Source organism: Burkholderia sp. WP42 (genome assembly GCF_000745665.1).
Lineage (GTDB): Bacteria > Pseudomonadota > Gammaproteobacteria > Burkholderiales > Burkholderiaceae > Burkholderia > Burkholderia vietnamiensis.
This window is the reverse complement of sequence record NZ_KN050723.1, coordinates 409,784-497,434: the sequence shown is the minus strand read 5'-3', so window position 1 is coordinate 497,434 and position 87,651 is coordinate 409,784. Positions and strand designations below refer to the sequence as shown.

Annotated in this window: 75 protein-coding genes and 1 tRNA gene (1 of these 76 running past the window's edge); 20 read left to right on the top strand and 56 right to left on the bottom strand. The window is 66.8% G+C overall.

From position 1 onward, the window contains the following. The 3 genes from EX20_RS24740 to EX20_RS24730 form a co-directional block, all read right to left on the bottom strand. The coding region (locus EX20_RS24740) for an electron transfer flavoprotein-ubiquinone oxidoreductase (protein ID WP_034195035.1) at positions 1-1,494 on the bottom strand (1,494 nt) is incomplete at its 3' end. Positions 1,495-1,507: 13 nt separating this feature from the next. Beyond that, positions 1,508-3,298 carry an acyl-CoA dehydrogenase gene (locus EX20_RS24735; RefSeq protein WP_011881871.1) on the bottom strand — a complete coding sequence of 597 codons (1,791 nt, stop codon included), beginning with the start codon at positions 3,296-3,298 and terminating at the stop codon, positions 1,508-1,510. Between the two features lie 124 nt (positions 3,299-3,422). After that, positions 3,423-4,667: a CaiB/BaiF CoA transferase family protein gene (locus EX20_RS24730; protein ID WP_011881870.1), complete on the bottom strand. Its 1,245-nt coding sequence runs from the start codon at positions 4,665-4,667 to the stop codon at positions 3,423-3,425. Positions 4,668-5,021: 354 nt separating this feature from the next. On the opposite strand from EX20_RS24730, the gene EX20_RS24725 reads away from it, so the two are divergent. Together EX20_RS24725 and EX20_RS24720 are read left to right on the top strand one after the other, a co-directional pair. After that, positions 5,022-6,278, top strand: a complete 1,257-nt coding sequence (locus EX20_RS24725; protein ID WP_014725167.1) for a PucR family transcriptional regulator — start codon at positions 5,022-5,024, stop codon at positions 6,276-6,278. A 377-nt stretch (positions 6,279-6,655) separates the two neighbouring features. Then, a complete protein-coding gene (locus EX20_RS24720; RefSeq protein WP_034195034.1) occupies positions 6,656-7,441 on the top strand; it encodes an enoyl-CoA hydratase-related protein in 786 nt (261 codons plus the stop codon). A gap of 196 nt (positions 7,442-7,637) precedes the next feature. Here EX20_RS24720 and EX20_RS24715 read toward each other — a convergent pair. The 7 genes from EX20_RS24715 to fdnG form a co-directional block, all read right to left on the bottom strand. Beyond that, positions 7,638-7,733 (bottom strand) — tRNA-Sec (locus EX20_RS24715). A 32-nt stretch (positions 7,734-7,765) separates the two neighbouring features. After that, complete coding sequence (gene selB / locus EX20_RS24710; RefSeq protein ID WP_034195063.1) at positions 7,766-9,694, bottom strand: selenocysteine-specific translation elongation factor; 1,929 nt, start codon at positions 9,692-9,694, stop codon at positions 7,766-7,768. After that, positions 9,691-11,130 carry an L-seryl-tRNA(Sec) selenium transferase gene (selA, locus tag EX20_RS24705; RefSeq protein ID WP_034195033.1) on the bottom strand — a complete coding sequence of 480 codons (1,440 nt, stop codon included), beginning with the start codon at positions 11,128-11,130 and terminating at the stop codon, positions 9,691-9,693. The genes selB and selA overlap by 4 nt, the downstream gene beginning before the upstream one ends. Before the next feature lie 66 nt (positions 11,131-11,196). Further along, complete coding sequence (gene fdhE / locus EX20_RS24700) at positions 11,197-12,147, bottom strand: formate dehydrogenase accessory protein FdhE (protein ID WP_014725170.1); 951 nt, start codon at positions 12,145-12,147, stop codon at positions 11,197-11,199. Between the two features lie 107 nt (positions 12,148-12,254). Continuing rightward, complete coding sequence (locus EX20_RS24695) at positions 12,255-12,881, bottom strand: formate dehydrogenase subunit gamma (protein ID WP_011881787.1); 627 nt, start codon at positions 12,879-12,881, stop codon at positions 12,255-12,257. Then, positions 12,878-13,792 (bottom strand): formate dehydrogenase subunit beta, encoded by a 915-nt coding sequence (gene fdxH, locus EX20_RS24690; RefSeq protein ID WP_011881786.1) that lies wholly within the window; start codon positions 13,790-13,792, stop codon positions 12,878-12,880. Before fdxH ends, EX20_RS24695 begins: the two co-directional genes overlap by 4 nt. 10 nt (positions 13,793-13,802) lie before the next feature. Further along, positions 13,803-16,874 (bottom strand): formate dehydrogenase-N subunit alpha, encoded by a 3,072-nt coding sequence (fdnG, locus tag EX20_RS24685; RefSeq protein ID WP_080938618.1) that lies wholly within the window; start codon positions 16,872-16,874, stop codon positions 13,803-13,805. Positions 16,875-17,026: 152 nt separating this feature from the next. Here fdnG and EX20_RS24675 point away from each other — a divergent pair, with 152 nt between their 5' ends. The 4 genes from EX20_RS24675 (at position 17,027) to EX20_RS24665 (ending at position 20,353) form a co-directional block, all read left to right on the top strand. Further along, a complete protein-coding gene (locus tag EX20_RS24675; protein WP_034195030.1) occupies positions 17,027-17,959 on the top strand; it encodes a YihY/virulence factor BrkB family protein in 933 nt (310 codons plus the stop codon). Between the two features lie 82 nt (positions 17,960-18,041). Continuing rightward, positions 18,042-18,296 carry a hypothetical protein gene (locus EX20_RS32255; RefSeq protein WP_124260004.1) on the top strand — a complete coding sequence of 85 codons (255 nt, stop codon included), beginning with the start codon at positions 18,042-18,044 and terminating at the stop codon, positions 18,294-18,296. A gap of 61 nt (positions 18,297-18,357) precedes the next feature. Next, positions 18,358-19,524, top strand: coding sequence for a porin (locus tag EX20_RS24670; RefSeq protein WP_034195029.1), 1,167 nt, complete (start codon positions 18,358-18,360; stop codon positions 19,522-19,524). A gap of 355 nt (positions 19,525-19,879) precedes the next feature. After that, positions 19,880-20,353 (top strand): VOC family protein, encoded by a 474-nt coding sequence (locus tag EX20_RS24665; protein ID WP_034195028.1) that lies wholly within the window; start codon positions 19,880-19,882, stop codon positions 20,351-20,353. A gap of 231 nt (positions 20,354-20,584) precedes the next feature. On the opposite strand, the gene EX20_RS24660 is transcribed toward EX20_RS24665, so the two are convergent. Beyond that, positions 20,585-21,034 carry an HU family DNA-binding protein gene (locus EX20_RS24660; protein WP_011881780.1) on the bottom strand — a complete coding sequence of 150 codons (450 nt, stop codon included), beginning with the start codon at positions 21,032-21,034 and terminating at the stop codon, positions 20,585-20,587. A 280-nt stretch (positions 21,035-21,314) separates the two neighbouring features. Here EX20_RS24660 and EX20_RS24655 point away from each other — a divergent pair, with 280 nt between their 5' ends. Continuing rightward, positions 21,315-22,433 (top strand): acyltransferase family protein, encoded by a 1,119-nt coding sequence (locus EX20_RS24655; protein ID WP_034195027.1) that lies wholly within the window; start codon positions 21,315-21,317, stop codon positions 22,431-22,433. 719 nt (positions 22,434-23,152) lie between these two features. Here the strand turns inward: EX20_RS24655 and galU are convergent. Continuing rightward, positions 23,153-24,040 carry a UTP--glucose-1-phosphate uridylyltransferase GalU gene (gene galU / locus EX20_RS24650; RefSeq protein ID WP_011881778.1) on the bottom strand — a complete coding sequence of 296 codons (888 nt, stop codon included), beginning with the start codon at positions 24,038-24,040 and terminating at the stop codon, positions 23,153-23,155. Between the two features lie 227 nt (positions 24,041-24,267). After that, positions 24,268-24,411, bottom strand: a complete 144-nt coding sequence (locus tag EX20_RS32630) for a hypothetical protein (RefSeq protein WP_011881777.1) — start codon at positions 24,409-24,411, stop codon at positions 24,268-24,270. A gap of 214 nt (positions 24,412-24,625) precedes the next feature. Between EX20_RS32630 and EX20_RS24645 the strand changes: the two genes are divergently transcribed. Then, on the top strand, positions 24,626-25,801 hold the full coding sequence (locus tag EX20_RS24645) for an acyltransferase family protein (protein ID WP_034195026.1): 1,176 nt from the start codon (positions 24,626-24,628) through the stop codon (positions 25,799-25,801). A gap of 716 nt (positions 25,802-26,517) precedes the next feature. On the opposite strand, the gene EX20_RS24640 is transcribed toward EX20_RS24645, so the two are convergent. The 4 genes from EX20_RS24640 to EX20_RS32250 all read right to left on the bottom strand — a co-directional run bounded on the left by EX20_RS24640 (position 26,518) and on the right by EX20_RS32250 (position 33,059). Further along, entirely contained in the window at positions 26,518-28,971 is a 2,454-nt protein-coding gene (locus EX20_RS24640) for a glycosyltransferase family 4 protein (RefSeq protein ID WP_011881775.1), read from the bottom strand. Then, on the bottom strand, positions 28,968-30,434 hold the full coding sequence (locus EX20_RS24635) for a flippase (RefSeq protein ID WP_011881774.1): 1,467 nt from the start codon (positions 30,432-30,434) through the stop codon (positions 28,968-28,970). The genes EX20_RS24640 and EX20_RS24635 overlap by 4 nt, the downstream gene beginning before the upstream one ends. Positions 30,435-30,452: 18 nt before the next feature. Next, the gene (locus EX20_RS24630; RefSeq protein WP_014725182.1) at positions 30,453-32,645 is read right to left on the bottom strand and encodes an NHL repeat-containing protein; all 2,193 of its coding nucleotides are present in this window, start codon (positions 32,643-32,645) and stop codon (positions 30,453-30,455) included. A gap of 123 nt (positions 32,646-32,768) precedes the next feature. Then, on the bottom strand, positions 32,769-33,059 hold the full coding sequence (locus EX20_RS32250; RefSeq protein WP_155626729.1) for a hypothetical protein: 291 nt from the start codon (positions 33,057-33,059) through the stop codon (positions 32,769-32,771). Positions 33,060-33,138: 79 nt separating this feature from the next. Between EX20_RS32250 and EX20_RS24625 the strand changes: the two genes are divergently transcribed. Genes EX20_RS24625 through EX20_RS24615 form a run of 3 tightly spaced genes read left to right on the top strand, consistent with a single transcriptional unit; the run spans position 33,139 to position 36,240 of the window. Then, positions 33,139-34,203, top strand: a complete 1,065-nt coding sequence (locus tag EX20_RS24625; RefSeq protein ID WP_011881772.1) for an acyltransferase family protein — start codon at positions 33,139-33,141, stop codon at positions 34,201-34,203. 35 nt (positions 34,204-34,238) lie between these two features. Further along, positions 34,239-35,285: a GDP-mannose 4,6-dehydratase gene (gene gmd, locus EX20_RS24620; RefSeq protein WP_011881771.1), complete on the top strand. Its 1,047-nt coding sequence runs from the start codon at positions 34,239-34,241 to the stop codon at positions 35,283-35,285. Further along, positions 35,272-36,240, top strand: coding sequence for an NAD-dependent epimerase/dehydratase family protein (locus EX20_RS24615; protein WP_034195025.1), 969 nt, complete (start codon positions 35,272-35,274; stop codon positions 36,238-36,240). The genes gmd and EX20_RS24615 overlap by 14 nt, the downstream gene beginning before the upstream one ends. 123 nt (positions 36,241-36,363) lie before the next feature. On the opposite strand, the gene EX20_RS24610 is transcribed toward EX20_RS24615, so the two are convergent. The 18 genes from EX20_RS24610 to leuC form a co-directional block, all read right to left on the bottom strand. Continuing rightward, complete coding sequence (locus EX20_RS24610; protein WP_011881769.1) at positions 36,364-37,554, bottom strand: O-succinylhomoserine sulfhydrylase; 1,191 nt, start codon at positions 37,552-37,554, stop codon at positions 36,364-36,366. 243 nt (positions 37,555-37,797) lie between these two features. Continuing rightward, the gene (gene purF, locus EX20_RS24605) at positions 37,798-39,330 is read right to left on the bottom strand and encodes an amidophosphoribosyltransferase (RefSeq protein ID WP_011881768.1); all 1,533 of its coding nucleotides are present in this window, start codon (positions 39,328-39,330) and stop codon (positions 37,798-37,800) included. Between the two features lie 51 nt (positions 39,331-39,381). Beyond that, positions 39,382-39,876: a CvpA family protein gene (locus EX20_RS24600; RefSeq protein WP_011881767.1), complete on the bottom strand. Its 495-nt coding sequence runs from the start codon at positions 39,874-39,876 to the stop codon at positions 39,382-39,384. A gap of 6 nt (positions 39,877-39,882) precedes the next feature. After that, complete coding sequence (locus tag EX20_RS24595; protein ID WP_034195024.1) at positions 39,883-40,740, bottom strand: SPOR domain-containing protein; 858 nt, start codon at positions 40,738-40,740, stop codon at positions 39,883-39,885. A 29-nt stretch (positions 40,741-40,769) separates the two neighbouring features. Next, positions 40,770-42,080: a bifunctional tetrahydrofolate synthase/dihydrofolate synthase gene (gene folC / locus EX20_RS24590; protein ID WP_011881765.1), complete on the bottom strand. Its 1,311-nt coding sequence runs from the start codon at positions 42,078-42,080 to the stop codon at positions 40,770-40,772. A gap of 100 nt (positions 42,081-42,180) precedes the next feature. Continuing rightward, positions 42,181-43,053 carry an acetyl-CoA carboxylase, carboxyltransferase subunit beta gene (gene accD / locus EX20_RS24585; protein WP_011881764.1) on the bottom strand — a complete coding sequence of 291 codons (873 nt, stop codon included), beginning with the start codon at positions 43,051-43,053 and terminating at the stop codon, positions 42,181-42,183. A gap of 63 nt (positions 43,054-43,116) precedes the next feature. Continuing rightward, positions 43,117-43,935 carry a tryptophan synthase subunit alpha gene (trpA, locus tag EX20_RS24580; protein WP_011881763.1) on the bottom strand — a complete coding sequence of 273 codons (819 nt, stop codon included), beginning with the start codon at positions 43,933-43,935 and terminating at the stop codon, positions 43,117-43,119. Positions 43,936-44,026: 91 nt separating this feature from the next. After that, on the bottom strand, positions 44,027-44,878 hold the full coding sequence (locus EX20_RS24575; RefSeq protein ID WP_011881762.1) for a DNA-methyltransferase: 852 nt from the start codon (positions 44,876-44,878) through the stop codon (positions 44,027-44,029). A 7-nt stretch (positions 44,879-44,885) separates the two neighbouring features. Further along, the gene (trpB, locus tag EX20_RS24570) at positions 44,886-46,079 is read right to left on the bottom strand and encodes a tryptophan synthase subunit beta (RefSeq protein ID WP_014725187.1); all 1,194 of its coding nucleotides are present in this window, start codon (positions 46,077-46,079) and stop codon (positions 44,886-44,888) included. A gap of 55 nt (positions 46,080-46,134) precedes the next feature. Continuing rightward, entirely contained in the window at positions 46,135-46,833 is a 699-nt protein-coding gene (locus tag EX20_RS24565) for a phosphoribosylanthranilate isomerase (RefSeq protein ID WP_034195023.1), read from the bottom strand. Continuing rightward, positions 46,830-47,642 carry a tRNA pseudouridine(38-40) synthase TruA gene (truA, locus tag EX20_RS24560; RefSeq protein ID WP_034195022.1) on the bottom strand — a complete coding sequence of 271 codons (813 nt, stop codon included), beginning with the start codon at positions 47,640-47,642 and terminating at the stop codon, positions 46,830-46,832. The genes EX20_RS24565 and truA overlap by 4 nt, the downstream gene beginning before the upstream one ends. Beyond that, the gene (locus tag EX20_RS24555; RefSeq protein ID WP_034195021.1) at positions 47,642-49,789 is read right to left on the bottom strand and encodes a FimV/HubP family polar landmark protein; all 2,148 of its coding nucleotides are present in this window, start codon (positions 49,787-49,789) and stop codon (positions 47,642-47,644) included. The genes truA and EX20_RS24555 overlap by 1 nt, the downstream gene beginning before the upstream one ends. A 478-nt stretch (positions 49,790-50,267) precedes the next feature. After that, positions 50,268-51,389, bottom strand: coding sequence for an aspartate-semialdehyde dehydrogenase (gene asd, locus EX20_RS24545; protein ID WP_034195019.1), 1,122 nt, complete (start codon positions 51,387-51,389; stop codon positions 50,268-50,270). An 82-nt stretch (positions 51,390-51,471) separates the two neighbouring features. Further along, positions 51,472-51,591 (bottom strand): hypothetical protein, encoded by a 120-nt coding sequence (locus EX20_RS33040; protein ID WP_014725191.1) that lies wholly within the window; start codon positions 51,589-51,591, stop codon positions 51,472-51,474. A gap of 130 nt (positions 51,592-51,721) precedes the next feature. Continuing rightward, on the bottom strand, positions 51,722-52,789 hold the full coding sequence (gene leuB / locus EX20_RS24535) for a 3-isopropylmalate dehydrogenase (protein ID WP_014725192.1): 1,068 nt from the start codon (positions 52,787-52,789) through the stop codon (positions 51,722-51,724). A 73-nt stretch (positions 52,790-52,862) separates the two neighbouring features. Continuing rightward, entirely contained in the window at positions 52,863-53,513 is a 651-nt protein-coding gene (leuD, locus tag EX20_RS24530; RefSeq protein WP_034195018.1) for a 3-isopropylmalate dehydratase small subunit, read from the bottom strand. Between the two features lie 67 nt (positions 53,514-53,580). Then, positions 53,581-53,727 carry an entericidin A/B family lipoprotein gene (locus EX20_RS24525; RefSeq protein WP_011881754.1) on the bottom strand — a complete coding sequence of 49 codons (147 nt, stop codon included), beginning with the start codon at positions 53,725-53,727 and terminating at the stop codon, positions 53,581-53,583. Between the two features lie 3 nt (positions 53,728-53,730). Continuing rightward, positions 53,731-55,140, bottom strand: coding sequence for a 3-isopropylmalate dehydratase large subunit (gene leuC / locus EX20_RS24520; protein ID WP_014725194.1), 1,410 nt, complete (start codon positions 55,138-55,140; stop codon positions 53,731-53,733). A gap of 735 nt (positions 55,141-55,875) precedes the next feature. Between leuC and EX20_RS24515 the strand changes: the two genes are divergently transcribed. Next, positions 55,876-56,601, top strand: a complete 726-nt coding sequence (locus EX20_RS24515; protein ID WP_034195017.1) for a glutathione S-transferase — start codon at positions 55,876-55,878, stop codon at positions 56,599-56,601. A 14-nt stretch (positions 56,602-56,615) separates the two neighbouring features. Here the strand turns inward: EX20_RS24515 and EX20_RS24510 are convergent, their stop codons facing one another. From EX20_RS24510 to EX20_RS24490, 5 genes are all read right to left on the bottom strand, one after another. Next, positions 56,616-58,313 (bottom strand): flavin monoamine oxidase family protein, encoded by a 1,698-nt coding sequence (locus EX20_RS24510; RefSeq protein WP_011881730.1) that lies wholly within the window; start codon positions 58,311-58,313, stop codon positions 56,616-56,618. Between the two features lie 39 nt (positions 58,314-58,352). Then, complete coding sequence (locus EX20_RS24505) at positions 58,353-58,835, bottom strand: aromatic-ring-hydroxylating dioxygenase subunit beta (protein WP_011881729.1); 483 nt, start codon at positions 58,833-58,835, stop codon at positions 58,353-58,355. Next, a complete protein-coding gene (locus EX20_RS24500; protein WP_034195062.1) occupies positions 58,819-60,159 on the bottom strand; it encodes an aromatic ring-hydroxylating dioxygenase subunit alpha in 1,341 nt (446 codons plus the stop codon). The genes EX20_RS24505 and EX20_RS24500 overlap by 17 nt, the downstream gene beginning before the upstream one ends. A 157-nt stretch (positions 60,160-60,316) precedes the next feature. Then, positions 60,317-60,715 carry a hypothetical protein gene (locus EX20_RS24495; protein WP_011881727.1) on the bottom strand — a complete coding sequence of 133 codons (399 nt, stop codon included), beginning with the start codon at positions 60,713-60,715 and terminating at the stop codon, positions 60,317-60,319. An 8-nt stretch (positions 60,716-60,723) separates the two neighbouring features. Continuing rightward, positions 60,724-62,106 carry an MFS transporter gene (locus EX20_RS24490; RefSeq protein WP_034195016.1) on the bottom strand — a complete coding sequence of 461 codons (1,383 nt, stop codon included), beginning with the start codon at positions 62,104-62,106 and terminating at the stop codon, positions 60,724-60,726. Positions 62,107-62,244: 138 nt separating this feature from the next. Here EX20_RS24490 and EX20_RS24485 point away from each other — a divergent pair, with 138 nt between their 5' ends. Further along, positions 62,245-63,150, top strand: a complete 906-nt coding sequence (locus EX20_RS24485) for a LysR family transcriptional regulator (protein WP_011881725.1) — start codon at positions 62,245-62,247, stop codon at positions 63,148-63,150. Between the two features lie 21 nt (positions 63,151-63,171). Here the strand turns inward: EX20_RS24485 and iaaH are convergent, their stop codons facing one another. The 3 genes from iaaH to EX20_RS24470 form a co-directional block, all read right to left on the bottom strand. Then, on the bottom strand, positions 63,172-64,593 hold the full coding sequence (iaaH, locus tag EX20_RS24480; protein WP_072465297.1) for an indoleacetamide hydrolase: 1,422 nt from the start codon (positions 64,591-64,593) through the stop codon (positions 63,172-63,174). Between the two features lie 287 nt (positions 64,594-64,880). Then, positions 64,881-66,131 (bottom strand): DUF1479 domain-containing protein, encoded by a 1,251-nt coding sequence (locus EX20_RS24475; protein ID WP_034195014.1) that lies wholly within the window; start codon positions 66,129-66,131, stop codon positions 64,881-64,883. Positions 66,132-66,235: 104 nt separating this feature from the next. Then, positions 66,236-66,625 (bottom strand): VOC family protein, encoded by a 390-nt coding sequence (locus EX20_RS24470; protein WP_034195013.1) that lies wholly within the window; start codon positions 66,623-66,625, stop codon positions 66,236-66,238. 71 nt (positions 66,626-66,696) lie between these two features. Between EX20_RS24470 and EX20_RS24465 the strand changes: the two genes are divergently transcribed. Continuing rightward, positions 66,697-67,698 (top strand): helix-turn-helix domain-containing protein, encoded by a 1,002-nt coding sequence (locus EX20_RS24465; RefSeq protein ID WP_034195061.1) that lies wholly within the window; start codon positions 66,697-66,699, stop codon positions 67,696-67,698. Between the two features lie 90 nt (positions 67,699-67,788). Here the strand turns inward: EX20_RS24465 and gltA are convergent, their stop codons facing one another. From gltA to EX20_RS24430, 7 genes are all read right to left on the bottom strand, one after another. After that, entirely contained in the window at positions 67,789-69,090 is a 1,302-nt protein-coding gene (gltA, locus tag EX20_RS24460) for a citrate synthase (protein ID WP_011881720.1), read from the bottom strand. A gap of 53 nt (positions 69,091-69,143) precedes the next feature. After that, on the bottom strand, positions 69,144-69,416 hold the full coding sequence (locus tag EX20_RS24455; protein WP_011881719.1) for an FAD assembly factor SdhE: 273 nt from the start codon (positions 69,414-69,416) through the stop codon (positions 69,144-69,146). A 7-nt stretch (positions 69,417-69,423) separates the two neighbouring features. Beyond that, positions 69,424-70,125, bottom strand: coding sequence for a succinate dehydrogenase iron-sulfur subunit (locus EX20_RS24450; protein WP_011881718.1), 702 nt, complete (start codon positions 70,123-70,125; stop codon positions 69,424-69,426). A 21-nt stretch (positions 70,126-70,146) separates the two neighbouring features. Then, positions 70,147-71,922 (bottom strand): succinate dehydrogenase flavoprotein subunit, encoded by a 1,776-nt coding sequence (gene sdhA, locus EX20_RS24445; protein WP_011881717.1) that lies wholly within the window; start codon positions 71,920-71,922, stop codon positions 70,147-70,149. A 3-nt stretch (positions 71,923-71,925) separates the two neighbouring features. Further along, on the bottom strand, positions 71,926-72,294 hold the full coding sequence (gene sdhD / locus EX20_RS24440; RefSeq protein ID WP_006399546.1) for a succinate dehydrogenase, hydrophobic membrane anchor protein: 369 nt from the start codon (positions 72,292-72,294) through the stop codon (positions 71,926-71,928). Positions 72,295-72,298: 4 nt separating this feature from the next. Then, a complete protein-coding gene (gene sdhC, locus EX20_RS24435; RefSeq protein WP_011881716.1) occupies positions 72,299-72,715 on the bottom strand; it encodes a succinate dehydrogenase, cytochrome b556 subunit in 417 nt (138 codons plus the stop codon). A gap of 170 nt (positions 72,716-72,885) precedes the next feature. Beyond that, positions 72,886-73,698, bottom strand: a complete 813-nt coding sequence (locus EX20_RS24430) for a GntR family transcriptional regulator (RefSeq protein WP_193043975.1) — start codon at positions 73,696-73,698, stop codon at positions 72,886-72,888. Between the two features lie 298 nt (positions 73,699-73,996). Here EX20_RS24430 and EX20_RS24425 point away from each other — a divergent pair, with 298 nt between their 5' ends. From EX20_RS24425 to acnA, 5 genes are all read left to right on the top strand, one after another. Then, positions 73,997-74,983, top strand: a complete 987-nt coding sequence (locus EX20_RS24425; protein WP_011881714.1) for a malate dehydrogenase — start codon at positions 73,997-73,999, stop codon at positions 74,981-74,983. Positions 74,984-75,166: 183 nt separating this feature from the next. Further along, positions 75,167-76,171 carry an HpcH/HpaI aldolase/citrate lyase family protein gene (locus EX20_RS24420; RefSeq protein ID WP_034195012.1) on the top strand — a complete coding sequence of 335 codons (1,005 nt, stop codon included), beginning with the start codon at positions 75,167-75,169 and terminating at the stop codon, positions 76,169-76,171. 230 nt (positions 76,172-76,401) lie between these two features. Beyond that, a complete protein-coding gene (locus EX20_RS24415; RefSeq protein ID WP_011881712.1) occupies positions 76,402-76,911 on the top strand; it encodes a hypothetical protein in 510 nt (169 codons plus the stop codon). Between the two features lie 17 nt (positions 76,912-76,928). Further along, entirely contained in the window at positions 76,929-78,380 is a 1,452-nt protein-coding gene (locus EX20_RS24410) for a bifunctional 2-methylcitrate dehydratase/aconitate hydratase (RefSeq protein WP_034195011.1), read from the top strand. 52 nt (positions 78,381-78,432) lie between these two features. Continuing rightward, the gene (gene acnA / locus EX20_RS24405) at positions 78,433-81,150 is read left to right on the top strand and encodes an aconitate hydratase AcnA (protein ID WP_011881710.1); all 2,718 of its coding nucleotides are present in this window, start codon (positions 78,433-78,435) and stop codon (positions 81,148-81,150) included. Positions 81,151-81,271: 121 nt separating this feature from the next. Here the strand turns inward: acnA and EX20_RS24400 are convergent, their stop codons facing one another. The 3 genes from EX20_RS24400 to EX20_RS24390 are packed head-to-tail and all read right to left on the bottom strand — an operon-like array spanning position 81,272 to position 82,460. After that, positions 81,272-81,712, bottom strand: a complete 441-nt coding sequence (locus tag EX20_RS24400) for a DUF1801 domain-containing protein (RefSeq protein ID WP_011881709.1) — start codon at positions 81,710-81,712, stop codon at positions 81,272-81,274. Beyond that, the gene (locus tag EX20_RS24395) at positions 81,709-82,140 is read right to left on the bottom strand and encodes an SRPBCC family protein (RefSeq protein ID WP_034195010.1); all 432 of its coding nucleotides are present in this window, start codon (positions 82,138-82,140) and stop codon (positions 81,709-81,711) included. The genes EX20_RS24400 and EX20_RS24395 overlap by 4 nt, the downstream gene beginning before the upstream one ends. Then, on the bottom strand, positions 82,137-82,460 hold the full coding sequence (locus EX20_RS24390; RefSeq protein WP_014724723.1) for an ArsR/SmtB family transcription factor: 324 nt from the start codon (positions 82,458-82,460) through the stop codon (positions 82,137-82,139). The genes EX20_RS24395 and EX20_RS24390 overlap by 4 nt, the downstream gene beginning before the upstream one ends. Positions 82,461-83,162: 702 nt before the next feature. Between EX20_RS24390 and EX20_RS24380 the strand changes: the two genes are divergently transcribed. Beyond that, entirely contained in the window at positions 83,163-84,902 is a 1,740-nt protein-coding gene (locus EX20_RS24380; RefSeq protein ID WP_034195008.1) for a S53 family peptidase, read from the top strand. A 46-nt stretch (positions 84,903-84,948) separates the two neighbouring features. Here EX20_RS24380 and EX20_RS24375 read toward each other — a convergent pair whose 3' ends face one another. The 3 genes from EX20_RS24375 to EX20_RS24365 all read right to left on the bottom strand — a co-directional run. Then, entirely contained in the window at positions 84,949-85,785 is an 837-nt protein-coding gene (locus tag EX20_RS24375; protein ID WP_011881704.1) for an ABC transporter permease, read from the bottom strand. 34 nt (positions 85,786-85,819) lie between these two features. Beyond that, on the bottom strand, positions 85,820-87,076 hold the full coding sequence (locus EX20_RS24370) for an ABC transporter permease (RefSeq protein ID WP_011881703.1): 1,257 nt from the start codon (positions 87,074-87,076) through the stop codon (positions 85,820-85,822). A 102-nt stretch (positions 87,077-87,178) separates the two neighbouring features. Further along, positions 87,179-87,651, bottom strand: the 3' portion of a protein-coding gene (locus EX20_RS24365; protein WP_011881702.1) for an ABC transporter substrate-binding protein. The gene runs 574 nt beyond the window's last position; the window shows 473 of its 1,047 coding nt (coding positions 575-1,047); its start codon lies beyond the right edge, outside the window — the gene reads right to left on this strand; it ends in the stop codon at positions 87,179-87,181.

Here is an 87,651-nt window from a genome sequence, read left to right as displayed (position 1 = left end):
GTTCACGTTCACCGGCACGCTCGCATCCTTCAGCGTCAGATGCGCCGGCTGGTTCTCCTCGTGGTTCGTGTTCGAGATGAACACCGACGACAACCGGTCGAACGTCAGCTTGCCGTCCGGCTTCGGATATTCGATCGGCGTGCATTGCGACGCGGGCTTCAGCATCTCGTGGTCCGCATGCTTGTGGTGCAGCGTCCACGGCACGTTGCCGCCCAACAGCTTTTGCTCGATGCCGACCATCAGCGTGCCGAGGTACAACCCCTTCGCCATCCACTGCTTGAAGTTGCGCGCGCGGTGCAGCTCCGCATGCAGCCAGGATCGCTTGAATGCGTTCGGATACGCGCTGAGCTCGTCGCCGCGGCGGCCCGTCTGCACTGCATGGAACGCGGCTTCCGCCGCCAGCATGCCGGTCTTGATCGCCGCGTGGCTGCCTTTGATACGCGACGCGTTCAGGAAGCCTGCGTCGTCGCCGATCAGCGCACCGCCGGGGAACACCGTCTTCGGCAACGACAGCAGCCCGCCCGCGGTGATCGCACGCGCGCCGTACGACACGCGCTTGCCGCCTTCGAGGAACGTACGGATCGACGGGTGCGTCTTGTAGCGCTGGAACTCCTCGAACGGCGACAGGTACGGGTTCGTGTAGCCGAGGCCGACCACGAAACCGACCATGACCTGGTTCTTGTCCATGTGATACAGGAACGAACCGCCGTAGGTATCCGACTTCAGCGGCCAGCCGGCCGTGTGGATCACGAGGCCCGGCTTGTGCTTGGCCGGATCGATCTCCCACAGCTCCTTGATGCCGATCCCGTACGCCTGCGGATCCGCGTTCGCGTCGAGCTTGAACTTCGAGATCAGCTGGCGGCCGAGATGGCCGCGACAACCCTCGGCGAACAGCGTGTACTTCGCGTGCAGTTCCATGCCGAGCTGGAAGTTCTCGGTCGGCTCGCCGTCCTTGCCCACGCCCATGTTGCCGGTGGCGACGCCCTTCACCGAGCCGTCGTCGTTGTAGAGGATCTCCGCGGCCGGAAAGCCGGGGAAGATCTCGACGCCGAGCCCTTCGGCCTGCGTGCCGAGCCAGCGCGTGACGTTGCCCAGCGAAATCACGTAGTTGCCGTGATTCCTGAAGTTGCTCGGCAGTGCCCAGCTCGGCACGGCCTTGGCGTCCGTCTCGCTCAGGAACAGGAAGCGATCTTCCGTGACCTCGACGTCGAGCGGCGCACCCAGCGCCGCCCAGTCGGGGATCAACTCGCTGATCGCGCCCGGGTCCATCACGGCGCCCGACAGAATGTGCGCGCCGATCTCGGAACCCTTCTCGAGCACGCACACACCGATCTCGGCGCCCTTCTCCTTGGCCAGCTGCTTGAGCCGGATCGCCGCCGACAGCCCTGCCGGGCCGCCGCCGACGATCACGACGTCGTACTCCATCGATTCGCGCGGACCATACTGTTCGACGAGAGCGGCCTGGCGCGCCGAGCGGCAATCTATTTCGTTCATATGCGGGACCCAGTCAGAACTGGTCCTCCGTCAGGGCGAGCACGCCCTCCCCGCCCTTGGCGCCGACGATCGACGCCTCATACGACAACGCACGCGGCAGAATGAACTCTGCATAGAACTGCCCGATGGCGATCTTCGCGCCGTAGAACGCCTGATCCTCCTGCAGCTTCTTCGCCGCGATCAGCATCGCTCGCGCCATTTGCCATCCGCCGAGAACCACGCCCGCCAGCTGCAGATACAACACGCTGCCGATGAAGACCGCATTGGGATCGCGTTTCATGTTCGCGATGACGAATTCCATCGCATGCTCGAACGAGCGTGCGCCTTGCTCGAGATGCTTGCGCATCGACGCGAACGCCGCACCGTCGTGTGCCGACAGTTCCTCGACCGTCTTCGCGATTTCACCCAGCAGGAACTTCGCCACGACACCGCCGTCGCGGAACGTCTTGCGGCCGACGAAATCGTTCGCCTGGATCGCCGTCGTGCCTTCGTAAATGGTCAGAATGCGCGAGTCGCGGTAGAACTGTGCCGCGCCCGTCTCCTCGATGAAACCCATCCCGCCGTGAACCTGCACGCCGAGGCTCGTCACTTCGAGCGACAGTTCGGTGCTCCAGCCCTTGACGATCGGAACCAGGAACTCGTAAATCGCCTGATGATGCGCACGGGTGGCAGCATCCTCGTGCTGATGCGCGATGTCGTTGTGAGCGGCCGCCACGTATGCGATGGCACGCGACGCGTCGGTCAACGCGCGCATCGTCCCGAGCATGCGGCGCACGTCGGGGTGATGGATGATCGTCACCGCCTCCTTCGCCGAGCCATCGACCGGCCGGCTCTGGACACGCTCCTTCGCATATTCGACGGCCTTCTGGTACGCGGCCTCGGAAATGCCCACGCCTTGCAGGCCGACGGCGAAACGCGCGGCGTTCATCATGATGAACATGTATTCGAGGCCGCGGTTCTCCTCGCCGACGAGATAGCCGGTCGCGCCGCCATGATCGCCGAACTGAAGCACGGCGGTCGGGCTGCCCTTGATGCCGAGCTTGTGTTCGATCGACACGCACTGGACGTCGTTGCGCGCGCCGAGCGAGCCATCTTCGTTGACGAGGAACTTCGGCACGACGAACAGCGAAATGCCCTTCACCCCTTCCGGTGCGCCGGGCGTACGGGCCAACACCAAATGAATGATGTTCTCCGTCATGTCGTGCTCGCCCCAGGTGATGAAGATCTTGGTGCCGAACACCTTGTACGACCCATCCTGCTGCGGCTCGGCGCGCGAACGCACCATCGACAGATCCGAGCCGGCCTGCGGCTCGGTCAGGTTCATCGTGCCGGTCCATTCGCCGGAGATCATCTTCGGCACGTAACGCGCCTTCTGCTCGTCGCTGCCCGCCGTGAGCAGCGCTTCGATCGCGCCGTCGGTGAGCATCGGGCACAACGCGAACGCTACGCTCGCCGCGTTCAGCATTTCTGCGCAGGGCGTCGCGATCAGCTTGGGCAACCCCTGTCCTTCGTAATCGACCGGATGCTTGACGCCCTGCCAGCCGCCGGCGGCGAACAGCTTGAAGGCGTCCGAGAAACCGGGACACGCGTTCACCACACCGTCCTTCCACGTATTGCCATGCTTGTCGCCGAGCACGTTTAGCGGCGCGACGACCTCATTGCTGAACTTCGCTGCTTCTTCGATAACCGCCTGTGCAGTCTCGGCCGTGGCGTCCTCACACCCCGGGAGTGCGCTGATTCGATCGAGTTGGGCGAGTTCGTTGACCACGAACAGAATATCTTTTACCGGTGCGACAAAACTCATCGTACTTCTCCATTCAGTTAGATCTACATCTTGCCGAGCCATCGATTGGCCCGACTTGAAGCGACCACGACAGTGACGCTGGACGCCTGTGCGTCGAGCGTCTACCGCCGTGCCGCATGCGGCATCACTTCGATTGCGCGGCCTGATCCAGTTGCGCGACGACCTTGTCGTTGATCAGCCGCTCGATCTCGTTCGCGTCGTAGCCCAGCGTTGCGAGCACGTCCCGGCTGTGCTCGCCGAGATCCGGCGCGCGGCGCGGCTTCACCTTGTCGACACCAGAGATCTGCATCGGGCTATTGACCGTATAGGTCGTCTTCTCGCCGGCTTCGCCCAGCGGGACGAACACCTCGTTCGCATACATCTGCTCGTCCTTGACGACTTCGTCGGCGACTTGCACGACACCGTAAATGACCCGCGCCTCGTCAAAGGTCTTTTTCCAGTATTCGAGCGAATGCCCGGCGAACGCCTTGTCGAGAATGCCGACGAGTTCGGTGGCGTGCTTGGTGCGGCCCTCGGAGTCCGCGAAGCGCGGATCTTCGAGCAGCGACGGCAGATCCATTGCCTTGCACAGGCCGGGGAATTCCTTGTTCGCCTGGAGCAACATCAGCAGCAGCCAGCGGTTGTCCGCGGTGCGGTACGGATTGAACAGCGCGTTGAGCGGCGCATTGCGCGTATGTGCGCCGTAGAACTTCGCGCCGTTGAGTGCGCCCTCGGTCCAGAGCGCCGAGGCCCATGCGCCTTCGGCGATGAGCGAGGTGGAGACGCGCGAGCCTTTGCCCGTCTTCTCGCGATGATAGAGGCCCGTCACGATCGCCGAGAACAGCGTGCTGGCCGTCGCGTGATCGCCAATCCCGGGGATGGGAACGGCGGGCGGGCTATCGCCGTCGCGCGTCACTTCCATCAGCCCGGAGCGCGCCCAATAGGTCGTCACGTCGAAGCCGGGACGATTGGCCTCGGGGCCTTTCAAGCCATAACCGGTGATGTCCGCGTAGATGAGACGGTCGTTCAGCGGCGCGAGCGCTTCGTAGGAGATGCCGAGTTTGTCGCGGACGCTGAGCGGGAAATTGACCACGACGACATCGGCCCATTTGACCAGTTTTTCGACAATGTCTTTTGCTGCGGGAGACTTGAGATCGAGTGCAAGACTCTGCTTGTTGCGGTTGGTGAGCTGCCAGGGATAGTTGGTGTCGCAGACGGGGTTCGGCGCCAGCTTGTAGAGGTTTCGATAGGGGTCGCCGGTGCCGGGCGGCTCTACCTTGATAACCGTCGCACCGAAATCGGACAGTATCGTGGTTGCCGCGGGACCGGCGATATAGCTTGCGAAATCAACGACTTTGACTTCAGAAAAAATGCTGTCGGGGTTCTGCATGATGTCTGTAGCAGGTACTCTGCGTGTTGTATGGGTGACTCGGACTTTTGGTGCTCGCCAACTGCCGATACCTTATCCCGCTGCGCAGACGACCGACATGGGAGATGTCTCCGACCCGCATGTGGTTTGTCACAATCCGCCAACTCGAACGCCGACTTTCGCCGCACGATGCCCTGCGCTTCAGAGAGCGATTTTTCGATCGGTGATAGTCTTCGGCCCGTGAACGCAAAGCTCAGCGCAAACGACACATGCAATGGAATTTGCACGTGGCGTCGCGCAATGCGTATGTGCCATCGAGACCGAGGCACCCGAGAATTTCTGGTCCGGCACCACCCTAGAGAACGATTGGCCACAATGAGAGTGATACATGTTCCGTCGCCGTCTGCGTTATTGCGGCAACAGATCAAGACAATCTCCGACGATCTGTCGACGGTGATCGAGCGCACTTATGCAGCATTAGGCGATATCGACGGCTATGAGGATCTCCCCATCTCCGTGAAGAAAGACATCGTCGACTCCATATCGATTTCGGAGCGCCTGTGGTTCCAATCGATCGTCGATGGCGAGTTTCCCGACAATGAAAGTCTGAAGACGTTTCAGGACTTCGGACGACGAAGAGTTCATCAGGGCATTTCTCTGCAGTCGCTGCTGCGAGCCTTCCGGATGGCGCTTAGAGAGGTTTGGCGCGCATGCGCCGATCTGGGCAGCAAGCACGACATCTTGCGCGACGAACTGCTGTTCGAGATTTCGCCGTACCTGATGGATTACTTCGACCACATGTCGCAACTGATCTCCTCCGCCTATCTGGATGAGCAGTACCGGCAGGCGCGCTGGCAGGAATCGCTGCGCTACCAGTTGCACGACGTGGTGTTCAGCAGATCGCGCGACGACGATGCGTTTCGCAAGATCACCAAGGCGCTGGGCCTCGATCATGCCGTGCCGAGAATCGCGGTTGCGTTGGCGTCGTCGGCGCTGGACGGCGAGCCGATTCAGGCCGATCGCGCACTGGATCAGATCGTGCAAGTGACGGCGGGCATCCTCAAGACCTCGCGAGATACGCTGGTCGACGCCCGCCATCACGATCGCCTCGTCATCTGGGTTCCGTCGATACAGCAGGAATCCGCGAGCGCGAGCGACAGACGTGTCGCGGAATACATGGCGACACTGCAGGAACGATTGCCGTCCGTCACGTCGATCGGGATCGGCCTCGCCGGCGTCGGCGCACAAGGCTGGGCCGCATCGGCCGACGAGGCGATACGCGCGCTGGATTTCGGCAATCGCTTCGCGCCGGATCAGAAGGTGCATCGCTACTCGGACATCGTCATCGAGGAATGCATCCGAGGGAACGACAGCGCGCTGAATTACTTTCTTTCGCTGCTGAACGAACTGTCGGTCGAGTCGGGCGCGACCCGCACGATCGAGGCGTTCTTCACCAACAGACGGCGTCGGAAAGTGACGGCGGCCGCGCTCGACATCCATCCGAATACGCTCGACCATCGGCTCGAACGGGTGGAGAGCATTCTCGGCGCGAAGCTGGACGACGCGCGATGGATCGCCAAGCTCGAAATCGCACTGAAGTTGCGCGACGGGGCTTGCGCGTTGCCTGCGTGAGTGCGTCCATGACGCGTTGTCGTTCGCCGCAGTGACGGCCATCGTCCGAGCCGGCGACGACTCCTATCACTCAGAGCAGCCGTGCGATCGTCGCTGCCGGATGTCTGGCTGGGTTACGGCCTGCCGTTTGACCGGTTTTGCCATAGAAACGGCAGGCTTGGACATGAACATATCGACTCCACCGGGTTAGGATGTCTCGACACCTGAATCCGATGGCCGCCCGCTTACGTTCATGAACGCGTCAGGCGCACGTGTCGCACCGACGAGATGGCGGCCGTCACATTCATGCGTTCGCGACGCCTGCATCGCGGACCGCAACGGCCGCATTGCATTGCACGCACACGCATCCTCATACACTCAAGTCGAGCTCTTCGAACATGTCGAATTTCCAGAACATCCAATACGAAAAGAAGTCGGGTATTGCGTACGTCACCGTCGATCGCCCCAAATCGTTGAACGCGCTGAATTTCCAGACGCTCACTGAAATCACCGCGGCCTTCGAGGACGCACGCGACGACGATGCCGTTCATGGCGTGATCGTAACGGGCTCGGGAAACAAGGCGTTCGTCGCAGGCGCTGACATCTCCGAGATCGCCGCACTGTCGGCCGTCGCCGCGGAGAAATTTGCAGGGCTCGGGCATTCGACCATGAATCTGATCGAGACGCTCGGCAAGCCGGTCATCGCCGCTGTGAACGGATTCGCGCTGGGCGGCGGCTGCGAGCTGGCCATGGCCTGCACCATGCGCATCGCATCCGAACATGCCAAGTTCGGACAGCCGGAGGTCAAGCTCGGCATCATTCCGGGCTTCGGCGGTACCCAGCGGCTTCCGCGGCTCGTCGGAAAGGGAATCGCGATGCAGCTGATCCTGACCGCGGCGCTCATCGACGCCAACGAAGCGCATCGCATCGGCCTCGTCAACGAGGTGGTGGAAGCGGACAAGTTGATCGCGCGCGCGGAGCAGATTCTGAATCAGATCGCCGCGAATGCTCCCATCGCAACGCGGCTCGCCATCACGGCCGTCAACCAGGGGGTCGAGGCGAGCCTCGAGCAGGCCTTGAGCCTCGAGCGTGCGCTGTTCGCGGTGTGCACGGCGACGGAGGACAAGGCCGAAGGTACGGCGGCTTTTCTCGACAAGCGCGCACCGACGTTCCAGTCGAAATGACGCTCTGATGATGTCGCCGGCGCGGTGATGGCATATTCGCAAGCTCAGCATCGTGCCGAAAAGTCGACATCTCAGGGCAGCCTCTACTACCGCGCTCTTCGTAAAACGAAAATGCCGTTCAGTTACTCAACTGAGCGGCATTAGCGGCCTGAGGCGCATTTACGGAAGTCGCGCGGAATGCGCGACAAGCGTTGACTGGCGGAAGGCAGCCAGAGTCGAACTGACCCGGGAGCGTCTGACACCCCCAACCGGATTTGAAGTCCGGCCGTACCACCGGATACGAATGCCTTCCGTGCGGGAAAAATCAGGAAAACCGACGAGCGCCTACGCCTGAATACCGGCCCAACCGCTATCGGGCCGCAGGAAGTGCAGATCGCGGTGAAAGCGAGTATACCCAACCCGGTCGAAGAACTCGAGAATCTGGATCGCACGCTTGCGGCCGAGCCCGGTCGCATCGCGAAACGTCGCCGCATCGAGGCCGCCGCCGTGCATCGGCGCGAGTTCCGCAACGAGCGCGGCCAGCTCGCGCACGACCTCCGCGTGATAGAACAGATCGCGCACGACCTGATGCACGTCGCCGCGCCGCGCGAGCTTGCGCAACAGCGCGCGCACGGCGTCCTCGGCCGTGCCCGTCTCGCGCGCGAGATCGCGCACCCATGGCGGATCGAAACGCCCCGCATGAATCGGCGGCAACAGTTGTTGCGCCAGCGCGTCCTCGCGGGCATCGAAGCTCACCGCATGCGTCGGCAAATGCAGCCACGGCCCGCTGCGGGTCACGTCGCCGCCATCCACCAGCGCATCGACCAGCGCACGCCACAGCGCATCGCTGACCAGCGGCGCAGCCATGCGCCGCAGCCGCGCCGCATCGAGCCCCTGGTCGTCCGGCACGCGCTCGTGATACGCGCGCAGCGTGTCGATCGCGCGCGCCTGCAACGCCTGCCAGTGCGCACGCGCGATCACGGTGCCGTCGTTCGACGCACCGCGCTCGCGCTGACCGATCGACAGCGCGTCCGTCGGCAACGCCAATGCGTCAGGCGCGAAACCCGTCAGGTGCGTGAGCGTCGCGCGCGCGATCCCGAGCGGCGCCTGTGCGAGCAATGCATCGAGCCGCCCTTCATCGAGCCACGTCGCGAGCGCGTCCAGCCACGCGCGGCGCGCCGGCGTGCGCCGCTTGCGCGCCGGGCCGAACGGATCGAGCACGCGGCCGCCGCCGACCGTGCGCGTCGCCTGCGGGTTGCGAACGATGAAGCGATCGCCCGGCAGCGCAAACACCGGCTCGTCGAACACCAGTTGCACGCGCATCCGCTGCCCGGCCGCGAGCATGTCGCCGTCGAGCAGCGCGACGTGCGCGACGCGATGCAGCGTGCCGAGATGCACGTGCAGCGGCGCCCAGTGCGTCAGCGTCAATCCCGCATCGGCGAGCAGCGTCAATTCGACGTCGAGCCGCGGCGACGTTGCGACCAGCCGCGCATCGGCGACGGTATCGCCGCGCTCGACGTCCGCCTTCTCGACGCCGGCCAGGTTCAGCGCGCAGCGCTCGCCCGCATGGCCGGTGTCCACCGGCCGATTCTGCGCATGGATGCTGCGCACGCGTGCCGCGCGGCCGGTGCGCACGATCGCAAGCGTGTCGCCGGTCGTCACGCGGCCCGCGAACGCGGTGCCCGTCACGACGGTGCCCTGCCCGGCGAGCGTGAACACGCGATCGACGGCGAGCCGGAACAGCCCGTCGTCGCGGCGCGCGCGCCACGCGAACGCCGCGTCGGCGAGGTGACGTTTCAATGCGGCGACGCCGGCGTCGTCCGCGCGCGTCGCGCACGTGTCGAACACCGGCGCGCCGTCGAGCGTCGAACCATGCAGCCACGCGGCGATCTCGTCGCGCACGGCGCCCACGCGCGCGGCGTCGACACGATCGCACTTCGTCAGCGCGACCGCGCCATGCGTGACGCCGAGCAATTGCAGGATCGCGAGATGCTCGCGGGTCTGCGGCATCACGCCGTCGTCGGCGGCGATCACGACGAGCGCGAAATCGATCCCGCACGCGCCGGCCGCCATCGTGTGGATCAGCTTCTCGTGGCCGGGCACGTCGATCAGGCCGAGCACGTCGCCGTTCTCGAGCGGCGTGTACGCATAGCCGAGCTCGATCGAGATGCCGCGCGCCTTCTCCTCCTTCAGCCGGTCGGTGTCGACGCCCGTGAGCGCGCGCACGAGCGTTGTCTTGCCGTGGTCGATATGTCCCGCAGTGCCGACGATCATGCAGCCGGCCCCGCGATCTGCACGCATTGCGCGACGAGGACCGCTTCGTCGGCGGCTTCGACGCAGCGCAGGTCGAGCCGCAGCGCGTTGTCGGCGATCCGGCCGATCACCGGCCGCGGCCATTCGCGCAGCCGCTTCTCCAGCTGCGCGAGCGCCCGGCCGCCGCGCTTGCCGTCCGGCGTGCGCACGACGAGCCCGGCGCTCGGCAACTGGTCGACCGGCAGCGCACCGCTGCCGATCTGGCTGAACATCGGCTCGACCTGCACGTCGTAGCCGCTGCCGAGCGCCGCCTGCAGCGGCGCGCGCAGGCGCTCGGCAGCGGCGACGATGTCGCGCTGCGGCCGCGTCAGCAGGCGCAGCGTCGTGAGCCGCTCGCGCAGGAATTCGGGCGCCTGGTAGAGCCGCAGCACCGGTTCGAGCGCGGCGAGCGTCAGCTTGCCGACGCGCAGCGCACGCTTGAGCGGATGCTTCTTGATCTTCGCGATCAGCGCGCGGTCGCCGGCGATCAGGCCGGCCTGCGGACCGCCGAGCAGCTTGTCGCCGCTGAACGTGACGAGGTTCGCGCCGGCCGCGATCGTCTCCTGCACGGTGGTCTCGTGCGGCAAGCCCCATTGCGTCAGATCGGCCAGCGTACCGCTGCCGAGATCGACCGCGACCGGCAGCCCGTGCTCGCGCGCGAGCGGCGCGAGTTCGGCGAGCGCCACTTCGCGCGTGAAGCCGCTGATCGCATAGTTGCTGCAATGCACCTTCATCAGCAGCGCGGTGCGAGGGCCGATCGCGTCCGCGTAATCGCGCAGATGCGTGCGGTTGGTCGTGCCGACCTCGCGCAGCTTCGCGCCCGCGCGGCTCATGATGTCGGGAATCCGGAACGCGCCGCCGATCTCGACCAGCTCGCCGCGCGACACGATCACTTCGCGCTTCGGGGCCAGCGCCGACAACGCGAGCAGCACCGCTGCGGCATTGTTGTTGACGACGGTCGCGGCTTCCGCGCCGGTCAGCTCGCACAGCAGCGCGTCGATCAGGTCGTCGCGGTCGCCGCGACGGCCGGTCGCGAGATCGAATTCGAGGTTGACGGGCTGCGTGAGCGCGTCGACTACCGCGCGCACCGCGTCGTCCGGCAACAGCGCGCGCCCGAGGTTCGTGTGCAGCACGGTGCCGGTCAGATTGAATACCGGCCGCACCGCGCTCGCGCTCTGCGCGGCGAGCGTGCGCGCGACGGCGGCGGCGATGCGCGCCTCGTCGAGCGGCTCGGCCGCGGCAGGATCGTTGCGAGCGTCGCTGCGCCAGCGTTCGAGCTCGGCGCGCACCGCGTTCAGCACGCGCGTGCGGCCGTAGTCGGCGAGCAGCGGCTGCAGCGGCGCCGACGACAACACGCGCTCCACCGACGGCACGCGCGCGAGGACGGCATTCAGTTCATTCAAACCGGGTTCGGTCACGTCGAAGTGGCTCCATTTCGATGCGCGGCCCGCAGCCGGCGCGCGGCCGGCTGCGGTGTCATGCGCTCAGTCGGCTCGGTCGGCGTCCGCTTCGCGCGACACGTCGGGCCACAGCAGCGGGTTCGGCGAACTGCGCTGGTAGCCGGCTTCGTTCATCAGAAGGTCGAGCGTGAGGCTCGCGAGATCGTCGGCGAGCGGCTCGAATTCGTAGTCCTTCTCCTGATAGCCGATCTTGCGATAGGTCTTGCATTCGTCGCACGATTCGGCCTTCACCGCTTCGCTACCGCCCTCGATCCCGTGGTACGCGATGCCCTTGGTCGAATCGCAGTGCGAGCACTTGGTGCGCACCATGTGCCACTCGGTCGTGCACAGCCCGCATTGCAGGAAGCGGTAGCCCTGGAACTGGCCGCCGACGCGCACGACGCTCGCGACCGGATGCGTGCCACACACCGGGCACAAGCCGGGCTGGTCGAGATACGGCACGTCGGCTGGCGCGACGCGGCTCGCGAGGTCGGTCCACACGACCTGCAGCGCGGCCATCAGGAACGGCGCGGTGGCCGGGTCGACTTCGGCGAAGCGCAGCGCGAGGATCGCGTCGGCCTGCGCGTCGAGTTCGGCGGGCGCCGTCAGGCGCAGCCGGTCGAGCAGCTTCGCGAGCGACGGATTGACGAGCCCGGCGCTTTCGACGCGATCGAGCAGCTCGTACAGCACGGCCCGCCACTGCGGATTGCGTTCGCCGTCGAGCGCCGGCACGAGCGGCATCGAATGCTGCTGCGCGCGTGCGATCGCCTCGGGCGACGGCAGCGGCAGGTTCAGCGCCTGCAGCGTCGCGTGCTGCGCGTCGGCCACGGTCGCCATCAGCCGCAGATAGCCGCTGATCGGGTTCAGGTCGGCGAGCTTGCGCAGCCGCGCGGCGCGCGCCGCAAACACGGAGCCGCGCTCCGGCAGACGAAAGCGCGGAATGGCCGAATGATCGAGTGCCGAGATCTCGGTCGGCTCGAGAATGCGTTGTGTCACGAGTATGTCTTCCAAAAAACAAGCGCCGACGAATCGGCGCTTCGGGGGCGATTCCTGCGGTTCGCGCAACGCCACGCCGAAGCCGGCGTGGCGTGCGCGCCGATGCGCTACTTCACGCTCTCACGGAACCACTTCGGGTGATGCTTGCGGGCCCAGCCCAGCGTGACGGTGCCGCGCACCATCGCGCCGATCGAGCCTTTCACCCACAACGCCGCGTAAATGTGCACGATGATGCTCGCAATCAGCACGAACGCCGCCGCCGCATGCACGACGGCCGCCGCGCGGATCACGCCGATCGGGAAGTAGAACGAGAAATAGCGACGCCAGATCACGATCCCGGACAGCAGGAGCAGCAGCAGGCAAGCCACCAGCGTGAAGAATAGCAGCTTCTGTCCGGCGTTATAGCGCCCCACCGGCGGCAGCCGGTCCTCCCGGTTGTTCACCACGTCGCCGATCTGCTTCAGCCATTGCCGATCGTCCGCGTCGAGCACGTTGTGATGCCAGAAGCGCACCACGAGAATCGCGAACGACACGAACATCACGACGCCGACGAACGGATGCAGAATCCGCGTCCACTGGCCGCCGCCGAACAGCGCGGTGAGCCAGAACATCGACGGATGGAACAGCGCGAGCCCGGACAGCGCGAGCAGCACGAACGTGATCGCGGTGATCCAGTGGTTGCTCCGCTCGTTCGGCGTGTAGCGGACGATCAGGTTGGGGTCGTCGTGCTTCATTTCGCGTCCTCCTTGATGCGTCGCGCCTCGTCGCGGGCGGCGGCTTCCTCGTCGTCGCTGACCTCGTTCGGACCGACCCGCGTGTAATGGAAGAACCCGGCCAGCGCGGTGAGCGCGAGCCCGGCGACCGCGAGCGGCTTCGCGATGCCCTTCCAGAGCTTCACCATCGGGCTGATCGACGGATTGTCGGGCAGCCCGTGGTACAGCGACGGCTTGTCCGCGTGGTGCAGCACGTACATCACGTGCGTACCGCCGACGCCCTGCGGGTCGTACAGCCCCGCATGCTCGAAGCCGCGCTCCTTGAGGTCCTCGATGCGCTCGGCCGCGTGCTGCTTCATGTCCTCCTTGGTGCCGAACACGATCGCGCCGGTCGGGCAGGTCTTCACGCACGCCGGCTCCTGGCCGACCGCGACGCGATCGGAACACAGCGTGCACTTGTACGCGCGATGGTCCTTCTTCGAGATCCGCGGAACGTTGAACGGGCAGCCGGTCACGCAATAGCCGCAACCGATGCAGTTCTCCTCGTGGAAATCGACGATCCCGTTGTTGTACTGCACGATCGCGCCCGGCGACGGGCACGCCTTCAGGCAGCCCGGGTCCTCGCAGTGCATGCAGCCGTCCTTGCGGATCAGCCACTCGAGGTCGCCGGCCGGGTTCTCGTATTCGGCGAACCGCATCACCGTCCACGAGTGCTCCGACAGGTCGGCCGGATTGTCGTAGACGCCGACGTTGGTGCCGACCTCGTCGCGCAGGTCGTTCCACTCCATGCACGCCGTCTGGCACGCCTTGCAGCCGATGCACTTCGATACGTCGATCAGCTTCGCGACGCTCCCGGTCACCGGTTCGCGCGCCGTGGGCGGCGGCGTCGTGGTGGCCGAGACGCGCTTGATATCCAGCGATTGCAATGCCATCTCTTTCCCCTTACGCCTTTTCGACCTTCACCAGGAACGACTTGAATTCCGGTGTGTACGAGTTGCCGTCGCCGACGGACGGAGTCAGGGTGTTCGCGAGATAGCCGGGCTTCGCAACTCCCTTGAAGCCCCAGTGCAACGGCACGCCGACCGTCTGGACCTTCTTGCCGTCGATCGTCAGCGGTTTGATCCGCTTCGTGACGAGCGCGACCGCGACGATGTAGCCGCGCTTGGACGACACCTTCACGCGATCGCCGTGCGCGACGCCGACTTCCTTCGCGAGGTCTTCGCCGATCTCGACGAATTGCTCGGGCTGGATGATCGCGTTCAGCCGCGCATGCTTGGTCCAGTAATGGAAATGCTCGGTGAGGCGGTACGTCGTCGCGACGTGCGGGAACTCCGACACCTTGCCGAACGACGCGCGGTCGTCCGCGAACACGCGGGCGGCCGGGTTGTTCAGCGCCTGCGGGTTGTCGGGGTGCAGCGGGTTCGCGGCGAGCGGCGTCTCGAACGGCTCGTAGTGCTCGGGGAACGGGCCTTCGTTCATCGCCGCGCGCGCAAAGAAGCGCGCGACGCCTTCCGGATTCATGATGAACGGCCCCATCCCGTTCTCCGGCGGCTCGTCGGCCTTGAAGTCCGGCACGTCGGCGCCCTTCCACGCGCTGCCGTTCCAGCCGATCAGCTTGCGGGTCGGGTCGAACGGCTTGCCGCTCACGTCGCACGACGCGCGGTTGTACAGGATCCGCCGGTTGGCCGGCCACGCCCACGCCCAGTTCAGCGTCTGGCCGATGCCGGTCGGATCGGCGTTGTCGCGTCGCGCCATCTGGTTGCCGGCCTGCGTCCACGCGCCGCAGAAGATCCAGCAGCCGCTCGCGGTCGTGCCGTCGTCCTTCAGCTGCGCGAACGCGGCGAGCTGCTCGCCCTTCTTCACGAGCGTCTTCGTCGGATCCTTCGGGTCGGGCAAGTCGGCGAGCGCACGGCCGTTGAACTCCATCGCCAGTTCTTCGGGCGTCGGGCTCTCCGGGTTCGCGTACGGCCACGTGAGGTTCACGATCGGGTCCGGATACTTGCCGCCCTCCGCCTGATACATCTTGCGCATCCGCAGGAACAGCCCCGACATGATCTCGAGATCGCTGCGCGCCTCGCCCGGCGGCTCCGCGCCCTTCCAGTGCCATTGGAGCACGCGGCTCGAACTGACGAGCGAGCCGTTCTCCTCGGCGAAGCACGTGGTCGGCAGCCGGAACACCTCGGTCTGGATCTTCGACGCGTCGACGTCGTTGAAATCGCCGTGCGGCTTCCAGAATTCGGACGTCTCGGTCGCGAGCGGGTCCATCACCACCAGCCACTTCAGCCTGGCGAGCCCGGCGGCCGTCTTCGCCTTCGACGGCGCGGCCGCGAGCGGGTTGAAGCCCTGGCAGATGTAGCCGTTCATCTTGCCGGCACTCATCAGCTCGATTGCCTGCAGCAGGTCGTACTGCTTGTCGAGCTTCGGCAGGTAGTCGTACGCCCAGTTGTTGTCGGCGCTGGCCGCGTCGCCCCACCACGACTTCATGAAACTGACGTGGAACGCCTTGTAGTTCTTCCAGTAGCTGAGCTGGTTCGGCCGCAGCGGCTGCTGCGCGCGCTTCTTGATATAGCCGTCGAAGTCCTGCTCGGCCTGCATCGGGAGCGTCATGTAACCGGGCAGCAGGTTCGACATCAACCCGAGATCCGTCAGCCCCTGGATGTTCGAGTGGCCGCGCAGCGCGTTCATCCCGCCGCCGGCGATGCCGATGTTGCCGAGCAGCAGCTGCACCATCGCGCCGGTGCGGATGATCTGCGCGCCGATCGAATGGTGGGTCCAGCCGAGCGCGTACAGCACCGTGCCGGCGCGGCCGGGCACGGCCGTGGTCGCGAGCATCTCGCACACCTTCAGGAATTTCTCCTTCGGCGTGCCGCACACCTGCTGGACGAGCTCGGCCGTATAGCGCCCGTAGTGCTGCTTCAGCAGGTTGTAGACGCAGCGCGGATGCTGCAGCGTCGGGTCGACCTTCACGAAGCCGTCGTCGCCGCGCTCGTAGTCCCAGCTGGACTTGTCGGGGTACGCGTGCTTCTCGGCGTCGTAGCCGGAATAGATGCCGTCGTTGAACGCGAAATCCTCGCGCACGATGAACGAGAAGTCCGTGTAGTTCTTCACGTACTCATGCTGGATCTTGTCGTTCGTCAGCAGATAGTTGATGACGCCGCCCAGAAAGACGATGTCGGTGCCGGTGCGGATCGGCGCGTAATAGTCGGCGACCGACGCCGTACGCGTAAAGCGCGGGTCGACGACGATCAGTCGCGCCTTGCGGTGCGCCTTCGCCTCCGTCACCCACTTGAAACCGCACGGATGGGCCTCGGCTGCATTGCCGCCCATCACGAGAATCACGTCCGCGTTCTTGATGTCGACCCAATGGTTCGTCATCGCTCCACGGCCAAACGTCGGGGCAAGACCTGCCACCGTCGGGCCATGTCAGACACGCGCCTGATTGTCGAATACGAGCATTCCGAGGCTGCGCACAGCCTTGTGCGTCAGGTAGCCGACTTCGTTGCTGCCCGCCGATGCGGCCAGCATGCCGGTGGTCAGCCAGCGGTTGACCCTGGCGCCGTCGTCGGTCGTCTCGACGAAGTTCGCGTCGCGGTCGGCTTTCATCAGCTTCGCGATGCGGTCGAGCGCGTCGCTCCACGAGATGGGCTGCCACGTGTCCGAGCCCGGCGCGCGGTACTCGGGACGCGTCAGGCGGTTCGGGCTGTGGATGAAGTCGATCAGGCTCGCACCCTTCGGGCACAGCGTGCCGCGATTGACCGGATGGTCGGGGTCGCCTTCGATGTGGATGATGCTCGACTGCGCGTTCTTCGCGCCATCGCCGAGGCCGTACATCAGGATGCCGCAACCGACTGAGCAATACGGACAGGTGTTGCGCGTTTCGACTGTGCGCGCCAGCTTGTACTGTCGGACTTCGGCGAGCGCTTGCGTCGGAGAAAAGCCCAGCAGGGCAAGACTCGATCCGGCAAGCGACGTGGCCGTCACCTTCAGGAACTGGCGCCGGGACATTTGTAGCATGGTGGTCTCGGGCGTTTTTGTGGGGTTGGGGTGAAGCTGAAAGGAATTATAGACAGTTCAGGCAACTATGATCGAATCCTCGGATCAATACCGATATGCCCGCTCCACCGACGCCCCGCGTTCACCCGCGTTCATCAACAGACCGAACCGTCATGAAACGACCGATCACGTCCGAAGCCACCCGTCTCGCGCAGCAGCAGGCGAACTGGGCACTCAACGCGTTCAAGCGCTTCTCCTCCGACCGCTGCTCGGCGATGGCCGCCAGCATCGCGTTCTTCTCGGCGTTCTCGCTCGCGCCAACGCTCGTGATGGTGATCGCGGTGGCCGGCTGGTTCTTCGGCGACGACGCCGCCCGCGGCCAGGTGTTCGAGCAGGCGCACCAGCTGATCGGCGACGATGCGGCGGCCAGCATCCAAACGATCGTGCAGAACGCGCATCGCGCGGGCAGCAGCGGCGGCATCGCCACGCTGATTTCGTTCGCGGCGCTCGCGATCGGCGCGTCGGCGACGTTCGCGTCGCTGAACACCGCGCTGAGCGTGATCTGGCCGAGCACCGAAAACCGCTGGTCGAGCATGCTCGGGCTCGTGCGCGTGCGACTGGTGTCGTTCGGGCTCGTGCTCGGCGTCGCTTTCCTGCTGATCGTTTCGCTGGTGCTCGACACGGCGATCACGTTCGTCGGCACGTGGCTGCTCGGCGATTCGCCATACGTATTCATCACCAACGTGCTGCAGTTCTTCGTCGGCATCGCGGTGCTGGCCGGCGCGTTCGCCGCGTTGATGAAGTTCCTGCCCGACGCGCGCGTCGCGTGGCGCGACGCCATGGTCGGCGGAGTCGTGTCGGCCATCCTGTTCTCTGGCGGCAAGAAGCTGTTCGCGCTGTATCTGGCGCGGGCCGGCACGGCGAGCGCGTTCGGTGCGGCCGGGTCGTTCGCGGTGCTGCTGATGTGGCTGTACTTCTCGGCGGCCGTGCTGCTGCTCGGGGCTGAATTCGCGGCCGCGCGCGGCGATGCGCATCGCCGCGGCGACCCGCTGCCCGCTGCATCGGCGCCGCCGCAGCCTCCCGCCAAGCGCGCGCCCGGCAACTGACGCCGTAGCGGCCGCGTGCCATTACGCGAACGCGCAGCGTTTCGCAAGCCCCGCGCCGTCGCCCCTTTCGTGACGCGTTGAGATGCCGTTTGCATCGCGTGCCGCCGCCATCTGCATCGGCAAACGTTTGCACACTTCGATTTCTGTGCACACAACGGCGAAATACGTGCTGTTGCTGCACGGCGCATCAACTGTTGCAACAATCGCAGCGCACAACTTGTCAACTGTTTCAAAAACAGGAACAGTTGTTGATGTGCTTGATATATATGGATTTTTTCGCTCTGTTACCTTTTGGAGACACTTTATTTTTTGGGCTTTCTTGCCCGTATTGCACTGAGCTATTCTCCAATCCGCAACAAATAACGAATCACGAATCACTTGCGTGGAGATACTCAACGATGAAGAAACTTGCTCTCTCGACCCTGTCGCTGGCCCTGCTGGGCGCAGCCGGCGCCGCTCACGCTCAATCGAGCGTCACGCTGTACGGCGTGATCGACACGTCGATCACCTACATTCACGGTAACGCTGGTCAAGGCAACAATTCGTGGTCGATGGGCAGCGGCAACCTGCAAGGTGCCCGCTGGGGCCTGAAGGGTACCGAAGACCTCGGTGGCGGCCTGAAGGCAATCTTCCAGGTGGAAAACGGCTTCAACTCGACGAACGGCGCACTGGGCCAAGGCCAGCGCATGTTCGGCCGCCAGGCATTCGTCGGTCTGCAGAGCGACCAGTACGGTACGCTGACGCTCGGCCGCCAGTACGACCCGCTGGTCGACCTGGTTCAGGCAGTGACGGCTGACAACTACTTCGGCAGCGTGTTCGCTACGCCGGGCGACGTCGACAACAACGACAACAGCCTGCGCGTCAGCAACGCGATCAAGTACACGTCGCCGGTCTGGGGCGGTCTGCAATTCGAAGGCATGTACGCACTTGGCGGCGTCGCTGGCGCAACCGGCAAGGGCCAGACGTGGGCAGCGGCAGCAGCCTACAACAACGGCCCGCTCGGCGTGGCTGCAGGCTACTTCCACGCAAGCAACTCGGCAGGCCTGGATCCGACCACCGGCAAGCGTGTGGGCTGGGCGGGCACGTCGGACGAGATCTTCGACGGTGATTCGGGCTCGTCGGTCATCAACAACGCATTCCGCTCGGCGTCGTCGATCGGCATCGCTCAGGTTGCCGCGCAGTACGCGTTCGGCCCGGTCACGGTTGGCGCCGGCTACAGCAACGCACAGTACAAGGCAGACGCGAACTCGACGTTCGGCACGAACCAGAAGTACAACACGGGTCGCGCATTCGTCACGTACCAGGCATCGGCACCGCTGCTGCTGGGCCTCGGCTACATCTACACGAAGGGCAACGGCAACAACAACGGCAAGTACCATCAGGTTTCGCTCGGCGCCGACTACTCGCTGTCGAAGCGCACGGACGTCTACCTGGTTGGCGCGTACCAGCACGCCAGCGGCAAGAACTCGGACGGCAGCGATGCGCAAGCGTCGATCGGCTCGTACGGCGTCGCCGGCACGAGCTCGCAGGAAATCGTCGCACTCGGCCTGCGCCACAAGTTCTAAGAAGTACGTTTCCGGTGTGCATGGCGTCTTCGACGCCATGTCGCCGAACTGCAAAACCAGCCCCGGCTTCGGCCGCGGCTGGTTTTTTTTCGTCCCGTGCGTGGCGGCGCGATGTCGGCCGCCCGATGCGCGTCCTGTGACGGACAGTATCGGCGGCGTTCGACAGCGGCGCTCGGGCCGTCTGTCGCGTGCCTGAGCGCATGCCGAACCCGTGCCCGGCACTACGTGTTGCCGGCGTCCGCCCGAACCTGAACCGCGTATGCTGCCAGCTGTCGATTTCGACGTACGTCGTGCGTCGTAACGATGGCGGGAGGCGAATTGCCAGCCTTCCCCGACACCTGACAGGAGACGCTCGATGACGATTCAGAAGATCACGCCGTTCCTCTGGTATACGACCGAAGCCGAAGAGGCCGCGGCGTTCTATGCGGGCATTTTCCCGAACTCGCGGGTCGTGCGCGTCACCGCGGTACAGGGGACCGCCGGCACGCGGATGGTCGAATTCGAACTGTTCGGCCAGCCGTTCATCGCGATGAGCCATCCGCGCACCGAGACGTTCAACCACACGGTTTCGCTGATGGTCAGTTGCGCGGACCAGGCCGAGCTCGACCGCTACTGGAGCGCGCTGCTCGACAACGGCGGCACCGCCGACGGCTGCGGCTGGCTGCGCGACCGGTTCGGCGTGTCGTGGCAGATCGTGCCGGACGCGCTGATCCCGATGATGGCCGATCGCGACACGGTCAAGGCCGGGCGCGTGGCCGCCGCGATGATGCAGATGACGAAGTTCGACGTTGCCGCGTTGCAGGCTACCTACGCCGGCACGGCGAACTGACGCCAGCCGCCGCGCGCGTGCCGCCGGCTACTGCATACTGCAGCGCGTCGCGTTCGCTACGTGCGCAGCGCGCGCGAGCGCATCGGTCGGCGCGAGCGCATCGCGTCGTGCCGCACACGATCGGCCGCGCGGCCGACGCCATCAATGAAAAATCCCCGCACGCTTTCGCGTACGGGGATCGTCGGACGTTGCAACGGTCGCCGGCGTGGACGCGGCGACCGTCACGCTGCATTACGCAGCGGCGTCCTTCAGCTTCTTCAGCGCACGTGCCTTGACGCGCACGCTGGCCGGCTTCGCCGGGAACCAGCGCTCTTCGCCCGAGAACGGATCCTTGCCGAAGCGCTTCTTCTTCGCCGGCACGACTTGCGCCGTGATCTTCAGCAGACCCGGCAGCGTGAATTCGCCCGCGCCCTTCTTGTGGATCGAGCCCAGCACGACGTTCTCGAGTGCGACGAGCACTGCCTTGACCGCCTTCACTTCGACAGCTGCGCGCTCAGCGATGTGCGTTGCGAGCGATGCCTTCGTGAACTTGTCCTTCAGCGGCGTCGGAGCGGCCGGTGCTGCCTTCGCGGCAGCCTTCTTGGCCACTACTTTCTTCGCGGGCGCAGCCTTTTTGGCAGCCACTTTCTTGGTGGCCGGTGCGGCAGCCTTCTTGGCCACCTTTTTTGCGGAAGTCGCCATGTTTCTCCTACCAGGTGTGGTCGTTGGATACACGAAGCGTGCAACGCGCGCGCTTCAACGCCGGATTCTACAAGCGCGTCGACGCTTCGTGGAGTACTTTTGTGCGTTTTCGCGGGGTTTCCCGCAGGTTTTGTTGCGCTCGACCGACTTCGCCGACGTTCGAGCATCGAAAAACGCCTGCACGTATGCGTCGAACGCAGTGCTCGAACGCAGCCGAACGCGAATTACGTTCGATATTTGCGCACCTATACTGGCCTCGCTCAGTGCCCCGGATGCCTTCATGCGCGAAGTCAGATACGTCAAAGGACTCGACGGCCTGCGAGCCATCGCCGTCATTCTCGTTTTCCTGTCCCACAAGGGCCACGTCCTCGCCGTCGACGTGGGCAAGCTCGGTGTGTGGACGTTCTTCTTCATCAGCGGATTCCTGATCGTCGGCGAACTGCATCGCAACCGTCAGGCGATCGAATGCGGCACGATGACGCGCCGTCATGCGCTCGCGCTGTTCCTCGCGAAGCGCGCGCTGCGGATCTTTCCCGTCTACTACCTGCTGCTCGCCGCGCTCGCGATCGCGCACGCGCTGTTCTACCAGCGCGGCGTCAAACTCGGCCTCGCGTGGCACGCGACGTTCCTGTCCAATTACTGGATCGGCGTCGTCAAGGACGGCTGGCCGGGCTCCACGTCGCACTTCTGGAGCCTCGCGGTCGAGCAGCAGTTCTATCTGATCGCGCCGCTCACGCTGCTCGCGGTGCCGGCCGCGCGCCATGTCGCGCTCGGCGTCGCGGCCGTCGCGCTGTGTGCGCTCGCGCATCTCGCGCTGTATGCGGTCGATGCATCGCCGGTGCTGATCTACGCGTTTTCGCCGTGGAATTTCGCGCTGATCGCACTAGGCGGCGTGGGCGCGATGGCGCTCGCGGATCACGGCCGCGGCGTCCTGCGTCGCGTGCCGCCGGGATGGGTCGGCGCGGCGGGCGTCGTGTTCTTTCTCGCGCTGCCCGCGCTCACGCCGCTGCCGGACGTCGTCACGGGGCTCGCGGATCTCGGCCTGTCGGCGTCGCTCGGCTCGCTGATGCTGTGGATCGTCACCGAGCCGGACCATCCGGCCGTCGCGCTGCTCGACTGGGCGCCGCTCGTCTACCTCGGCACGATCAGCTACGGCTTCTACCTGTTCCACAACCTGGTGCCGGCGCGCTTCGGCACGAACCCCGCGCTGTTCGCGCGCGTGCCGATGCCCGCGTTCGTGCGCGACGCGCTGCCCGAGCTGCTGCAGTTCGCGCTCGCCGTGCTGCTCGCTCATCTGTCGTGGCGCTACCTCGAAAAGCGCCTGCTCGACTTCAAGAAGCCGATCGCCGCGATGCTCGCGCGGTACTTCGTCGCGCGGCCGAGCGCGTCTGCGCGCTGACGGAATACCGGGCCGCGGTGGCGGTGCTGCGATCGCGCGGCGCGGTGGGCGGTTGATAGCGAGCCTGCCTAACGTTGCCGCGATGGATTTGTTGCGTACGGGTTCCGTGCCGACGTGCTCGAACCGACATGCGCATCCCGCCGTGCGCGCCGGCGGATGCGGCTCGACGTGCGCGGTTCGACGGGTGCATCGCGAGATGTGCGTCCCGGCATACGCGCCCGACAGTTGCGTCCCGATGTGCGTATCCCAACGTGGCCGTCCCTGACGGGTGCATCCCTACACGCGCGCCCACGTGCTCGTCCCGATGTGTGTGTCCCGACACGGCCGACCCGACAGGTGGGTTCCGACATATGCGTCCCGACGCGTGTGTCCCGCCGGGTAGGCTCGGCGTGCGTGTCCCGACGTGGCCGCCCCGACGTGTGTCTCCCGACATGTCCGTGCGGACGTGTGTGCCCCCATGTGCGCGTCCCGACGCGCGCACCCGCCACGCACCCCACCCCGCGGCGCGCAGCCGGTCGCGACACGCAACGCAGCGGCCCGGCAGCCGCACGCGTAGCCCACTCCCCCGGACAGCGGCCGATCGACCGCGCGCATGACGCGCCCACCACCCCACCGTTGCCACCGCATCGCACGCACGCACGCAAAAATGCCCCGGCGCGCGAAGCGGCCGGGGCCAACGGAACAACCACCACCTGAAACAGCGAAAGGAGCGCGGCTACTTATGCGACGGCAGCGAGCGCCGGCAGACAGGTACGCAGATACGCCTCGAATTCGCGGCTCACTTCCGGATGCTGAAGCGCGAACTCGACGGTCGCCTTCAGGTAGCCGAGCTTGCTGCCGCAATCGAAACGCGTGCCGTAGTAGCGGTACGCGAGCACCTGTTCGTTCGCGAGCAGCGACTGCACGGCGTCGGTGAGCTGCAGCTCGCCGCCCGCGCCCGGCTTGATCCGGCGCAGATGATCGAAGATCGTCGGCATGAACACGTAGCGGCCGACCACGCCGAGGTTCGACGGCGCATCTTCCGGCGCCGGCTTCTCGATGATGCCCGCCAGCTTGATGATGTCCTCCTCCCATTCGCGGCCCTCGACGACGCCGTACGAACGGCTGTCCTCGCGCGCGATCGTCTCGACCCCGATCACCGAGCTGTGGTAGTGGTCGAACACGTCGACGAGCTGCTTGAGCACCGGCTGCTCGCCGTGCAGCAGATCGTCCGCGAGAATCACCGCGAACGGCTCGCCGTGCACGAGCTTTTCCGCGCACAGCACCGCATGGCCGAGCCCGAGCGCTTCCGGCTGACGCACGTAGAAGCAGTCCACGTTGCTCGGCTTGATACCGCGCACGAGCTCGAGCAGCTTTTCCTTGCCGCGCGCCTCGAGTTCGGCCTCGATTTCGTATGACTTGTCGAAATGATCCTCGATCGCGCGCTTGCTGCGCCCCGTCACGAAGATCATCTCCGTGATACCTGCGTTGATCGCTTCCTCGACCGCGTACTGGATCAGCGGCTTGTCCACGACAGGCAGCATTTCCTTCGGGCTCGCCTTCGTTGCTGGGAGGAACCGCGTGCCGAGACCGGCAACGGGGAACACGGCCTTGGTGACTTTCAACATGTTCGCATCCTGATTGCGTTGAATGCGCCGCGTCGCCCAGCGACCCGGCGCGAATGTTTTGCGGGCGGTTTATCGGGAACCGGCGGCGCGGCCAATTCCAATCCGCATGTTTTCGATATGGACCGATTATCCGGCCATCCGGAAAACCGATAATTCATAATCCGGTCGATATTGCCGCATACGGCATCGCTACGGAAACAAATTACCGATTCTCCGGATACAAATAGTTACGATTCGAATTCCTCGATATACGGGACGCCGCCCCGTTCGACGCCGGGGCGAATCGGCTCGTTCTTCAGCGCCTCGCGGTAGGCCGACAGCACGGCCATGACCAGCAGTACCGCTGCGCTCGCGATCCAATGCATATCCATCTTGCCGCTCCTTTGCATCAATCATCCGGAGCTTCAAACTATCAGAAAAAAATCCGCAAATAATTGCACCCCGTCCGAACCCGCTTTCACCCCGATATAAAACCACGATCCGAAATACGGTTATTCGCCGGCGGGATTTTTTTATTGATTCGCTCGAATTCTTGCGCATTACGATCGGACCATCCCCTTCATCCGTCGCAAGGATTCGAATCGCATGCAAGCATTCAGCGGATCGCCTTTGACTGCGCCGCCCGTCGCCGATCACAAGGAACACGTGATCGACGCGATGCGCGGGTTCGCGGCGCTGCTCGTCGCCTATTTTCATTGCCGGCAGGTCGTCTGGGTCGGCATGCAAGGCTTCCATCGCGCTTACGGCCACGCGCTCGACCCGAGCGTGATCGTCGGCTATCTGACGTTCCCGTTCGCGTGGGGGTCGGCCGGCGTGCCGATCTTCTTCGTGATCAGCGGCTACTGCATACACCGCAACGCGGCGCTCAAGCTCGCGGCCAACCCGGCCTACCGGCTCGATGCGCCGAACTTCTGGGCGCGCCGCTTCGCGCGCATCTATCCGGTGCTGCTCGCCGCGCTGCTGTTCACGCTCGCGATGGATGCGATCAGCCTGCAGATCGCGCCGGTCAGCCACAAGATCCGCGACATCGGGCTCAGCGCATTCGTCGTGAACCTGCTGTCGCTGCAGGGCGTCGCGGGCTACACGTACGGCTCGAACGGCGCGCTGTGGACGCTGTCGCTCGAGGTGCAGTTCTATGTGATTTATCCGCTGCTGTTCGCGCTGCGCCGACGCGTCGGGATGCCGACGATCGTGGCGGCCGTCGCGCTGGTGAACGTCGCGTCGGCGTGGCTGCTCGAGCGGCACGATCTGCAGTTCTTCACGTCGTACTGGCTGTCGTGGACGGTCGGCGCGTGGATCGCCGACGTGCGCGCCCAGCCCGCGCGCGGCGCGACCGCCGTGCCGTCGCGTTGGTGGTACGGCGCGGCCGCGCTGTTGCTCGCCGCCGGTTGCGGCGCGTTCCACTTCGGCCAGTACGGCGCGTTCCAGCTGTGGGCGGCCGGCTTCGCGTGCTTCCTGTACCGCGCGCTCGCGTGCCCGCCGCGCCCGACGCCGCTGCTGCGGCTGCTCGGCTGGTTCGGCGACTTCAGCTATTCGCTGTATCTGGTCCACCTGCCGCTGTTCGTGTGCCTCGGCTCGGTGCTGTTCCACTCGGAATTGCAGCTGTCGATCTGGCCGTCGTTCGGCTTCATGGCCGCCGCGATTCCGGTCGCGTATCTGTTCTACCGGCTGTTCGAACGCCCGGCGATGACGTGGTCGGCGAGCCTCAAGCCCGCGCGTACGGCGCGCGCCGTCGCGCCGACGCCCGAACAGGCTGCCTGAACGCGGCACTCCCGCTCGGCCCGACTTCGGCCGGGCGGCGCCGTTTCAGCGGCAGCGCGGCGATCCGCCCGCCAAGGTGCGTCGCGATGGGGCGGACAGATGGCGCTTGCAGCGTCGGCGAAGCGCTGGGCTTGGATGGCATGCTGTCCTGCGTACGCTTGGATAGCATGCACACGCCGGCGCGCAAGCTCCACGCACGTGCATGCAGGCGCCACGCGGAACCGCCGCGACGCCGGCCGGACCGCTGCACGGCAGTTGCCGGGGTTGCCGGGGTTGCCGGGGTTGCCGGGGTTGCCGGGGTTGCCGGGGTTGCCGCTGTTGCCGCTGTTGCCGCTGTTGCCGCTGTTGCCGCTGTTGCCGCTGTTGCCGCTGTTGCCCCAGAGGCGGACCGAGCCGGCTCTGCATCAGCGCCGCCTTCCGGCCGCGTCTCGTGCTACCCCGCAAACGACCACTCGCTCCCGCCCACAGCCACGCGTCGGCTGCCCCGACGCGGCACATAGAAACCAAAGCGGAACCAGAAGCAAAACCGCACCCGCCGAGAGAGCACCGATCGACGAGCCGGCGTTGCGCATCTTCGACTACGGCTACGATGACGCCCCGCGCGCCGCATCGTGCGCGCCAAACAACAAGAGGCCCTCATGCAGCGCACCACTGCATGAGGGCCCCTCCTCGCCGCCTCGTGCCGACAAGAATCGACACGCCTCGACGCCTCGCGCCTAGCGCTTCTTCGCCTTCGCCGCCTTCGCCGTATCGGCGAGGATCTTCTCGACCCGCTCGACATAGGTTTCGGTGCCGAACCGGCGCACCGCGGTCGCCCGCCCGCTCGCGACCAGCCGCTCGCGCAGCGCGCCGTCGTGCTTGAGCCTGCCGAGCGCATCGGCCAGCGCGGCCGCGTTGCCGGGCTCGCACAGCAAGCCGTTCTCGCCGTCCTCGATGATCTCGACGACGCCGCCCGCCCGCGCCGCGACCACCGGCCGCCGCGCCAGCATCCCCTCGACGATCACGCGCCCGAACGGCTCCGGCGTGATCGACGTGTGCGCGACCATGTCGACCGCCTTCATGCATGCGGCCACGTCGCGCTGGAAGCCGAGGAAGTGCACGCGATCGCCCATCCGGTGCCGCGCGACCGTCTCGTGCAGCTGCGCCGCGTACTCGTCCTCGCCGAACAGCGGCGCGCCGACCAGCACGACGTGCATGTCGGGATGGCGCGTCGCGGCCTCCAGCAGCAGATGCTGCCCCTTCCAGTGCGCGAGCCGGCTGAACGAGCCCACCAGCCACGCGTGCTCCGGCAGCCCGAAGCGCGCGCGCAGCGCGGCCTGGCTGACGTTCTCCAGCGCGTCGAACGGTCCGGCCGAGATGCCGTTGAACACCACGTCGACGTGCTGCGGCGTGAAGCCGGTCAACGCACGGAACGCCTGCGCGGACGCGTCCGAGTTCGCGATCACGCGCGTGATACCGAACCGCGCGCAATACTTGATCGCTTTCAGCTGCTTGCCGCCGAAATGGTCGCCGCTGACGATGTCGCGCAGATGCCAGACCACCGGCTTGCGCGCGAGCCGCCCGGCCAGCGCCGCGACCACCATCGCGCGCTGCGTGTTCGCGTAGATCACTTCCGCACGGCGCGCGCGCCGCGCCACGTTGCGCACGAGCGCGACGAGCTGCTTCAACGCGCCGGCCGACACGCCGCCCTGCTTGCGCACGCCGGCCAGCGCGCCCTGGTCGAGCACGTCGACGCGCGCGCCGATCTCGCCTAGCGCCGCGCGAAACGGGCCGTCGTCGAACAGCAGCACGTCGGCGTTCGCGCGCATGTGCTTCATGATCTCCAGCAGCGACAGCTCCGCGCCGCCGAGCACGCCGCTCTGGTCCAGCACGAGCGTCGCCGGGCCGCGCGCGACCGGCAGCGGCGCGACGGCCGTGCTGCGCTGCGCGGTCGAGCCCGGCAGCGCCGCCTCGACGTAGTCGAGAAAGCGCTGCCTGAACGTGTCGGCGGAGAAGCGCTCGGCGTTCGCGCGGCACGCACGCGGCGCGAAGCGCTGCGGCGCCCGCTCGAACTCGTCGACCGCCGCGACGATCGCATGCGGCGTCTGTTCGTCGAAGAACAACCCGGTCGGATGCGCGTGCGAGGTCGGCTCGAGCACCGTTTCGAGCGCGCCGCCCTTGCCGTACGCGATGACCGGCGTGCCGCACGCCTGCGCCTCGACCACCGAGATTCCGAAATCCTCCTCGGCCGCGAACACGAACGCCTTCGCGCGCCGCATCCGGTCATGCAGCACCGCGAACGGCTGGTAACCCATGATCTCGACGTTCGGGCCGGCCTTCGCGCGGATCTTCTGCATCTCGGGGCCGTCGCCGATCACGACGAGCTTGCGCTCCGGCGTGCGCGAAAACGCTTCGACGATCAGGTCGATCTTCTTGTACGGCACCATCCGCGAGGCGGTCAGGTAGAAGTCGTCCTTCACGTCGTTCAGCGAGAAGCCGTCGACGTCCACCGGCGGAAAGATCACCGCCGCGTCGCGGTGGTACACCTTGCGGATGCGCCGCGCGATGAACGCGGAGTTCGCGATGAAGCCGTCCACCGCGTTCGCGGTGCGCGTGTCCCAGTTGCGGATGTAATGCAGGATCATCCGCGCGAGCAGCGACTTCGGCCCGTGCGTCAGATTCGATTGCTCCAGATACTGATGCTGCAGGTCCCACGCATAGCGGATCGGCGAATGCACGTAGCTGATGTGCAGCTGGTCCGGGCCGGTCAGCACGCCCTTCGCGACCGCATGGCTGCTGGAGATCACGAGGTCGTAGTCGGACACGTCGAGCTGCTCGATCGCGAGCGGCATCAGCGGCAGGTAGCTGCGGTACTTGGTGCGCGCGAACGGCAGCTTCTGGATGAACGAAGTCGTCACGGGCTTGCCGCGCACGAACGCGCGGTCGTCGAGGAAATCGACGAGGCTGAACAGGTCCGCGTCGGGAAAGCACGCGATGATCTGTTCGAGCACGCGCTCGGCGCCCGCATACGTGACGAGCCAGTCGTGGACGATCGCGACGCGCAGCGGACGCGACGCATCGCGTGCGCTCGCGCGAGCGGGCGCTTCGGTGCGGCGCAGTACGGCATCGCCGGCCGCGGCCGCGTCGGCCGTGGCGAAGTTCAAGGCGTGTTCCGCCAGATCGCGATTCATACGGTTTTCCTCGCATTGAGACGGACGAACAGGTCGCGCACGAGCGCGCGCAGCCCAGGAGTCATCGTGAGCGACCACGCCAGGTTCAGCACGAGCACGACGGCGCACAGGCCGATCGACTCGCCGAGCCCCGACCATGTTTGCGCGAGCAGCAGGCTCGCGAGCAGGAAGGCGAGGTGCGCGAGCATGTCGAGCACGATCGCGCGCATCCGGATGGCCGACAGGTAGAGCAGCACGCCGTAGTCGACCAGCGCGCGCACGGCGACGACCACCGCCGCGCCGATCAGCCCGAAGTGATGAATGCCGAACCACAGCGCGCCGACGAAGAACGGCATTTCGACGAGCCCCGCGAACGCGGCGCGCGCCGGATTGACCTGCGACTGGATCAGGATGCGCGTGACGCTCGCCTGCCCGACGAGCCACACGCTGATCACCAGCACGCGCCCGACCGGCGCCGAATGCGCGGCGAGATCGGCGCCGACCCACAGCGTCAGGAACGGCGCGAGCGCGAAGATCGCGACGATGCCGACCGGCGTGAACACGCCGTTCAGGAATTCGAGCGACTGGCGCGCGAGCGTGTCGGCGTGATCGCGGCCGACCGCCGACAGGCGCGGAAACAGCGTGCGCACCAGCGCGTTCGGCAGCATGTTGAGCCGCGTGACGAGGTTCTGCGGCACGGTGTAGTAGGTGACGAACTTCGCGCCCATGCCGGCGCCGAGCATCACGCGGTCGAGCGTGTCGGCGATCATGCTGGCCATGCTCGCGATCAGCATCCAGCCGCCGAAGTTGAACAGCCCTTTCGCGGTGCCCCACTGCGGCGGATCGATGCGGCGGATGCCGAGCACCTTGATGCTCGCGTGGCCGAGCATCACCGCCGCGATCAGCCGCGCGACCACCGCCGCGGCGAGCACCGTCTGCAGGTTCGGCGCGATCCACCACGCGGCGCCGAGCGGCAACAGCTGGAACAGGAACGTGCCGATCGTCTGGTTCGTGTTGAACACGCCGAAGCGTTCCGCGCCGTTGATCGCGCCGGCGAACACCCACGACACGTTCGCGAGCGGAATCGCGAGCGCGAGCCACGGCAGCGCGAGATACACCTCGTGCTGCATCGCCGCCGACACCTTCGTGAAGTACGCGGTATAGACGAACGCGCCGAAGTAGATCAGCAGGCCGCCCGCGATGCCGGTGCCGAGATTGAGCCAGAACGCGCTCCAGAACACGCGCGCGCTTTCGGCCGCATCGCCGCTCGCGAGCGCCTTCGAGATGTGGTTCTGCGCGGCCATGCTCATCCCGAGATCGAGGATCCCGAAATAACCGATCAGCGTCCACACGAGGCTGACGACGCCGTAGCGCTCCACGCCGAGTGCATGGATGTACGCAGGCACCGTGACCAGCGACACGAAGGTCGGCAGGATCAGCCCGATGAAGTTGATCGAAACGTTCTTGAGTATGCCTTTGTCCATGCTCTTGCCTATCGGCCGTTACGGTTTCCAGCGGTACATCAGCACCTTGCCGCGCGCGTCTTCCTCGACGAACACCAGGTATTCGCCGTTCTCGCGCCGGAACGCGCTGATGCCGAACGGCACGTCGACCCAGCCCGACGCGCGGCCGACCTCCGCACCGGGGCTCATCACGCCCACTTCCTTGCCGGTTTCCTTGTCGTACACGTGGATCTTCCCGACCGGCTCGACCGTGAAGAGGTAGCGGCCCTCGACGGTGATCCCGATCAGATCGAAGATCGGCTTCGCGTCGAGCTGCCACGGCAACGCGACCTGGTAGCGCAGCACCGGCGAGCCGCTCGACCATTTGTCGAAGCGCACCAGCACGCGGCCGACCTCCTTGTTGATGCCCGGTTGCGGCGGCGCGTCCGCGGTATAGCCGGTCACGTACAGCGTGTCGGTCTGCGGCTCGTAGAGCGCGCGGCGCAGCTGCGTGAACGGCTGCGGCATCGGATAGGTCGTGACCTTGTCGTACGAATAGATCGGGTTGCCGGCCTTGTCGACGCCGCCGTAAGCGAAGCGATGGATGCCGCGCACGTCGCTCGTGCGCCAGATGTCGCCCTTGGTGTCGACCCACCAGCCCCAGCCGCCCGCCTTCGCCTTGCCGGTCGTGTTGATCGTGAATTCGTCGGCGTCGAGCCGGCCGTTGCCGTTCGCATCGCGCCAGATCCAGTCACCGCCCGGCGGCTTGTTCGGCACCTTGTCGACCGGCCGCGCGCGGCCCGCGATCAGCCCCGACGGAATCGCGACCTCGCCGTCGCGCTTGGCGTCGAAGCGGTAGATCTTCAGGTGATCGGCGTACATGTCGGTCAGGTACAGGAACGTGCGGCCGTCGAGGCGGCGCGCGAACGGCATGCCCGGATACTGGTCCGTGTGGAACACCGGGTCGTCCGGATACTTGAAGCGGTTCGACAGGAACCCGACGTATTTCCAGTCCTGCCCAGGCGGCTTCGACAGGTCGAGCTCGAAGCGCTTGTTGCCCGTGTACACGCTGTTCGGCCGCGCGGGATCGAGCCACGCGCCGTCGACGAACAGCAGCCCCTGCACCTGCCAGCGCAGCTTGCCGTCGGGCGTGTAGCTTTCGAGCACCGCGCCGAGCCCGGCGCCGATCGTGTCGTGGCGCGGCCCGATGCCGTTCATCGACACGTACACGTTGCCGGCGCGATCGACGCCGACACCGGTCAAGCCGTTGAAGCGCTGCGGCCCCGGACGCCCCGGCACCGGGCCGGCAAAGATGCCGCCGCGCTCGCCGAGCGTGCCGGACGGCGCATAGCCGTGGCCGCCCTTCGAAAAAATCAGCACCTGCTGGCGCGGGCCGTTGTCCGCGATCAGCACGCGCCCTTTCGCATCGACCGCCACGTCCACCGCCGCGGTGCCTTCGGGCAGCGCGGGCGCGTCGTCGAGCTTGCGGCCGTCGGCGCGCACGTGCGCGAGCCGCGCGGGGCCGGTGAGCGTGTCGGTCAGCAGCCACAGCGTGCCGTCGCCGGCCAGCGCGATGCGGCCCGGCTCGTGCGCGCTCCAGGTGGCCTTCTTCTGCATCGTGTCGGCGTCGTACACGTCGACTTCGTCGTGCGTCGGGTTCGTTGCGAACAGGGTCTTGTCGTCCGCGGCGAGGCCGCCCACTTCGGCCTTCGACTCGCCCACCTCCGAGCGCGCCGGCGCCGCCACCTCGTTCATCACCATGAAGCTCGCGGCCATCCGTGCGCGGCCCGCATCGGCGCGCCCGCCGGGCGCGACCTGCGGCGCCGCGCGAAACGGCGCCGGCTGCTTCATGTCGCCGAGCGTGCGCCGTGAAATGCCGAACCACTGCTTGCCCTTGTCCGGCCAGATGCCGGGCGACTGCAGATGGCCGCGCTCGTTGCCGACGCCGATCGCGACGTACGCGTACTTGCCGTTGACCGCGACCGCGCTGCCGCCGAGGTTGCCCCAGCCATGCGTGCCGCCGGCGAAGCCGAGCATCTTGCCGTCCTGATAGACGCTCGCTTCAGCGCCGCTCTCGTCCCACGGCGCGTTCGTATACACCTTGCCGTCGGGCGTGACCGCGATCGCGCGGATATCGATCTGCGTCCAGCTGCCGTCGCCATAGCCGAACGTATTGCCGATCCACGACGTGGTCGCGGGCAACACGTTTTCGGCCGGGGCGGCGCTCGCCGCGAGCGCCGCGCATACGGCCATGCCAACCAGAATCACACGTCGCAATGCGCTCTCCAGACTCGATGCAGAAGCGACCGGCGGCGCGGCAAAAAGGCCCGTGCAAACGCCCTGTCACTAAATGGGTTTCAAACGTCGCGATGCAGGTTACAAGCAAAAATAATCACAAGAAATTTGGAAATATTTGGGGATGTTTCCGTATGAAATATCTCGCGACGCGCAGCAAAGAAATGGCGGGAATGCAGCAATAACGACCGCATGTTGGTTCGGCGTCCCGTAGAAAATGCCGCATCGGCCCGCCACACGGGGCACACGGCCTGTAAACCTTTCATGCAGCGCACGAATTGCGCGCAATTCGAATCTTTCCAGGCGAATAAATGAGCTGCGTTTTTTTGCCGATTTCTTTTCCCTAGAATCGATTTCGATTCGATATTTCATTTAAACGCATGGATTACGTTCACGCATCGAATGCGCGGCACGGCGGCGCATTGGCCGCGCGTCGCGAAGGAGCGGCGCGATGACGAACCTGTCGCATCAGGCCGCTGGCGCGCCGCCGCAACACGGCCGCATCGTGCAGCTCGACGGGCTGCGCGCGATCGCGGTCGGCGCCGTGTTCCTGCAGCACGCGCTGAAGGCGCCGCTATGGATGGGCGTCGATCTGTTCTTCGTGTTGAGCGGGCTGCTGATCACCGGCATCCTGCTGGAGCGCAAGGCGCGCGGGCAGTCGTATTTCGGCCACTTCTACGCACGCCGCGTGCGGCGCATCCTGCCGCCGTACGTGTTGCTGCTGGTCGTGTCGACACTGCTGTTCGGCGCGAGCTGGCTGCCGCACTGGCCCTGGTTCGCGTTCTTCTCGACCAACATCGGGCTGTCGCTCGGCAGCATCGGCCACGACAGCCTGAACGTGCTGTGGTCGCTCGCCGTCGAGGAGCAGTTCTACATCTTCTGGCCGTTCATCGTGCTGTGGTGTTCGGAGCGCGCGCTGCTGTGGGTGGCCGCCGCGCTCGTCGTCGCGGCGCCCGTGCTGCGCGCGATCGCGACGCCGTGGTTCGATTCGTTCTGGCCGATCTACTACCTGACGCCGTTCCGGATGGACCTGCTCGCCGCCGGCGCGCTGCTCGCCATCCTGCTGCGCCGCGACCGTCGCGCGCTCGAGCCGTTCTATCCGCTCGCGATCGTCGGCGCGCTCGTCGCGCTGGCGATCCTCGGCTGGCTGCACCTGTCGTTCCCGCGCTTTCGCGCGGCCAACACGCCGCTGTCGAACGCCGCGCTCTACAGCATCTCGCTGCTGCTCTGCACGTCGATCGTCGTGATCGCACTGCGCGGCCGCGGCATCGTGCAGCGCGTGCTGACGAACCCGTTGCTCGTCTACGTCGGCACCGTCAGCTACACGGTCTACCTGATCCACCTGAGCGTGCTGTACGCGCTGTGGCCGCTGCACCTGAACCGCTTCGTCACGGCCGCGCTCGCGCTCGCGATCACGCTCGCCTACGCGACGCTGAGCTGGTACGGCTTCGAGCGACGCCTGACCCGCGGCCCCGCTCGCAGCGCATTGCCGGCCGCCGCGCGCACGACCGCCTGACTTTCTCAATCCATCGTTTCGACCAGGACATTGCCATGAGCCAAACTCGCAAGAAGGCCATCATCACGGGGATCACCGGGCAGGACGGCGCCTATCTGGCCAAGCTGCTGCTCGACAAGGGCTACGAAGTAACGGGCACCTACCGTCGCACGAGCTCGGTGAACTTCTGGCGCATCGCGGAACTGGGCGTCGCCACGCATCCGAACCTGACGCTCGTCGAACACGATCTGACCGATGCCGGCTCGAGCCTGCGGCTGCTCGAACGCACGCAGCCGGACGAGCTGTACAACCTGGCCGCGCAGAGCTTCGTCGGCGTGTCGTTCGATCAGCCCGCGACGACCGCCGAGGTGACCGGCATCGGCCCGCTGAACCTGCTCGAGGCGATCCGCGTGGTGAGCCCGAAAACGCGCTTCTATCAGGCGTCGACGTCCGAGATGTTCGGCAAGGTGCAGGCGATTCCGCAGACGGAAACGACCGCGTTTTACCCGCGCAGCCCGTACGGCGTCGCGAAGCTGTACGCGCACTGGATGACGGTCAACTATCGCGAGTCGTACGGGCTGTTCGGCTGCAGCGGCATCCTGTTCAATCACGAATCGCCGCTGCGCGGCCGCGAATTCGTCACGCGCAAGATCACCGACACCGTCGCGAAGATCACGCTCGGCCACGCGAACAAGCTCGAGCTCGGCAACCTCGACGCGAAACGCGACTGGGGCTTTGCGCTCGAATACGTCGAAGGGATGTGGCGGATGCTGCAGGTCGACGAGCCCGACACCTACGTGCTCGCGACCAACCGCACCGAGACCGTGCGCGACTTCGTGCAGATGGCGTTCGCGGCGGCCGGCTACCAGATCGAATGGACCGGCAAGGGCGAGAAGGAACGCGGGCTCGACGCATCGAACGGCAACGTGCTCGTCGAAGTGAATCCGAAGTTCTACCGCCCCGCCGAGGTCGATCTGCTGATCGGCAGCGCGGACAAGGCGAAGTCCAAGCTCGGCTGGGCGCCGCAGACGACGCTGGAGCAACTCTGCCAGATGATGGTCGAGGCGGACCTGACGCGGAATCGTCAACATGACACGTACTGAGGCCGGCCGCCCGTCGCGCCGTGCGTTCGTCACGGGTGTGACCGGCTTCACCGGCCGCTACATGGCGCAGCGCCTCGCCGCGGCCGGCTACGACGTGTGGGGCACGGTCGCGCCCGGCACGGCGCGCCCGGACGACCCGGCGTTCGCAAATTGCACGCTGCTGCCGGTCGATCTGCTCGACGCCGACGCGATGCGCGCGGCGGTCGCCGATGCGCGCCCCGATGCCGTCGTGCACCTCGCGGCCCGCGCGCACGTCGCACGCGACGAGCCGTCGCAGACCTACGCGGTCAACATCGTCGGCACGCGCAACCTGCTGGCCGCGCTCGCGGGCCTCGACCGCCGTCCGTCGGCGGTGCTGCTCGCGAGCAGCGCGAACATCTACGGCAACTCGACGGCCGGCGTGATCGACGAAACGGTCGCGCCCGCACCGGCGAACGACTATGCGGTCAGCAAGCTCGCGATGGAATACGCGGCGAAGCTGTGGGCCGATCGCCTGCCGATCGTGATCGCACGGCCGTTCAACTACACGGGCGTGGGCCAGGACGATGCCTACCTGCTGCCGAAGCTCGTGTCGCACTATGCGAGCCGCGCGCCGCGCATCTCTCTGGGCAATCTCGACGTGAGCCGCGATTTTTCCGACGTGCGCGACGTGACGGTCGCATATCTGAAGCTGCTCGAAGCCGCGCCGGCCGGCGAGACGTTCAACGTGTGCTCGGAGCGCGCGTATTCGCTGAAGGAAGTGCTCGCGATGCTGTCGCGCATCGCCGGCTACGTGATCGACGTGACGATCGATCCGCGCTTCGTGCGGCACAACGAAGTGAAGCGCCTGAGCGGCTCGCGCGACAAGCTGCGGCGCGCGGTTGGCGAATTGCCGGTGACGCCGCTCGACGACACGCTGCGCTGGATGATGGACGCGGTGCGCGACGCGCCGCGGCAGGCTGCGCACGCCGGCTGATTCGCGCGGCGCGTGCGCGTGCGTGCGTGCGTCGCCGGCAGAAACACGGCAGGCAAAAAAAACGGGCCGCTCGATGTCGAGCGGCCCGTTGCATGACCGGCGCAGAACGCCGCGCTGTCGCGCTCAGCCGCCGAGGCCGCGCGCGAGATCGTTGCGCAGATCGCCCGCGTACTCGAGGCCGACCGCGAGGCGGATCAGCCCCTCGGTGATCCCGGCGGCCGCGCGCGCTTCCGGCGTGACGCGCGCGTGCGTGGTCGTCGCCGGATGCGTGATCGTCGTGCGCGTATCGCCGAGGTTGCCGGTGATCGAGATCAGCTGCGTGCCGTCGATCACGCGCCATGCGTTCGCGCGCTGCTGCTCGGGCGTGTCGCCCTTCAGCTCGAACGAGACGATCGCACCGCCCGCCTTCTGTTGCCGCTTCGCGAGCTCGTACTGCGGATGCGATTCGAGCCCCGGATAGAACACGCGCGCCACGGCCGGATGCGCGTCGAGCCAGCGCGCGATTTCGAGCGCATTCGCCGACTGCTTCTCGACGCGCAGCGACAGCGTTTCCATCCCCTTCAGCAGCACCCATGCGTTGAACGCCGACAACGTCGGGCCCGCGCTGCGCACGAACGGGAACACCTTGCCCATGATGAATTCCTTCGAGCCGACCAGCGCGCCGCCGAGCACGCGGCCCTGGCCGTCGAGGAACTTGGTCGCCGAGTGCATCACGACGTCGGCGCCGAGTTTCAGCGGCTGCTGCAGCACCGGGCTGCAGAAACAGTTGTCGACGACGAACAGCGCGTTCGCGGCCTTCGCGATCTTGCCGATCGCTTCGATGTCGGCGAGCTCGGTCAGCGGGTTCGACGGCGTTTCGAGGAAGAACATCTTCGTCTCGGGCCGCACCGCTTCGCGCCATGCGTTCAGGTCGGTCGGATCGACGAAGGTCGTCGTGATGCCGAACTTGCTGAAGATCTGCGAGAACATCCCGAGCGTCGAACCGAACAGGCTGCGCGAGCTGACGAGGTGATCGCCCGCCTGCAGCGCCGACATCACGACCGACATGATCGCGGCCATCCCGGATGCCGTCGCGATGCACGCCTCGCCGCCTTCGAGCGCCGCGAGACGATCCTGGAACATGGAGACCGTCGGGTTCGTGAAGCGCGAATAGGTGAAATAGTCTTCCGAATTCGCGAAGCGCTCCGCTGCGTCGGCTGCGCTCTTGAAGCAGAAGCTCGACGTGAGGAACAGCGCTTCCGAGTGCTCGTTGTATTCGCTGCGCTGCGTGCCCGCGCGCACGGCGAGCGTGTCGAAGTTGAGGGAGTCGTCCATGTTCCGTTTTCCGTATTCGAGGGCCGCGCATCGCGCGCGCCCAGCCACAAATCAGGCCAAAACAAAAAGCCCGCTATGCGTCGGCATCAGCGGGCTTCGGTGCGGTACGACAGCGGTCGACTCGGGCCGGCTGCCGCCGGCCTTCGCTTTAGCTGTTTTGGGAGATCGCCCCGCGTCCGCAAGCTGAATCAAATCGACGCAAGGCGCCATCCTATCACGCTTCGTCGCAAGCGTGCGCCGGCGTCACTCCACCGACAGTTGCAGGTTCATCTGCGAACGCGCGGTGTCGCTCGCGGTGTCGCGATCGGCCTGCGATGCCGGTGCGAGGCGCGCGCGCTCGATCGCGTCGAGGTACTCGGGCGTCACGGCGCCGGTGATGTAGTTGCCGTCGAAGCACGACGCCTCGAAGCCTTCCAGCTTCGGGTTGATGTCGCGCACCGCGCGGCGCAGGTCGTCGACGTCCTGATAGATCAGGTGGTCGGCGCCGATGATCTTCGCGACCTCCTCATCGGTGCGGCCGTGAGCGACCAGCTCGCCGCGCGTCGGCATGTCGATGCCGTACACGTTCGGGAACTTCACGGGCGGCGCGGCCGACGCGAAGATCACCGACTTCGCGCCCGCATCGCGCGCCATCTGCACGATCTCGTGCGAGGTCGTGCCGCGCACGATCGAATCGTCGACGATCAGCACGTGCTTGTCCTTGAACTCGATGCTCATCGCGTTGAGCTTCTGGCGCACCGACTTCTTGCGCACGGCCTGGCCCGGCATGATGAACGTGCGGCCGACGTAGCGGTTCTTGAAGAAGCCTTCGCGATACTCGACGCCCAGCTTCGCCGCGACCTGCATCGCCGCCGGACGCGACGAATCGGGGATCGGCATCACGACGTCGATCGGCACGTTCGGCAGCTCGCGGCGGATCTTCTCGGCGAGGTAATCGCCCATGCGCAGGCGCACGTTGTAGACGGGCACGCCGTCGAGGCACGAATCCGGACGCGCGAGGTACACGTATTCGAACATGCACGGGTTGAGCGTCGGATTTTCAGCGCACTGCTGGCTGTGGAAGTTGCCGGCCTTGTCGATGAAGATCGCTTCGCCCGGCTCCACGTCGCGCACGAATTCGAAGCCGATGCCTTCGACGGCCACCGACTCCGACGCGACCATCCATTCGGTGCCGTGTTCGGTTTCGAGCTTGCCGATGCAGAGCGGGCGGATGCCGAACGGATCGCGGAACGCGACGAGGCCGTAGCCGGCGATCAGCGACACGATCGCGTACGAGCCCTGCAGACGGCGGTGCACGCCCGCGACTGCCTTGAACAGCGAGGCCGGATCGAGCTCCAGGCCGGTGGTCGACAGTTGCAGCTCGTGCGCGAACACGTTCAGCAACACTTCGCTGTCGGAATTGGTGTTGATGTGCCGGCGGTCGATCCGGAACATCTCGTCCTTCAGCTGTTGCCAGTTCGTCAGGTTGCCGTTGTGCGCGAGGATGATCCCGAACGGCGCGTTCACGTAGAACGGCTGTGCCTCGGCTTCGCTCGACGCCGAACCGGCCGTCGGATAGCGGACCTGGCCGATGCCGAAGGTGCCGGGCAGGCTGCGCATGTTGCGCGTGCGGAACACGTCGCGCACCATGCCGTTCGCCTTGTACATGTGGAAATTGCTGCCGTCCGCCGTCGCGATGCCCGCTGCGTCCTGACCGCGATGCTGCAGCAACAGCAAGCTGTCATAGATCAGCTGGTTGACAGGGGATTGGGAAATAACACCTACGATGCCGCACATGGCATGTCCTTCAAGATGACAAAATCGGTTACGTCCTGCCCGGCCGCGTCGTCACACGCGTACGTACTGGGCCATGCCGTCGGGCAGGAGCTGCTTCAGCTCGTGCACGCCCTGCTCGGCGAAAGGACGCAATAGCGCATTGCGCCAGAAATCCTGTTTGGGCAACTCGGTCAGCCCGGCCGCCGCGACCAGCAGCACCACCAGCACGCAGCCGCGCACGAGGCCGAACATCATGCCCAGCGAGCGATCGACACCGCCGAGGCCCGTCACCTGCGCGATGCGCGACAACAGCGCATTCGCGACGCCGGCGACGAACACGACGCCGATCACGATCAACGCGAACGCCAGCACCCACTGTGTCAGAGCGCCGCCCGGCCAGTTCGCCGGTATGTACGGCTCCACGAGTCCGACATAGCGGGCCGCGATCACGACCGCCGCGATCCAGCCGATCAGCCCGAAAATCTCCGAGACGAAACCGCGCCATGCGCCACGCAGCGCAGACAACGCGATCACCGCCAATACAGCGTAGTCGAAAGCAGTCAGCATCGCACGTTACTGCGTGAGCCCGGCTTCGCGCACTTTCGCGATCGCGGCGGACGCCGCCGCGCGATCCGCGAACGGGCCGGCACGCAGCAGTGTAGCCGTGCTGCCGTCCGCCTGCTTGCGATGCTCGACATATGCGGGCACGCCCGCCGATTTCAACTTCGTCGCCCACGAACGCGCCGTTGCGTCGTCCTTGAACGACCCGAGCTGCACCGCGAAGCGTGCGCCGGCCGGCGAGGCAGGCGAAGAGGCGTCGCCGGCGTCGGCCGCGACGTCGGTATTGGCTGCCGCCACTGCTGCGGGCGCCGGCTTCGGCGCGGGCGCAGCGGGCTTCGCGGCCGGTTTGGCGGCCGGCTTTGCGGCGGCTTTCGGCGGCGTCACGCTGGCCGTGGCCGTCGTGGTATCGGGTTTGGCAGCCGGCTTGGCCGCGTCCTTCGCGTCCTTCGTGTCTTGCGCAGCGGCGGCGACCGCCGCATCGGATGCCGGCGGCTCGTCGTGCGCGACGCCCGCCTGCACGTCGGCCGCGTCGTCGTCGCGCGGCGCGACCGCTTGATGTGCGGGGCGATTCGGAATGTCGATCGCGATGTCGTCCGTCACCGGCTTCGGATGCGAGTCGAGGACCATCGGCAGCACGATCACCGCGGCGACGACGAGCGCGATCGCGCCGACGAGGCGCCGGCGCGCGCGTTGCTTTTCAGGAAGGGTCGGATCGAGGAGCAGCGCGTCCGATTCCGGCCGCTCGGTGCGGCGCGTACGTCGCTCGACGCGCTCCGCGCGCTCGGTGCGCACGTTCCGGGAGGCCCCGGTACGACCGCCGCGCCGCGGGGGCGCGTCGTCGTCTTTCTTGCCGAACGAGAAAATTCCCATGAATGGCTGAGTCCGAAACTGCCCGACAGTCAGTGTTGCTGCGATTTCCGGTAGGCCATCACACCGGCCACCGTATGGAAACTGCCGAAAACCACGATTCTATCATTCTCGGATGCTCTTTTTAGTGCATCGCGAAACGCATCGGCCGGCGACGCGAACCGCGTGACGCTCGAATCGGGGCCGTCCTGCACGCCGGCATGGCGCAGCGCCGCTTCGAGCTGCTCCGCGCTCGCTGCGCGCGGCAGCGGCAGATCGGTCACGCACCAGTGGTCGATCTCGCCCTTCAGGTGCCGCAGCACGCCGTCGATGTCCTTGTCGTGCATCGCGCCGAACACCGCGTACGTGTACGGGAAGAAGCCCATGTTGCCGAGGTTCTGCTCGAGCACGGCGGCTGCGTGCGGGTTGTGCGCGACGTCGAGCACGATCGCCGGCTTGCCGGGCAGCACCTGGAAGCGGCCGGGCAGCTCGACGTTCGCGAGCCCGAGGCGGATGTCCTGCGCCGACACCGGCAGCACCGGGCGCAGCGCTTCGAGCGCGGCGAGCGCGGCCGACGCGTTGATCAGCTGATTCGCGCCGCGCAGCGCCGGATAGGCCAGCGCCGGGTAGCGCTTGTCGCGGCCGAGGTAGCTCCATTGCTGGCGCTCCGCGCCCGGCTGCGCCTCGTAGCGGAAATCGCGGCCGACCAGCCAGAGGTCCGCGCCGATCGCAGCGGCGTGGTCGACGAGCGTATGCGGCGCCGCCGGGTCGCCGCAGATCGCCGGCTTGCCCGCGCGGAAGATGCCCGCCTTCTCGAACGCGATCTTTTCGCGCGTGTCGCCGAGGTATTCGGTGTGGTCGATGTCGATGCTCGTGACGACCGCGCAATCGGTGTCGATCACGTTCACCGCATCGAGGCGGCCGCCGAGGCCGACTTCGAGGATCACCGCGTCGAGCCCGCGCGATGCGAACAGATGCAGGATCGCGAGCGTCGTGAACTCGAAGTACGTGAGCGAGACCGGCTCGGGCAGCGACGCGCGGGCGGCTTCGACCGCTTCGAAATGCGGCAGCAGTTCGGCGTCGGCGACCTGCTGCCCGTTCACGCGCGCGCGCTCGGCGAATTCGAGCAGGTGCGGCGACGTGTGGCAGCCGACCTTGTAGCCCGCGTGAACCAGGATCGCCTCGAGGAACGCGCAGGTCGAGCCCTTGCCGTTCGTGCCGCCGACCGTGATGACCGGGCACGCGAATTCGAGCTGCAGCGCGGCCTTGACCTGCGCGATGCGGGTCAGACCCATGTCGATGCCGACCGGGTGTGCGCGCTCGAGATGCGAAAGCCAAGCGTCGAGAGTGGGGAAAGTGCTCATCGGATCAAATCTGAATCGGTACGGCCACTACGCCAAAAAACGAAGCGCGCCGCCCGGCGGATCAGCCGGGCGACGCGCGCAGTTCACAACATCGCGCCAATCAGGCCAGCGCGTCGGCCGGCTGCCGCTGCAACAGCGCGAGCAATTGCGCAATCTCGTCGCGCAGCTTGCGGCGGTCGACGATCATGTCGATCGCGCCCGTCTTCAGCAGGAATTCCGCACGCTGGAAGCCTTCCGGCAGCTTCTCGCGCACCGTCTGCTCGATCACGCGCGGGCCGGCGAAGCCGATCAGCGCCTTCGGCTCGGCAATCACGACGTCGCCGAGGAACGCGAAGCTCGCGGACACGCCGCCCATCGTCGGATCGGTCAGCACCGAGATGAACGGCAGCTTGGCTTCGGCCAGCTTCGTCAGCATCGCGGTGGTCTTGGCCATCTGCATCAGCGACAGCAGGCTTTCCTGCATGCGCGCGCCGCCCGATGCCGTGAAACAGATGAACGGCACCTGCTGCTCGAGCGCGTTCTGCGCGCCGCGCGTGAAGCGCTCGCCGACGACCGAGCCCATCGAGCCGCCCATGAACGAGAATTCGAAGCAGGCCGCGACCACCGGCAGCGTGTGGATCGCGCCGCCCATCACCACCATCGCGTCGGTCTCGCCCGTGTCGTCCATCGCTTCCTTCAGACGATCGGGGTACTTGCGGCTGTCCTTGAACTTCAGCGAGTCGACCGGCACGATTTCCTGGCCGATTTCATAGCGGCCTTCCGGATCGAGCAGCGCGTCGAGACGCTCGCGCGCGCCGATGCGCATGTGGTGATCGCACTTCGGGCACACGTGGAGGTTCGCGTCCACGTCGTTGCGGTACAGCACGGCCTCGCAGGACGGGCATTTGACCCACAGCCCTTCCGGAATGCCCTTGCGGCTTTTCGGATCGGTCTGCTTGATCTTCGGCGGCAACAGTTTGTCGAGCCAGCTCATCGTATGGTTTCCTGTTCCGTGGCGGGGCGGGCCTTGCGGCCGTTCCCGCTTCCTGTGTTGTGTTTATCGCGCCGTCTTGCCGGCGCCGTCCAGCGCGGCGCGCAGCTCGGCGATGAACGACTTCAGCGCGGCGGCGGCGCCTTCCGGTGCGGCGCTTTCGAGCAATTGCACCAGACGGCTGCCGATCACGACGGCGTCCGACACTTCGGCCACCGCGCGCGCCGTTTCGGCGTCGCGGATGCCGAAGCCGACGCCCACCGGTACCGGCACGCGCGACTTGATGGCCGGGATTTTACCCGCAATGCTCGAAACATCCAGATTTCCGGCGCCGGTCACCCCCTTCAGCGACACGTAGTACACGTAGCCGCTCGCGATCTTGCCCACGTCCGCGATGCGTTCGTCGGTCGACGTCGGCGCGAGCAGGAAGATCGGATCGATCTGCGCGGCGCGCATTTTCTCGGCGAACACGCCGGCTTCCTCGGGCGGATAGTCGACCACGAGCACGCCGTCGACGCCGGCCGCGTGGGCTTCGGTCGCGAACGCGTCGACGCCCATCCGCTCGATCGGGTTCGCATAACCCATCAGCACGACGGGGGTTTTCTGGTCGGTCTCGCGAAAGCGCTTCACGTCGGCGAGCACGGTCTTGAGCGTGACGCCGCGCGCGAGCGCGCGCTCCGACGAGCGCTGGATCACCGGGCCGTCGGCCATCGGGTCCGAGAACGGCACGCCGAGCTCGATCACGTCGGCGCCGCCCGCGGCGAGCGCGTGCATGAACTCGACGGTCTTCGCGGGATCGGGATCGCCGGCCGTGATGAACGGGATCAGGCCCTTGCGGCCTTGTTCGGCGAGCGCCGCGAAGGTCTGCTGGATACGGTTGGACATGGCAATTTTCCTTGTGTCGACCGGAGCGGGCGCTTCAGCGCTCAACTCCGATCCCATGCAAAGCGAGCGATCGGCACGGCGGCGGCGCGGCTCACGCGCACGCCTGCGCGGCGAGCGCGTTCACGCGCTCATGCGCGATCGCGCAATAACTTTCGTTGATCTCGTAGCCGACGAAGTCGCGCCCCTGCCGCGCGCAGGCCACCGCGGTCGTGCCGCTGCCCATGAACGGATCGAGCACGCGGCCGCCCGGCGGGCAGCTTGCAAGCACCATCCGCTCGATGATTTCCAGCGGCTTCTGGGTCGGATGATCGACGCGCTCCGCGTGCTGCCGATGCAGGCGCGAGACCGACCAGACGTCCTTCGGGTTGTAGCCCATCTCCAGCCACTTGCTGCCTTCGAACAGCTTGCGCGAGCGGGCCTTCTTCGTGTCGGCGTCGTAAGGGATGCGGACCGGATCGAGATCGAAGTAATACGCTTTCGAAACCGCGAAAAAGCCGATGTTGTCGTGCACCGACGTGAAACGGCGCGTCGTGCCGCCCATGCTCGGCACGCGCCGATCCCAGATGATCTCGTTGACCATCGTGAGCTTCGTCTTCAGGAAGCTGAAGATTTCCGGCGCGTACTGCCACGTGCAGAAGATGTACATCGACCCGCTCGGCTTGAGCTTCGGAATCGCGAGATCGAGCCACTCGCGCGTCCACGCGAGAAACGCGTCGCCCGAACGCTTGTCCGAGTCGTTGCCGTAGTCCTTGCCGAGCCCGTACGGCGGATCAGCGACGATCAGGTCGATCGACGCATCCGGCAGGCGCGCGGCTTCGGTCATGAAATCGCGGTTGTACAGCTCGATCCCGAGCGGCAGCGCGCGCGGCGCGGCGGCGGCCGGCTGCGCGGCCTCCGCTTCGCTCGCGGCGCCGCCGCCCGGTTGTTCGATCAGGTCACGCATCGGGCGGTCAGAGCGCGATGCCCGTTCGCTCGGCGACGGTGTGCATGTCCTTGTCGCCGCGGCCCGACAGGTTGACGAGCAGGATCTTGTCCTTCGGCAACGTCGGCGCGAGCTTCACGGCATATGCAAGCGCATGGCTCGACTCCAGCGCCGGAATGATCCCTTCGATCCGGCAGCAGTCGTGGAACGCCTTCAGCGCTTCTTCGTCGGTGATCGCCACGTACTGCGCGCGGCCGCTGTCCTTCAGCCATGCGTGCTCGGGGCCGACGCCCGGATAGTCGAGGCCGGCCGACACCGAATGCGTCTCGATGATCTGGCCGTTCTCGTCCTGCAGCAGGTACGTGCGGTTGCCGTGCAGCACGCCGGGGCTGCCGGCGATCAGCGATGCCGCGTGATGGCCCGACGCGAGGCCCTCGCCGGCCGCTTCGACGCCGATCAGCTGCACCGACGTGTCGTCGATGTACGGATAGAAGATGCCCATCGCGTTCGAGCCGCCGCCCACGCACGCGATCACCGCGTCCGGTTGACGGCCGGCCAGCTCCGGCATCTGCACGCGGCACTCGTCGCCGATCACGCGCTGGAAGTCGCGCACCATCGCCGGATACGGATGCGGGCCCGCGACCGTGCCGATGATGTAGAACGTGCTTTCGATGTTCGTGACCCAGTCGCGCATCGCCTCGTTGAGCGCGTCCTTCAGCGTGCGCGAACCCGATTCGACCGGCACGACCGTCGCGCCGAGCAGCTTCATCCGGTAGACGTTGGCGGCCTGGCGGCGCACGTCTTCCGCGCCCATGTAGACGACGCACTCCATCCCGAAGCGCGCGCAGATCGTCGCGGTCGCGACGCCGTGCTGGCCGGCGCCCGTCTCGGCGATCACGCGTTTCTTGCCCATGCGCTTCGCGAGCAGCGCCTGGCCGATCACGTTGTTGATCTTGTGCGCGCCGGTGTGGTTCAGGTCTTCGCGCTTCAGGTAGATCTGCGCGCCGCCGAGCATCTCGCTCCAGCGCTGCGCGTGATAGATCGGCGACGGCCGGCCGACGAAGTACTTGAGCTCGCGCTCATACTCGGCGACAAATTCGGGGTCATTGCGGAATTTTTCGTACGCCGCGCGCAGTTCGTCCAGCGCGTGAATCAGCGTTTCGGCGACGAATACGCCGCCATACGGACCGAAGTGGCCGTGATCATCAGGGAGGTTGTACATGGTGTCACTCTCGATCGGTCGGTGCGCCGCACTGTGGGGGCCGCACCGGCTTGCATCACCCGGCGTCCGCGTCGCGCACCGCGCGTACGAACGCCGCCATCCGGGCGTGATCCTTCACGCCCTTTGCGCCCGCCACTTCGATGCCGCTCGAGACATCGACAGCAAACGGACGCAACCGGCGGATCGCATCACCGACGTTTTGCGCGTTCAAGCCACCACTCAAAACGGCCCGATGCGCGAGCTCTGCGGGAATAAGTGACCAATCGAAGACCTTGCCGCTACCGCCGTAGTCCGGCACCAGGGTGTCGAACAGGAGGCCGCGCGCTTTCGAATAATGAAGATCCGATTCTACCAAATCGGCCGGCTGCGTCGAGGGGCCGACGCGCACCGCGCGCAACCACGGCAGCCGCGCCGCGCGGCCGAGGGCCTCGCACTGCTGCGGCGTCTCGTCGCCGTGGAACTGCAGCATCGTCAGCGGCACGTCGCGCACCACCGCATCGATTTCGGCCTCGGTCGCGTTGACGAACAGCCCCACCACCGATACGAACGGCGGCGCGGCGCGCGCCAGCTCGGCCGCCTGCGCGATCGACACCGCGCGCGGGCTGCTCGGGTAGAACACGAGGCCGATCGCGTCGGCGCCGAGCGCGGCGGCGTGCAGCACGTCGTCGACGCGCGACAGCCCGCAAAGCTTGATGCGCGTGCGCGGCGCGACGCCGGACGCGGAAGTCGAAGGAAACACGGCCAGCTCCGTCATGGTTGGGGGTCCAGATCGGCCCAGACGCTGCTCCACGGCACGCTGCCGAGCTGCGCGGGCGGGACGGCGAATTCCGCCGGATAGCCGACGTGGGCGAGGTACAGCCCGTCCGCCATGAACGTCGGCGCGGCGAGATTGCGATCGCGGCCCGCGAGCACGTCGGCGAGCCAGTCGGCCGGGTAGCGGCCGCGCCCGACCGCGACGAGGCAGCCCATCAGGTTGCGCACCATGTGGTGCAGGAACGCGTTCGCGCGGAAGCGGAAATGGATGAAGTGCCCCGCACGTCGCACGTCGATCTGATACAGGTGTTTGACCGGCGTCTTCGACTGGCATTCCGACGAACGGAACGACGAGAAGTCGTGCTCGCCGATCAGGTGCGCGGCGGCGGCGCGCATCGCGTCGTCGTCGAGCGGCGTGTGGATCCAGCCGGCCCGGCCGGCCAGCATCGGCGAGCGCACCGGATGCACGTACAGCGCGTAGTAGTAGGTGCGCTCGAACGCCGAGAAGCGCGCATGGAACGTGTCGGGCATCGCCTTCGCCCACTGCACGGACACGGTCGGCGGCAGGAACGCGTTGGTGCCGCGCACCCACGAGAATTCCGCGCGGTCGAGCGCCGTGTCGAAGTGGACGACCTGACCGAGCCCGTGCACGCCCGTGTCGGTCCGTCCCGCGACCGTCGTGTGCAATGGCACGCACGCGAATTCGCCGAGCGCGCGCTCGAGCGCATCCTGCACGGTCTTGCCGTGCGGCTGCGCCTGCCAGCCGCAGAACGCGGCGCCGTCGTACTGAACCCCGAGCGCGATCCGCATCACGCGTCGGCCGCCAGTTTCGCGAGCAGTGCGCGCGCATCGTCGCGCGTGGCGGCGTCGTTTGCGTCGACCACCTCCTGCAGCAGCGTGCGCGCGCCCGACAGGTCGCCAAGCTCCACGTATTCCAACGCCAGATCCAGCTTGTTGCGGGCAATGCGCGCAAGCTCCTCCGGCGTCAGTGCGGGCAGCTCGGCATCGGGGGCGGACGGCAGATCGAGATCGAAATCGAGCTTCAATGCACCGAACCGGGCGCCGAGCGGCGGCAGCGATGACGGCGTGGGCACCGTGGACGCGCCTCCCGCCTGCTCGGCAGGCGTGGTCGCATCCGGGTCCCAATCGAACTCGTCGTCGTGCTCGACGGATCGTTCATCCGACGCTTCGGTCGCGCCCAGCGGCGGGCGTGGCGCGGCTTGACCGTTAGTTGCTGATTGCTCGCTTTCGGTTTGGGCTTCCGGCGCTTGCGGCACGGCGTGCTCTTCGGCGATGCGCGGCGGCAACGGCATGTCGAGGCTATTCAACGCGTTGATCGCGTTCTGCATCAGCGCCTCGTGCTGCGTGTCGGTCGGTGTAGGAGCCGCGGGCGCCGTTTCAGCCGGCGCGTCTGCAGCGGCGGGGGCGGGACCCGGGCCCGCCGGGGGGGGGGGCGCGGCGGGGGCGGGCGGGGGCGCGGGTTCGTGGTTGGCTTCGGCTTCGGCTTCGGCGTGATCGTCGTGCGTCGACGCCTCTTCCGGCGGCGGCGCGACATCGGCCTCCCGCACGTCGGCCGTCTCTGCCGCGACCGCGGCGGCCGTCACGAGGCTCACGTCGGTCGCCGCATCGCGGGAAAACGGTGTGGCGGGCAGCGTCGGCGGCACGGGCTCGACGGCACGCGGCGATGCGTCAAGGTCGGTGTCGACGGGTGCCGTATCACGGGATTGCGCCGGCGGCACGTCGGCGGACGACGCCGCAGCGGCGTCCGCGGCGCGCGCTTTCCTGCGCTTGCGCCATGCAAACCCCGCAATGAGGACGACAACGGCCGCGCCGGCTGCTGCGGCCGGACGCCAGTCCATCTGACCGGTCGCGCGAGGCGACGACGGCGGCGCAACGCTCGTCACGACCGGCGGCACGGGGGCCGACGCCGGCGCCACTGCGCTGGCGGCGGCACCGGACGCCGCACCGGACGCCGCGTCGCCCGCGACCGCCGACGACGCAGCACCGGATGCCGCGACATCGCCCTGAACCGGACGCACAGCGGCCGGCGCGGGCGCGACGTTGCCGGATGGCGCCGGCTTGCCGATGCCGTGCTTCTGCAACTCCATCAGCACGCGGTTCTTCAGCGCGAGCAGTTGCTGAAGGCTCGACGGCCGCGGCTGCGACGCACTCGCAGCAGGCGCCGCTGCGGGCGGCTGCTGTGCGTGCTGAGCCGCACCACCCGCGGCGGGCTGCGCCGCAGCCTCGCTCGCCGACGACGGTGCGGACTGAATCGCGCCGTTCCAGACGTGCGGCCCGCTGGCCCCCCCGACCGGCGCAGCCGGTTGAGCGGTTGCGGCCGACGATGCACCATGCGTCGCCGATGCGCCGGCCGAAGTCGATGCACCGTTGGCGGCCGTGGCGTTCGCGCTGCTCGTGGGAGCGGCCGGCGCTGCGGGTGCGATCGGGGCGCTCGACGCGGCCGATGCCGTCGGCGCGACCACGGCGGCCGAGCCGGGATGGGCAGCCGACGCGCCGTGCTGCGCACTCGCCACCGTGGCGGAGCCCCCACCTGCCGCGGACCCGGCCGATGCGCCCGATGCCGCGCCGGCACCGGCCGGCACGAGCGCGGCGCCGGTGGCGTCCAGCGCCGGCACGGTCAGCGTCGCGCCGACTTTCAGCCGACTCGGGTCGCGCTTCATGAACGCCTGTGGATTCGCGTCGAACAGCGCGCGACCGGCACGCGCGAGCACGCCCGGGTCATGCGACTGCGTGGCGGCCTTCGCCAGATCGTTCAGCGACTGGCCCGGCTGGACCGTCACGGTGAGCGGAACGGCGCCGCCGGCGGCCGACGCCGGCTGTTCGCCGGGGCTGGCCGCACCGGCCGAAGCGGCCGCGCCGAGCGCCAGGACCGCCAGTGCGCCGCACACGGCGCGCGACAGGCGGGACTGACGCGGAAACAGGGAATTTCGGGACATCGTGGGCTCTATCGCCGCGCGCGGGCGCGGCTCGGATTCGCGTAGGGAAGCGTCTATAAACTCGCCGCAGAAATGCAAAAGCGTCGCGCGGAACGCGACGCTTTCGGCGGCTCTGCGCGTCGTAACCGCATAGTTTACTTCACGCGATCCGATTCCGGCCGAATTCGTCGCCGGCCGATACGGCCGATCGACCGATTCGGCAATGGATCTCGGGATCGCGCGCGGCGCGCATGATCGAGCACGTGCCATTCGTCGGCCTGAATGTCGCCGGCGGCGTTCTGGCGGGAACGAACGCGGCCGCCATCGACATCCACGCCCACGTCCACGCCGGCCGCGAAGCCGCGGTATCGGCGGCGCAGCCCCGGCCTGCTCATGGGCGCATCCAGTGCCGGAAATCAACAAAAACGCCTGCCGCCCGCGAACAGGCTGGCAGGCGTCTCGCTTCGCGCGCCGGCGGCGCGCGTGCGCGGCCCGATGCTTACTTGTCGAGCAGGATGCGCAGCATGCGGCGCAGCGGCTCGGCCGCGCCCCACAGCAGCTGGTCGCCGACCGTGAATGCCGACAGGTACTCGCCGCCCATCGCCAGCTTGCGCAGGCGGCCGACCGGCACCGTCAGCGTCCCGGTGATCTTCGCCGGCGACAGATCGCGCATCGACGCTTCACGCTCGTTCGGGACGACCTTCACCCAGTCGTTCGCCGACGCGAGGATGCCGTTGATCTCGTCGAGCGGCACGTCCTTCTTCAGCTTGATCGTCAGCGCCTGCGAGTGGCAGCGCATCGCGCCGATACGCACGCACAGCCCGTCGACCGGGATCGAGCCCGGCTGGCCCATCGCCGGCTTGCCGAGGATCTTGTTGGTTTCCGCGCCGCCCTTCCACTCTTCCTTCGACATCCCGTTGCCGAGATCCTTGTCGATCCACGGAATCAGCGAGCCGGCGAGCGGCACGCCGAACTGGCTCGTCGGCATGGCGTCGCTGTTCATCGTCGCGAGCACGCGGCGGTCGATGTCGAGGATCGCCGAAGCCGGATCGGCCAGTTGCTGCTCGACCGAGCCGTGCAGCGCGCCCATCTGCGACAGCAGTTCGCGCATGTTCTGCGCGCCCGCGCCCGACGCGGCCTGGTACGTCATGGCCGTCATCCAGTCGACGAGGTTCTCGCGGAACAGGCCGCCGAGCGCCATCAGCATCAGGCTGACCGTGCAGTTGCCGCCAACGAAGTTCTTCGTGCCCTTGACGAGCGCGTCCTTGATCACGTCGAGGTTCACCGGATCGAGGATGATGACCGCATCGTCGTTCATCCGCAGCGACGACGCCGCGTCGATCCAGTAGCCGTTCCAGCCGGCCGCGCGCAGCTTCGGGAACACTTCGTTCGTGTAGTCACCGCCCTGGCACGTGATGATCACGTCGCACTTCTTCAGTTCCTCGACGTTGGTCGCGTCCTTGAGCGTGGTCTCGTTTTTCGCGAACGACGGCGCTTTGCCGCCCGTGTTGCTGGTGCTGAAAAACACCGGTTCGATCAGGTCGAAATCGCCTTCTTCCTGCATGCGTTGCATCAGCACGCTGCCGACCATGCCGCGCCAACCTACGAGACCTACGTTCATGACTAACCCTTTGAATGGAGCTTCCCCGCCATTTCCGCCCCCGGCGTGACCGCGCGGGGAAACAGGCGGGCACGACGGACGATCAGCGTTTAATGATCGTTTTCGTGGTAATGGTTTTCGTGATGACGATGGCGCGCGCATCCGCACGGGCAATGTTGCCGTGGGATTTCAAGACCGGGGAGATCAGGGAAATCAGCGCCATCGTTCGAGTCTACACAAAGCCGGTTGCCCGCACAACGGCCAACCGTGCGTGGACCGGCCGATTTCGCGGCCGATTCACGTGTTTTTCATCCCGGCCGCCGTACCGGCCGGCCATATGCGTGCAACGCGGCTTACAGCGCCGCCACCACCGCATCGCCCATCGCCGAGGTGCCGACCTGCTGGCAGCCCGGCGTCGCGATGTCGCCGGTGCGATAACCTTGTTCGAGCACCGTTTTCACCGCGCGCTCGATCCGGTCGGCCTGCTCCGCGCGATTCAGCGAATAGCGCAGCAACATCGCGGCCGACAGGATCGTCGCCAGCGGGTTCGCGATGCCCTTGCCGGCGATGTCCGGCGCCGAGCCGTGCGACGGCTCGTACAGGCCCTTGTTGTTCTTGTCGAGCGAGGCCGACGGCAGCATGCCGATCGAGCCCGTCAGCATCGACGCTTCATCCGACAGGATGTCGCCGAACATGTTGCCCGTCACGATCACGTCGAACTGCTTCGGCGCCTTCGCGAGCTGCATCGCCGCGTTGTCGACGTACATGTGCGACAACTCGACGTCCGCGTATTCCTTCGACACGTCGATCATGACGTCGCGCCAGAACTGCGACGTTTCGAGCACGTTCGACTTGTCGACCGACAGCAGCTTCTTCGCGCGCTTTTGCGCGGCCTGGAACGCGACGTGTGCAATGCGGCGCACTTCCGGCTCCGAGTAGCGCATCGTGTCGAAACCTTCGCGCGCGCCGGCGAACGGGCCGTCCGGTGCGGCGCGCACGCCGCGCGGCTGGCCGAAGTAGATGTCGCCGTTCAGCTCGCGCACGATCAGGATGTCGAGGCCCGCGACCAGCTCCGGCTTCAGCGGCGACGCATCGACGAGCTGCGGATAGCAGATCGCCGGGCGGAAGTTCGCGAACAGCTCGAGGTGCTTGCGCAGCCCGAGGATCGCCTGCTCGGGGCGCAGCGCGCGCTCGAGCGAGTCGTACTTCCAGTCGCCGACCGCGCCGAACAGGATCGCGTCGGCGTCCTTCGCCAGCTTCAGCGTCGCGTCGGGCAGCGGATGACCGCTCGCCTCGTAGCCGGCGCCGCCCACCGGCGCGTGCTCGAGCTCGAACTTCTCGTCGAGGGCGTTCAGCACCTTGACCGCTTCGTTGACGATTTCCGGACCGATGCCGTCGCCGGGCAGCACTGCAATCTTCATGCGTTATTCCTGGACTGGGTAATGTGGGTGGCAGGTCGGCGAGCGCGTCACGCGCGCCCGCCCGCGGCCGAAATCAGCCGACCAGCTTGTTGTTGAGCCACGGCTGCTTCGCGAGCCGCTCGGCTTCGAACTGGCGGATCTTGTCCGCGTGACGCAGCGTCAGGCCGATGTCGTCATAGCCGTTCAGCAGACAGTACTTGCGGAACGCGGCGATCTCGAACGGATACTCGCGGCCGTCGCCCGTGCGCACGACCTGCGCCTCGAGGTCGATCGTCAGCTGATAGCCGTTGAACGCATACGTGTCGTTGAACAGGTGATCGACCTGCTGCTCGGTCAGCACGATCGGCAGCAGCCCGTTCTTGTAGCAGTTGTTGAAGAAGATGTCGGCGAAGCTCGGCGCGATGAGCGCGCGGAAGCCGTACTGCTGGAGCGCCCACGGCGCGTGCTCGCGCGAGCTGCCGCAGCCGAAGTTCTTGCGGGCCAGCAGCACCGACGCGCCCTGGTAGCGCGGCTGGTTCAGCACGAAGTCGGGGTTCAGCGGGCGCTTCGAGTTGTCCTGGCCGGGCTCGCCGTGGTCGAGGTAACGCCATTCGTCGAACGCGTTCGGGCCGAAGCCCGTGCGCTTGATCGACTTCAGGAACTGCTTCGGGATGATCGCGTCGGTGTCGACGTTCTCGCGATCGAGCGGCGCCACGACGCCGGTATGCACATTGAATTTTTCCATGATCCGTCTATCCGGTTGAAGGGCCGGCATGCCTGGCCGGCGCACATCGACAATATTTCGGCGGGCGTCAGTCCGCCGCGCGCTGCAGCGCGTTGCCGGCGGCGTTGACGTCCTGGCCGAAGCCTCGGACGGTGTTGCAGCCCGTCAGGCCGAAGCCGAGCCCGACGAGCGCCAGCGCGGCAAGCACGCGCACGATACGTTGCGATGCCTTCACGCGTTACCCCAGCTTGCGAATGTCGACGAAATGGCCTTCGATCGCCGCAGCCGCCGCCATCGCGGGGCTCACGAGGTGCGTGCGGCCGCCCGCGCCCTGCCGGCCTTCGAAGTTGCGGTTCGACGTCGACGCGCAGCGCTCGCCCGGCTCGAGCCGGTCGGCGTTCATCGCGAGGCACATCGAGCAGCCGGGCTCGCGCCATTCGAAGCCCGCGTCGGTGAACACCTTGTCGAGCCCTTCGCGCTCGGCCTGCGCCTTCACGAGGCCCGAGCCCGGCACGACCATCGCGAGGCGCACGTTCGGTGCGATGCGGCGGTTCAGCTTCTTCACGACGTACGCGGCCGCGCGGATGTCCTCGATGCGCGCGTTCGTGCACGAACCGATGAAGATCTTGTCGACGTTGATCGACTCCATCGGCGTGTTCGGCTCGAGCGCCATGTAGGCGAGCGCGCGCTCCATCGCGTCGCGCTTGACCGGATCCTTCTCGCGCTCGGGATCGGGTACGCGCGCGTCGATCGACGTGACCATTTCCGGCGACGTGCCCCACGTGACCTGCGGGACGATCTCGGCTGCGTTCAGCTCGACCACGCGGTCGAACTGCGCGCCTTCGTCGGACTTGAATTCGCGCCAGTATTCGACCGCCTGATCCCATTCCGCGCCGGTCGGCACGAACGGACGGCCTTTCAGGTAGTCGATCGTCGTGTCGTCGACGGCAACCATGCCGGCGCGGGCGCCGGCTTCGATCGCCATGTTGCACACGGTCATCCGGCCTTCCATCGTCAGCGCGCGGATCGTCGAGCCGCCGAATTCGATCGCGTAGCCGGTGCCGCCCGCGGTGCCGATCTTGCCGATGATCGCGAGCACGATGTCCTTCGCGGTACAGCCGCGCGGCAGCGTGCCTTCGACCTTCACGAGCATGTTCTTGCTCTTTTTCTGCAGCAGCGTCTGCGTCGCGAGTACGTGTTCGACTTCCGACGTGCCGATGCCGTGCGCGAGCGCGCCGAACGCGCCGTGCGTCGACGTATGCGAATCGCCGCAGACGATCGTCATGCCCGGCAGCGTCGCGCCCTGCTCCGGCCCGATGATGTGCACGATGCCCTGACGCAGGTCGTTCATCTTGAACTGCGTGATGCCGAAGGCGTCGCAGTTCGCGTCGAGCGTGTCGACCTGCAGCTTCGAGACCGGATCGGCGATGCCGTGGCTGCGATCGGTGGTCGGGACGTTGTGGTCCGACACGGCCAGGTTCGCGCTGATGCGCCACACCGGGCGGTGCGCGACGTTCAGCCCTTCGAACGCCTGCGGGCTCGTGACTTCGTGCAGCAGTTGGCGGTCGATGTAGAGCAATGCCGTGCCGTCGTCTTCGGTGTGGACGACGTGGGTATTCCACAGTTTGTCGTAGAGAGTCTGTGCCATGGGTATGCGGGGTCGTGATGACTACAAGCCTTGCGGGTGCGGTCGATTATGCCACGCGCAACGCGCCGCCGCGCAGTGCGGGTGCGAAAAACCCATTAAAAACAGTGGTTTGGCTGGTAGTGGCAATACCTGTATCGGGATTACCAGCCAAACCCGCCCACGCCCGGATCGCGACGCACCGGAACGCCCCGGTCTGCCTGCGCGCGATTCGCGCATACGACCGATTCACGCAGTTCGGCACGTCCCGTCTCGCCGAACCGGGAGCCCGCCGCGATGAAGCTCGGCATCCGCACCTCGCTCGCCCCGCCTCGACACCGAAGGCGCGCCATTCACGACGCTGTTACGCCACGGCACGCTCGATATCGAGCTGTACCGCGCGCGGCGACGACCGCCAAACGCCGCTTACGTGCGACGAGATCTACGCGATCACGGCGTACGCGTCGCGCTTCATTGTGCGACCGGCGAGAATGTGCAGTGGCACGCCAGCGACGTGCTATTCGTCCGCGCGTTCGCGCCGCACCGTTTCATCGGCTTCTCCAACGATCGCTCGACGTGGGCGTCAATCGACGGCCCGGACGGCGACACACGCGACATACCCACCCCCTACCACCCGCGCCTCACGCCGCATTCCTCCCAATCTCCTACACTGTCTATTCCCGACGAGCGGCGCACGGCCGCCCTTCCCGCCATCGCGATGCGCACGTCACGCGGCGCATCGCCCGACAGGAGCACCGGATGCGATACGAACTCTATTACTGGCCCGAAATCCAGGGCCGCGGCGAATACGTGCGGCTCGCGCTCGAAGCGGCCGACGCCGACTACGTCGACGTCGCGCGCGAAACGGGCCGCGGCATGGGCGTGTCCGCGATGACGCGGATGATGGACAGCACGAAGGCCGAATGCGTGCCGTTCGCGCCGCCGTTCCTGAAAGCCGGCGACGTAGTCGTCGGGCAGACCGCGAACATCCTGCTGTTCCTCGGCCCGCGGCTCGGGCTCGCGCCCGACGACGAAGCCGGCCGGCTGTGGGTTCACCAGTTGCAGTTGACGGTCGCCGATTTCGTCACCGAAATCCACGACACGCATCACCCGATCGGCAGCGGCCTGTACTACGAAGATCAAAAGGCGGAGGCCGCCGAGCGCGCGGCCGATTTCATCGCCCACCGGCTACCTAAATTCCTCGGCTACTTCGACCGCGTCCTCGCGCAGAATCCACACGACAGCGGCTACATCGCGGGCGACGCATTGAGCTACGCGGATCTGTCGATGTTCCAGCTGATCGAAGGCCTGCGCTACGCGTTCCCGAACGCGATGAAGCATGCAGCGCGCAAAGTCGGCGGCCTCGTCGCGCTGCACGACCGCGTCGCCGAGCATCCGGGCGTCGCGCGCTATCTGGCATCGGAGCGCCGCATCGCGTTCAACGAGATGGGGATCTTCCGGCACTACGCCGAGCTCGACAGCTAGCGGCGCATGCCGCGTCAGTCGCCGTAGCGATAGCGGTTGCGCATCGCGTCCAGCGGATTGCCGTCGGCCAGCACGCCGCCGAGGCTGTGGATCACCGCGCTCGCCGCGTTGATCGCCGTCTGCACCGCGCCCTCGATCCAGCCGCCCGTAAACGAGCAGCAGCAGCCGGCCAAGTAAATGCCGCGGTCCGTCGACGGCTCGGCGGCCGTCTGGAACTGGTAGAACAGCGCCTGCGAATGGATGTCCTCGCCCGGATAGTTCAGCTTGAACGCGCCGAGCGCATAGCGGTCCGACAGCCAGTCGTGGCTCGTCACGTTGCGCGCGTAATCGTCGTCGAGCGGACGCAGGTGTGCGGCGAACGCCGGCGACACGACACCGATCTCGGCCACGAGGCGCTGGAACCGTTCGACCTTGTCCGTGAGCGACAGGATCTTGTGCGAATCGTCTTCCCACGTGTAGCTGATCAGCACGACGCCGTGCGCGTCGCAATCGTCGGGCGCGTAGTCGAGGCAGTAGATGCCGCGCGCCAGCGTGTCGGTCTGGATGTTGTGCGGCAGCCCGTGCTTGAGCCAGAACTTGTCGCGGGTCAGCACGAACAGCTTCGACGAACTGACCATGTGCGTATCGTTGATCGCGCGCACGACCTCGGGCGCGAACAGGTTCGCGATGCCGGTGATGCCCATGCCGACCTGCATCGCCCGCGTCGTCGTCGCGACGATCACGCGGTCGAACACCTGCGTCGTCCCATCGTCGAGCGTCAGCGCGAAGGTGCCGTCCGGCTGCTTCTCGACGCGCCGCACGGCCGCGTGCACCACCCGGTCGCGTACGCGCGCGGCTTGCCCGCCGTCGTCGAGCAACCGCTGCGCGAGCGCGAAGATGCCGGCCGGAATCAGCCGCTGGTCGACTTCGAGTTCGTTGACGACGATCCGCAAGATTTCGAGGAACGACGCGCGATAGACCGGCTGAAAACCGCCCGAGCCGATCCCGAGCGTGCCGAACAGCCGCAGGTCCTCGCTCCTGCGCCAGCGCACGCCGCCGGGCGGCGTCGCGCCCGTGAAGATCTTGACGATCGCCGAGTAGAACGACTCGTCGCCGAACCGGTCGATGTACTGCTGCCAGCCGCGACGCGCGTCGTCGTAGCAATGCGCGCGCAGCAGCGCCGTCAGCTCGGCCGGCGCGGGCAGCTGCGTGCCGTCGTCGAGCCGCACGCCGTCGCGTATGAACGCGCGCCAGCCGCGGTCGACGCGGTCGAACAGCGCAGGCGGGCGCTCGCCCGCGGGCCAGCGATACGCATGCCCCTGGTAATGGATCTCGGTATCGACGACACCCGGATCGGGAAACGTCGACGAGCTGTCGATGCCGAACCGCTCGAGATAGTGGTACAGCGCGGCCTGCGATGGCGGGAAACGCATCGCGCCCATTTCGGCGAGCAGGTGCGGATGGTCGGGATTGATCGACTGCGACAGCAGCCGGCCGCCCACGCGCGCCGGGTTCGCCTCGAACACGACGAGCTGCCGCGCACCCGCGCGCAGCAGCTCGCACGCGGCGACGAGGCCGCCCACGCCAGCGCCGACGATCGCGATCCGCGCGTCGCGCGCGCCATCCGCCGGCAGCGTGCCGAGGTGTCCGCCGGTGCGGGCCAGGAAGGCGCCGTAGTCGTACAGCGTGTCGATGTACGGCAGCGTGCGCGACAGGAATTCAGGAGCGTTCATGGGATCGGGGTCGGTAAGGAGCGTGCGCGGCGCACGCGGTCACATCGGCAGCTGGATGCTGCCGAGCGGCGCGTCGGCATTGACGAGATCGACGCGCTTCACGTGGATGCGCAACGCGTCGTCGCGCACCGCCAGCGCGTGCGTGTACCAGCCGGCGAACAAGGTCTGCTCGTCGCGCCGTGTTTCGACGTAGTGAAACGGCGTGCGCAGCAGGTACGCGCCGTGATCGGGCTCAGCGCGATCGACCTGCGGCCGCTGCAGCAGATGATGACCGCGGCTCGCCGGCTGCTGCGAGAACGTGCGGCGCCCGCCGAGCCGCTCGATGCGGATGCGCAGCAGCAGCAGGTCCTCGTCCATCAGCGCGCCGTGCAGCTCGGTGTCGGGCTGATCCGGCGACAGCGGCATCCAGTAGCGCGCATCGTCCGCGTACATCGAGAGCCATTCGTCGTAGCGCCGCTCGTCGAGCAGGCGCGCCTCGCGATAGACGAACGCGACGAGCTCATCGTCACTGAATACGCGCATCGGCGGCCTCCTGCGTCGACGCGGGCGCGATGTAGCGCAGCCATGCGCGGAACTGGTTGCGGATCTGCTGCTCGCTGGTGCCGTTCGTCACGAACGTCGGCTGCGCGAACTCATGCGGATCGAACAGACGACCGACGTGCACCCAGTCGCGCGACTGCGTCGCGAGCCCACGCTGCGCGCGCTCGTACATCTCGAGATCGTCGTGCGCGACGATCGACGTCGGCGCATTGATCAGGCGGTTGTACGCGAGCGTGCGCTCGAACAGCGAGTCCGGTGCGCCGACCAGCCGGAACGACCACGACTCGACCAGCGTGCGATCGACGGCGAGCGGCTTGAACACGCGCAGGATCTGGATCGGCCCCTTCACCATCGCATTCGGGAACAGCACGGTGTTGTGACGCACCTCGCCGAGAATGCGCGCGGCGCGCGCTTCGCCATAGGCGGCGACCATCTTCTCGTGATAGCCGGGAATCGGCGTATAGCGCGCATGGATCGAATCGGCGGTGCCGGTATGCCCGTGCCCGTTGGGCCACACGCGCAGCCCCATCTGCTCGAAGAACGCGTGCGGCTGGATGAACGGCTCGAGCAGTTCGACCGCCATCGGCTTCGCGTGCTGCGCGCCGTCGCGCTCCCACACGCGCACGGCCGTGCCGGCCGACGATTCGTGCGCGACCATCGGATGACAGGTGTCGGTCTGGTTCTCGACCAGCATTTTCCAGTTGCAGCCGTGCACGTAGCGGAACACGCCGCCGGCGACTTCGACGCGCCCTTCCGGCGAACGGTCGACCAGATTGTCGAGCGACGACAGCGCGTCGCCGAAATACGCGTGAAAATCGACGCCGGACGGGTTCAGCCGGCAGAACACGAAGCCGCGATGGTCATGCACCGCGCCGACCGCCTGCATCCCCTTGCTCGCCTCGCACGATGCGAAGCCCGTGTTCTCGTAGCCGCGCCGCAGCGGGATCGCGTAGAGGCTGCCGTCGGTCCGATACGACCACGCGTGATACGGGCAGCGGAAGAACGCGCCCGTGTTGCCGCACGCGTCCGTCACCAGCTGCGTGCCCTTGTGCGAGCAGCGATTGTGGAGCACCCGCACCGACCCGTCGTCGTGGCGCACCATCACGACCGGCTCCGCGCCGATCGTCGTCGTCACGTAGTCGCCCGTCCGCGGAATCTGGCTCGTGTGGCCGACGTAGACCCACGTGTTGCGGAACAGCTCGCGCATCTCCAGCTCGAAGATGCGCGGCGACAGATAGAGGTCCTTGTGCACCTCGGTGTCGCGCACGAGCGACGCCGGCTCGTCGATGAACGGTTGCGCCGTCATGCGTGCCTCCGGCTGCGCACGCGCGAACGCCGCGCGCCGGCGCGGCGCGCGGTGTCGATTGCTTTTGTTGTCATCTCTCAGGTTCTGCTTGATATGGCGCCCGGAAGCGCATGCGCGTGCCGCCGCACCGCGCGGCACGCGTCGTTGCGGGTAACGGTCAGCCCGTCACCGGTGTTTCGTGCAGCCGCAGCCAGCCGATGCGGCCGTCCGCATCGCGTTCGAACACGACGGTCGAGCGGCGCACGGTACGCCGGCCGGCTTCGTCGGTCTGCGTCTCGCGATACGCGATCGCCGCGCCGCGCTGCCATGCGCTCACTTCGTGCAGCTCGTCGATCGCGATGCGCAGGCCGGGCCGCGCGCCGTAGCCGCGCGAAAACAGGATGTCGATATCGGCGTAGTCGAGCGCATGGCCCTGCAGCGAGATCATCGAGAACGCGCGCGAGAAGCGCGCGAGCAGCGGCGCGAGCGCGTCGCGCGTGGCGCGGCCGGACAGCCATTGCTCGATGTCGACGTGCGCATCGATCACTTCCTGGAAATACGGGTTTGACGGATTCATGCTGGAACTCACGAACGTTGGGAAGCCGCGCGCGCGGCAGGCGCACGATGCGTGGCGAGGCGTGCGACGAACGGCAGCGGCAGCAGCGTCGCCAGCGCGGCCAGCCCGAAGCATTGCTGGTAAGGCAGCTGCGCGGCGCCGCCCTGCAGCGACAGCAGCAGGTTCAGCGCGCTGCCCAGCACCGCGACGCCGAGACAGAAACTCAGTTGCCGATTGATGTTCCACAGCGCGCTCGCGTCGCCCATCCGCGCGGCCGGCACGTCGACGAACGCCGCGCTTTGCGACGTGCTCGTGCACATGCTGGCGCCCAGCCCCATCGCGACGAACGCGAGCACGCGCCCGGCCTCGAGCGCGGCGAGCGGCGTCGCGAGCAGCACGATGCCGATCGCATCGATCGCGATCCCGCAGACGAACAGCGGTTTCGGCCCCCACTTCGGAAAGCAGCGGCGCGTGGTCGCGATCGCGGCGAACGACGCGATCGCCCACGGCACCATCAGCGCGCCCGTATGGGTCGCACTGAGCCCGAGCGCGTTCTGCAGATACAGCGCGGCGACGAGGTTCACGCCCGTGAACACGCCGGGCACGCACAGATAGACGATCAGCCCGATGCGCAGCAGCGGCTGCGCGACCAGGCGCAGATCGAGCAACGGCGCCGCGGCGCGGCGCGCATGCAAGACATACGCGGCGCCGGCCGCGCTCGCGATCGCGAGCGGCACGAGCGCGTCGCCGCCCGCACCCGGCTGGCCCGCGAACGTGAGCCCGAGCAGCAGCGCGACGAGCGCCGTGGCACTCAACCCGAGGCCGCGAAAGTCCAGCGCCGGCGGGTTGCCGTCCGGCGCGTCGGCCGGCAGCCATGCGAACGCGAGCACGCTCGTGAGCGCAGCGAGCGGCAGCATCCCGAAGAAGATCGCGCGCCACGATGCGCGGTCCACGACCACGCCGCCGAGCGCTGGCGACAACGCGGGCACGAGCAGCGCGACCATCATCACGATCGACGTCAGATGCGCGCGCGCCTCGGGCGGATACGCGCGATACGCCATCGTCTGGCCGACGGGGATCAGCAAGCCGCCGCCGAGGCCCTGCACCAGCCGCCATGCCAGCAAGGCGCCGATCGACGCCGACAGGCCGACGCCGAGGCTGCCCAACGCGAACAGCAGCAGCGATGCGATCAGCAGCCGGCGCTCGCCGAAGCGCCGCGCGAGCCAGGTGCCGAGCGGAATCACCACCGTGAGCCCGAGGACGTACGTGTTGCCGATCCACGCGAGCTGCGCGACCGACGCGTGCAGCTCGCGCTGGATCGTCGGATAGGCCGCGTTGATGACGAACATGTTCGCCAGGTCGATCGCGAACCCGAGCAGGTAGACGGCAGCGATTTTCGAGCGATCGGTCATGACGGCGGAAAACGTACGGAACGCCGCAGTGTAAGGTTCGGCGCGGCCGTCGATAAGACCGTCCGGGCGGCCACACTGGTCGAAAAATTTTGACAATCGAGGCACCATGTCGGTTTTCCGCCCAGCATCCGACACGCTATGGTGAGTCTCGATCGTTTCGCCGTCTTCCGCGCCGTCGTGGAAACGGGGTCGTTTACGGCCGCCGCCGCCCAGCTGAATCAGGCGCGCGCCGCCGTCAGTTTCAACATCAAGCAGCTGGAGGCCGAGCTCGGCGTCACGCTGCTCACGCGCACCACGCGGCGCGTCGAGCTGACCGACGCGGGCGAGCGCTTCTACGCGCGCTGCGTGCGCGTGCTGGAGGAAGCCGAAAGCGCGATCGACGACGCGCGCAGCGAGCATGGCGGGATGCACGGCGTGCTGCGCGTGACGTCCACGGTCGAGTACGGAACGATGGTCGTCGCGCCGGCGCTGCACGCGTTCATGCAGCGCCACCCGGCGCTACGCGTGCGGCTCGAGACCCATGCGACTCAGGTCGACCTGGTGCGCGAGCGTGTCGACGTCGCGATTCGGCTCGGCCGCCTCGAGCAGTTCCAGGATCTGCCCTACCGCGGCGCGTGCCTCGCGACCTACGAGGTGCGGCCGGTGATCGCGCCTTCGCTGCTCGCCGAGGCCGGCCTGTCGCAGATCGGCTCGCCGGAGCTGCTTGCCCGGCTGCCGCAACTCGGCCATACGCGGCTCGAGCGGATCGCCACGTGGACGCTCACCGATCGCGACGGCAACCCGCATGCGTTTCGTCCCGGCGCGAAGCCGCGCGTGGTGGTCGACAACGCTTCGGTGCTGCGCGTGCTCGCGCGGCAAGGCAGCGGCGTCGCGCTGCTGCCCGAGTGGCTCGTGCGCGACGACCTTGCGAGCGGCGCGCTGGTCGATGCGCTGCCCGGCTACCGGTTTCCGCCGCAGGCCGTCTATGCGCTGTACCCGTCGACCGCACACGTGCCGCAGAAGGTGCGCGCGTGGGTCGACTTCATGAAAGCGTATCTGGCCTGAGCCGGCGCCGCATGCGCAGGCTCACGCGCGTGCCGCATCGTCCCGCAGCCGTGCGTCGACGCGTGCCGCGATCGCCAGCAGGCGGCGGTCGCCGCCCCACGGGCCTTCGAGCATGAGCCCGACCGGCAGCCCCGTTTGCGCGGAGCGGCCGGCCGGCAGCGACACCGACGGTACACCGGCGAGCGACGCGGGCGAGGTCTGACGCGCGACGCGCGCGAACAGCGCCGCGTCCTGCGCGGCCGTCATCGCGGCGGTGGCGTCGAGCAACGGCGCCTCGCCCGGCACCGTCGGCATCGCGATGCAGTCGACCGGCGTACCGAATGCGTCGTCGTACCAGCGCACGATGCGCCGACGCCAGTCGAGCGCATCGGCGTAGGACTGTGCATCGATCGGCGCGGATACGAACGAACGGAAGATCGCGCGGACGTCGTCGCTCGCGATCCGTTCGACGAACGTGTCGAACGGGATGCCCAGCCGTTGCGTCGCGAAGCGGCGCCAGTACAGGCTGGCCTCGAATGCCGCAATCGGAAAGCCGCACGCTTCGCTCGCGTCGTGCAGCTGCCGCGCGGGCAACGGCACGAGCGTCGCGCCGGCCGCCGCGCAGGACGCGAGCGCGCGTTCGATGCAGGCCGCGACGCCGGGATCCAACTCGTCGAAATACGGCGCGGCCGGCACGCCGATGCGCAGCTGCGACCAGCCGGGTGCGGCGGCAATGCCGTCGTCACGCGTCAGCACCGCATCGAGCAGGAGCAGATCGTCGATGTGCCGGGCGATCGGCCCGACCGTATCGCGCGTGTGCGACAGCGACAGCACGCCGTGCGACGAATAGCGCTGCGCGGACGGCCGCAAGCCGTACACGCCGCAAAATGCGGCGGGAATGCGCACCGAACCGCCGGTGTCGGTGCCGAGGCCGAACGGAATGCCGGCCGCGACGGCCGCGGCCGTACCGCCGCTCGAGCCGCCCGCGATACGGCGCGGCTCGTGCGGGTTGCCGACCGCACCGAACTGCCGGTTGCCGCTCGTGATGCCGAACGCGAGCTCGTGCATGTTGGCCTTGCCGAGCGGCACCGCGCCGGCGTCGAGCAGGCGCCGGACGGTCAGCGCATCGTGCGTCGCGCGATAGCCGTTCACTGCCGGGCTCGCGCCGAGCGTCGGCATGTCGGCGGTGTCGAGGTTGTCCTTGATGACGAACGGCACGCCGGCGAGCGGCAGCGCGTCGCCTTGTGCGATACGCGCATCGATGCGCTCGGCCGTGCGGCGTGCGAGTTCGGCATCGACGTGCACCATCGCATTGAGCGGCGCAATGGCGGCGAGGCGCGCGAGTGCATCATCGGCCACGTCGACGGCACGGCACGCGCCGTGGCACACCGCATCGGCAAGCCCACGCACGCTCGCGGCGGAAACGAATGGTGAGGAAGAAACGCGGTTCGGCTGTGTTGTCATGTTGTGTGCTGGACGCGGAATCGATCGGGAAACGGGCGGCGTACCGAAGGCCCTGTCCGGCATGCCGCGCGCAGCGCGATGGTAGCCCGGCGCGCGGGCAGGCGCACGTGGGGCATCATGCAGGCGGTTGGGAACGGTCGGGGCGTAGGCGGCCGGGCGCGCGGCGAATTGCAGGCCGAATCGAATCGCAAGCGGCATGGTACGGATGCGGCGGATACTTCGGATGCCGTGGATACTGATGCCGCCGATGCCGCCGATGGACCGACGGCGCGCGCGCCGTCGGTCCATCAAGCGCACGGCTCGAACCCCATCTGCTCGCGGCCCAGCCCCGTCAGATCGCGCTCGCATGCGCGCCCGTCGAAATCGACCTCGAAGTGATCGGCCGGAAAATCCGGCGGGCTCTCGCCGCGCACGAACGCCTGCCGCTGCCGTTGCAGGTACGCATCGTTCTTCGGGCAGCCGGGCGCGGCCGCGATGTACATCACGTTGCTGTCGCCGCTGCCGCGATGCACGTCTTCGACCGCATGCACGACGTCGCCGTGCCAGAACACCGCGTCGCCCGGCTCCATCTGCGGAATCGGCACCAGCGCATCGAGCAGCAGCGCGTGCCACTCGGGCAGGATCGACAGCGCGCGGCCGGGCCGCGCGCCGCACAGGTCGTCGTCGGCGACATCGTCCTGCAGCGCGCGCAGCACGACGTACGCCATCGCGTTCACCACCGGGATCAGCTGCAGCGTGCCGTCGCCGGGGCCTTGCGGCGTCAGCGCGGTCCAGCCCTGGAACGTACGGAACATCGAACACACGGCCGGCGACGCAATCTCCTCGACGTCGGGCCGGAATGCCGCGTCGAACGGGTCGTAATCGCGCCAGCGGCCGGCCAGCACGTGCCGATACACGTGCCGGAAATTCGGCCCGAGCCAGCGTTCGACCGACCCGCCGTCGACGTGCGGCGACAGCCCGAGCGTCGTCGAACCCGGCGGCCGGCGGCGGATGCGATCCGCGTACGCGGGAACCGAGTCGGGATCGAAATGCGGGCGTGCGCCATCGGCATGACGCCACAGCCGGTTCAGGAACACGCGCGCCTGCGTCAGCGCCGGCGACTGGCGCGCGGCCACCTGCGGCTTCGACCAGTAGACGCCGTAGATCTGCGGCTTGCCGGACGCGAGATTGCCGAAGTAGCGATCGTCGGCGCGCGCGTGCAGCCGCTCGGCGAAGCGGTTCGCCTCGAGATACGCACCGATCTCGTCGTTCCAGTCGCGCGCCTGCCGCGCATCGAACACGCCGCGGATCACCGCCGCGCCGTGCGCACGGATCGCGTCGATCGTGCGCGGCTCGACCGCGCCGTTCGCGATCTCCGCGAACCGCAGCACCGGAATCGCATCGCGGCCGTGCGCGTGCGTGCGGCGGATCGCGTCGACCTGCCGCGCGATGTCCCCTTCCAGCTCGCGGAACGTCGTCGCATAACCGGGCAGGTCCGCACGCAGCGCCCGTTTCGCCGCGCGGATCGCGGCCGGCAGATCGTCTATCGTCAGGGGCATCGTCGTCTCCTCGCTGAACCATGTCGTGATGAGCGCTCAGCGTACGGCCGACACGTCGCCGCGATCGATACTATCCGGCCGACAATCGATACAATCCGGACAACCTAGCCCGGACGATGACAGACGACGCACAGCTTGTTGCCGTCCGGATCGCGGAAGTACGCGCCGTAGTAGTCGCGGTGATAGTGGGGCCGCAGGCCGGGCGGCCCCTCGCAGGTGCCGCCGTGCTGCAGCGCGAGCGCGTGGCAGCGGTCGACCTGCGCGCGCGAATGCGCATCGAACGCGATCGTATGGCCGTTGCCCGGCTCGGGCCGGCGGCCGTCGAGCGGCCGCCCGAAGAAGAACAGCGGCCGGTCGGTGTCGGCCGGCATCCAGCCCGACCAGCCGTCCGGCTCGCGGAACTTCAGGCGCAACCCGAGTTCCGCGAACAGCGGCGCGTAAAAATCGTACGCGCGTGCGGTATCGCTGACGCCCACGCAAACATGTGAAAACATGGCTTCGCTCCGTCGTGACGATCGACCACGATCATGCCACGGTGCGATGCCGCCGTCGCCCGGAGGCCGCGATGAAGCCGCAATACGAACACGTGACGTACGCTCCCGGCTGCTCGATCCGCGTATATCACCGCCAGCTCGCACGCATTCCGTTCGAATGGCATCGGCATCCTGAGTACGAACTGACGCTCACGCTGAACAGCCGCGGCCGGCGCTTCATCGGCGATCACGTCGCCCGCTATGCGGACGACGACCTGGTGCTCGTCCCGCCGAACCTGCCGCACACGTGGTCGTCGAATGCGCGCATCGATCGCGCCGCGCCCGAAGTCGCGCTCGTCGTGTGGTTCGACGGAGACTGGGCCCACCGCGTCGCCGACTGCTGCGCCGAATACACGCCGCTGCGCTCGCTGCTGCGGCGCGCAGCGTCGGGCCTCGCGTTCGATGCCGATACGGCGCGCGCGATGCGCGCCCGGCTGCCGCGCTTGCTCGATGCGTCGCCGCGCGTGCGGCTCGCCGCCGTACTCGACACGCTCGCGGAACTCGCCGAAGCCGGCGGCGAGCCGCTGGCCGGCGCGCACGCGTATAGCCGGTCCGAGCGGATCGCGTCGTCCGTCGACGCATCCGCTCCGGAAGCCGAACGCGTCGAGCGCGTGCTCGATGCGATCGACCGCCGGTTCCACGAGCCGCTGCGCATCGACGCGCTCGCGGCCATCGCGCATCTGTCCGAACGCTCGCTGCAACGACTGTTCGCGCGCCATCTCGGCGAAAGCGTCGGCCGCTACCTGCAGCGGTTGCGGCTCGCGCACGCGTGTCGCCATCTGGCCGGCAGCGACTGGCCGGTCGCGACGGTCGCCGCGCGCTGCGGCATTCCGAACGTCGCGAACTTCAACCGTCAGTTCCTCGCCGCACGCGGCATGACGCCGCGCGCATACCGGCGCCTGTTCGCGCAGCATGGCCATGCGTCGGGCGTCGACGTGCCGGGCGCCGATGCCTCGGCTGCCGACGCCCCATCGCTCGACACACGCCCACCGTCGCTGGAACGCAGCACCGGCCCGCGCCGCCCGCACAAATGAAAACACCCCGGCGGGATGACCCACCGGGGTGTCGGGGCGTTGCGTTTGCCGGACGCGAACGGCGTTGCAGCCGTTCGCGCCGCGCACGACTTAACGTGCGTTGAGCGGCTTCGCTTCGCGCGGCGTGTCGCCGATGAACAGCTGACGCGGACGGCCGATCTTTTGCTCCGGATCCGCAATCATTTCGTTCCACTGTGCGATCCAGCCGACCGTACGTGCCATCGCGAAGATACACGTGAACATCGACGTCGGGATGCCCAGCGCGCGCTGCACGATACCCGAGTAGAAATCGACGTTCGGGTACAGCTTGCGCGACACGAAGTACTCGTCTTCCAGCGCGATCTTCTCGAGCTGCATCGCAAGCTTGAACAGCGGGTCGTCGTGCAGGCCCAGTTCGTTCAGCACTTCGTAGCACGTTTCGCGCATCAGCTTCGCACGCGGGTCGTAGTTCTTGTACACGCGGTGACCGAAGCCCATCAGCTTCACGCCCGAATTCTTGTCCTTCACCTGCTTGATGAATTCGGGGATGTTGTCCGGCGAGCCGATCTGCTCGAGCATGTTCAGCGCGGCTTCGTTCGCACCGCCGTGCGCCGGGCCCCACAGACACGCGATACCGGCCGCGATACACGCGAACGGGTTCGCGCCCGACGAGCCGGCCAGGCGGACCGTCGACGTCGATGCGTTCTGCTCGTGGTCGGCGTGCAGGATCAGGATACGGTCGAGCGCGCGGACGAGCACGTCGTTGACCTTGTACTCTTCGCACGGGTTCGAGAACATCATGTGCATGAAGTTCGCGCTGTACGACAGCGAGTTCTTCGGATACACGAACGGCTGGCCGATGCTGTACTTGTATGCCATCGCGACGAGCGTCGGCAGCTTGGCGATCATGCGGATCGCCGACACTTCGCGGTGACGCGGGTCGTTGATGTCGAGCGAGTCGTGGTAGAACGCCGACAGCGCGCCGACTGCGGCGACCAGGATCGCCATCGGGTGCGCGTCGCGGCGGAAGCCGCGGAAGAAGAAGTGCATCTGCTCGTGCACCATCGTGTGCTTCGTGACGGTGTCGACGAATTCCTTCTTCTGTGCCGCGTTCGGCAGTTCGCCCTTCAGCAGCAGGTAGCAGGACTCGAGGAAGTCCGCGTTCTGCGCGAGGTTGTCGATCGGGTAGCCGCGGTACAGCAGTTCGCCCTTGTCGCCGTCGATGTACGTGATCGCCGAGTTGCACGAAGCCGTCGACATGAAGCCCGGGTCGTAAGTGAACTTGCCGGTTTGGCCGTACAGCTTGCGGATGTCGATTACGTCCGGGCCCATCGTCCCCTTGTAAATCGGCATTTCGACGCTCGGCGAGTTGTCGCTGAACGATAGCGTGGCTTTAACATCAGACGGAGTCATGGCACATCCTCAATCGAAATAAAGAAACGGGATTCGATAACGGGCGTAACGCTTTAAACGTTGCGCAGCATCTCCAACAGCCGGTGAACATCCGGGCTGTCTAGGTCGCCCTCTGGTTCCTTGCGCGCGAGGAGCAAGTCCATCAGGTCGTTGTCGCTCAGATCGAGCAGGCGCGACAACGCGCCTACGTCTGCATCGGTGAGGTCATGCTCGTGTCTGCTGAAGAAACGCTCGAACAGAATGTCGTTCTCCAGCAGACCCCGCCGCGCGCGCCAACGCAGGCGCGCGCGACGGTGCGGGTCGGATTGATGCGAGTCGTCGCTCATTTCAACCTTAAACCGCGCGGCGAACCATCAGTTCCTTGATCTTGCCGATCGCCTTCGTCGGATTCAGGCCCTTCGGGCACACGTCGACGCAGTTCATGATCGTATGGCAACGGAACAGACGGTACGGATCTTCCAGATTGTCGAGACGCTCGCCGGTGGCGGTGTCGCGGCTGTCGGCGATGAACCGGTAAGCCTGCAGCAGGCCCGCCGGGCCCACGAACTTGTCCGGGTTCCACCAGAAGCTCGGGCACGACGTCGAGCAGCTCGCACACAGAATGCACTCGTACACGCCGTCGAGCTCGTCGCGCTCTTCCGGCGACTGCAGGCGTTCCTTCTCCGGCGGCGGCGCGTCGTTGATCAGGTACGGCTTGATCGAGTGATACTGGTTGAAGAAGTGCGTCATGTCGACGATCAGGTCGCGCACCACCGGCAGCCCCGGCAGCGGACGCAGCACGATCTTCTGCGGCAGATCGTTCAGGTTCGTCAGGCACGCGAGACCGTTCTTGCCGTTGATGTTCATCGCGTCCGAGCCGCACACGCCTTCGCGGCACGAGCGGCGGAACGACAGCGTCTCGTCCACGGCCTTCAGCTTCACCAGCGCGTCGAGCAGCATGCGCTCATGCTGGATCTCGAGCTCGTACGTCTGCATGCGCGGCGCCGCGTCCTTGTCCGGATCGTAGCGATAGAGTTCAAAAATGCGTTTTGCCATTTCGGATTCCTTTGACTCGGCTTAGAACGTGCGCGGCTTCGGCGGCACGGAGTCGACCGTCAGCGGCTTCATTTGAACCGGCTTGTAGTCGAGGCGATCGCCTTCGCTGTACCACAGCGTGTGGCGCAGCCAGTTGTCGTCGTCGCGGTGCTCGTAGTCGCTGTGCGCGTGTGCGCCGCGGCTTTCCTTGCGCGCTTCGGCCGACACCATCGTTGCACGGGCCACTTCGATCAGGTTCTCCAGCTCGAGCGCTTCGATGCGCGCGGTGTTGAACACCTTCGACTTGTCCTTCAGGTGGATGTTTTCCACCCGCTCCTTCAGGCCGGCCATCTGGTCCACGCCTTCCTTCAGCAGCGCCGAGGTACGGAACACGCCCGCATGCTTCTGCATCGTCGAGCGGATGTCGTTCGCGACGTCCTGCGTGTATTCGCCCGACGTCGACTTCTCGAGCTTCGCCAGGCGTGCCAGCGAGTATTCGCCCGCGTCGGCCGGCAGCGGCTTGTGGTCGCGCTGGTTCTTCACGTGCTGGACGATGTGGTTGCCGGCCGCGCGGCCGAACACCACTAGGTCGAGCAGCGAGTTCGTGCCCAGGCGGTTCGCGCCGTGCACCGACACGCACGAGCATTCGCCGACCGCGTAGAAGCCGTTGACCGGCTCCTTGTGATCGCGCGACGTGCCCACGACCTGACCGTGGATGTTGGTCGGAATGCCGCCCATCTGGTAGTGGATCGTCGGCACGACCGGGATCGGTTCCTTGATGCAGTCGACGTTCGCGAACCGCAGCGCGATCTCGCGGATCGACGGCAGACGCTTCATGATCGTCTCCGCGCCGATGTGCGACAGATCCAGCAGCACGTGGTCCTTGTTCGGACCGACGCCGCGGCCTTCCTTGATTTCCTGGTCCATCGAGCGCGACACGAAGTCACGCGGCGCCAGATCCTTCAGCGTCGGCGCATAGCGCTCCATGAAGCGCTCGCCGTTCGAGTTGCGCAGAATGCCGCCCTCGCCGCGCACGCCTTCCGTGATCAGCACGCCCGCGCCGGCCACGCCGGTCGGGTGGAACTGCCAGAACTCCATGTCCTGCAGCGCGATGCCCGAGCGAGCGGCCATGCCCAGCCCGTCGCCCGTGTTGATGAACGCGTTCGTCGATGCCGCGAAGATCCGGCCAGCGCCGCCCGTCGCGAACAGCGTCGTCTTGCCTTCCATGATGTAGACGTCGCCCGTCTCCATCTCGAGGGCCGTCACGCCGAGCACGTCGCCGTCCGCGTCGCGGATCAGGTCGAGCGCCATCCATTCGACGAAGAACTGCGTCTTCGCCTCGACGTTCTGCTGGTACAGCGTGTGCAGCAGCGCGTGACCGGTACGGTCGGCGGCCGCGCAAGCGCGCTGCACCGGCTTCTCGCCGTAGTTCGCGGTGTGGCCGCCGAACGGGCGCTGGTAGATCGTGCCGTCCGCGTTGCGGTCGAACGGCATGCCGAAGTGCTCGAGCTCGTACACGACGTTCGGCGCTTCACGGCACATGAACTCGATCGCGTCCTGGTCGCCGAGCCAGTCGGAACCCTTGATCGTGTCGTAGAAATGGAAGTGCCAGTTGTCTTCGCTCATGTTGCCGAGCGACGCGCCGATGCCGCCTTGTGCCGCGACCGTGTGCGAACGGGTCGGGAACACCTTCGACAGCACGCCGACCGACAGGCCCGCACGCGACAGTTGCAGCGCTGCGCGCAAGCCCGAGCCGCCCGCGCCGACGATCACCACGTCGAACTTGCGGCGCGGCAGGGAAGTTTTGATTGCAGCCATTCTTTACACTCTCCAGAGAATCTGCGCGGCGTAGCCCGCACATGCGAGCAGCCAGACGATGGTCAGCGATTGCAGCAGCAGGCGCACACCGACGGGCTTCACGTAGTCCATCCAGATGTCGCGCACGCCGACCCATGCGTGGTAGAAGAGGGAAAGCAGCGTCACGAAGGTCGCGAGCTTCATCCATTGCGCGGAGAAGATCGATGCCCAGCCTTCGTACGAGAAGTCATGCGCGCCGAAAAACAGGACGAGCAGAATGACCGTGTAGACCGCCATGATCGTGGCGGTGACGCGCTGCGCGAGCCAGTCGCGCAGGCCGTAGTGAGCGCCGACGACGAGGCGCTTCGAGCCGATTCGGTTGTTGGCTGCCATTTTCTTAGAATGCTCCGAACAGTTTGAGTGCCATGGCGATCGTCAGCGCGATCGAGACGACAAACACGACCACGGCCGTACGCTTGCCGCCTTCCTTCGAGACGGCGTCATGGTTGACGTCCATCAACAGGTGGCGAATGCCGGCGCAGAAATGGTGGAGGAACGCCCAGGACAACGCGAGGACGATCAGCTTGACGACGATGTTGGAGAGGAAAGACTTGAAGACTTCGAAGCTGAGCTCCGACGTGAGGCTCTGATCGAAGAGGAACAGCAGGAACGGCAGGAACAGGAACAGCAGCGCGCCGCTGATTCGATGGAGAATCGACAATATCGCTGCCGCAGGCATGCGATATTTCATCGTGATGTCGCCGAATCCGATGTTCCGGTATTCCGGCCTCGGCTTTCTTACTGCGTCAGTCATGCTAGACCCCTACTATGTTGTCACACTAATCCGCGATTTTAGCGCCTTTTTATATCGCGCTGCAGCGAAAGTCTGCTCTGGATCGTTACGCAAACGCGAACAAAAGGCGGCCCGATACGTGCTACGCGAACGTGGGGAGAACGCGCGCCCGCAGCTTGGCCGATACGTCGTCAGCTCAAGTCATTGTGATAGTAATACCCGGTTGTGACATACCAGCCGCGCCGCACTTCCACCGGCCGATCGCCGTACGTATAGGACACCCGCTCCACCGACAGCAACGGAAAACCCGCCGGCACGCGCAGCAGGTCGGCAACCGCCGGCTCCGCCGCCACCGCCCGGATCTTTTCCGTCGCGCGAATCATGCGCGTGCCGAACTCCGTCTCGAACATCGCGTAGAGCGGCCCCTTGTATTCGCTCAAACGCTCGAACGACAGCCCGCGGAACATCGCGCCGGGCAGCCAGATCTCGTCGAGCACCGTCGCGTCGCCCTCGAACGCCAGCAGCCGGCGCACCTGCACCACCGGGTCGGCCGGCTTCAGGTCGAGCTGCCGCGCGATCTCGGCCGGCGCCCGCAAGCGCCGGCATTCGAGCACGCGGCTCACGTGCGGATGCTCGGCGCCGTCGTCGGCGAGCAGCCTCAGAAAGCGGAACTGCGCGCGGTCTTCGTTGTGCGTTGCAACAAACGTACCCTTGCCCTGCCGCCTGACGACGAGATTCTCGGCGGCCAGTTCGTCGATCGCCTTGCGCACGGTGCCCTGGCTGACCTTGTAACGGGCCGCGAGCTCCACCTCGCTCGGGATGATCTCGCCCGGCTTCCATTCGCCCGATTCCAGACTCTGCGTGATCAACGACTTGATCTGCTGGTATAACGGACTGAAAGTCGGCGACGGCGCGGCAGGCGCCGGCACGGAATCGCCCGCGCCCGGCTGCCCTGGGCTGCCTGCGCCGGTCGGATTCGCGTTGTTCGCCTGGTTCGATGTCATGGCGCGCATTTCATCACAAACCGCGCTTTTCCGTCCACTCAAATTCAGCAAAACATCTGTCTTATATAAGACATATGATACCGTTTGACTTTGGCCACGCCCGCTCCTACACTCCCGGTCGAGCAAGGGTTCGCGGGTGCAAAACGCGTCCCCGGCTACGTGCCACGGCCGTCTCCAGGTTCACCGCGTCTGCCTTTCGCGAGTCCTCCGCCCTGCTTCACTGCAACGCTACGCGTAACGCGCATAGAATGGCGTTTTGCCTAGCGTCCATCGCTTCATCCCGTCCTGGAGATTTTCAATGGCTAAGCCCGCAAAGCGCGTTGCCGTCACCGGCGCCGCAGGTCAAATCGCTTACTCCCTGCTGTTCCGCATCGCGAACGGCGACCTGCTCGGCAAGGACCAGCCGGTCATCCTGCAACTGCTCGACCTCCCGCAAGCCCAAGCCGCCGTCAAAGGCGTCGTGATGGAACTCGAAGATTGCGCGTTCCCGCTGCTCGCGGGCGTCGTGATCACCGACGATCCGAAGGTTGCATTCAAGGATGCAGACGTCGCACTGCTCGTCGGCGCACGTCCGCGCTCGAAGGGCATGGAGCGCAAGGACCTGCTGTCGGCCAACGCCGAGATCTTCACGGTCCAGGGCGCCGCGCTGAACGAAGTCGCGAGCCGCGACGTCAAGGTGCTGGTGGTCGGCAACCCGGCCAACACGAACGCCTACATCGCGATGAAGTCGGCGCCGGATCTGCCGAAGAAGAACTTCACGGCCATGCTGCGCCTCGATCACAACCGCGCGCTGTCGCAACTCGCAGCGAAGACGGGCAAGCCGGTCGCATCGATCGAGAAGCTCGCCGTGTGGGGCAACCACTCGCCGACGATGTACCCCGACTTCCGCTTCGCGACCGCCGAAGGCGAGTCGATGCTGAAGCTCGTCAACGACGACGTGTGGAACCGCGAAACGTTCATCCCGACCGTCGGCAAGCGCGGCGCGGCGATCATCGAAGCGCGCGGCCTGTCGTCGGCAGCGTCGGCAGCCAATGCGGCGATCGACCACGTGCGTGACTGGGTGCTCGGCACGAACGGCAAGTGGGTCACGATGGGCATCCCGTCGGACGGCTCGTACGGCATCCCCGAAGACATCATCTACGGCGTGCCGGTCACCTGCGAAAACGGCGAATACAAGCGCGTCGAAGGCCTCGAGATCGATGCGTTCTCGCGCGAGAAGATGGACGGCACGCTCGCCGAGCTGCTCGAAGAGCGCGACGGCGTCGCACACCTGCTGAAGAACTAAGCAGGCTGCGTGGCCGGGCCGCCCGCGGGCGGCCCGGCCACGGCACGGGCGGCCGGCGCGCAGCCAGCCGCGCCGCCCGATCCGATCCGGGCACGTTTTGCCGCCGGCGCGCAGCGCGTGCCGGCCCAGAACGTGGCCGGATCCGATTTCTCCCCGATGATCCGCTTCCCTGGCGTAGAAGAGATGTCCGCGCTCACTCCTGCACAAGTGCTGTACGACGGGGCGTCGCCGCCCGCGATCCTGCCCTGCTGCGATCACTACGCGGGCAGCGAGAAGCTGATGCGCAAATCGCTCGCGCTCCAGGCCGAACTCGGCCCGGTGTTCGACATCACGCTCGACTGCGAGGACGGCGCGGCCGTCGGCCAGGAAGCCGCCCACGCACAGCTCGTCGCCGAATTCCTCGGCAGCGCCGAGAACCGCTTCGGACGCGTCGGCGTCCGCATTCACGACTTTTCCCATCCGCACTGGCGCGACGACGTGCGCATCGTGCTGCGCGCCGCGCGCGCGCCCGCCTACGTCACGCTGCCGAAGGTCGCCGGCGCCGCCGATGCGGCCGAGATGATCGCGTTCATCGAAGGCACGCGCCGCGAGCTCGGGCTCGCGCAGCCGATTCCGGTCGACGTGCTGGTCGAGACGCACGGCGCGCTCGCGCAGGCCGCGACGCTCGCCGCGCTGCCGCTGGTCGGCACGCTGAGCTTCGGGCTGATGGATTTCGTATCCGCCCATCACGGCGCGATTCCCGATGCGGCGATGCGCTCGCCGGGCCAGTTCGATCACCCGCTCGTGCGCCGCGCGAAGCTGGAGATCGCCGCGGCCTGCCACGCGCACGGCAAGACGCCGTCGCACAACGTCACGACCGACGTGCGCGACATGAGCGTCGTGGCCGGCGATGCGCGCCGCGCGCGCGACGAATTCGCCTTCACGCGGATGTGGAGCATCCATCCGGCGCAGATCCGTCCGATCGTCGACGCATTCGCGCCGCGCACCGACGAGGTCGCGCTGGCCGCCGAGATCCTGCTGGCCGCGCAGGCCGCCGACTGGGGCCCGACGCGCCACGGCGACACGCTGCACGACCGCGCGAGCTACCGCTATTACTGGTCGGTGCTGCGCCGCGCGAAGGCGACCGGCCAGGCCGTGCCGCGTGAAGCCGCGCCGCTGTTCGGGCCGGCCGGCGCAGGCGCCGGTTAAGCCGGCCGAGCCGCCGACATGCGGATTTCATCGAATCTCCGGCGCGCGAACGCGACACAGGTTTGCGAAACGACAAAAAACGTAACCGAGCCCGAAAACCTGAAATATGCGCAGCCAAATAGGTCAAAATAGCGGCCGCTGCGCGCTTCCGGGGGCGCGTGCAGTTTCAAACCGGCCGGCGGCGTCAGCAGCCGGCCCTTGTCAACTGATAATCGAAAGGTTCTGACTCCATGAAGAAACTCCTGATCGCTACCGCCATCGGCGCGTTGTCCGCCACGCTGCTGGTGTCGGCGCCGAGCGCGTTCGCCCAGGGTACGGCCACGACTGCGAAGAAGACGGCCAAGCGCCCGGCACCGGCCAAGCGCCTGATTCCGCGCAGCAAGAAGTCCCTCGCGCGTGCCGCGGCGAAGGTCGATCCGGTACCGGACGGCGCAGTGAAGTGGGCGTGCAAGGACGGCCTGTCGTTCGACCTCGCCGGCGACATGAAGCGCGACCAGCTGGTCACGGTCCACTGGGCGAAGAAGAACTACAAGCTGCCGCGTCAGGCCACGACGACCGGCGCCGACACGTTCTACGATCCGGCCGCCGGCTTCAAGCTGGTCGTGATCCCGACCAAGGCGATGCTGTTCAGCGACGCGAACGGCGGCGAGCGTCTCGCCGACGAATGCGTGACGCCGGAAATGGCGCAAGGCGGCGCCGCACCGACGCAGTCCAACGAGCTGAAGCCGGCGACGAACTAAGCGCGCCCAGGCCCTCGATGTCCGCCCCGGTCTCCAACGTCCGCCCTGCGCCGGATTCGGTACTCGTCGACATCGTCGACTACGTGCTCGACACCGGCATCGACAGCGCGCTCGCGCTGGAGACGGCGCGTCATTGCCTGATCGACACGCTCGGATGCGGACTCGAGGCGCTCTCCTACCCTGCCTGCACCAAGCTGCTCGGCCCCGTCGTGCCGGGCACGATCGTGCCGAACGGCGCGAAGGTGCCCGGCACGTCCTTCCAGCTCGATCCCGTACAGGCCGCGTTCGACATCGGCGCGATGATCCGCTGGCTGGACTTCAACGACACCTGGCTCGCCGCCGAATGGGGTCATCCGTCCGACAACCTCGGCGGGATCCTGGCGACGGCCGACTGGCTGTCCCGCACGGCCGTCGCGGCCGGCAGGAAGCCGCTCGCGATGCGCGACGTGCTCGTCGCGATGATTCAGGCCCACGAGATCCAGGGCTGCCTCGCACTCGAGAATTCCTTCAACGCCGTCGGGCTCGACCACGTGCTGCTGGTCAAGGTCGCATCGACCGCCGTGGTCGGCCGCCTGCTCGGGCTCACGCGCGACGAGCTGCTCAATGCGGTGTCGAACGCGTTCGTCGACGGCCACGCGTTGCGCACCTACCGCCATGCGCCGAACACCGGCTCGCGCAAGTCGTGGGCGGCCGGCGACGCGACGTCGCGCGCGGTGCGCCTCGCGCTGATCGCGAAGACCGGCGAGATGGGCTACCCGTCCGCGCTGACCGCGAAGACCTGGGGCTTCTACGACGTGCTGTTCCGCGGGCAGCCGTTCCGCTTCCAGCGCCCGTACGGCACCTACGTGATGGAGAACGTGCTGTTCAAGATCGCGTTCCCCGCCGAATTCCATGCGCAGACGGCCGTCGAGGCCGCGCTGCAGCTGCACGCGCGGCTCGCCGCGGCCGGCCGCACGACCGACGAGATCAGCCGCATCACGATCCGCACGCACGCGGCCGCGATCCGCATCATCGACAAGCAGGGGCCCCTCGCCAATCCGGCCGACCGCGACCACTGCATCCAGTACATGGTGGCCGTGCCGCTGCTGTTCGGCCGGCTGAGCGCGGCCGACTACGAAGACGCGACCGCCGCCGATCCGCGCATCGACGCGCTGCGCGCGAAGACCGTGTGCGTCGAGGATCTGCAGTTCACGAAGGACTACCACGACCCGGCCAAGCGCTCGATCGCGAACGCGCTGACGATCGAATTCGCGGACGGGTCGACGCTTGCCGAGGTGACGGTCGAATATCCGATCGGCCATCAGCGACGCCGTGCCGACGGCATCCCGCGGCTGATCGAGAAATTCCGGACCAACCTTGCCCGCCGTTTCCCGGCAAAGCAGCAACAAGCGATTCTCGACGTGTCGCTGGACCAGGCAAAGCTCGATGCGATGCCGGTCAATGAGTACGTCGATCTGTATATGATCTAGCCGTCAGATACAGGACTCTTTGTTTCCTAGCCTTAAACCCAGGAAAATCACCATGGCCCACAATCTCCACAAGACCCTCAAGGAATTCGACAGCGGTTCCGGCAAAGGCAAGTTCTACTCGCTGCCGCAGCTCGGCAAGGAACTGAAGACGAAGATCGAACGCCTGCCGGTGTCGATCCGCATCGTGCTCGAGTCCGTGCTGCGCAACTACGACGGCAAGAAGATCACCGAAGAACACATCGAGCAGCTCGCGAACTGGCAGCCGACCGCGAAGCGGGTCGACGAGATTCCGTTCGTGGTGTCGCGCGTCGTGCTGCAGGACTTCACCGGCGTGCCGCTGCTCGCCGACATCGCGGCCATGCGCGGTGTCGCGCAGCGTTCGGGCAAGGATCCGAAGAAGATCGAGCCGCTGGTGCCGGTCGATCTCGTCGTCGACCACTCGGTGCAGATCGACTACTTCCGTCAGAAGGACGCGCTCGACCTGAACATGAAGCTGGAATTCCAGCGCAACAACGAGCGCTACCAGTTCATGAAGTGGGGCATGCAGGCGTTCGACACGTTCAAGGTCGTGCCGCCGGGCGTCGGCATCGTCCACCAGGTGAACCTGGAATACCTCGCGCGCGGCGTGCACAAGAAGGCCGACGGCGGCGACACCGTGTACTACCCGGACACCCTCGTCGGCACCGACAGCCACACGACGATGATCAACGGCATCGGCGTGGTCGGCTGGGGCGTGGGCGGCATCGAAGCGGAAGCCGGCATGCTCGGCCAGCCGGTGTACTTCCTGACGCCGGACGTCGTCGGCGTCGAGCTGAAGGGCAAGCTGCGCGAAGGCGTGACGGCCACCGACCTGGTGCTGACGATCACCGAAATGCTGCGCAAGGAGAAGGTCGTCGGCAAGTTCGTCGAGTTCTTCGGCGAAGGCACGAAGTCGCTGTCGTTGCCGGACCGCGCGACGATCGGCAACATGGCGCCGGAATACGGCGCGACGATGGGCTTCTTCCCGGTCGACGAAAAGACGATCGAGTACTTCGAAGGCACGGGCCGCACGAAGGCCGAAATCGCCGCGTTCGAGAACTACTTCAAGGCGCAGAAGCTGTTCGGCATCCCGAAGGCAGGCGACATCGACTACACGAAGACGGTCACGCTCGACCTCGCGACGGTCGCGCCGTCGCTGGCCGGCCCGAAGCGCCCGCAGGACCGCATCGAAATCGGCAACGTGAAGTCGACGTTCACCGAGCTGTTCTCGAAGCCGGTCGCCGAAAACGGCTTCGCGAAGAAGGCCGAGGACCTGAACGCGCAGTACACGACGAGCAACGGCGTCGACGTGAAGAACGGCGACGTGCTGATCGCCGCGATCACGTCGTGCACGAACACGTCGAACCCGAGCGTGCTGCTGGCCGCCGGCCTGCTCGCGAAGAAGGCCGTGGAAGCCGGCCTGACGGTCGCGCCGCACATCAAGACGTCGCTCGCGCCGGGATCGCGCATCGTCACCGAATACCTGACGAAGACGGGCCTGCTGCCGTACCTCGCGAAGCTCGGCTTCGAAGTCGCCGCGTACGGCTGCACGACCTGCATCGGCAACGCGGGCGACCTGACGCCGGAGCTGAACGAAGCGATCACGAAGAACGACATCGTCGCGGCGGCCGTGCTGTCGGGCAACCGTAACTTCGAGGCGCGCATCCACCCGAACATCCGCGCGAACTTCCTCGCGTCGCCGCCGCTCGTCGTCGCCTACGCGATCGCCGGCAACATCACGCGCGACCTGATGACGGAGCCGGTCGGCAAGGGCAAGGACGGCTACGACATCTACCTCGGCGACATCTGGCCGACCAGCGACGAAATCCACGCGCTGCTCAAGTTCGCGCTGGACCCGAAGAAGTTCGAGGACAACTACTCGAAGCTCACGAAGAAGGGCGACCTGTGGAGCAAGATCGAGGGCGAAACGGGCCAGGTCTACGACTGGCCGAAGTCGACCTACATCGCCGAGCCGCCGTTCTTCGGCCACGACTTCTCGATGGAGCCGGCCGCGTCGATCCCGACCGTCCAGGGCGCGCGCGCACTGGGCATCTTCGGCGATTCGGTGACGACCGACCACATCAGCCCGGCAGGCTCGATCAAGGAAGACTCGCCGGCAGGCAAGTGGCTGAAGGAGAACGGCGTGCAGAAGGCCGACTTCAACAGCTACGGCTCGCGCCGCGGCAACCATGACGTGATGATGCGCGGCACGTTCGCGAACGTCCGCATCAAGAACCTGATGATCCCGGCGAAGGCCGACGGCACGCGCGTCGAAGGCGGTCTGACGATCCACCAGCCGAGCGGCGAACAGCTGTCGATCTACGACGCCGCGATGAAGTACGTCGGCGCCGGCACGCCGACCGTCGTGTTCGCGGGCGAAGAGTACGGCACGGGCTCGTCGCGCGACTGGGCCGCGAAGGGCACCCAGCTGCTCGGCGTGAAGGCCGTGATCGCCCGCAGCTTCGAGCGCATCCACCGCTCGAACCTGGTCGGCATGGGCGTGCTGCCGCTGCAGTTCAAGGGCGCGGACAGCGTGCAGTCGCTCGGCATCACCGGCGAAGAGACCTACGACATCGAAGGCCTCGGCGACGACTTCAAGCCGCAGCAGGACGTCACGCTGGTGATCCACCGCAAGAACGGCGAAACGACCCGCGTGCCGGTGCTGCTGCGCATCGATACGCCGATCGAAGTCGACTACTACAAGCACGGCGGGATCCTGCCGTTCGTGCTGCGCTCGCTGCTCGCAGCGTAAGCGCCCTGCTTTTGCAGGTGCCGCAGCCGCCTCGCGGCGGTTGCGGCCGATTTGGATACCCGACCTCGTGTCGGGTTTTTTTTCGTCCGTACAAAGGCGCGCGCCGCAGCGGCCGGCGGCGCTAGGCTTGCTTGCCGCCGCGCGCCTTCGCACCCGCAGCGGCGCGTGCGTTCTTCTTCAGATGCGCGCGGTTGTAGTCGATCGCCGCGCGAATCAGGCGCTGCAGCGCGCGCCGGTCGAGCTTGTCGCCTTCCATGAAGTCGATCGCGCGGCGCGCGTTGCCGTCGAGGCCCGCGTTGAACAGCCCATCGGGATCGGCCAGCTGCGCGCCGTGCATGAACGTGAGCTTGACCTTGCCCTTGTGCGCGTTCGCGACCGCGATCATCCCGTCGCACGACCAGACGGGGCTGCCCATCCACTTCCATTCCTCGACGATGCCGGCGTCGGCCGCGAGGATCGTCGCGCGCAGCTCGGCAAAGACGTCGCGGCGCCAGTCGGCGATTCCGGCGATCAGCGCGTCGATGCGCGCGGACGGCGTCAGGTCGTGCCCGGCGGCGCTCATGCGTCGGCCTCCCCGCCCTCGTCCGGGCGCGCGAGCAGCTGTTCGAGCGACGCGAAGAACTGCGGCCAGCCGTGCTGCGCGCCACGGTACGCCTGCTCCTGGTCGGTGCGGAAGCCGCTTTGCTCCATTCGCAGCAGCGTGCCGTGCGGCGTGGGCGTGAGCGTCCACGTGACGACGCTTTCGAGGCCATGAGCGGCCCACGAGTACGACAGCGCGCGGTGCGGCTCGATCGTCAGCACGGTGCAGTCGACCGAACCCCAGTCGGCGCGAAAACTGAACGCGCGGCCCGCCACCGGTTCGAAATCGCTCTGCATCAGCCACGCGTCGAGCAGATGCGGTTGCGTGAGCGCACGCCAGATCTTCTCGGGCGGATGCGACAGCTCCCGTTCGACGACGACGGTACGGGTTGCGGCGGGGTTGGGGTTCATTGGTCCATTCTCCTGAGCAGATCTTCGAGCGCATCGAACCGGTTCTGCCAGAAGGCGGTCATCTGGCCGGCCCAGTCGAGCAACGGAGTCAGCGCCTGCGGCTGCGCGCTGTAGTGCGTCTGCCGGCCCGCGTGACGGTCGCTCACGAGCCCGGCCTGCTTCAGTACACCCAGATGCTTCGACACGGCCGGCTGCGACACGCCGGCGCGGGCCGTCAGCGCGGCGACCGTCAGCTCGCCTTCCGCACACAGTCGCTCGAACAGCGCGCGGCGCGTCGGATCGGCAAGTGTTCTGAACAGCAGGTCGTGCGGGCTTTGCATGCTGGAATCAATAACTTCGTGGTTATGGATTGGAGAATAGCTCGGGGACGGCGCGCGTCAAACATTGGTTGCGATCGGATGTCGCGCGGGGCACGCGCAAGCCGGGTAGACCGAATGCGCGCAAACGCCGCCGCACCGGCGCGCCGTGGACATCGGACGCTCGGCCGAACCCGGCATCCGGATGCGTTCGAGCAATTCCTCTAATCGGCTCGCGCGCTTCGCGAACCGAAAGGACGCTGCAAGGCTCGGCGATGCGACGTTCCACAGTTCGGGAAACCGGCACGTCCGAACGGGTCGAGAATTCCCGCCGTCGCGGCTCGCGCTGCACGCGTCCCGGCCCCGCGCCGTCGCGCGCCCACATAGTGCGACGCGCGCCGCATTCCGGCGCGGATGCGAACGACGCGTGCGCACACGGCAGCGCCGAGCAATTGCGCACATTCCGATGCCGCAACGAACGCGTCATGCGCTCGAACGGCGCGGACGGTCGCACCGGCGCGCCGCAAACCGGTTCCGTCCGTCCGCGCATGCCGTTGCGCGCGCACCCAACGCAGTGCCCGCGCGCGGCACGCCGGTGTCAGAACTGACAGCTATGGAAACTGCCAGCTACCTGAACGACCCCGACACCCTACGCTCGTCACCGCTCGCAGCCCCACAAGGGTTGCGGCTTCCAGCAACGTCGTCTCTCCCGAAAAAGGATTCCCGATGAAAAGGAACGCGCGGTTCGCCCTGTCCCTCCCGTCGCCCCGCCGCCTCGCGTGCGCGTGGCCGCTCGTGTTCGCCGCCGGTGCGGCGCATGCGAGCACGGATTGGGTCGATACCCACACGAAGGCCTTTCTGACCGGCCCGCAGCTGATGGCGCGCAGCACGGCGCCGTCGCTCGAACTCGCGGCCGGCGAGACGGCCGACATCGTCGTCAGCCTGAAGCTGCGCAACGCGGCGCAGCTCAAGCAGCTCGCCCGCGACGTGAACCGGCCCGGCAACGCGCATTACGGCCAGTACCTGACGCACGAGCAGTTCGTCGCGGACTACGCGCCGACCGAAGCGCAGGTGAAGTCGGTCGTCGACTATCTGCGCAAGAGCGGGTTCGTGAACATCGAGGTCGCGCCGAACCGGCTGCTGGTGTCGGCGCACGGCACGGCGGGCACCGTGAAGACCGCGTTCAACACGTCGCTCGTGCACTTCCAGTACGCGGGCCGCGCCGGGTTCGCGAACGCGTCGACGGCGCAGGTGCCGCGCGCGCTCGGCGACGTCGTCGGCTCGGTGCTCGGCTTGCAGAACGTCGCACGCGCGCGCCCGATGCTGCGCATCGGCAACGTCGCGAAGCCGCAGACGCTCGCGGCCGGCACGGCTACCGGCCACTATCCGAAGGAATTCCCCGGCCTCTACAACGCGACCGGCGTGCCGACGGCGGCCGGCGTGACGGTGGGAATCGTCACGATCGGCGGCGTATCGCAAACGCTGCAGGACCTGAAGCAGTTCACGTCGAGCAACGGCTACGGCACGGTCGCGACCCAGGCCGTGAAGACCAACGGCACCGGCACGTCGGGCAGCTACAGCGACGACCAGGACGGCCAGGGCGAATGGGATCTCGACAGCCAGTCGATCGTCGGCTCGGCGGGCGGCCAGGTCGGCAAGCTGGTGTTCTACATGGCCGACCTGAACGCGGCCGGCAACACCGGGCTCACGCAGGCGTTCAACCGCGTGGTGTCGGACAACACGGCGAAGGTGATCAACGTGTCGCTCGGCTGGTGCGAGACCGACGCGAACGCGGACGGCACGCTCGACGCCGAGGAGCAGATCTTCACGACCGCCGCGGCGCAGGGCCAGACGTTCTCGGTGTCGTCGGGCGACGAAGGCGTGTACGAATGCAACAACCGCGGCTATCCGGACGGCTCGAACTACACGGTGTCGTGGCCGGCCGCGTCGCCGCACGTGCTCGCGATCGGCGGCACGACGCTGTACACGACGTCGGCCGGTGCGTTCTCGAACGAGACGGTGTGGAACGAAGGCCTCGACGGCAACGGCAAGCTGTGGGCGACGGGCGGCGGCGTCAGCACGATCCTGCCGGCGCCGGCGTGGCAGTCGGGCAGCAACCGCCGCTTGCCGGACGTGTCGTTCGACGCCGCGCAGAGCACCGGCGCGTACATCTACAACTACGGCCAGTTGCAGCAGATCGGCGGCACCAGCCTCGCCGCGCCGATCTTCACCGGCTTCTGGGCGCGGCTGCTCGCGGCAAACGGCACCGGGCTCGGCTTCCCGGCCGCCAGGTTCTATGCGCGCATTCCGTCGAATCCGTCGCTGGTGCGCTACGACGTGGTGTCGGGCAACAACGGCTATCAGGGGTATGGCTACACGGCAGGCACCGGCTGGGATTACCCGACCGGCTTCGGCAGCCTGAACGTCACGAACCTCAACAAGCTGATCCAGTCGGGCGGCTTCTGAGCGTCGCGTGAAGGCCGGCGCGCGCCGGCCGGCGAAGCGCTCGCCGTCAGGACACCGCGCGCCGCGCATTGCGGCCGCGCAGCCATTCGAGCGCGAGCAGCAGGCTCGTCGAGAAGATGATCAGGATCGTCGCGAGCGCCGCGATCGTCGGGCTGATGTTCTCGCGGATGCCGGTGAACATCTGGCGCGGCAGCGTCGTCTGATCGGCGCCGGCGAGGAACAGCGTGACCACGACTTCGTCGAACGACGTCGCGAACGCGAACAGCGCGCCCGACATCACGCCCGGCGCGATCACCGGCAGCGTCACGCGGAAAAACGTCGTGACCGGATTCGCGCCGAGCGACAGGCTCGCGCGCACCAGGTTGTAGTTGAAGCCCTGCAGCGTCGCGGCCACCGTCGTCACGACGAACGGCACGCCGAGCGCCGCGTGTGCGGCGATCAGCCCCGTGTAGGTGTTCGCGAGCCCGAGCGGCGCGAAGAACAGGTACATGCCGACGCCGACCACCACCACCGGCACGATCATCGGCGACAGCAGGATCGCCATCAGCAGCGCCTTGCCGCGGAAGTCGGCCTTCGTGAGGCCGATCGCGGCGAGCGTGCCGAGCACGGTCGCGACGATGGTGGCCGCCGGCGCGACGATGAAGCTGTTCTTCGCGGCCATGCGCCACTCGTCCGACGCGAGCAGGTTCTCGTACCAGCGCATCGAGAAGCCCGGAATCGGATAGACGAGGAACGTGCTCGACGAAAACGACAGCGGCACGATCGCGAGCACCGGCAGGATCAAATACAGCAGCGTCAGCACGACGAGTACGCGCAGCGCGACGTACCACGCGCGTTCGACGAACGACATGTGCGGCGCGAACAGCGGCCTGGCGAGTTTCATGGTCGGACTCCCTTCCCGTTTCCCTGTGCCCGGCTCAGCCGAGGCTCACGTTGGTGCGCGTGAAGCGCCCGTATACCGCATACAGCACCAGCGTCGCCGCGAGCAGCAGCCCGCCGAGCGCACACGCCATGCCCCAGTTGATCGTCACGTTGGTGAAGTACGCGACGTAGTAGCTGACCATCTGGTCGTTCGGCCCGCCGAGCAGCGCCGGCGTGATGTAGTAGCCGATCGCGAGAATGAACACCAGCAGCGCGCCGGCGCCGATGCCCGGGTAGGTCTGCGGCACGTACACGCGCCAGAACGCGGCGAACGGATGGCTGCCGAGCGACACGGCCGCGCGCTGGTAAGTCGGCGGAATCGACTTCATCACGCTGTACAGCGGCAGGATCATGAACGGCAGCAGGATGTGCGTCATCGAGATGTACACGCCGACGCGGTTGAACAGCAGGCTCAACGGATGCGAGATCAGCCCGCTGCCGATCAGCGCGCTGTTGATGAGCCCTTCGCTCTGCAGCAGCACGATCCACGCGGCGACGCGCACCAGCACCGAGGTCCAGAACGGAATCAGCACGAGGATCATCACGAGGTTCGCGCGACGCTCGGACAGCGTCGAGATCCAGTAGGCGAGCGGATAGCCGAGCAGCAGCGCGAACAGCGTGACCGCGACGCCGATCACGAACGTGCGGCCGAAGATCGCGAGGTAGATCGACTGATCGGGGTCGGCCTGCACGATGTTGCCGAAACCGTCCTGCTTGTGGTCGAGCGACGCGAGCAGGTAGAACGGCGACAACTGGCTGCCGTTCTTCGCGATCGACTGCCAGTAAGGGAGCTCGCCCCAGCGCGAGTCGAGCTCGATCAGCTTCGCACGCGTTTGCGCAGGCGTGAGCGCCGCATCGTTGTCGCCCTTCAGCGGCATCGCGCGGGCCGTCTTCGCCACCAGCGAGCGATAGCCGGGAATTTCGGTGTTCAGGCGCCGTGCGAGTGCGCCCATCGCCTCGCTGTCGGCGACCTTCGCCATGTCGGCCGCGAGTGCGACGTAGGCGGCATCGGCGGGCGGCGCCTTGCGGTCCCAGGCCGACAGCGCGGCGATCGTGTTCGGCAGCGCGGTCGCGATCTCGGGGTTCTGCACCGCGCGCGTGAGCAGCGTGCCGATCGGCACGACGAACACGAGCAGCAGGAAAATCGCGAGCGGCGCGATCAGCAGCAACGCCATCGTGCGCTTGCGGGCCTCGGCGGACTTCAGCTCGCGCTTGAGCGCGGCGGTCGACGGTGAAGAGGGGGCGATCGTCATCGTGTTCAACGGTTCTCTCCGGCCGGGCTCGATCCGGTGGAATGCCGCGCGGCGCGCTCGACGCGCCGCGCGGCGGGTTGCATCAGGACAGCTGAACGGCCGTTACTTCGTCGCCCATGCGGCGAAGCGCTGCTCGAGCTCGTCGCTGTGGTCGGTCCAGAAGCCGATGTCTTCCAGCACTGCGTTCTTGCCGTTGGCCGGCGAGTTCGGCAGGTTCGCGAGCGTCTTCGCATCGAGAGACTTGATCGCCACGACGTTCGACGGGCCGTACGCGATGTGCTGCGCATACGCCTGCTGCGCCTTCGGCGTCAGCGTGTACGCGATGTACTGCTCGGCCAGCGCCTTGTTCGGCGTGCCCTTCGGAATCGCCCAGTAGTCGAGGTCGTAGATGCTGCCGTTCCACACGACCTTCAGGTTCTTGCCTTCCTTCTGCGCGGCGTCGATGCGGCCGTTGTACGCGGTCGACATCACGACGTCGCCGGCCACGAGGAACTGCGGCGGCTGCGCGCCCGCTTCCCACCACTGGATGTACGGCTTGAGCTCGTCGAGCTTCTTGAACGCGCGATCCTGGCCCG

What these genes read in the sequence shown, in the direction of transcription:
- EX20_RS24490 (WP_034195016.1), bottom strand. Translation starts at nt 62,106, where the DNA reads ATGACCGATCGCTCGAAAATCGCTGCCGTCTACCTGCTCGGGTTCGCG.
- sdhA (WP_011881717.1), bottom strand. Translation starts at nt 71,922, where the DNA reads ATGGCTGCAATCAAAACTTCCCTGCCGCGCCGCAAGTTCGACGTGGTG.
- EX20_RS32255 (WP_124260004.1), top strand. Translation starts at nt 18,042, where the DNA reads ATGCCGTTTGCATCGCGTGCCGCCGCCATCTGCATCGGCAAACGTTTG.
- EX20_RS24720 (WP_034195034.1), top strand. Translation starts at nt 6,656, where the DNA reads ATGTCGAATTTCCAGAACATCCAATACGAAAAGAAGTCGGGTATTGCG.
- EX20_RS24665 (WP_034195028.1), top strand. Translation starts at nt 19,880, where the DNA reads ATGACGATTCAGAAGATCACGCCGTTCCTCTGGTATACGACCGAAGCC.
- EX20_RS24660 (WP_011881780.1), bottom strand. Translation starts at nt 21,034, where the DNA reads ATGGCGACTTCCGCAAAAAAGGTGGCCAAGAAGGCTGCCGCACCGGCC.
- selB (WP_034195063.1), bottom strand. Translation starts at nt 9,694, where the DNA reads ATGATCGTCGGCACTGCGGGACATATCGACCACGGCAAGACAACGCTC.
- EX20_RS24410 (WP_034195011.1), top strand. Translation starts at nt 76,929, where the DNA reads ATGTCCGCCCCGGTCTCCAACGTCCGCCCTGCGCCGGATTCGGTACTC.
- EX20_RS24735 (WP_011881871.1), bottom strand. Translation starts at nt 3,298, where the DNA reads ATGAGTTTTGTCGCACCGGTAAAAGATATTCTGTTCGTGGTCAACGAA.
- sdhD (WP_006399546.1), bottom strand. Translation starts at nt 72,294, where the DNA reads ATGGCAGCCAACAACCGAATCGGCTCGAAGCGCCTCGTCGTCGGCGCT.
- trpA (WP_011881763.1), bottom strand. Translation starts at nt 43,935, where the DNA reads ATGTCCAACCGTATCCAGCAGACCTTCGCGGCGCTCGCCGAACAAGGC.
- leuB (WP_014725192.1), bottom strand. Translation starts at nt 52,789, where the DNA reads ATGAAGATTGCAGTGCTGCCCGGCGACGGCATCGGTCCGGAAATCGTC.
- accD (WP_011881764.1), bottom strand. Translation starts at nt 43,053, where the DNA reads ATGAGCTGGCTCGACAAACTGTTGCCGCCGAAGATCAAGCAGACCGAT.
- sdhC (WP_011881716.1), bottom strand. Translation starts at nt 72,715, where the DNA reads ATGACTGACGCAGTAAGAAAGCCGAGGCCGGAATACCGGAACATCGGA.
- EX20_RS24475 (WP_034195014.1), bottom strand. Translation starts at nt 66,131, where the DNA reads ATGCCCCTGACGATAGACGATCTGCCGGCCGCGATCCGCGCGGCGAAA.
- purF (WP_011881768.1), bottom strand. Translation starts at nt 39,330, where the DNA reads ATGTGCGGCATCGTAGGTGTTATTTCCCAATCCCCTGTCAACCAGCTG.
- EX20_RS24380 (WP_034195008.1), top strand. Translation starts at nt 83,163, where the DNA reads ATGAAAAGGAACGCGCGGTTCGCCCTGTCCCTCCCGTCGCCCCGCCGC.
- acnA (WP_011881710.1), top strand. Translation starts at nt 78,433, where the DNA reads ATGGCCCACAATCTCCACAAGACCCTCAAGGAATTCGACAGCGGTTCC.
- EX20_RS24375 (WP_011881704.1), bottom strand. Translation starts at nt 85,785, where the DNA reads ATGAAACTCGCCAGGCCGCTGTTCGCGCCGCACATGTCGTTCGTCGAA.
- EX20_RS24500 (WP_034195062.1), bottom strand. Translation starts at nt 60,159, where the DNA reads ATGACGGCGCAACCGTTCATCGACGAGCCGGCGTCGCTCGTGCGCGAC.
- EX20_RS24555 (WP_034195021.1), bottom strand. Translation starts at nt 49,789, where the DNA reads ATGTCCCGAAATTCCCTGTTTCCGCGTCAGTCCCGCCTGTCGCGCGCC.
- EX20_RS24630 (WP_014725182.1), bottom strand. Translation starts at nt 32,645, where the DNA reads ATGGCCGTATGCGCGGCGCTCGCGGCGAGCGCCGCCCCGGCCGAAAAC.
- gltA (WP_011881720.1), bottom strand. Translation starts at nt 69,090, where the DNA reads ATGACTCCGTCTGATGTTAAAGCCACGCTATCGTTCAGCGACAACTCG.
- EX20_RS24510 (WP_011881730.1), bottom strand. Translation starts at nt 58,313, where the DNA reads ATGAACGCTCCTGAATTCCTGTCGCGCACGCTGCCGTACATCGACACG.
- EX20_RS24670 (WP_034195029.1), top strand. Translation starts at nt 18,358, where the DNA reads ATGAAGAAACTTGCTCTCTCGACCCTGTCGCTGGCCCTGCTGGGCGCA.
- EX20_RS24610 (WP_011881769.1), bottom strand. Translation starts at nt 37,554, where the DNA reads ATGGACGACTCCCTCAACTTCGACACGCTCGCCGTGCGCGCGGGCACG.
- EX20_RS24455 (WP_011881719.1), bottom strand. Translation starts at nt 69,416, where the DNA reads ATGAGCGACGACTCGCATCAATCCGACCCGCACCGTCGCGCGCGCCTG.
- EX20_RS24450 (WP_011881718.1), bottom strand. Translation starts at nt 70,125, where the DNA reads ATGGCAAAACGCATTTTTGAACTCTATCGCTACGATCCGGACAAGGAC.
- EX20_RS24635 (WP_011881774.1), bottom strand. Translation starts at nt 30,434, where the DNA reads ATGGACAAAGGCATACTCAAGAACGTTTCGATCAACTTCATCGGGCTG.
- EX20_RS32630 (WP_011881777.1), bottom strand. Translation starts at nt 24,411, where the DNA reads ATGGATATGCATTGGATCGCGAGCGCAGCGGTACTGCTGGTCATGGCC.
- EX20_RS24470 (WP_034195013.1), bottom strand. Translation starts at nt 66,625, where the DNA reads ATGTTTTCACATGTTTGCGTGGGCGTCAGCGATACCGCACGCGCGTAC.
- fdxH (WP_011881786.1), bottom strand. Translation starts at nt 13,792, where the DNA reads ATGGCATTGCAATCGCTGGATATCAAGCGCGTCTCGGCCACCACGACG.
- trpB (WP_014725187.1), bottom strand. Translation starts at nt 46,079, where the DNA reads ATGTACAACCTCCCTGATGATCACGGCCACTTCGGTCCGTATGGCGGC.
- EX20_RS24640 (WP_011881775.1), bottom strand. Translation starts at nt 28,971, where the DNA reads ATGAATCGCGATCTGGCGGAACACGCCTTGAACTTCGCCACGGCCGAC.
- EX20_RS24415 (WP_011881712.1), top strand. Translation starts at nt 76,402, where the DNA reads ATGAAGAAACTCCTGATCGCTACCGCCATCGGCGCGTTGTCCGCCACG.
- EX20_RS24495 (WP_011881727.1), bottom strand. Translation starts at nt 60,715, where the DNA reads ATGAATCCGTCAAACCCGTATTTCCAGGAAGTGATCGATGCGCACGTC.
- EX20_RS24595 (WP_034195024.1), bottom strand. Translation starts at nt 40,740, where the DNA reads ATGGGAATTTTCTCGTTCGGCAAGAAAGACGACGACGCGCCCCCGCGG.
- EX20_RS24730 (WP_011881870.1), bottom strand. Translation starts at nt 4,667, where the DNA reads ATGCAGAACCCCGACAGCATTTTTTCTGAAGTCAAAGTCGTTGATTTC.
- EX20_RS24575 (WP_011881762.1), bottom strand. Translation starts at nt 44,878, where the DNA reads ATGCGTGACCTGATCGAACAACCGGGCGGCGGCGCCGCGAGCGAAGCG.
- iaaH (WP_072465297.1), bottom strand. Translation starts at nt 64,593, where the DNA reads ATGACAACACAGCCGAACCGCGTTTCTTCCTCACCATTCGTTTCCGCC.
- EX20_RS24695 (WP_011881787.1), bottom strand. Translation starts at nt 12,881, where the DNA reads ATGAAGCACGACGACCCCAACCTGATCGTCCGCTACACGCCGAACGAG.
- EX20_RS24515 (WP_034195017.1), top strand. Translation starts at nt 55,876, where the DNA reads ATGCGATACGAACTCTATTACTGGCCCGAAATCCAGGGCCGCGGCGAA.
- EX20_RS24430 (WP_193043975.1), bottom strand. Translation starts at nt 73,698, where the DNA reads ATGACATCGAACCAGGCGAACAACGCGAATCCGACCGGCGCAGGCAGC.
- EX20_RS24395 (WP_034195010.1), bottom strand. Translation starts at nt 82,140, where the DNA reads ATGAACCCCAACCCCGCCGCAACCCGTACCGTCGTCGTCGAACGGGAG.
- EX20_RS24600 (WP_011881767.1), bottom strand. Translation starts at nt 39,876, where the DNA reads ATGCTGACTGCTTTCGACTACGCTGTATTGGCGGTGATCGCGTTGTCT.
- EX20_RS24485 (WP_011881725.1), top strand. Translation starts at nt 62,245, where the DNA reads ATGGTGAGTCTCGATCGTTTCGCCGTCTTCCGCGCCGTCGTGGAAACG.
- folC (WP_011881765.1), bottom strand. Translation starts at nt 42,080, where the DNA reads ATGAGCACTTTCCCCACTCTCGACGCTTGGCTTTCGCATCTCGAGCGC.
- EX20_RS33040 (WP_014725191.1), bottom strand. Translation starts at nt 51,591, where the DNA reads ATGGCGCTGATTTCCCTGATCTCCCCGGTCTTGAAATCCCACGGCAAC.
- EX20_RS24505 (WP_011881729.1), bottom strand. Translation starts at nt 58,835, where the DNA reads ATGCGCGTATTCAGTGACGATGAGCTCGTCGCGTTCGTCTATCGCGAG.
- EX20_RS24675 (WP_034195030.1), top strand. Translation starts at nt 17,027, where the DNA reads ATGAAACGACCGATCACGTCCGAAGCCACCCGTCTCGCGCAGCAGCAG.
- leuC (WP_014725194.1), bottom strand. Translation starts at nt 55,140, where the DNA reads ATGGCACAGACTCTCTACGACAAACTGTGGAATACCCACGTCGTCCAC.
- EX20_RS24465 (WP_034195061.1), top strand. Translation starts at nt 66,697, where the DNA reads ATGAAGCCGCAATACGAACACGTGACGTACGCTCCCGGCTGCTCGATC.
- EX20_RS24655 (WP_034195027.1), top strand. Translation starts at nt 21,315, where the DNA reads ATGCGCGAAGTCAGATACGTCAAAGGACTCGACGGCCTGCGAGCCATC.
- EX20_RS32250 (WP_155626729.1), bottom strand. Translation starts at nt 33,059, where the DNA reads ATGAAATATCGAATCGAAATCGATTCTAGGGAAAAGAAATCGGCAAAA.
- EX20_RS24400 (WP_011881709.1), bottom strand. Translation starts at nt 81,712, where the DNA reads ATGAGCGCCGCCGGGCACGACCTGACGCCGTCCGCGCGCATCGACGCG.
- EX20_RS24420 (WP_034195012.1), top strand. Translation starts at nt 75,167, where the DNA reads ATGTCCGCGCTCACTCCTGCACAAGTGCTGTACGACGGGGCGTCGCCG.
- gmd (WP_011881771.1), top strand. Translation starts at nt 34,239, where the DNA reads ATGAGCCAAACTCGCAAGAAGGCCATCATCACGGGGATCACCGGGCAG.
- EX20_RS24645 (WP_034195026.1), top strand. Translation starts at nt 24,626, where the DNA reads ATGCAAGCATTCAGCGGATCGCCTTTGACTGCGCCGCCCGTCGCCGAT.
- asd (WP_034195019.1), bottom strand. Translation starts at nt 51,389, where the DNA reads ATGAACGTAGGTCTCGTAGGTTGGCGCGGCATGGTCGGCAGCGTGCTG.
- EX20_RS24425 (WP_011881714.1), top strand. Translation starts at nt 73,997, where the DNA reads ATGGCTAAGCCCGCAAAGCGCGTTGCCGTCACCGGCGCCGCAGGTCAA.
- EX20_RS24565 (WP_034195023.1), bottom strand. Translation starts at nt 46,833, where the DNA reads ATGACGGAGCTGGCCGTGTTTCCTTCGACTTCCGCGTCCGGCGTCGCG.
- EX20_RS24725 (WP_014725167.1), top strand. Translation starts at nt 5,022, where the DNA reads ATGAGAGTGATACATGTTCCGTCGCCGTCTGCGTTATTGCGGCAACAG.
- EX20_RS24625 (WP_011881772.1), top strand. Translation starts at nt 33,139, where the DNA reads ATGACGAACCTGTCGCATCAGGCCGCTGGCGCGCCGCCGCAACACGGC.
- EX20_RS24370 (WP_011881703.1), bottom strand. Translation starts at nt 87,076, where the DNA reads ATGACGATCGCCCCCTCTTCACCGTCGACCGCCGCGCTCAAGCGCGAG.
- galU (WP_011881778.1), bottom strand. Translation starts at nt 24,040, where the DNA reads ATGTTGAAAGTCACCAAGGCCGTGTTCCCCGTTGCCGGTCTCGGCACG.
- truA (WP_034195022.1), bottom strand. Translation starts at nt 47,642, where the DNA reads ATGCGGATCGCGCTCGGGGTTCAGTACGACGGCGCCGCGTTCTGCGGC.
- EX20_RS24390 (WP_014724723.1), bottom strand. Translation starts at nt 82,460, where the DNA reads ATGCAAAGCCCGCACGACCTGCTGTTCAGAACACTTGCCGATCCGACG.
- EX20_RS24615 (WP_034195025.1), top strand. Translation starts at nt 35,272, where the DNA reads ATGACACGTACTGAGGCCGGCCGCCCGTCGCGCCGTGCGTTCGTCACG.
- leuD (WP_034195018.1), bottom strand. Translation starts at nt 53,513, where the DNA reads ATGGAAAAATTCAATGTGCATACCGGCGTCGTGGCGCCGCTCGATCGC.